Here is a 111457-nt window from a genome sequence, read left to right on the forward strand (position 1 = left end):
ACCCAGGTGGCCGCAGAGCGCCGACAGCGCCTCCGGATCCTTCAGCATCCGCACCGTTTCCGGCGAATTGCCGAGCAGCGGATTGCGGGCGGCGATGCGCGTCATCAGGTCGATGTCGTCTTCAAGGCCGCCGCCGAGCACCACCGGCAGGCCCTGCGGGGCCAGGTGCTTGAGCGCCTGGATGAGATCGTCGCCGTCAAACACATAGCCATTGCGCTTGTGGACCCGGACACAGCGCGCCGCATGAGCGCAGGTATCCAGATCGGCGAACAAGTCGAGAGCGAGGGCGGCGAACCCGGCCCGTGCGGCGCTGGCGGCCAGCGGCCGCGCGGAGAGGGCGATGAGTGCGAGATCCATGCTGATCGGCCTGCCTTGTTCCCTGGACCCACCCGCCTGACCCGGCGCAGACGCTCACCGATCGGGCGGCCCAAACTGGTTCATTACATTCATGGGCGTCGGCGGGGGCAACGACGACGCAGTGGACTGAAGACCCCCCGCGGGCCATGGCCCAGGGGCTTCACATGTCCGCATCCGCCCTGACGGTGCGGCAATGGGGCGGATGAATGACGCCCCAGGCCTGCCGTGCGGCCTACACGCCGCCCCTGGAGGCCTCCGCGTCCATGACACGGATTTCGGCACCGTGATTATTTCCCGGCACGCAATCGAATGTCAGGTTTGTGAACGATGCAAAGCGATGGCGCAAGACCTCAACGAGTTGCTGCGCCTGCGATGGATCGCCCACCAGCGCGAAACCCGTTGGCCCCCAAGAGCTTTGCCCCACACCCGCAAAGCCTTGGCCTTCCATGAAGGCGACCGCGTCCGCGACCATCGGGCTGGAGAATCGCCCACCCCCCTGGGCCGCCGCATAATGATCGCCAAGGGCGCGCTGCCACTCGCCGATGGCCGCGCCGAAGGTGGCGATGTCTCCCTCCGCCAGGGCCGGCAGGGCGCGCAGCAGCATCAGGTGAGAGAGATGCGCCGCCAGCGCCTCGGGAAAGGGCGGCAGCTCCGCCATGGCACGGGTCTCGGCTTCGCCGGAGAGGCCTTCGCGGCTGGTGTCGAACACCAGCACCACCCGCCAGTTGGCGGGAATGGGCAAACGGGAGAGCAACGGCGGCGGCAGGGCCGCGGCCGGGGACGCGACATCGGTCGGCTTGCCACCGTCGAGAATGATACCGCCCTGGGTGAAGGCCTCGACGCCGATGGCCGAGCGCAGTCCGCGGCCGATGACGGTGGCCACGGCGCGCGCATCGAGGGACTGTCCGCACAGGCGGGCCAGGGCCACGCCCACCGCCAACGCGAGCTGCGTGCCGGAGCCCAGCCCGCCGTGCGCCAGCAGCGCCGACTCGACCCGCACGGCGAACGCCCCCTCCAGGCCGAGCGCGGTGCGCATGCGATCGCGCACCCGTGCGGCGCGGGCGGCGTCCGGCCCCTCCGCGCTGTCGACGGGAGCGCGGGCGACGGTGACATCCGTCAGCGGCCGCTCCAGGGTCAGGCCGAGGCTTCCGAACCGCCGCCCCAGGGCGCCGCCGAGGTCGAGGAAGCCGAGATGAAGGCGGGCCGGGGCCCGCACACGCACCGCTGCCGGCAGCGCCATGCTACTGCCCGAGCGCGGCGCGCAGCCGGGCCGCGTGCTCGGCCAGAACGTCCGGCTTCTCCATCTCGCTGGCCGGCGGCTTCATGGGCACGCCGAGGTGCCGGGGGATCACATGCACATGCAGATGGAACACCACCTGGCCACCGGCTTCCTCGTTGAACTGCTGCACGGTGACGCCATCGGCAGCGAACGCGGCCTTGCCGGCGATGGCGATGGTCTTCGCCACCTTGGCCACATGGGCGAGGTCATCGGGGGCGATATCGAGGATGTTGCGGGCCGGCGCCTTGGGGATCACCAGCGTGTGGCCGGGACAGCGCGGCATGATGTCCAGGAACGCGAACGCCTTGTCGTCCTCATAGACCTTGTGCGCCGGCAGCTCGCCGCGAAGGATCTTGGCGAAGATGTTATTGGGATCGTAAGCCGGCGTATCGCTCATTCTGGCGTCCTCCTGATTGCGGAAAGGACATCGCAGGGGCGGGCGGAGGGGTCAAGGCCCCGCGGGCGCGGTGCGCCCTCCCGCTGCCGCGCCGCCACGTCGCAGGCGCGGCGTCCGGTGGGGACGGGGCGTCAGCCGAAGCGGCCGGTGATGTAATTCTGCGTCTGCTTCTGCCGGGGGCGGGTGAAGATGCGGTCGGTGGCATCGAACTCCACCATCTCGCCCAGATACATGAAGCCGGTGAAATCGGAGACCCGAGCCGCCTGCTGCAGGTTGTGGGTGACGATGGCCACCGTATAGCGCGCCTTGAGCTCCAGCATGGTCTCCTCGATCTTGGCGGTGCTGATGGGGTCGAGGGCCGAGCACGGCTCGTCGAGCAGGATCACCTCCGGCCGCACGGCGATGGTGCGGGCGATGCAGAGCCGTTGCTGCTGGCCGCCGGAGAGGCTAAGGCCGCTCTCCTTGAGGTGGTCCTTTACCTCGTCCCAGAGCGCCGCCTGACGCAGGGCGTGCTCCACCTCCACCGCCACCTCGGCTTCCGGTGGCGCGCGATTGAGGCGGATGCCCAGGGCCACATTGTCATAGATCGACATGGGAAACGGCGTCGGCTTCTGGAACACCATGCCGATGCGCGCCCGGAGGGCGGCCGGGTCGAGGGCGGGAGACAGGATGTTCTGCCCGTCCATCAGCACCTCGCCTTCCACCCTTTGGTCGGCATAGAGCTCATACATGCGGTTGAAGACCCGCAGCAGGGTGGACTTGCCGCAGCCGGAAGGCCCGATCAGCGCGGTGATCTGATTGGCAAAGAGCGGCATGGAGACATCGCGCAGGGCGAGCTGACTGCCATAATAGAAATTCACATGCCGGGCCTCGAGCTTCACCGGACGCGCGCCGAAGGGGGCGTGGCTCGAGGTTCCGACCTGGGGTACAGGCGGCGTGTGCATGGACATCACGGCGCTCCTCCGCGTGGTCGTCATCGACCATATCATGGAGGTTGTCCCGGATGTCCTTATGACACTTTTTCGGCGATCGACATTTTCCGGCGCGTCATCCCCGTGCTTTGCGGCGCGGGGACGCGCGGGGGTCAGTTCTGGCTCTGGCTCTGCGCCTGGGCGAGCCGCGGCGGCGCGCGCCCGTCGCAGGCCGTCACCTTTTCCAGGCAATCGGCGCCGGTGCTGCGCAGCGGTGCAACGGCCAGGGCATCGAGACCCACCGCCAGGCGCACGTAATTCTCGGTGGCGCACAGATTGCGCCCGCAATCGAAGGCGACCCAGCCGATCTTTGGCACATGCAGTTCCGCCCAGTGGCGCGCCGCGCCCACGTCGTCGACGGCCAGATAGCCGGAGATGTGGCGGGCGGGGAAGCCGAGATGGCGGGCCGCGGAGGTGAAGACGTGGGCGATGCCGCCGGAACACGCCTTCTTTGCCGCCAGGGCATCTGCGGCGGTGAGCGGGCCGCCCAGGGCCGAGCCCTCCCCCTCGCTGACCGCTTCATGCAGCGCCACCATCAGGGTGTGGGCCTGAATGAGCGGATCCTTCGAGCGGGCAATCGCGTCGGCGAAGGCGATGATGTCGTCGGTGGGATGGGTGAGATCGGTTTGCCGCAGGTAGAGGGCGGCCGGAAAGGGCTCCACCGTGCCGCGCACGATGCCGGTGGTGTCGGTGGTCTCCACCTCGCCCTCGGCCGTCACCGCCACCTTCTCGGCGGGGCCTTCCACGGTGAAGGCATGGCAGAGGTTTCCGAAAGCGTCCTCCTGCGGATACAGGCGGCAATCGGAATCGAGGTCGAGGGTCCAGCGCTGGACGAACTGGCCCTCGTGGGAGCGCGGCGTGAGGCGCACCGTGACCGAAAGGTTGCGGCTGCCGGGCTCGAAGTGCTGCGTGATCTCGTGACGAATGCGAACGCGCATGAGGAAACCTCAAGAAGGCGTGGGGGCGTGGCGGACACAAGCGCCCTCTCAGGTGAGATACTGCTCCGTGATCGCCGCGCCCAGCTTGTTGTTGTCCGAGATGAACTCCGAGATGAACTCGTGCAGTCCCGCCTGGAAGATATCCTCGATGGAGCGGTTGCTGAGCCGCGCCAGCATGGACCGGGCGAGCCTTTGCGAGGGACCCTGGCGGCCATAGGCCGAGGCGATGTCGTCGAGATTGCGCGCCAGGCTGTCGTAGCAGGCGGCCAGGGAGCGCGGCATTTGCCGGTTCAGGATCAGCAGATCCGCCACCAGCCACGGCTTCACGCTGTCGCGATAGACCCAGTGGAAGGCGGTGAGGGCGGAGACGGAACGCAGAATGGATGCCCACTGGAAATAGTCGAGGGGGCCGCCCACGTGCTCCTTCTCCGGCAGCAGCACGTGATACTTCACGTCCAGGATACGGGCGGTGTTGTCCGAGCGCTCCAGCTGCGCGCCGGAGCGGGCGAACCAATAGCCGTCGTTGCGCAGCATGGTGCGGAAGGTGGCGCCATCGAAGCGCAGCGACGTTTCCTTCACGAACGCCAGGAAGCGCGAGAGCTCGTCGCGGGTCAGCGACCGGTTGGGGAAATTGCGCAGCTCGATCCAGGCCGAGTTGATCACGTCCCACATCTCGGAGGTCAGCGCGGTGCGCACCGAACGGGCATTGGTGCGGGCCACCTCGAAGCAGTTGCGGATGGAGGCGGGGTTCTCCGGCGCGAACGCCAGGAACGACACCACGTCCTCCTCCTTGGCGTCGTCGAGGGGTCCGTAGCGCTCGGTGAACATGTCCGCGCAGCCGGCGGTCAGGACGGCCGAGCCCCATTCATTGGTCGAGCCGCCGTAGGTGACCGGAGTGTAGGCAAGACGCTGGGACACATCGAGAATGCGCGCGAGACAATCGGCGCGTTCCACATAGCGGCTGAGCCAGTAGAGATTGTCGGCGGTACGGGAAAGCATGGGGAACCCATCCGGAAGGAGAAGTGGCGAGGCCCTTCAAAGAAGTCTCGATGGCGGAGCGGCGCGAGACCGCTTCCCGGCGCAGGTCCGCGGACGGCGAGCGCGTCCGGCGGCCCCGCGCCATGGGGAAGCTCAGGCGTCGAGAACCCAGGTGTCCTTGGTGCCGCCTCCCTGGCTGGAATTGACGACGAGCGAGCCCTCCTTCATGGCCACGCGGGTCAGCCCGCCGGGCACGATCCGCACCTTGTCGGACCCGGAGAGGATGAAGGGGCGCAGATCCACGTGGCGCGGCGCGATGCCCTTTTCCACCAGGGTGGGGCAGGTGGAGAGGGCCAGCGTGGGCTGGGCGATGAAGTTGTCGGGATCGGCGATCAGCTTCTCGCGGAACTTCTCGATCTGCATCTTGTCGGCCGCGGGGCCCACCAGCATGCCGTAGCCGCCGGAGCCGTGGACTTCCTTCACCACCAGATCGGGCAGGTGTTCCAGCACATATTTCAGGTGGTCGGCCTCGCGGCAGCGCCAGGTGGGCACGTTGGGCAGCAGAGGCTCTTCGCCGAGATAGAAGCGGATGATCTCGGGCATGTAGGAATAAACGGCCTTGTCGTCCGCCACCCCGGTGCCCACCGCATTGGTGAGGGTCACGTTGCCGGCGCGGTAGGCGCTCATGAGCCCGGGCACGCCGAGCACGCTGTCGGGGCGGAAGGCCAGAGGATCGAGGAAGTCGTCGTCGAGGCGGCGATAGATCACGTCCACCCGCTTCGGCCCCTCGGTGGTGCGCATGTAGACGGTGCAATCCTTCACGAACAGGTCGCGCCCCTCAACCAGGTCCACGCCCAGCTTGTCGGCCAGGAACGAGTGCTCGTAATAGGCCGAGTTGTAGATGCCGGGGGTGAGGATGGCCACGTTGGGCTCATGCCCGCCGTTGGGCGAGAGCGAGCGCAGGGTGGCGAGCAGGTCGTCGGCGTAATTCTCCACCGGCGCGACCTTGTGCATGGAGAACAGTTCGGGGAACAGCCGCAGCATGATCTCCCGGTTCTCCAGCATGTAGGAGACGCCGGAGGGGGTGCGGGCGTTGTCTTCCAGCACGTAGAAGGTGTCGGGATCGGTGCGGACGATGTCGATGCCGGCGATGTGCACATAAAGATCGTGCGGCACCCGCTGGCCGTTCATCTCGGGCCGGAAAGCGGGGTTCTTGTAAACGAGATCCTCGGGCACCACGCCGGCGCGCAGCACCTCGCGCTTGGTGTACACGTCCCGGATGTAGTGGTTGAGCGCCTTGACCCGCTGCTCAAGCCCCTTCGAGAGCCGGCTCCACTCGTCCTTGGTGATGATGCGGGGCACGATATCGAACGGAATGAGCCGTTCCTGGGCGTTTTGCTCGCCATAGACGGCAAAGGTGATGCCGATCCGACGAAAGATGTATTCCGCCTCCTGGCGGCGGTGGGCCAGCACGTCTTGTGGGACGGAGCTGAGCCAATGCTGCAGAGTCTCGTAGGCCGGCCGCACTTGCCCATCAATGCTGGACATTTCGTCGAAGGCTTGCCGCATTGGAACTGTCACTCCACGTCCGCAGGTGTGTTTTCAGAACGCTACAAACATCGTGCCAAAGAAGTGATAAAGGGGGAAGGCTTCCTGACTGCGGCGCTCGCGTTTTGCTTGTGGGCGGGAAGTGGGCAGATCGGGGTCAATTGCTGCATAAAGCGGCACGAGGTGCGTTATGGGTGAGGCAGACGGCGCGCATTTGGTCACCGCTGCACTGGTCGTCATTGGCGACGAGGTGCTGTCGGGCCGGACCAAGGATAAGAACATCGGCCACATCGCCGAGCGGCTGACCGAAGTCGGCATCGATCTGCGTGAGGTGCGCATCGTTCCGGATGTGGAGGCGGACATTGTGGCGGCGGTGAACGCGCTGCGCCATCGCTTCACCTATGTCTTCACCACTGGCGGCATCGGCCCCACCCACGACGATATTACCGCTGACGCCATCGCCAAGGCCTTCGGCGTCTCCATCGACGTGGACCCCCGCGCCCGCGCCATGCTGTTGGAATATATCGCGGAGAAGGATCTCAACGAGGCCCGCCTGCGGATGGCCCGCATTCCCGATGGGGCCTCGCTGGTGGTGAATGCGGTGTCCAAGGCGCCCGGCTTTCGCATGGGCAATGTGATCGTCATGGCCGGGGTGCCGCGCATCATGCAATCCATGCTCGAGGCGGTGCTGCCGGAGTTGGAAAAGGGCCGCCCCATGTTGTCGGACACGGTGCTGGCCAACACCGGCGAAGGCGACATCGCCGCGCCTCTTGCGGCCATTGCGGCGGATTATCCGGAGGCCACCATCGGTTCCTATCCGTTTCGGGACGAGGACGGGCGTTTCAACACCCATCTGGTGGTGCGGGCGCGCGATCCCGGACTGCTGGCGGAAGTTGGTGCAGCCGTGCGCAAAATGGTGGCATCTTACGCAAGGTCCGCCTGAGGTCGGCTCCGCCGAAAGTCTTGGGCGGCAAATGGCCGCTCAGGCGCTCGCGGAACCGTGACCGCACTGCAATATGGTCAGGCTGGAATATCTGTAAGGTGGCACCGCTTCCGAATCCTCACTGGAGCTGAAGATGCGTGTCCCCTTGATTGCCGCTGCGCTGGTCGGTGTCCTCGCCGCCACCGCCGCTACCGCTCAGACCAATGTGATCCAGCAGCGCCGCGCGGCGATGAAGGCCATTGGCGAGCAGACTGATATCGGTGCGTCCATGCTGAAGGGGCAGGTGCCCTTCGACGCCGCGAAGGCCGAGCTCATCTTCGCCACCTACAAGGACAAGATGGTCGGCTTCGATAAGCTGTTCCCACCCGGCTCCGACAAGGGGGAAACCAAGGCCACCGCCGCCGTGTGGAGCGATCGGGCCGGTTTCGACGCGGCCATCGCCAAGTTTGACAAGGCCGTGGCCGACAACGCCGGCAAGGCGACCACCGCCGATGGCTTCAAGGCCGCCTTCACCGCCGTGGCGGAGAATTGCCGGGCGTGCCACCAGAGCTTCAAGTCCCGCTGATGCGCAAAGGGCGGAGCCATCCGGCTCCGCCCTTTTTCGTTGCGCTGTGGGAGGGCGTTTCGACGTCCGGCAGCCTCACAGCCACACGAGCGCGCCGACCACACCGCCGGCGATGACCAACATGCCCAGCGCCAGCCAGGCCGGAGCCATGTGCGGGGCGGCGATGCCCGCGGGCAACCGCTTCCAGCCCGTCACCATGGGGCGGACCAGGTCGTGTCGCAGCAGCAGGCCATAGGCCAGCACGGCGACCACATGCAGCGCCACCGCAATGGCGATGAGATCGAACGAGAGACCGTGCCAGCCGGTGATGCGGTCGCTCCAGTCGGCGCCGACCAGATGGGCCAGGGGCCCCTCGGTGAACAGGCCATCGGACGCGAACAAGCCGGACCCCGCCTGAAACAGCAGCAGCGCCAGCAGGGCCACCACCATGGCCGCGCCGGCAGCATTGTGGCCCACCTCATCGTCAGGGGCGCGCCGCATCAGGTGCCGTAGATGCTCCAGCGCCGCCTTGGGGCCGCGCACGAAGCGCGCGAAACGGGCGGTATCGCTGCCCACCAGGCCCCACAGAATGCGGAACAGAACAAGCGTCAGGATCGCGTAGCCCGCATAGAAATGCCAGTCGATCCAGCCATTGCGGGCGGTGACATAGGAGGTGGCCACCAGGGCCACGAGGCTCCAATGGAAGGCCCGGGTGGGCAGATCCCAAACCCTCACCCACCGCCTGGCGCCGGCCTCGGAAAGGGCATCTGGGTCCACGTGCTTTGTCATGGTGTGGCCTTTGGCTCTGCGCGACGCGCTCTGTTGCAGTGCGGTAGCTCTATAAGACATCCCCGTGCGGAAGAAGATGCGCTGGCGCAAACGTGATCGGCGCGCCAACTCTTGCTGCGCGGGCCACGTGAACGCGCTAAGCTCGATTTGTATTTGCGCGTGAAGGGCCGATGCCTCGGCCCGCGCGCGCCATGGGTCGCCGAAGGGGGCGTGTGTCGCCGTCGGCGGGCAGTGTTTCATTATTGAATTGCGTGAGATGGCCATGACTGACGAGACCGAGGGCGCCGCCGTCGCGGAGCCCACATTTGTGCAGATTCAGATTTCTCCCGAGGCGCTGGAACGCTGGAAGGATCTGGCGGGCGACGTTCCGCTGAAGGTGGCCCTGGCCAAATCCGAGTTCGATCATCTGCTGCTGGGGCTGCGCAGCCTCGTCATCGGCCAGAACCAGCTGGTGGCGGCGCTGACCGCGCATATCAATCAGGACACCAAGACCGCCGCGGAATCCCTGGTGGCCGCCGACCAATTGTGCGTGGGGGCCTTCAACCGCATCAATGCGTTCATCTCGGCCGTCATGGAGACCGCATCGCCGGATCCCGACGCCTTGCCGCCGTCGGGGGCCTCCCCCGCCGCGTGACCCGCCACGGTTGCGGTGATGAAATTTTGCGCTTGAGCATAATTTGTGCGGCGGGAACCCTGCGGGCGACTTGCCGCACGCCCCCGGCTCTCCTAGCTTTCGTCATATAGTTTCTTTGCCGAACGCTTGCGGCCCTTGCGGGCGCGGCGGGGAAGGATGGTCATGGCCCGTGACACTGGCGATACGCCGATCATGCCCCGTTTCGTGCCCGGCACGGCGGTGCGCATCCAGGCGCCCTGGCTGAAGACGGGCCGCGCCGTGGAGCGCTCCCGCCGTGGCCTGCGGCTGGTGGCGCAGAACCCGGGGCCCGGCAAGGACGAGACGGGGCCGGACAAGGCCTAGCCTCCGGGCGCGGCGGCGGCCTGCCCACGGTTTGGAGCCGTGGGCCACAATGGTGGAGGCGAAAGGCATGAGGCGATCCAGCGAAGGCTCAGGGGTGCGCCGCGGCGCGTCGGCACAAGGTGAGGCCGCGGGGCGGAATGCGCACGGCCGGGGCGCGCTGCCTTCCGCGGACGGAGCGGTGGCGGTGTTCGCCGGCGTGCAGTTCATCGCGCCCCGTAAGGCGCTCGACGAAGCGCCGGACGTGCCCGGCCTCTTCATCCTCGCCAAGGACATCGGCGGTCGTGCCTTTCCGCTCTACGTGGGGGAGGGTGAGAGCGTGGCGGTGGCGGCCGAGGCGGTGCGTGAGATCCTGCCTGCAGAGACCGCGGTGGCCGATCGCTTCTTTTTTATGGAGCGCCCGAATGGGCGCCTGCGCACTTCGGCGCTGAAGGAACTGGTGGGAGAGCTGAACCCGCCGCTCAACACGGTGGACCGCACAGGCCCGGCCGCCACGGCGCTGGCCGGCCTCGTCACCGATCGCGCCGGCTCCTGGCCGGATCGCGCCTCGACGGCCGATGAGATGCAGGTCAGCGAGGCGGACCTGGAGCGGCTGGTGAAGGAGTTTTATGGTGCCGCCGGCGCCGATCCGGTGCTCGGGCCGGTCTTCGCTGCCGCCATTCCCGATTGGGATGAGCATTATCGCGTGGTGCAGAATTTCTGGTCGCGCACGCTGCTGGGCACGCAGCGCTATTCCGGCATGCCGTTCGCCGCCCATGTGAGCCTGAATCTGAAGCCGGAGCACTTCACCCGTTGGGTGGCGTTGTTCAGCGCCACCGCGCACCGGGTGCTGCCGGCCGTGGCCGCTGCCCGCGCCATCGCCAAGGTGGAGCACATGAGCACCTGCTTCCAGGCCGGGCTTTTTCCGCCCGGCGGCATGGATGTGGGGCATCCGCACGCCCACTCGCACGCGCCGGGGCATCCTCACAGGCCTCATCCGGTGCCGGTACCCCGTCAGGACGTGTGAGCAGCCGATCGCGGGGCCGTCGTAGGGGTGGCCACCACCGGCCGCGACGCCGCGTGTGTTGTCGTCGCCGCGGATCAGGCGGGCTGGGCTTCGCCGGTGGCCGCCTCGTTGCTGCTGGTGGCGCGGCGCTCGGCGGCCGCTTCCTCTTCGGGACTCAGGGTGGCGTGCACCGCATCGAAGAAGCGGTCGGCGAGGGGGCTGCCACCGGTCCGCGCCCGCAGCAGCCACGCCATGGCCGACACCCGATCCCGTGGCACCCCGACGCCCAGGTGGTGAGCGGCACCCAGCAGCGCCTGCCCATCGGCGTCACCGGCCTCGGCGGCGCGGCGCCACCACTGGGCGGCGACACTCTCGTCGTGCTCGGTTTCCTGGCCGTCGACAATGGCCAGATGAATCATCAGGCCCAGCCGGGTCATGGCGCTTGCCACGCCCTGGTCGGCGGCCGCCTGGGCCCACCGCCGGGCTTCCTGCGGATCGGCCGGCGGCACCTCGCCTTCAAACAGCAGGCGGCTCAGCCGATCCTGGGCCGGGGCATCGCCATCGGTGGCGGCAAGGCGATAGAGCTCCAGCGCGCGCTCCAGGTCGCGTGGACCGCCCTCACCCTTGAGGCACAGGGTGGCAAGGTTGCGCCGGCCAACCGGATCACCGGCCTCGGCGGCCAGCTCCAGCCACTCGCGGGCGAGCTCCAGATTGGGGTCGACCCCCAGACCATCGATGAAGCAGGCGCCGATATTGTTCTGGGCGCGGCCGTTGCCTTCGCGGGCGAGTGGTTCCCAGATGGCCAGGGCCGCTTCGTAATCGCCACGCTGAGCCGCTTCGAGCGCCGTCTGCATCTGCGCCTCCGGGCTCTCCGGGGCCGAGGTCTCGGCCTCCGGCGCGGGGCTCGCGGGGGCGGCCTGTTCTGGCGTGGGCACGGTGTCGTCGTGGGTCAGGGTTTCGGCTGCGGCAGTCGACATAGAACGGTCCTCGGCGATCTCGGCATCCTCGGTGGCTTTGCCCGTCAGGCGATCGAGCCAGGTCATTGGATGTCTCCTGGGGCGGCCGGGGGAGCGAGCGAACCGCATCCGGTTCCGCGCAGGCCCGCCTGCGCCCGGCTGGGCGCGTTGCGGACGGGAACGGGCCGAGGTCCGTAAGGACGGTGTGATGCGCGCGTCATGGCTCCCTTGCGGCTTCTCCCGCGAATGGAATGGTCTGCGGCTCCGGTGGTTCCCCGCTTTTGGGTCGATTTGGTGGCAAACTCGGCAATCTGCGTAGAAACCGGTAGCGGCGTCGCTCCCCGCGACTCGCGCGCGAAGCGACGTGAACCGCATTGTCCGTGGGGTATGTGAACTAATCGTTCCCCTGAGGCGCAAAAATCAGGTTTCCGGCCCGCTGAATCAGGCGTTCTGCCAATGCAGCCAGTCCACGGACCCCAGATCATAGGCCTGCTGGCGGCGGGCCACGTCGGCATCCGCATCGGAGGCGTCGCCCTGGCGTTGCGTCACCCGCTCCACCCGCACCGCCAGCGGTGCCTCCAGCCAGATGCCCACGAACGGCAGGTGGAGCGCCTGCGCCACCGCGGCGATGGCGCCCCGTTCCTGGGCATGAGCATGGACGGCGTCGACGATGACGCTCTGCCCGGTCGCCAGGATGCGGCGCGCCTGTTCGCACAGCTCCGCGTAAACCTGCCTGGTGACGGCCGCCGCATAGGCCTCAGCGGGCAGGGGGGCGGTCAGCGGCCCGCCAAACATCCGCTTGCGCTCCACATCGCTGCGGATCACCACCGCCCCGGGCGCGCGACCGGTGTAGGGGGCCCACTCTAGTGCCCGCGTGGTCTTGCCGCTGCCCGAGAGCCCGCCGATGGCGATGAGTCGCGGCCCCGCACCCGTCAAGCCGGGCGGAAGCGCCCGCGGGGGAAGCGTGTCCGCCCCCTCACCGGCGATCAGGGCACGCGCAACGGTAAACAGATGGGTGATCCGGCGCCGCGCGGCCTCCTGGCCGGCACCGGAGAGGTGGGCGAGCCCCGCCGCCTCCACTTTGGCCCGGATGCACGCCCGCAGCGCCATGAAGAAGGGCAGGGCGGCGAGGCCGTCGAGCTGGAGATCGTCCCGGCGCGCCCACAGATAATGGTTCAGCACCCCATTGGCGGCGCTGACGAGGCCGCGCTGCCACAGGTCCATCAGCAGAAAGGCGAGGTCGTACAGCACGTCGCAGGTGGCGATGTCGGTGCTGAACTCGATGGCATCGAACAGGACCGGCCGGTCCTCCAGCAGGACGATATTGGCGAGATGCAGATCGCCATGGCAGCGCCGGATGAGGCCCACGGCGCCGCGGGCCTGCAGAAGGGGCGCGAGGCGCGCCAGCTCGGCTTCCATGGCCTCCGCGAGCGACGCCGCATCGGCCGGCGCGAACAGCTCCGGGTGATGGGTGAACTCGGCCCGGTTGTCGGCCAGATAGCCCGCGAGCGGGGACACCGCATCGCGGGTTCGATCCTCGGTGGCGCCGGCATGGGCACGGGCGACAGCCGCCGCCAGATCCGTCACGAGCTGGGGCGAGAGTTCGCCTTCGCTGGCCACTCGATCGAGGGTTTGGCGCGTGTCGAACCGGCGCATATGGACCGCGTACTCCACCACCTCGCCGCTGCCGTCCAGGCGCAGCTCGGGGCCGGCCCGGGTAATGGCCACGACACCGAGATAAAGGCCGGGCGCATTGGCGCCGCTGATGGCCACCTCCGCCAGGCAGGCCGCCTGGCGCTTGGCGAGGGTTGAGAAGTCCATGAACGGAAAGAAGACCGCCCGCTTCACCTTGTAGGCATGGTCGCCGGCGAGGAACACCACCGCCCCGTGGGTGTCGATGCGGGTGACGGGCGTGCCCGGCGGCAGATGGTGGGTGGCGGGATCGGCCAAAAGCGCGAACACCGCGCTTTGGTCGGCCACCACATGGTCGCCGCCCAAAGCGGCGGGGCGGGACGGATTGGGCTCCATGGCGCTCTCCCGCGCGATCAGGCGACATTCAGTGTGGCGCGGCCTCTATTCGGCGTGGCGCGGCCTTTCTTTAGCGTGGCGCGGCCTTGCCGTGCAGCACCGCCAAGGTCAACGCCTGGCTGAACAGCGAGAGGGCCGGGCCGGCGATCTGCCCCCGCATCAGCTGCACCATGCCGCTGGCGACGAGCAGCAGAAAGGCGGCATTGGTGATATCCAGCCGTCCGCCACTGGCCTCGGCCACCGCCGCATTGCTGCGAGCGAAAGCGTCATAGGCGGCGCCGATGGGGTGCCCGGCCGGGCGGCGGGGGGTGCGGGCGGGGGGTGCCGCCCCCACCGGCGCAGGCGCCAATTCGGCGCCAGCCGGCAGCCGCAAGCCGGCGGCATGCAGGCTGTCGGCCACCGCCTGCCAGGGGCCGGCGTGGGTGAGGATGAGCCCGTTGCTGCGTGGGCGCGCCTCGGCGCGGGCGAGGCCTGAGGCATTCACGCGGGTGGCACAGGCCGCCAGCGTGCTGCCATCGAGGGGCGAGAGTGCCACCAGCCGCGTGCGGCCCACCGTCTGGTGGGCGACACGCACCAAGATGAACTCGGACATCGGCGGTTCAGGCCTTCTCGTCCGGTGTCACCGCGGCGCTGGGTGCTTCGGTCACCGCCGGCGTGGCGGGCTTGGCCGCGCGCTTGCGGGGGGCCGCCTTGCGCGGCGCGGCCTTGCGGGCAGAGGCGGCGGTCGGCTTGGCAGCGCTCACGTCGGTGGCGACTTCCGTGGTGGCCTTCGCCGATGCGGTCTTGGCGGCGCTGCGCCGGCGCGGGGTGGCCACCGGGCGGGCGACGACGGCCTCCGCCTCGCCGGCCGGCACCGCCGGCAGATCGACCTTGCGGGCGCTGGAGCGGGAACGGCTGGGGCGCGCAGTGCGGGCGCGGCGGGGCGCGGCGGGTGCCACATCCACCACCTCGGTCACCACGTCATGCGCCGCCTCCGCGGCTTGACCCGGCGCCCGGCGGGTGGCGGCGGCGACGGCGACGGCGGTCGCCATCTTGCCGGCGGCAGCCTTGATCTCGCCAGCGGTCTCGCTCACCAGCTCCTTGACTTCGGTGCCAGTCTTCGCAGCGGCATCGCGGGCCGCCTCATAGCCGGCCTTGCCGGCATCGGCGGCATCCTTGGCGAGAGGGCGCGCGACGCGCAGCACCCGGGGGCCGAAGGCGATGGCCCCGGCGCCGACCGCCAAGCCGAGAAGAAAGCCGCTGCGGCCAAGGAAAAATGGGTGCATTCCACGTCATCCTCTTCACTCCGGCAGGTTGCCGGCGGGCCTGACGATCCTAAGCGGACCATCTCCCTGGGGAAAGATACCTCCGTGACCATCCGGAGGCATCGCGTTGATGAGGGGCGCGGCTCCGGCTCGGGTGGCCGGCGCCGCCTGCCACCTAAGGAGTGATGGCCACCTTGAGCACGCCATCGCGCTGATGGCCGAACAGGTCATAGGCTGCTTCGATGTCGTCCAGCTTGAAGCGGTGCGTCACCAGGGCGCGGGCGTCCACCCGCCCCGATGCCACCACGTCCATGAGGCGGCGCATCCGCTCCTTGCCGCCGGGGCACAGGGAATTGACGATGGTCGTGTCGCCCAGGCCCGCGTGATAGGCGTCCAGAGGGATCCGCAGATCCGAGGAATAGACGCCGAGCGACGACAGGGTGCCGCCGGGCCGCAGGATGCGCAGCGCCGCTTCAAACGTTTCCTGGCGACCGAGCGCCTCGATGGCCACGTCGACGCCGCGCCCGTCGGTGAGGCGCAGGATCTCCTCCACCGGGTCCACCTGGGAGAAGTCCACCACCTCGTCGGCGCCCATGGCGCGGGCCACCTCCAGGCGCGCCGGCACGCGGTCGACGGCGATGATGCGGCTCGCCCCCATGAGGCGCGCGCCAGCGGTGGCGCACAGGCCGATGGGGCCCTGGGCGAACACCGCCACGGTGTCGCCGATCTGGATCTTGCCGTGCTCGGCGCCGGAAAAGCCGGTGCTCATAATGTCCGGGCACATGAGCACCTGCTCGTCGGAGAGCAGCTCGGGCACCGGCGCGAGGTTGGTCATGGCATCGGGCACCAGCAGATATTCTGCCTGAGCGCCGTCGATGGTGTTGCCGAAGCGCCAGCCGCCCATGGGCTTGAAGCCGTGCTTCATGCGCGGACCATCCTGGGAGCCGCAGCCACACAGGCAGGCGTTGGAATAGCCCGAGGGGGTGATGGCGCCGGCAATCACCCGCTGGCCTTCCGTGAAGCCTTCCACCGCCGAGCCCAGCTTCTCGATGATGCCCACCGGCTCATGACCGATGGTGAGGCCCTTGGCCACCGGATACTCACCCTTGAGGATGTGGATGTCGGTGCCGCAGATGGTGGTGGTGGTGATGCGGATCAGCGCATCCAGCGGCCCCACATCGGGAATTGGCTTTTCGTCGAGGACGATGCGGTTGTTCTCGACGAAAATGGCCGCCTTCATCTTGGGGACTTGTGGCGACGGCCGCTTGGGTGTGGCGGTGGTCTGCTCGAGGATCTCGGACATGGCCTTGACGCTCCCTTATGGTCTTATGAGCCGCTTCTAGCCGCTAGCGTGGCCCGAGGCATTGACCGCCGTCAACGCAGCGCCGGCTCACGCCTCGGGTGGATAGAGGTGGACGCCGCCGCAATTGTCGGTGACTCGCAGCCGCTCGCCCTCCGGCTCCAGATGGTTCGGCAGCAGCGGCACCTTGCCGGCGCCACCGGGGATGTCGAGCACATAGGTGGGCAGGGCGAGGCCGGAGAGGCGCCCGCGCAACGCTCGCATCAGCGCCTGCCCCTCGGCGATCGGCAGCCGGAAATGACGGGTGCCGGGGGCAAGATCGGGATGATGCAGGTAATAGGGCTTCACCCGGCATTCCACCAAGGCGCGGAACAGCGCCGCCAGGGTGGCCACGTCGTCGTTCACGCCGCGCAGCAGCACTGTCTGCGACACCAGCGGAATGCCCGCATCGGCCATGCGGGCGATGGCGTCCCGCGCGGCCGGGGTCAGCTCGCGCGCATGGTTGGCGTGGATCGCCACATAAGGCGTGAGGCCCGGCGCGCGCAGGGCCGCCACCAGCTCCGCGGTGACGCGCTCCGGTGCCGCGATGGGAACCCGGGTGTGGAAGCGCGCGACCTTCACATGGGCAATGGCGGCCAGCCGCTCCACCACGTCCGCCATGCGGCGCGGCGCCAGCATGAAGGGGTCGCCGCCGGTCAGGATCACCTCCCAGATCTCCGGATGCGCCGCCAGATAGGCGAACGCCCCTTCGAGCGCCGCCGGGGAGAGCAGGTTCTGCGCGCCCGGGCCCACCATCTCCCGGCGAAAGCAGAAGCGGCAGTAGACGGCGCACACGCCGATCACCTTCAGCAGGGCGCGATCGGGATAGCGGTGGACGATGCCGGGAACCGGGGAATGGGCGTCATCGCCGATGGGGTCGGCGCGTTCCTCGGGCTGGATCTCCAACTCGCGGATGTCGGGCACGAACTGACGGGCGATGGGGTCGGCTGGATCGCTCCGGTCGATGGTGTCCGCCAGGGTCGCGGTGAGCGCCAGCGCATAGCGCGCGCCGACCGCATCCAGTTCCGTGCGCGCCGCCGTGGGGGCAAGGCCCGCCTGCACCAGCTCGTCGGCGCTGCGCAGGGTCGGGGCCGCGAGCGCGGGAAGGGCGTGGACGTTAGGCGGGGGCAAAGCGGTGCGGGACATGACGGGCTCTCGGCGGCCGCGCGGCGGTGCGCGACACCGCCGGCGCCACGCATAGGGGCTGGCGCCAGCAGGATGATCGGCGCATCTATAGAGGGATAGGGTGATTTGCACCAGATTGAGGCCGGCGGCGTCCGGAATGACGCCACCGGTGGCGAGGAGAAGCGCATGTTCGCGCGGGAAGACGATGTGCTGGCCGCAGCGGAGCGCTGGCGGCGGGAAGGGCGCGGGGTGGCACTGGCCACCGTGCTCGAAACCTGGGGCTCGGCGCCGCGGCCGGTGGGCAGCCATCTGGTGATCGACGAGACGGGGAATTTTCTCGGCTCGGTGTCCGGCGGGTGCGTGGAAGGCGCGGTGGTGAACGAGGCTATCGACGTCATCGCGTCCGGCCAGCCCCGCACGCTGGAGTTCGGCGTGGCGGACGAGGCGGCCTGGACGGTGGGCCTGTCCTGCGGCGGGCGGATCTGTGTGTATGTCGAGCCGGTGATGTGAACGGCCCGCCCTTCCGGTTGCCGCGGGTCTGTCGTTATGTTCGTTCGGGAAGAAGAATGTTGCCGGTGGAGCATCCCCGTGCGATCCCGCTTCCTTCAGAGCTGGTCGCCTGAGCGACCGCAAAGGGCCATGTGATGCGTCTCGATCTGCTTGCTTCCTTCAATGCCGAGCGTGCCGCGCGTCGCGCCTGTGTCGTGGTGACCGCCCTCGGCAGTGGCGATCAGCGGCTGGTGCGGGCGGCAGAGGTGGCGGACGATCCGCTGGCACCGGCCCTGCGCGCGGCGCTGGCGAGCGGGCGCAGCGGCGTGGTGGGGGAGGGGGCGGAGCGCGCCTTCCTCACGGTGGAGATTCCCGCCCCGCGGCTCCTGGTGATCGGCGCCGTGCATATCTCGCAGGCGCTGGCGCCGATGGCGGCCATCGCCGGGTTCGACACCACCATTCTCGATCCGCGCACCGCCTTCGCCACCGCCGAGCGGTTTCCCGAGGTGCCGGTGATCGCCGAGTGGCCGGATGTGGCGCTGCCGGCTTATGGGCTCGATCCCTTCACCGCCATGGTGGCCCTGACCCATGATCCCAAGATCGACGATCCGGCCCTGGTGGAGGCGCTGAAGGCCGGCTGCTTCTATATCGGCGCGCTGGGCTCGCGGCGGACCCACGCCAAGCGGCTGGACCGCCTGGCCGCGCAGGGGTTCGATGCGCAGACGCTGGCGCGGCTGCATGCGCCGATCGGCCTCGACATCGGCGCGGCGAGCCCGCCCGAGATCGCCGTGGCGGTGCTGGCGGAGGTCATCCAGGCCCTGCGCAAGCCGCGTCCGTCGCAGGCGGCGGAGGCGGCGGCGTGAGATTCGGACCGCTTCCACTCGCCGAGGCCGAAGGGGCCATCGCCGCGCATTCGGTGCGGCTCGACGGGCTGGTGATCAAGAAAGGCAGCCGTCTCAGCGCCCGCGAGCTTGTGGAGCTGGAGCGCGCGGGGTTTCGCACGGTGGTGGCGGCCCGCCTGGAGGCGGACGACCTGCCGGAGGATACGGCGGCGCGCATCCTGGCTGACGCCGTTGTGGGCGACCAGGTCCAGGTGGATGCGCCCTTCACCGGCCGCGCCAATCTCTACGCCGCCTGCGCCGGGGTGCTGCGGGCCGACCGCGCGGCGGTGGATGCCTTCAACAGCGTGGATGAAGCCATCACCCTGGCCACGTTGCCGGATCTGCGGGCGGTGGCCGCCGGCGAGCTGGTCGGCACGGTAAAGGTCATTCCCTATGCGGTGGCCCGGCCTTTGGTGAACGCGGCGGCGCAGGTGGCGCCGGGACTGATGTCCGTCGCGCCGTTTCAGCTCCGCCGGGTGGCGCTCATTTCCACCGTGCTGCCCGGCTTTGCGGAAAAGGTGATGGCGAAGACCGTGGCGGTGACGCGGGCGCGGCTGGCGCGGGCCGGGGCGGACGTCTGCACCACCCGACACTGCGCCCACGCGCCGGAGCCGCTGCGCGACGCCCTGCGCGACGTGGTGGCGGAGGGGGCGGAACTGGTCATCGTGTTCGGCGCCTCGGCCATTGCCGATCGGCGCGATGTGGTGCCGGCGGCGCTGGAGGCGGCCGGCGGGCGGGTGATCCGCCTGGGCATGCCGGTGGATCCGGGCAATCTGCTGCTGCTGGGGCAGATGGGGGAGGTGCCGGTTCTGGGCGCGCCCGGCTGCGCGCGCAGCCCCAAGGAGAATGGTTTCGACTGGATCCTGATGCGGCTGCTGGCCGGCATCGCGGTGAGCGCCGCCGACATCGGCCGCCTGGGCTGCGGCGGGCTTCTGAGCGAGATCGCCAGCCGGCCCGCGCCCCGCCTGGAGCCGGAGGACGACAGCATGGGCTTTGCGGCGGTGATCCTGGCGGCGGGCCGCAGCTCGCGCATGGGCGGCGACACCAACAAGCTTTTGGCGGAGGTGGCCGGCGAACCGGTCATCCGGCGCGTGGCCAAGGCGGCGCTGGCGTCGCGGGCGCGGCCGGTCATCGTCGTCACCGGCCATCAGGGGGCGGACGTGGCGGCGGCGCTCAAGGGCCTGCCGGTGCAGCTGGTGCACAATGAGGCCTTCGCCAGCGGCATGGCTTCCTCGCTGCGGGCCGGGGTGGCCGCGGTGCCCGAGGAGGCGGCCGGTGCGCTGGTGGTTCTGGGCGACATGCCCCTGATGGAGCCGCAGTTGCTGGACCGGCTGATGGCCGCCCATGCCCCCGCCGCCGGACGGCTGATCGTGGTGCCGGTTGCCGGGGGCGTGCGGGGCCATCCGGTGCTGTGGTCGCGACGCTATTTCCCGGCGCTCATGGCCTTGGAAGGCGATGTGGGGGCGCGCCATCTGCTGGCGGAAAACCAGGAGGCGGTGGCGGAGGTGGAGGCCACCGGCGCCGGAGCCTTTCTCGATGTGGATACCCCACGCCTGCTGGCGGAGGCCCGGGCCGCCCTCGCCGAATGAGGGGCCGGGCCCCGGCTAGAATGGCGCCGCCACCAGATGGGTGGCGGCTGCATCGAAGCGCTCGCAAAGCCATTGCGCGAGACGCAGCCGGTGGCAGCCCTCCACATGCCGCTCGTAACACATGAGGCACACACGCCGGCCCTGGGCGAGGCCGGCCAGCTCGGCCAATGCGGCTTGCGCCGGCGCGGTCGCCAGGTGCGCGTCATAGATGCGCATCAGGGTGGCGTGATCGCCCGTGCGGGCGGCCAGGCGGCCCTCCTTCGGCGTGCCGAGGGCGCGCAGATGCACATAGCCGATGCCTTGCGCGCTGACTGTCGTGGCGAGGGCGGTCTTGGAGAAGCCGGGCCGCCGCGAGGCCGCCACCGCCCGCACATCCACCAGCAGGTCGACCTGCGCCTCGGCCAACGCGCTTTGGAAGGCGCCGGGTGTGGTCTGCTCGTAACCGATGGTGAAGAGAGACGTTGCGGTCATGGGCATGGGGCGCTGGGCGTGGGTCGCTGGGCATGGGTCGCAGGGTGTGGAGCGGGAGGCCTGGGTCGCAAGGCACGAGCCTGAGAGGGTGGGTGCCGCAGGATGACAGACGGGCACTCTGCTGGCGCGTGAGCGCCAAGACAAGGGCGCAGGGCGTTGCCGCAATGCACTCGTGGTGCATGTTGCGTTGCGAATATTTCCCGGGAAGCAGGAACCGGTGCTCCCTCACCGGCGATATATGCTAGGGCTCAAGCCTGAAATACTGCGAGTGAGGGAGCATCATGCGCCTGTTCCGCTGCGATGTCTGTGGCCAGTTGCTCTATTTTGAGAATCGGCGGTGCGAGAAGTGTGGCCATGGCCTGGGCTTCGTTCCAGACCTCAACACTCTCGTTGAGCTGGAAGCCGATGGCGACGTGTGGCGTGCGGTGGGGGTGGATCAGCGGCGCTTCCGCTTCTGCGCCAATACCGCCTATGATGCTTGCAACTGGCTGGTGCCGGCCGAGCAGGAAGGTGCCTATTGCCAGGCCTGTCGCCACAATCGCACGGTGCCGGACCTGGGCGATCCGCAGCAGCTGCGGCGTTGGCAGAAGATCGAGGTGGCCAAGCACCGGCTCATCTATTCCCTGCTGCGCCTGGGCCTGCCGCTGCAGAGCAATGAGGATCGCGAGGGTGGCCTTTGCTTCGATTTCCTGGCCGACGCGCCCGATCCGCAGGCGCCACGGGTGATGACGGGGCATGATGAAGGCCTTGTCACCATCGCCCTGGCGGAGGCCGATGACGCGGAGCGCGAACAGCGCCGCAACGACCTGGGCGAACTTTATCGCACCCTGCTCGGCCACTTCCGTCACGAAGTGGGCCATTATTATTGGAACGTCCTGGTTCGCGATGGCGGACGGATCCCTGCCTTCCGCGAGATGTTCGGCGATGAGAGCCGGGATTATGGTGCGGCGCTCGAGGCCTATTATCAGGCGGGGCCGCCGGCGGACTGGCGGGCCAACCATGTTTCCGCCTACGCCACCGCCCATCCGTGGGAGGATTTCGCGGAGACCTTCAAGCACTATGTGCACATCGTCGATACGCTGGAGATGGCTGGCGCCTTCGGCATGAGCGTGCAGCCGCGGCTGGATCGCAAGGGTGATCTGAGCGCGCAGGTGAATTTCAATCCCTATCGTGCCTATGAGATCTCGCAACTGGTGGATGCGTGGCTGCCCATTGCCTTCGCGCTCAACAGCCTGAACCGCTGCCTGGGCATGGCCGATGCCTATCCGTTCGTGCTTGGACCCGGGGTGGTCGCCAAGCTGGGCTTCATTCACGATCTCGTGCATCGCGCCACGCCGGCGGATCCGGTGCGGGCGGCGGTGGCGGAGGTGCCCGTTGCCGCGACGCCCGTGGACGGTGCGCCTTCGCCGGTGGGCTGACCCCGGCACCCGGGCCCAGTCATGCGCCTTGCGCACGCCCCCGCGCGGGGGTCTGCGCACCGGGCGGCGCTGCACACTTGTATACACGTCTCGCGCGAGGCATGGTCCGCACCTGCACCACGTGAACCGAATGGATCCGGCTGCGCTCTCACGCCGTCCGGCTCTTCCCCTCCCAGTTTCCACTGTGGCCAGGCCCGTCTCCGCCCGTTGCGGAGGCGTGATGCTGCCGCCACCGCTCCTCGCGCCCCCCGCCGCCATGACCTGCCATCGCCCCTCCGTGTCTTCGCCAGTCCCCTGCGAACCCGCCCTGAGCCCTGGTGCGGGGGAGGCGGGGCTCGGGCATCTGGCGGTGCGCCGCATCATCTTCGGCGTCATGCTGGCGATGCTGCTCGGAGCCCTCGACCAGACCATTGTCGCCACCGCCTTGCCGAGCATCGGCGCCGCCTTCGGGGATTTCGCCAACCTGCCGTGGGTGGCCACCGCCTATCTGCTGACCGGCACCGTCGCGACGCCACTCTATGGCAAGCTGAGCGATATCTATGGCCGGCGGGTGATGCTGTTGGTGTCCGTGGCGGTGTTCACCGTCGCCTCTGTGGCCTGTGCGCTGGCGCCGAATCTGCTGGTTCTGGTGCTGGCGCGGGGCCTGCAGGGGTTGGGCGGCGGCGGCCTCATCTCCCTCTCGCAGACCATCATCGCGGATGTGGTGTCGCCCCGGGAGCGGGGACGCTACCAGGGCCAGATTGCCACCGTCTTCGCAGCCTCCAGCGTGGCGGGTCCGGTGCTGGGGGGCTTCTTCGCCGAGCATCTGCACTGGTCGCTGATCTTCTGGATCAACGTGCCGCTCGGCATCGCCGCCCTCGTCTCCACCGATCGCATCCTGCGCCAGCTGCCCCGCCACGAGCGTCGGCATCGCATGGATTACACTGGCGCGGGATTGATGATGCTCGGCAGCCTCTGCCTGCTCCTGGTCCTGTCGTGGGGCGGGGTCGTCTATCCATGGGCGTCGACGCCGATCCTGCTGCTGGGCGGCGCCGCCGCTGTGCTCGCGGTGCTGTTCGTCTGGCATGTGCGGCGCACGCCGGAGCCGTTTCTGCCCCTCGACCTTCTCACCAATCCGGTGATGAGCCGGGCGATCCCCGCCGCGACCGCGGCGGTGGGCACCATGGTGGGCCTGTCCATCTTCCTGCCGCTCTATTTCGAGCTGGGACGCGGCCTCTCCGCCAGCCAGTCCGGCCTGGGGCTCATTCCGCTGGTGGCGGGGGTGGTGTGCGGCGCGAACCTGGTGGGCCGGGTGATGCGGCACCTGGAGCATTACAAGACACCGGCGCTGATGGGCGCGCTGCTGGCGACTCTCGCCCTCGCTGCCCTGGCCTGGCTCCATACCGGCCTTCGGCTCGACGTGGTGATGGCGCTGCTGGCGGTGGTGGGCATCGGCATCGGCATGGTGTTGCCAGTGTGCACGGTTTCGATCCAGAACGCCGTCGAGCCGCATCGCATGGGCACCGCCACCGGGGCCATGACCTTCTTCCGTCAGCTGGGCGGCGCGGCCGCGGTGGCGGTGCTGGGCGCGCTGCTGCTCGCGGTGGCGAGCGTGCAGGGCGGGGGCAGTGTGGAAATGCTGGGCGGGCGCCTGCCCGCGGCGGCCATGGAAGCCGGCTTTCACCTGCTGTTCGCCACCCTCGCGGTGCTGATGCTGGTGAGCCTGGGCTTCTTTTGGGCCATGGCCGAACGCCCCTTGCGCACCTCGGTGCGCGTGGCCGCCGAGGAGGGCGGCATCGGGCCGGAGTGAGCCCCGGCCCGGCTGAGCCACGTCCGTCCCGCGGGGCGGGACGGGGTCCGCTCAGGCCTCGGGATCGACCGCGGCCTTTGCGGCGCCGGCCTTCTTCACGCTCGGCTTCCTGGCGGTAGCCTTGGTGGTAGCCTTCTTGGCCGCCGGCTTCTTGGTCGCCGTCGCACTGTCCTCCCCCGCCTTCGCGGAAGACTTGCCGGCCGTTTTGGAGGTCGACTTGCTGGCTGTCTTGGACGTCGTCTTGGCCGCGCTTTTGCGCGGGGCCTTGGCCGGGGCGCTGGCGGCCTTGGCGTCGATCAGCGCCACGGCGTCGGCCAGGGTGAGGCCTTCGGGATCGGTGGTCTTGGGCAGGGTGGCGTTGACCTTGCCGTGGTTCACATAAGGACCATAGCGCCCCGCGCGCACCGTTATCGCGCCGCCCAGGGTGGGGTGTTCCCCCAGCTCGCGACCCGCCGGGGCAGCGCCACGGCCACCGCGGCCCTTGCTCTGCTTCTCGGCAATCAGCGTTACGGCGCGGTTCAGGCCCACGTTCAGAACGTCGTCACCGCCTTCCAGATTGGCGTAGGTGCGGCCGTGCTGGACGTAGGGGCCGTAGCGGCCGATGCCGGCGAGGATCGGCTCGCCATCCTCCGGATGCTTGCCGATCTCGCGGGGCAAAGACAGTAATTTCAATGCGGTATCGAGATCCACGTCGGCGGCGGCAAGGCCCTTGGGGAGGGAGGAGCGCTTGGGCTTTTCCCCGTCCTTACCCTCGCCCAATTGCAGATAGGTGCCGAAGCGGCCGGTGCGCAGGCTCACTTCGTCGCCGCTTTCGGGGTCGATGCCGAGGATGCGCTTGCCGTCCCCCTCAGGGGCGCCGTCGCCGCTCAAAGGCTGGGTATGCCGGCATTCGGGATAGTTCGAGCAGCCGATGAAAGCGCCGAACTTGCCCATCTTCAGCGACAGCCGGCCGGCCCCGCAGGTGGGGCACAGGCGGGGGTCGGAACCGTCGGCCTTGGGGGGGAAGATGTGCGCGGTGAGCATCTCGTCCAGGGCGTCGAGCACCTGGGAGACGCGCAGGTCCTTGGTGGCTTCGATGGCGGCATAAAAATCCCGCCAGAAATCACGTAGCACCTGTTTCCAGTCGATCTCGGCGGCCGAGATCTCGTCAAGCTTCTCTTCCAGGCCGGCGGTGAAGTCATACTCCACATAACGCTTGAAGAAGCTCTCCAGAAAGGCGGTGACAAGGCGGCCCTTGTCTTCCGGGAAGAGCTTCTTCTTCTCGAGTTTGACGTATTCGCGGTCGCGCAGAACGGCGAGCACCGCCGCATAGGTGGAGGGTCGGCCGATGCCGAGCTCTTCCATCCGCTTCACCAGCGAGGCTTCCGAATAGCGCGGAGGAGGCTCGGTGAAGTGCTGCGAGGTGACGATCTCTCGCTTGTCGAGGCCTTCGTCGGCGCGCATGGCGGGCAGACGGCGTCCCTCCTCGTCGTCATCCTCGTCGTCCTTGCCCTCCCGATAAAGGGTGAGGAAGCCGTCGAACTTGACGACGGTGCCGGTCGCGGTGAGGTCGAGGATGCGCGAGGCGCCGGAGGAGGTCACCTTGGCCTCGATATCGGCGGTGGTGCGCTCCAGCTCCGCGGATTCCATCTGGCTCGCCACGGTGCGGGTCCAGATCAGCTCATAGAGCCGGGCCTGTTCCGGGTCGAGATGGCGGGCCACCTCCCGCGGGTGCCGGTGGGGATCGGTGGGGCGGATGGCCTCGTGGGCCTCCTGGGCGTTCTTGGCCTTCACCGTATATTTGCGGGGCACGCCCGGCAGGTAGCGGGGGCCGAACGTTTGGGAGATGGTGCCCCGGGTGGCGGCGATGGCCTCGGGGGCCATGTCGACGCCGTCGGTTCGCATATAGGTGATGAGACCCACCGTCTCGCCGCCCACGTCCACGCCTTCATAGAGGCGCTGGGCGATCTGCATGGTGCGGGCCGGGGCGAGGCCCAGCTTGCGGCTCGCTTCCTGCTGCAGGGTGGAGGTGGTGAAGGGTGGCTGGGGGTGCCGCTTGACCGGCTTGGCCTCCACCGAGCGCACGCGGAAGGCGGCATTCTCCAGGGCGGCGCGGAAGGCCTTGGCCTCCTCCCCATTGCCCACGGTGAGGCGGGTGATCTTCTTGCCGTCGGCGCCGGAGAGGCGGGCCTCGAATTCCTCGGCGCGGGGCGTGGCGAGGCGGGCGACGATGGACCAGTATTCGCGCGGAACGAAGGTCTCGATCTCCCGCTCGCGGTCGCAGACGAGGCGCAGCGCAACCGACTGCACGCGGCCGGCGGAACGGGCGCCGGGCAGCTTGCGCCACAGCACGGGGGAGAGGGTGAAGCCCACCAGATAGTCGAGGGCGCGGCGGGCGAGATAGGCGTCCACCAAAGCGACGTCGATTGCGCGGGGCGCCTTCATGGCGTCGAGCACCGCCTGCTTGGTGATGGCGTTGAAGACCACCCGCTCGACCTTCTGGCCCTTGAGCGCCTTCTTCTGCTTCAGCACCTCGAGCACGTGCCAGGAGATGGCCTCGCCTTCGCGATCCGGGTCGGTGGCGAGGATCAGGCCGTCGGCCCCCTTCACGGCGGTGGCGATCTCGTTCAGCCGCTTCTGCGCCTTGGGGTCCACCTCCCAGAGCATGCGGAAGTCGGCGTCGGGATCCACCGAGCCATCCTTGGAGGGCAGGTCGCGCACATGGCCGTAGGAGGCGATAACCTCGTAGCCCGGACCCAGATATTTGTTGATCGTCTTCGCTTTAGCCGGCGATTCGACGATGACGACCTGCATGACGATCCATGTCTCTCATTAGACCGCGGCCCCATTGCGCGGTCCTCACGGGAAGGGATGCGGCACCCAATGACGCCATCGCGCGGGGCGGCCGGTGCCGTGGATCCGCGCACGATCTTGCCCTGTCGTGCCACAGGCCTCCCCCGAAGCCGGGCCTTGTGACGGGCTGCACCGGTTTCGCGGTCGAAACGGCGCTAGCGGGTCACAAGGGTCCCATAAGGCGGGCTGCAACATGGGGAGCGGAACGCCGCCTGTCAAATGCCAAGGCGCGGCCGACGGGCCGATGAATGCTGCGGCGCGGGCAGCGCCTGGGGCCAGCGACCCCGGGCGATGCCCACGCAGGCGGAGACTGGGGCGAGATGGTCGCACCGCCCCTTGCGGAATACAACCTAGAGTATGTTCAAATAACTGCATCAACCGCTATGACGGGTCTTCTGACCGAACGGATTGTCGCTGAAGGGGCGGGTCCATGGATGACACATCTGTTCCTCCGGTTACCGGAGATCCTTCCGCCGTCGCGGCCTATGTGGCCTCGCTGACCGGCGAGCTGTCGCGCCTGTCGCGGGCGAGCGGCCTTCTGACCCTGGCTTATCTCCTGGAGATCGCGCGGCTGGAGGCGCGGAGCCTGTCGTTGGAGGGGGGCAAGGCGGGCCAGGCGGGGTCGGCCTCCCGGCAAGGCACGCGCGAGCCCTGAGGCGCCTCACCGCAGGGCCACCAGGCCGGCGCCGGGGCGGTCCAGACGACCCGCCAGGTCGAGCTCCAGCAGCACCACCTGCACCTCCGCCACGCTGCAGGCGGCAAGGCGCACCAGGTCGTCGATGAGCACCGGCGTGGGCCCCAGCAGCTCGATGATGCGGGCCCGCACATCGTCCGCCGGGGCGGCTGGTTCGGCGGGCGGGCGCGGCGCCTCCACATCCTCTTGCGGCGGGCGGCCGGCAATGGGGCCGAGCACCTCGAGAATATCCTCGGTGGTGGTGACGAGGGTGGCGCCCTGCTTCAGGAGCCGGTTGGTGCCGCCCGCCCGCAGGTCCAGCGGCGAGCCGGGCACCGCGAACACCTCGCGGCCCTGCTCGGCGGCGAGCCGGGCGGTGATGAGCGAGCCGGAGCGTTCCGCCGCTTCCACCACCACCACCCCCAGGGCCATGCCGGACACCAGCCGGTTGCGGCGGGGAAAGTCGCGGGCGCGGGGCTCCCAGGTCAGCGGCATTTCCGAGGCCACCACGCCGGTTTCCGCCACCGCCTCGATCAGCTTGAGATTCTCCGGCGGATAGGGGCGGGCGAGGCCTCCGGCGAATACGCCCACGGTTCCGGTGGCCAGGCTCGCCTCATGGGCGGCGGTGTCGATGCCTCGCGCCAGGCCGGAGGCCACCACCCAGCCTGCCGCCCCCAGCTCCCGCGCCAGCTTCTGGGCGAAAGTGCGGCCGGCGGCGGAGGCATTGCGGGCGCCGACGATGGCCACCATGGGCCGCTGCAGCAGCGCCGTGACCCCGCGCACCGCCAGCAGCGGCGGGGCATCGTCGAGGTGCCGCAGGGCCAGCGGGTAGTCGGCTTCGCCGAGGGCGACGAGCCGCGCCTTGCCGCGGGCCAGCGCCGCCACCTCCGCTTCCGCCTCGGCGCGGGTCGGGGTTTTCGGTGGCATGAGCCGGCCACCGCGGCGGGCCAGCCCCGGCAGCGCTTCCAGGGCGGCGGCCGCACCGCCGAACTGGTTGATGAGGGCGCGGAAGGTGCGTGGCCCCACATTCTCGGTGCGGATCAGGCGCAGCCAGTCCAGCCGCTGCTCGGGGCTCAGCAGTTCGCCTTTGCCGGGGCCGGGAATGGAGCGCGCCTTGCCGGCCATAGCTGCCGCCTCAGCCCTTCGCGCCGATCTTGCCTTCCGTTCCTGCCAGCAGGCGGCGGATGTTGGCATGGTGCTTCGCCCACAGCAGCATAGTGAGCACGGCCAGCAGCAGCGCCGTGGGCGCGTCGGCGGTGAGCGCTGCGACGATCACGGTGACCACCGAGGCCACCAGAGCGGCCAGCGACGAGTAGCGGGTGAGGAAGGCCACGGCGAGCCAGGCGAGGGCGAAGCCCAGCGCCGCCGGCCAGCTCAGGGCCAGGGTCACCCCCAGGAAGGTGGCGACCCCCTTGCCGCCCCGGAACTTCAGCCACACCGGAAAGACATGGCCGAGGAAGGCGCCGAGGCCGGCCGCCAGCGCACCGGCCGGGCCTGCCAGATGGGCGGCGATAAGCACCGCCAGGGTGCCCTTCAGCGCATCGCCCAAAAGGGTCAAGGCGGCGAGGTCCTTGCGCCCGGTGCGCAGCACGTTGGTGGCGCCGATGTTGCCGGAGCCGATGGAGCGGATGTCGGTGGTGCCGGCCGAGCGGGTGAGCAGCAGGCCGAATGGAATGGAGCCGAGCAGATAGCCGAACACCAGGGCCAGGGGATGCAGCAGCGACGGCGGAAGGGCAGCGAGCATGGCGGGCCTGGATCTGGCACCCGCTCGCCCACCACATCTGGCGGGCGCTCAGGCGGCGTCTTGAAGGTCCGCGGCGCTCCGGTCCGGGGAGCGCGGCGCCGCGGGGCAGAAGGTCAGGGATCGACCAGGGTCAAACGTATTCGTAGACCACGGCGCCGGCAACGATGGTGCGCAGCACCCGGCCGCTCAGCCGCGCTTCGTCGAACGGCGTGTTGCGGGAGCGGGACTTCAGCTGGCCCGGCTCCAGCACGAACGGCATGTCGGGATCGAACACCACCACATCGGCCGGGGCGCCCGGCTTCAGGGTTCCGGCGTTGAGGCCGAGAATTTCCGCCGGCCGGGTGGACAGGGCCGCCAGCAGGTTCACCAAGTCCACCGCATCGGAATGCACCAGCCGCAGGCTGGCGGGCAGCAGGGTTTCCAGGCCGATGGCGCCGGGCTCCGCCTCGGAGAAGGGCAGGCGCTTGCCTTCCACGTCCTGCGGCACATGATCCGACACCACCACATCCAGCAGACCGGAGGACAGAGCGGCGATCAGCGCCTGCCGGTCCTCCTCGGCCCGCAGCGGCGGCTGCAGGCGGAAATAGGTGCGGTAGCCGGACACATCCATCTCGTTGAACGACAGATGGTTCACCGAGACCGAGGCGGTCACCGGCAGGCCGGCTTCCTTGGCCCGCTGCAGCACCTCCAGCGATTCGGCGCAGGTGAGGGCGGCGGCGTGATAGGCGCCGCGCACCCCCGCCACCAGGCGCAGGTCGCGCTCCAGGACAATGGTTTCGGCGGCCTTGGGAATGCCCGGCAGGCCGAGCCGGGAGGCGAATTCGCCCTCGTTCATGGCACCCTTGGAGAGGGTCGCATCCTCCGTGTGGTGCACGATGAGGGCGTCGAAATCGCGGGCGTAGGAGAGCGCCCGGCGCAGCACCAGGGCGCTCATGATGGACGTGTGGGCATCGGTGAAGGCGACCGCGCCGGCCGCCTTCAACAGGCCCATCTCGGTCATCTCCTCGCCACGCAGGCCCTTGGTGATGGCGGCCATGGGGTGCACCCGCACCACCGCCGTGTCGCGGGCGCGGCGCAGGATGAAGTCCACCAGGGCCGGATCGTCCACCACCGGGTCGGTGTCGGGCTGGCACACGAGGGTGGTGACGCCGCCGGCGGCCGCCGCATGGCTGGCGGAGGCGAGGGTTTCCAGGTGCTCGAAGCCGGGCTCGCCAGCGAAGGCGCGCATGTCCACCAGCCCCGGCGCCACCACCGCGCCGGCGCAGTCCACCACCTCGGCGCCGTCGGGAATGCCGGCGGCGGCGAGGCCGAAGGCGGTGTCCTTGATCACGCCATCGGCGAGGAACACGTCGCCGTGGAAATCGGCGCCGCGGGAGGGATCCACCACGCGGGCATTGGCGAGCAGGAGAGGCCGCGGCTCACGCGCGGAAAAGCGGGCATCACGCATTGGGCAGCTTCCGGGCCAGGGTATCGAGCACCGCCATGCGCACGGCGACGCCCATTTCCACCTGCTCGCGGATCAGCGAGCGCGGGCTGTCGGCCACGGCCGAGTCGATCTCCACGCCCCGGTTCATGGGGCCGGGATGCATCACCAGCACATCCTTGTCGGCGTAGCGCAGCTTGGCCTCGTCGAGGCCGAAATAGTGGAAGTATTCCCGCACCGAAGGCACGAAGGAGCCGCTCATGCGCTCGCGCTGGAGGCGCAGCATCATGATGATGTCGGCGCCCTCCAGCCCGGCTTCCATGGAGCGGTAGACCTCGACGCCGAACTGGTCGATGCCGGCGGGCAGCAAAGTGGACGGGGCGACGAGGCGCACCCGCGCGCCCAGCGCCGACAGCAGCAGGATGTTGGAGCGCGCCACCCGCGAATGGAGCACGTCGCCGCAGATGGCCACGGTCAGCCCCTCGATCCGGCCCTTGTTGCGGCGGATCGTGAGGGCATCGAGCAGGGCCTGGGTGGGGTGCTCATGGGCGCCGTCACCGGCGTTCACCACGCAGCAGTCCACCTTGCGGGCCAGCAGCGCGGCGGCGCCGGAGGCGTGGTGGCGCACCACCAGGATATCCGGGTGCATGGCGTTCAGCGTCATGGCCGTGTCCACCAGCGTTTCCCCCTTCTTCACCGAAGAGGAGCCGACGGACATGTTCATGACGTCCGCCCCGAGCCGCTTGCCGGCGATCTCGAAGGAGGACTGGGTGCGGGTGGAGGCCTCGAAGAACAGGTTGATCTGCGTGCGCCCACGCAAGGTGGTGCGCTTCTTCTCAATCTGCCGGTTGAGTTCAACGAACTCCTCCGCAAGGTCGAGCAGAGATGAGATCTCGCCGGCCGTGAGGCCTTCGATGCCGAGCAGGTCTCGGCCGGAGAGGGTGAAGGCGGGGGCGGGTGCGGATGCAGGGGACATGGCAGGCCGCAGGCATAGCCGCAGCGCAGGCCTGGGGCAAGCCGCATCGGCTTTGTTCTCCCCCGCGGGTCCGATTCAGGAGGCGTTCACGATGTCCAAGAAAGGAACGCGCAAACGCCGGGGCTGCGCCACACTTTGGCTGCGAGGCGCGCTGAGGCTGCGATCGTGCCTGGGATGGCGACGGGGCGACGGGCATCGCTCCGCCTCGGTCCGGTCCGGGCAGCGCGTGTGAATGGAGTATGTTCGCCATGACTTCACCGATTGAAGCGCGGGGACCGGCCGGCTCCGGCCTGAAGGGCAGGGCGCTGGCCCTGACGCTGGCCGCGGCCACCGTCTTCGGCACGGCCGCACCGGCCGCCGCCGCCATGGGCAGCGGCCGCGCCGCGCTGAGCGCCGCCCATGGCGCGCCGGTCACCGAGGTGGGCTATTGGTATCGCGGCCGCTGGTATGGCGGCTGCTGGGGCTGCGCGCCGCCGCCCTCCAACAATGGGGCCGCCGTGGGCGCCGGCATCGCTTTGGGTATCCTGGGCGCGGCCGCCATCGCCGGTGCCGCCTCGGCCCCGCCGCCGCCGGTCTATTATGCGCAGCCACCGCGCATCTATGTGGAGCCGGAGCCGGAAGTCTATCTGGAAGCCCCGCCGCCGCGTCCGCGCAGCTGCTGGGTGAACACCGGGCCCGGCGGCGCCGGCTACTGGTCGCCCTGCTGATCTCTCGCGCGAGACGAAGTGGGTGGCGCAACGCCGCCCCTTTCGCCGCTCGCCGGGCCTCAGGCCGCCAGATGGCTGGCGATGGCCACCACCACCGGCAGCGTCACCGCCGCGGCGATGATCTGCATGGTGAGGATTTCCGCCATCAACGGCGCGTCGCCCCCCATCTGCCGCGCCAGCACATAGCCGCCGGGGGCGGCGGGCACGGCGGCGGCTACCGCCACCACCACCAGCTCGGCCCCGGTGACGCCGAACAGCACCGCCAGCGCGATGGCGATGACCGGCTTCACCAGTAGCTTCAGCCCCAGGGTGGCCATGACGATGGGCTTCAGCCGCGTCATCTGCCGCACCGCCAGCCCGCCGCCCACCACCAGCAGCCCCACCGCCAGTGAGGCGCGGCCGAGGATGTCGATGAACTCCAGCACCACCGCCGGCACCGGCACGTGGGCCACGTTCAGCACCGAGCCGATGACACAGGCGGCGATATAGGGATTGCGGATGATCTGCCCCGCCACATAGCGAAAGCCCGGGGCCCGCTGGCCCGAGTAGGTGGCGAGCACCAGCACGCAGATGATGTTGACGAGGGGAATCATCACCACCAGGGCCAAAGCGGCGATGGTGATGCCCTCGGCCCCGTAGAGCCCGCCGGCCACCGCCAGCACGATATAGGTGTTCCACCGCACCGCCCCCTGGAACAGGGAGGTGAAGGCGGGCCCCGAGGCTTCCAGCCGGCTGCGGATGCCGCCCTGGAACAGGATGATCAGCCCGGACAGGATCAGGATGGCGCCCACCAGCGCGCCGGCCACCGCCACAATGTTCACCCGCGCGAGGTCGGCCTTGACCGCCGACACCACCAAGAGAGCGGGGAACAGGATGAAATAGGTGAGCCGTTCCAGCGCCACCCAGTGCACCGGATCCGGCAGCAGGGTGCGCCGCAGCGCCACGCCGAGGGCGATGACCAGGAAGACCGGGACGAGGGCGGAGAAGATCAGAAGCATGAAACGGCGCAGCCTGGGGCGGGAAGACGTCCCTGCTTAAGGCCCTCTCGGGCCGCGCGAAACCGCCTTGTTGCTTGACAGCGTCCCAAAACGGGACAACTCGGCGAACGCGCCGCGAACAGGTGCGGACCGAATCACTCCGGGTCGCGCATTCCGTTTTCGTTCGCCACCCGCGCCCGATGGTGCAGGAAATCCACCGCCCCCTGCAGGATGTAGGCGGCGGCGTGCTGGTCCACCACCTGGGCGCGGCGGGCGCGGCTGACATCGGCAGAGATCAGCACCCGTTCCACGGCGGCGGTGGAGAGCCGCTCGTCCCACAAGGCGATGGGCAGGGGCGTGAGCTTGGCGAGGTTGCGGGCGAAGGCGCGGCTCGCCTGGGCGCGCGGGCCCTCGGAGCCATCCATGTTGAGTGGCAGGCCCAGCACGAAGGCCACCGCCTGCCGCTCGGCGGCAAGCGCCAGCAGGCGCTGGGCATCGGCGGTGAACTTGGTGCGCCACACGGTTTCCACCGTGGTGGCGAGCCGGCGCTGGGGATCGGAGGTGGCGACACCGATGGTCTTGGTGCCGAGATCGAGGCCGATGAGGCTGCCCCGTTCGGGCAACAGATCGGCGAGATCGGCCAGGGGCCCGATGGGTGCGGTGGGGGCGGGGGTATCGCTCATGCCCCTGGCTAGCACGCCGGCCCCATCGGGGCCATGGGGCGCGGAACGGGGGCGCGCAACGGGGGTGCACATCGCCGCCGCGCCCGCCCGTTGCGCGCCGGCCGGGCTTCCCGGATACTCCGGCCGGACTTGTCGTCCGCCGGTCGCAGGCCGGTGCCTTATTTCAACGGAGCGCGCATGTCGCGGCGCTGCCAAAGGGCCTGAATTCCATGAAGATCACCTGGTTTGGCCACGCCGCCTTCCGGCTCGATTTCGCCGGCAAGGGCGTGCTCATCGACCCGTTCTACACCGGCAATCCGAGCTTCAACGCCGGGGTGGAAAACGCCACCCGCAGCGCCACCCACATCCTGCTCACCCATGGCCATTCGGACCATATCGGCGACACCGTCTCCATCGTCGAGGATGCGGCGGACGCCGGCACCGAGATCCCGGTGGTGACCAATCCGGAAGTCTGCGCCTATCTCGCCTCCAAGGGCTGCGGCGGCACCAATGTGATGATGAACACCGGCGGCACCGTGGATCTCGGCGGCTTCACCGTCACCATGGTGCGGGCCGATCATTCCTCGGGAGGGCCGGGTGCGCCGTCGGAATATCTGGGCAACCCCACCGGCCTCATCATCAAGGCGCCGGGCGAGCCCACGGTGTGGCATATGGGCGATACGGACATCTATTCCGACATGGCGCTGATGTGCGAGATCCACGCCCCGAAGGTGGTGATCCTGCCCATCGGCGACCGTTTCACCATGGGCCCCGAAGTGGCCGCTCTGGCGGTGAAGCGCTTCCTGCCGGGCGTCGAGGTGGTGGTGCCCTGCCATTACGGCACCTTCCCCCTCCTGGTCCCCGACGCCTCCGCCTTCGTGGCAGCCCTGGAGGGCTTCCCGGTGAAGGTGGTGGTGCCGGCCAGCGGCGGCTCGTTCGAGCTCTGACGCTGGCCTGCACGCGGTGGCCCGTTTCCGGGACGCCTCGCTTCGGAGATCTTCCCCGAAATCGCCGGCTTCACTCCCTCTCCCGCTTGCGGGGGAGGCCTGGGGTGGGGCCAGGGCTCCGGTCTGGCGGGTCTCGGTGCGAGGCGATGCTCTGCGCCCCGCCTGCCCGGCGGTGACCGCGGGAGGCGTTGCGCCATTCCCCCTCCCAACCCTCCCCCGCAGGCGGGAGAGGGCTTTGCCGCTCGGCTAGGGAGGGGCGGGCCTTCCCCGGTGCACTGCGCTTGTCGTTGGCCCTGAGATTGCCGCTCGTGCTCCCTCTCCCGCTTGCGGGGGAGGGCTGGGGTGGGGGCAGGGCTCCGGTCTGGCGGGTCTCGGTGCGAGGCGATGCTCTGCGCCCCGCCTGCCCGGCGGTGACCGCGGGAGGCGTTGCGCCATTCCCCCTCCCAACCCTCCCCCGCAGGCGGGAGAGGGCTTTGCCGCTCGGCTAGGGAGGGGCGGGCCTTCCCCGGTGCACTGCGCTTGTCGTTGGCCCTGAGATTGCCGCTCGTGCTCCCTCTCCCGCTTGCGGGGGAGGGCTGGGGTGGGGGCAGGGCTCCGGTCTGGCGGGTCTCGGTGCGAGGCGATGCTCTGCGCCCCGCCTGCCCGGCGGTGACCGCGGGAGGGGTTGCGCCGTTCCCCCTCCCAACCCTCCCCCGCAGGCGGGAGAGGGCTTTGCTGCTCGGCTAGGGAGGGGCCGGGGCTCTGCCCGGCCGCGGGGCCGACGAAGGACAGGCGTTGCGCGACTCGCTCTCGCGCCTATAACTCGGCCATGCTCGCTTCCAGCTCCTCCGATCCGCTTCACGTGCTGCGCCAGGTCTTCGGCTACGAGGCCTTTCGCGGCAAGCAAAGGGAGATCGTGGAGCATGTGGTGGCCGGGGGCGATGCCCTGGTGCTGATGCCCACCGGCGGGGGCAAATCCCTGTGCTATCAGGTGCCGGCGCTGGTGCGGCCGGGCACCGGCATCGTCATTTCCCCGCTCATCGCGCTCATGCACGATCAGGTGCAGGCGCTGCGCCAGCTCGGCGTGCGGGCCGCGGCGCTCAACTCCTCTCTGCCGCCGGCGGAGGCGCGCCAGGTGGAGCGGGATCTCGCCAATGGCGATCTCGACCTGCTCTATGTGGCGCCGGAGCGACTGCTGACCGATTCGTTCCTTCACCTGCTGTCGGGTACCCATATTGCCTTGTTCGCTATCGACGAGGCCCATTGTGTGTCCCAGTGGGGGCACGACTTCCGCCCCGAATATCGCCAGCTCACGGTGCTGCACGAGCGCTTTCCCGGCGTGCCGCGGCTGGCGCTGACCGCCACCGCCGACGGGCCGACCCGGCGCGAGATTGTGGAGCGGCTGGCGCTGGACGAGGGGCAGGTGTTCCTCTCCTCCTTCGACCGGCCGAACATCCGCTACCGCATCACCCCGAAGAACAATCCGCGCGCCCAGATGCGCACCTTCCTCAAGGAGCATGAGGGCGAGGCGGGCATCGTCTATTGCATGAGCCGGGCGAAGGTGGAGGCCACCGCCGAGATGCTGGCCACCCAGGGCCTCACCGCGCTGCCCTATCATGCGGGCCTCGATGCCGACACCCGCGCCCGCCACCAGGACCGTTTCCTCAAGGAGGAAGCGGTGATCATGGTCGCCACCGTTGCCTTCGGCATGGGTATCGACAAGCCGGACGTGCGGTTCGTGCTGCATCTCGACCTGCCCAAGAGCATCGAGGCCTATTACCAGGAGACCGGCCGCGCCGGCCGCGACGGGCTGCCCTCGGAAACCCTGCTGCTCTACGGGGTGGAGGATGTGGCGAAGCTGATCCAGTTCGTCTCCTCCTCCGATGCGCCGGAGGCCCGCAAGTTCGTGGAGCGGCAGAAGCTGGATGCGCTGCTGGGCCTGTGCGAGACCGCCCGCTGCCGGCGCCAGGTGCTGCTTTCCTATTTCGACGAGGAGCTGGCCGAGCCCTGCGGCAATTGCGACACCTGCCTCGATCCCCCGCAGACCTTCGATGGCACCGAGGCGGCGCAGAAGCTGTTGTCCTGCGTCTATCGCACCGGCGAGCGGTTCGGCGCCGGCCATGTCATCGATGTGCTGCTGGGGGAGGCCAACGAGAAGGTGGTGAAGTTCGGCCACGACAAGCTCACCACCTTCGGCATCGGCAAGGATTTCTCCCGCGACCAGTGGCGCGCCATCGTCCGCCAATTGGTGGCGCTGGGCTTGTTGCAGGTGGATGTGGAAGGCCACGGTGGCCTCAGCCTCACCGCCGAATGCCGGCCGGTGCTGCGCGGTGCCGAGCGGGTGGAATTGAAGGTGGAGGTGCGCGCCAAGGCCCAGCGCCCGGCCGCCGGCACCCGCCCGGCGCGGGCCGCCCTCGCCGATCCGGACGACGAGGCCCTGTTCCAGAAGTTGAAGGGCCTGCGGCTGGAACTGGCCCGCGCCCAGGGCGTGCCGCCCTATGTGATCTTCCACGACACTACGCTGATGGAGCTCGCCCGCAGCCGCCCCCAGAGCCTGCGGGCCCTGGGGGCTATTTCCGGCGTCGGCGAAGCCAAGCTCACCCGCTACGGCGCCCAGTTCCTGGAAGTGGTGCGGGAGGGCTGATCAGCCGACGGCGGCCACGCCGAGGCGGGTGCCGATGGCATTGAGTCTTCGGTCGCGGGTCCACAGCCGGCCTCCGGCGGTCAGGCGGGTCGCCGCCAGCAGGTGTGCGTCGACATAGCCAATTCCCTCACCAAACAGCTTTTCGGCCTCGATGAGAGCGAGGACTTCCCCGTCCTCCGCCTGAACCGCTTGTGGCAGGCTGGCTATCGCATTGAGGATCATATGCCGCTGCCGCAGGCTGCCGAGCGCCAGCTCGCCCAGTACGAAGGGGTGGCAGAGCACCTCAGCGGCTTCAAGTCGCTGGACCAGCAAGGCATCGCCCACCCGCAGATGATCGATCCAGATCGAGGTATCCACCAGGATCATGCGCCGCCCGCGCGCCGGCGGGGGACGGGACGAAGGTCCGGCTCCGAACCACCGAGTCGAGCCAGTCGCAGGGCGCTTTCACGCGCGATGAGCGCTTTCAGCGCCTCCCGTATCACAGCGGACTTCTCCTTCACCCCGGTCAAGGCCTGCGCCTTGGCGAGGAGGTCGTCATCAATCGACAGGGTGGTGCGCATGATCATCTGGCCTAAGGCATCTCTTGATGCATCGAATGATGTCATAAGTCGTGCATCCGCTGTACGATAAAATCGGACTGATCGTTGCGCCAGCGTCGGCCCCCTTGCTATAGCGGCCCTCAGCTTTTGGGAGCGCAATATGTCCGTCGATCAGGCGACCGTCCGCCGGGTGGCCCATCTCGCGCGCATCGCGGTGCGTGAGGAGGAGCTCGGCCACCTCCAGAATGAATTGAACGCCATCCTCGATTTCGTGGAGCAACTGGCCGATCTCGACGTCTCCGGCGTCGAGCCGCTGACCGGCGTGGTGCCCATGGAGCTGCCCATGCGCGAGGACGTGGTCAGCGATGGCCACTGCCCGGACAAGGTGCTCGCCAACGCCCCCGATGCCGAGGGCGGATTCTTCACCGTGCCGAAGGTGGTGGAATGACCAAGCTCACCCAGCTTACCCTCACCCAGGCGCGCGAAGGCCTCGCCCAGGGCGAATTCACCGCCGTGGAGCTCACCGAGGCCTATCTGAAGGCCATGGAGCAGGCGCGCGGCCTCAATGCCTATGTGCTGGAGACGCCCGAGCTCGCGCTGAAGATGGCGAAGGAGAGCGATGAACGCCTCGCCACCGGCGATACCGGGCCGCTGGAAGGCATTCCGGTGGGCGTGAAGGACATGTTCTGCACCCAGGGGGTGCGCACCACCGCCTGCTCCAAGATCCTCGACGATTTCGTGCCTCAGTACGAATCCACCGTCACCAGCCATCTGTGGCGCGATGGTGCGGTGATGCTGGGCAAGCTCAACAATGACGAGTTCGCCATGGGCTCCTCCAACGAGACCTCCGCCTTCGGGCCGGTGGTGTCGCCCTGGCGGCGCGATGGCGACGAGGCGCCGCTGGTGCCCGGCGGTTCCTCGGGCGGCTCGGCGGCGGCGGTGGCGGCGTTTCTGTGCGCCGGCGCCACCGGCACCGACACCGGCGGCTCCATCCGCCAGCCGGCGGCTTTCACCGGCACGGTGGGCATCAAGCCCACCTATGGCCGCTGCTCGCGCTGGGGCATCGTCGCCTTCGCCTCCTCGCTGGATCAGGCCGGCCCGTTCGCCCGCACGGTGAACGACGCGGCCCTGCTGCTGCGCTCCATGGCGGGCTATGACCCCAAGGATTCCACCTGCGTGGATCGGCCGGTGCCGGACTATCAGCAGGCGGTGGGCGCCTCCATCAAGGGCAAGAAGATCGGCATTCCGCGCGAATATCGCATGGACGGCATGTCCGACGAGATCGACGCTCTGTGGCAGGAAGGCGCCAAGTGGCTGGAGGACGCCGGCGCCGAGATCGTCGACATCTCTTTGCCGCACACCAAATACGCGCTGCCGGCCTATTACATCGTCGCTCCGGCGGAAGCCTCGTCCAACCTCGCCCGCTATGATGGTGTGCGCTACGGCATGCGCGTGCCGGGCAAGGACGTGGTGGAGATGTATGAGAACACCCGCGCCGCCGGCTTCGGCCCGGAAGTGCGCCGGCGCATCATGATCGGCACCTATGTGCTCTCCGCCGGCTATTACGACGCCTATTATCTGCGCGCGCAGAAGGTGCGTACCCTCATCAAGCGCGACTTCGACCTCGCGTTTGCCGCCGGCGTGGATGCGGTGCTGACCCCGGCGACGCCGTCGCCGGCCTTCGGCATCGGCGAGAAGCTGAAGGCCGATCCGGTGGAGATGTATCTCAACGACGTCTTCACCGTGACGGTGAACATGGCCGGCCTGCCGGGCATCTCGGTGCCGGCCGGCCTCTCCGCCGACGGGCTGCCGCTGGGCCTCCAGCTGATCGGCCGGCCGTTCGGGGAAGAGACCCTGTTCGCCCTCGGCGAGGTGATCGAGGAGGCGGCCGGCCGCTTTCCGGTGGAGGACCTGTGGTGGCGGGGCTGAACGACGTTCCCGACGCCCTGAAGGCGGCGCGCGATCGCATCGACGATATCGATTCCCGCCTCATCTCTCTCATCCAGGAGCGCTTCGGCGTCGCCGCCGGGGTGGTGGAGATCAAGCGCAAGGCGGGCCTGCCCGCCTTGCTGCAGGATCGGGTCGACGAGGTGCTCGACCATGTGGAAGCTCTCGGCCGCGCTCGAGGCCTGCCGGAAGGGGTCGCCCGTGATCTGTGGCGGGTGTTGATTTCCGCCACCATCGATTTCGAGAACAGCCGGCTCTGACGGGCCGGCGCGGTGGCAGGCCACCGCGGGCCGGTATCGGGTGCTGCTTCGTCTGCGCCCGATGCACGGGCGGCCCGCGCATTGTGCACTGCAACATTTCTGCGGTGCCGCCTATTCTTCTCGCGTGGGGATCTGCGCGAGGAGAGACGACCGATGCAGACGGTGGTGACCATCCTGCTGATCGGCGCCGTCATGATGATGGCGATCGCGGCCCTGGACCGGCCGCAGAGCTGAGGGCGAAAGCCCGGGCAAAGAGTGGGGAGAAGGACCGCGGATGCTGTGCCTGGAATGTAGCCGCTGCGGGCGCCGCTCCCTCGTGGACGAGCGCCTCACCGCCAAGATCGAGGAGGTGGCGAAGGACGCCCTCGCCTTGCCGGCGCCCGGCCGCATGCCGGCCCCGCCCGAAGCCGGGCTGCGTTGCGATCTGTGCGGCAGCCACCGGATCTACATCCACAATTTCGCCTCCCGCTACGAGGCCCTGCATTTCGCCGTCGGCAAAGGGAGCTAAAGGGCCTGACGCAGCCGGGCGATGCCGGCCTCGATCTGCTCCTCGGTGAGCGAGGCGTAGCCCATCAGCAGCCAGCCGTCGTCATAGGTAGAGCCGCCATATTCGTGGCCGCCGCCGGCCTGCACCGTGTACAGCCCCACGTTGCGGGCGCGGGCGATGCCGGCCAATTGATGCGCCTTCGGCAAGCCGGGGGGGATCTGCCAGGCCACATGGGTGCCCCCCTCGGCGCCCCGCAGTTCCACCCGGCCGAAGCTCTGCCGGAGCGCAGACACCAGCGCGTCGCGGCGCTGCTGGTAGCGCAGCCGCACCCGCCGCAGATGGCGCACGAAGCCGCCGGTGTGCAGGAATTCCGCCAGCGCCGCCTGCTCCAGCCACACCTGCCCGTTGTCCAGCAGCGCCTTGGCGGCGGCGGCGGCGGGGGCAAGGTGATCGGGAAAGATGGCGTAGCCGGTGCGCAGGCCCGCGCCGAGCGTCTTGGAGAAGGTGCCGAGATAGATCACGTTCTCCGGGCTCGAGGCCTTCAGGGCCGGCAGCAGCATGCCGCCATAATGGAACTCGCAGTCGTAATCGTCCTCGATGATGTAGGCGCCGGTGCGCTCGGTCCAGCGCAGCAGCTCCGTGCGCCGTTCCAGCGAGAGGGTGCCGCCCATGGGATATTGATGGGAGGGCATGACATAGGCGATCTGCGCGTCGATGCCGGCGAGTTCCGCGGTCTTCAGCCCGTGGCCGTCGCCGTCGATGGGGTGGAGCCGCAGATTGAGGCTCTCGAACAGATAGGCGGCGCCCTGGCTGCACGGATTCTCGATGACGATGCCGTCGCCCTCCCGCGCCAGCACCCGCATGGCGAGGTTGAGGGCCAGCTGGGCGCCGGCGACGACGATCACCTGCTCCGGCCGCACATGGATGTCGCGCATGGCGGAGACATGGTCGGCGATGGCGGCGCGCAGGCTCATGAGCCCGCAGGGGTCGCCATATTCGGTCAGGTTGTGGCCGGCGGTGGCCAGCGCATGCAGGATCAGCCGGCGCCAGGCCTTCAGGGGAAAGGCGCGCGGATCGGTGCGCTGGGGCCAGAAATCGATGGGGATGCGCCCGGTGTTCAAGATGGCATGCTGGCGGCCGGTGAAGGCGGCGGGGGCCAGCTTCTGCGGAGCGCGGGGGCGGGCCGGGCCGGCGGCGCCGGCATCGCCCGTGCTCATGGCCTGCTCGGGCAGCACGGCGGCCACATAGGTGCCCACCATGGGCCGGGTGATGAGATAGCCTTCGTTGATCAGCCGCTCATAGGCGAAGGTCACCGAATTGCGGGAGATCTTGAGCTGCTGGGCGAGATGGCGGGAGGAGGGCACCGCCGCATCGGGCTTCAGCCGGCCGTCGAGGATCTGCTGCCGGATCTGATGAAAGAGCTGCTCCTGCAGGCTCTGGGCGGAGGTGCGGTCGAGCGAGATCAGCACGTGGGTCCAGCTCCGGTTGGGGGCTGCCGCGCTGCGGCGCACCCTGTGGCATGACTATGCGGTGTTGCGGCGCAAAGAGCCATGGTTGAAGAGGCCAGTTGCTGTTGGCCTCATGAGACCACCCCCGCGTTTCCTTGACTTGGGTCCAGCCGAACGGATGCTCGCGAGGGCCGGCAGCGGTTCCGTGCCCGGCCTTTCCATCCCCGATTTTCCGTCGAAGAGGGCGACCCCCATGCCGAAGACCGTGCTTCTCGAAACCGGCGCCACGCTGTTTCCTGCCCCCCTGTTGGAGGCATCGGCGCGGGTGCTGGCGGCGGCGAAGCAGAAGGGCATCCGGCTGGCGGCGGCGGAGACGGTGACCTCCGGCCTCGTCAGCGCCACGCTCACCTCGGTGTCCGGCGCCTCGGAAGTGTTCGAGCGCGGCTTCGTGCTCTATCACGCCTCCGCCAAGGCCACCGGCCTCGGTGTGCCGGAAGCGGTCTCGGCGGCCCATGGGGCGGTCAGCGCCGAGGTCACCCGGGGGTTGGTGCTCGGGGTGCTGGAGCACTCCCAGGCCGGCGCGGCGGTGGCCATCACCGGCTATGCCGGCCCCGGCGGGGGCAATGCGATCAATCCGGTGGGCACCATCTTCGTGGCGGCGGCCACCCGCGGCGGCGCGGTGCATGAGCAGCGCCACGTGTTTGCCGGCAATCGCGACCAGGTGCGCCTGGAGGCAGTGCGCGCGGCCCTGGCGGTGCTGGAGGCGGCGTTGGCCTGATGACCCCCATTCCCCTCGTTCTGCTCACCGGTTTCCTGGGCGCGGGCAAGACCACCGCGCTCAACGATCTGCTGCGCCGCCCGGAGTTCGCCGATACGGCGGTGATCATCAACGAGGCGGGCGATGTGGGCATCGACCACGCGCTGATCGAGACCGGGCGGGACGACGTGCTGCTGCTGGAAGGCGGCTGCATCTGCTGCCGCCTGCGCGGCAGCCTCAACGCCACCCTCAATGCCCTGGTGCGGCGCCGGTCCCTCGACGGGCTCCGGTTCCGCCGGGTGGTGGTGGAAACCTCGGGGCTGGCCGATCCCACGCCCATCCTTCACGCGCTCATCGCCGATCCGGTGTTCACGCGCCATTTCGTGCTCAATGGGGTGGCGGCGGTGGTGGATGCCACCACCTTCACCGCCACCTTGCCTCGGTTCGGCCAGGGCACCACCCAGGTGGCCCTCGCCGACCGCGTGCTGATCAGCAAGACGGATCTGGCCGCCGCGGCGGTGCTGGCGCAGGTGGAGGCGGAGGTGGCCGCCCTCAACCCCACCGCCGAGCGGGTGCATCTTTCGGCGGCGCGGCCGCGGGGCGATCAGATCTGGGTGGATCCGCTCGATGGGCCGCGCGGGCTGCGCACCCGGGCCTTCGTGGCGAGCGCCGCCGGCCATGAGGTGACCACCGCCGCTTTGGCCTTTCCCGGCCGCATGGCCCGCGAAGAGGTGGACCACTGGCTGGATCGGCTGGAGACCCTGTTCGGCCCGGCCCTGCTGCGCCTCAAGGGCATCTTGTGGCTGGAGGAGATGGAGCAGCCGGTGGCGCTCCATGGGGTGCAGGGGCTGGTCTATTCTCCCGGCCTGCTGCCCGCCACGGCGGAGCCGCCGGAAAACCGCATGGTGCTGATTGCCGACGGCATCGCACCGGCGGACCTGAACGATGCTTTGACCCTGCTGGCGGGCCAAGCCCGCTGAGGGCGCGACCCGTCATCTGGCCCTGGGGCCAGTGCACGAAAATCCGCCATTTGCGTCCTTCCACGCATCTGGCTCCATATCCCGGACAGCGCCCGGCGCTACCGGCACGGGCAGCCGGCTCCTAGCTTCCCCTGGAACCGACCCCCTGAGCGAGGCAGCCATGGCCAAGACGTTTCAGGGCACGATGGGGATCGTGCCCGCCCTTGATATTGAATCTCCCGAGCGCTTCGATCTGGTGGTGAAGGCGACGTCCGGGGTGGAGGGCGTGGCCGGCTACAAGCTGGGGCTCACCAGTGTGCTGCGCTACGGCCTCAAGGAGTCCATGCGGCGGCTGCGCGACCTCACCGATCTGCCGGTGCTCTATGATCACCAGAAGGCCGGCCCCGACATGCCCGACATGGCCAAGAAGTTCACGGCTCTGTGCGCCGAGGCCGAGGTGGATGGCCTCATTCTGTTCCCGGTGGCCGGGCCCACGGCGGTGGATGGCTTCGTCATCGAGGCCTTGAACGCCGGCATCGCCCCGGTGGTGGGCGGCGAGATTCCGGTGGCCGATTATGGCGTGTCCGGCGGCGGCTATCTCATCGACGACGCCCTAGACCGCATTCTGGAGCGGGCGGTGGCCGACAAGGCCGACCACTTCGTGCTGCCCGCCCGCGACGTCGCCAAGGTGACCCGCTGGTCGAACTGGATCGCCGCCCATGTGGAGGCGCCGGTGGTGTTCCTCACCGGCTTCGGGTCCCTCGGCGGCACCATGGAAGGGGCATTCGCCGCCGCCAAGGCCTGCCCGCGCCGGTTTGCCATCGTCGGCCGGCTCATCACCGAGGCCGCCGATCCGGCTGCCGCCGCTGCCAAGCTCTATGGCGAGATGCAGGCCCTCGACGGAGCGGGAGCCTGACCATGGCGGAAGGGATGGAGCCGGGCCTGGCGCTGGCGGAGCTCAAGGGCAGCCCGTTCGTGGACGGGGCCTTCACCGAAGGCTCGGGCGCCCGCGACACCCTGTTCGATCCCTGGACCGGGCGGGCCCTCTGCGAGGTGGGCCTTGCCGGCACCGCCGAGGTGGAAGCGGCGATCACCGCCGCCCGCCGCGCCTTCGATGCTTCCGACTGGCCCCACCGGCCGCCGGCGGAGCGGGGCGCGGTGCTCGCGGCCATCGTGGAGGGGCTGAAGGCGCGGGCGGAGACCTTCGGCACCATCGAGGCCCTCAATGCCGGCAAGCCCTTTGCCGGCGCGCTGAAGGAGGTGGAGGGCGCCATCCGCGTCTTCACCTATTACGCCGGCGCCATGGACAAGCTGTTCGGCGACACCATTCCGCTGGGCCGCGACCTGCTGGATTTCACGCTGCGCGAGCCACTCGGGGTGGTGGCGCAGATCGTGCCCTGGAACTTCCCCCTGCTGGGCGCCTCCTGGAAGCTGGCGCCGGCCCTGGCTGCGGGCTGCACCGTGCTGCTGAAGCCGGCCCCGCTGACGCCTTTGACCGCGCTGTTGCTGGCGGAGGTGTGCGCCGCCGCCGGCGTGCCGCCGGGGGTGGTCAACATTCTGCCCGGTGGCGCCGAGGTGGGGCAGAAGCTGGCGGAAGATCCGCGCATCGACGGCATCTCCTTCACCGGTTCCACGGTGGTAGGCGGCGCGGTGATGCGGGCGGCCGCCGGCAGCATCAAGAAGGTGGCCCTGGAACTGGGTGGCAAGAACGCCAATGTGGTGTTTGCCGATGCTGATCTCGAGAAGGCGGCGGCGAGCGCTGTGGCGTCGGGCTTCGGCAATGCCGGCCAGTCCTGCTCGGCCCGCTCCCGCCTGCTGGTGGAGCGCCGCGCGCTGCCCGCTTTCGAGGCCGCCTTCCGCGCCGCCGCTGCGCGCCTGCGGCCCGGCCCGGCCTTTGCCGCCGACACCACCCTTGGTCCGCTGATTTCCGCCGCCCACCGGGAGGCGGTGGCGCACAAGGTGGAGACCGCGGTGGAAGCGGGCGCCGCTTTGCTGTGCGGCGGCGCGGTGCCGACGGGGGATGGTTTCTTCTATCCGGCCACCATCCTCTCCGGGGTGGGGGCGGACAATCCGGCCTTCCGGCAGGAGATCTTCGGCCCGGTCTGCTCCATCACCCCCTTCGAGGGGGAAGCGGAGGCGCTCGCGCTGGCCAATGACAGCGACTATGGCCTCAACGGCTCGGTCTGGTCCCGCGACATCGGCCGGGCGCTGCGCACGGCGCGGGGCATGCGCACCGGCATGGTGGCGGTGAATGGCCTGCCCAGCGCCAGCCGCACCAGCGTGTTCGCTCCCTTCGGCGGCTACAAGCGCTCCGGCATCGGCCGCGAGCTGGGTCTCAACGGGCTCGATTTCTATTGTGAGATCAAGAACATGGTGGTGGACCTCGGCTGAGCGTTCAGCCGGGCGGGGCGGGCTTGGAGCCAGCTTGCTGGACCCATGCTCCGGGCGGGCGGTGGCACTCCATGCCTGCCGATTGACGTTGCTAGATTTTTGATCACGAAAGCGGGGAGCTTCCATGACCATCGCAATCACAGGCGGCACCATGATCGACGGCACCGGCGCCGATCCGGTGGCGCGGGCCGTCGTGGTCATCGAGAACGGCAGGATCACCGCCGCCGGCCCGGAAAGCCAGGTGCAGGTGCCGGCCGGGGCCGAGATTCTGGACGCCGCCGGCCGCACCGTGCTGCCGGGCTTCATCGATACCCATGTGCACGGCACCTATCGCGCCCGCGACATGCGCCAGCATCTGCTCAACACCCCCACCTACAATGTGCTGAAGTCCATCGAGGTGTTCCGCGAGACCATCGCCTGCGGCATCACCACCGCCCGCGACATGGGTGGCGCCGATGCCGGCTTCAGGGAGGCCATCGCCGAGGGCATCATCGACGGGCCGCGCCTGTTGATCTCGCTGGGCATGGTCTCGCAGACCGGCGGCCATGGGGATTATTGGGTGCCGGCGGGCCTGCGCATCCAGAAGCGCGCCTGGCTGCCCCACATGGTGGCGGATGGAGTGGACGAGATCCGCCGCCTGGTGCGCGAGCTGCTCATGCGCGGCGCCGATTTCATCAAGATCTGCGCCACCGGTGGCATCACCTCGGTGACCGACAGCTGGGATGAGCCCCAGTTCACCGTCGCCGAGCTGGAGACCGCCGTGTCCGAGGCGGCCGCCAAGGGCAAGCGGGTGGCGGTGCATGCCGAGGGCCTTGCCGGCATCCGCAACGCGGTGGCGGCGAACGTTCATTCCCTGGAACATGGCTGGTTCATGGACGAAGCCTGTGTGGATCGCATGGTGGCCCAGGGCACCTGGTGGGTGCCGACCCTGGCGCTGGTGCCGCTCTCGGTGGAGCACCGGCGCAAAAACAAGGCGTGGGCCGGCCAGCAGATGGGCCAGGAAGACGTCAAGGATGCGCAGATCTACGCCTTGATGCAGGATCAGATCCCGCTGTGGAAAGAGGCGGTGAAGCGCGGCGTGAAGGTGGCCATGGGCACCGACCAGTCGCACCGCCTGCTGGTGGGCGAGAACATGGTGGAACTGGGCTTCATGGTGGACTGGCTCGGCATGTCGCCCATGGAGGTCATCGTCGCCTCCACCACCAAGGCGGCGGAATGCATCGAGCGGCCGAACCTCGGCGCCCTGAAGCCCGGCTGCCTCGCCGACGTGCTGGTGGTGGACGGTGACCCCCTGGAGAACATCCGCATTCTGGAGGAGCGCGAGCGCCTCCATCTCATCATGAAGGACGGCAAGGCCTTCACCAACAAGCTGGCGGCGTGACGCGCTGATCCGAGGAGTCTCTCGATGAAGTTGAACCGCTTTATGATCCGCCCGCTGATCGAGATGGGCCTGCGCGAGGAGATCTCCTCCGGCGACACCACCGGCGGCTTCCTGGTGGGGGATGATCCGGTGCAGACCGCCAACATCTACGCCAAGGCCAGGGGCGTGGTGTGCGGCATGCTGTTCGCCGACGAGACCATCCGCCAGATCGAGCCCGGCGCGGAGATCGAATATCTGGTGCAGGATGGCGACGAGGTCACCCCCGGCACGGTGCTGATGCGGGTGAAGGCGCGGGCCTCCACCTTCTTCATCATCGAGCGCTCGGCCCTCGACTGGCTGCAGCAGATGTCCGGCATCGCCACCAAGACCCGGCGCTACCGCGACCTCGTCAAGCACACCAACGTGCGCATCACCGATACCCGCAAGGGCTGGCCGGGCCTGCGCATGGTGCAGAAATATGCGGTGCGGGTGGGCGGCGCCCACAACCACATCTTCAACCTCGCCAATTGCGTGCTGGTGAAGGACAATCACATCAAGATCGCCGGCTCCATCACCGAGGCGGTGCGCCAACTGCGGGCGACCGCCCAGCACACCTTCAAGTTTGAGGTGGAATGCGAGAGCCTCGCCATGGTGGAAGAGGCGCTGGCCTGCGGGGTCGAGATCATCATGTTCGACAACATGGATCTCGATGAGATGCGCGAGGGTCTCAAGCTCACCACCGGCCGGGCGATGACCGAGGCTTCCGGCGGCATCAATGAGCAGACCATCGTGCCCATCGCCGAGACCGGCGTGGATGTGATCTCCATCGGCGATCTCACCCACACGGTGAAGGCACTGGACATCAGCCTCGACGTGAAGGACATCAAGCCCAGCGCCCACCGCACCATCGGCCGCCTCAACGCCCTCGACGCCTGAGACCGTCGGCCCCCGCCGTCGACCGGCGCCAAACGGGTTCGCCCAGGCGCCGCGCGGGCTTGACCAACGGCCAGGGCAGGGCGGCCGGAGCGAGGCCGAGGGCCGGGAAGGAGCAGGATGCAGGACGCGGGTGAAGGAGGCGGGGCGCGGACCCCGCTGCGGCTGCGGGACGAGATCGACACCTGGGTGTTCGATCTCGACGACACGCTCTATCCGCGCACCGCAGGCCTCTATGAGCAGATGCACGGCCGCGTGGTGCTGTTCATCCAGGGCCTGGTGGGGTGCGATGCGGCCGAGGCGGCGGCGCTCCACGCCCAATATTACGAGCGCTACGGCACCTCGCTGATCGGCCTCAACAAGCACCATGGCGTGGCGCCGCAGGATTTCCTGGCCTTCGTCCACGACATCGACATCACCCCGGTGGGCAACGGCGCGGCCCTGGCGGCGGCGCTGGCGCGGTTGCCGGGCCGGCGGCTGGTGTTCACCAACGGCTCGGTACGGCACGCGCGTCGCATCCTCACCCATCTCGGCGTCGCCGATCTGTTCGAGGCGGTGTGCGACATCGAGGCCTGCAACTATGTGGGCAAGCCCGCCCGCGCCGCCTACGAGACCCTGCTCGCCGACCATGGAGTGGACCCGGCCCGGGCCATCATGTTCGACGACCGGCCGGTCAATCTGCAGGTGCCCCATGCGCTGGGCATGCAGACGGTGCTGGTCACCGGCGGGCGGCAACTGCCTGGCGCCGATGGCGCCCATGTGCACGACATCGCCGAGGATGTGCCCAGCTTCCTCGATCGCGCTTTTCCTGCGCGCTCCTGACGGACCGGAGGTCGTTCAGGCCTGCGGTGATGGCGCCGGCGGCGGGGCCACCTGAAGGATGGCGGCGAGTTTCTCCACCCGTTCGCGCTCGGCGAGGGTGAGACGGCCATCGGCGGCGGCCGCAGCGGCCACCGTGTTCACCAGCGCCTGCCGCTGGGCCGGGTCCTGAACCAGGGTGGCGATGGCCTCCACCGCCTGCTCCCGTTCCAGCAGCAGGATGTAATATTGCTCCCGCACCAGCGCCTTGAACTCCGCGAGGGACAGCTGCAGCAGGTTCTGGCGCGCCTCGTTCAGGGAGCGCGCGGCGCTCTCGTCGAGGACGCGCGCGGCGGAGATGACGAACAGGGCCGCCCGGACCAAAGCGGCGTTGAACCCGCCATCACACAGCCGGCCGCGCAGTTCCGCCATGCGGTGCTGCCGGAAGGCCTCCTTCTCCGGGCTGCAGGCGGGCAGCTCGCGCACCTTCTCATCGAGATTGAGCCCCACCAGGCCCTGCAGCAGGGGCGAGCCGTAAAGGGCGAAGAACAGCCGCTCCACCCCCTGGTCGCGCAGATCGCGGAAGCCGTCGAGGGCCGCGATGATCTGATCGGACACCAACTTCTGCGCGGTGAGGAAGGGATTGTCGGCCGGCACCGGACGGCGCGCGGCGGCCACAGCGGCGGCGGCCCTGGCCACCGGCTTCATCAGCGGGTTGGTGTCGGCGAACCCGCTGTAGCTGAGGCGCAGGGGATTGGCCTTGAACAGCAGCTCCGCCAGCTGCGGCGTCGCCAGGGCGCGCACCGCCGGCTGGAAGAAGGTGCGATAGATGGAATGGTTGATCTCCGAGACGCGGCGCGCGGTGGCGAAGGCACGGTCGTCGGCGGCGCTGTTGCGGCCATAGGCGCGGATGTCATCCAGCGAGCGCAGCTCGAAGCGGCTGTGCCAGGCCGGCCCCTCCGGCTTCGCCGCGTCGTCGCTCGCCGGCTCGATGATCAGTTCGTAGAGGCCGGGCGGCAGGCAGTCCATGAGGTCCATCAGCCGCACCATCTCTTCATCCTCCTTCGCCCCCACCTTGGCGGAGACAAAGATGGCGAGATGGCCCACTTTCTGGTTCATGCAATAGACGATGGTGCGCCCTTCCGCGCGGATGTCGTCCACATCGCGGTAAAGGTCGAGGATCCAGCCCAGCGTCTGCGGCGGCGGGGAAATGTTGTCGCCCTGGGAGGTGAACACGATGACCGGAGAAGCGACGTTTCGTACGTCGAAGACCTTGCCGGTCGTGGAGCGGATCTCGTTGCGGGTGAGCTTGTCGCCGATGAACATCTCGTCCACCAGAAACTGGATTTCCGCGCCATTGAGGGTGATGAAATCGCCCCACCATTTTTCGAAGCCGAGATAGCGCGGCCCTTCGGTGTCGATGGCGGAATACAGGTCGTACTGCTTGCCCCACAGCCAGTTGGCCGGGTTGAGATTGTCGAAGTTCAGGATCAGCCAGGTGCCGTCGAACTTGCCCCGGCCCAGGTCGCAGGTCAGCGCCGTCAGCCAGGATCCGCCCAGCAGGCCGCCGGCGTAGCGCATGGGGTTCTTGCCGTGCACCCCCTGCCAATAGGACATGGGCGAGCCGGCCACCATGCACGGGCCGAACAGGTCGGGGCGCAGCATGGCCACCATCAGGGTCTGATAGCCGGCCTGGCAATTGCCGATGGCGAAGGGGGGCGGCGCTTCCGGATGCAGGGCGCGCACCTGCTCGAAGAAGGAGACCTGGCCCTCCACCACGTCGAGGAAGGTCTGGCCCGGCTCGGGCTCGGCGGAAAAGCCGATGAAATAGACCGGATGGCCATTGGCCAGCGCCTCGCCGATCTCGCTGTGGGTCTTGAAACCGCCGATGCCCGGCCCCTGGCCGGCGCGCGGGTCCACCACCACCACCGGCCGCTTGCGCGGGTCCACTTCCAGGCCCGCGGGCGGCACGATGCGGGAGAGCGAATAATTGATGGGGCGGGGCAGGGCACGGCCGCTGGCAATTACATCGTGGTCGAAGGAGAGCACGGTGGCCATGGGCCGGGCCGCCATCTCCGCCTGCTCATTGCCGCGCTGGCGCAGCAGGTCGAGGAACAGCACCGCGCGCTGCCAGCTGTCCAACAGATAGTCCGCCAGGGGGCCGCCGCCATCGAGGCGGGCGGGCAAAGGGAGCGCAGGCATCGGGAGCGCAGGGAACGGTGTGACGGGCGCAGGCGCCGGCGATGGCGCGTGGGCTGGGGCAGCGCCGGCCGGGCTGCCCCAGCCCGCGAAGGTCAATGGCGGAACACCGAGCGCGGGAAAATGGAGGCCGGCGGGCAAGGGCAGGCCCCAGGCCCGCGGATCGAACAGGCGGTGGAGCGGCATGGATGACGACGTGTCGTTGGCGTTCTGGGCCATGGAACCCTCCTTCTCGACACGGGCGCGGTGGGTGCCCCCGGGCCTTGCGGCCCGGGCTCCACTCGTGTGTCGACCGGCGACCAGGCGCCTGGCCGCTGCCGCGCCGGTGGCGCTGCTTTAGGCATAACGCACGCTTCGGCAGTGCGGCAAGGCTGCCACACGCCGGCGACAGTCGTGCGGGCGGTGGTGCTCTCTGTCAGATCTGAAATGGTGCGATGAGATGTTAAGCGATTCTGGTGAGCAGCTCACCGGAGTTTGCCCAATGCCGCGCCAGTGGCTGAAGAACTATCAGAAATAAAACGATTTTTTTGATATTGGAATTGCCGGTTCTTTGGCGTTGAGTGGCCTATTTCCCATCGGTAGGCTGCTCACAGTGGTCATGAGGAGTGATCAACGTGGCGGATGAACGGGAGCGTGGTCGGGCATTGGACCCGGCGGTTCTGGAGGTGCCCGGCACCACTTTGAGGGGCAACCAGGCCTATGATCTGCTGCGCCGCGAGATCGTCTCGTGCCGCATCCTGCCCGGAACCCGCCTCACCGAGGCGGAGCTCATGGACCGTTTCGAGCTGGGCAAGGCGAGCTGCCGCATTGCCCTGCAGCGCCTCATTCAGGAAGGTTTCGTCACCTCCATGCCGCGCCACGGCTACCGTGTGGCACCCATCACCGTGAAGGATGTGGAGGAGGTGTTCGCGCTGCGCCTGGTGCTGGAGCCGCTGGCGGCGCGCGGCGCGGCGGGGCGGGTGAACCGGGCCCATCTGCAGCGCCTGGAACAGGCCTGCCGCGTGAAGCTCACGGTGGAGATGGGCAACCAGATCGACTTCTTCCTGGAGGCCAACCGCTCCTTCCACATGGCCATCGCCGAGGCGAGCGGCAACCAGCGGCTCTGCCGCACCCTCTCGGGTCTGCTTGACGAGATGACCCGCCTGGTGGCGCTCGGCTTCGGCGTGCAGCGGGTACGGCCGAACATCGACAACGACCATGTGCAGCTCATCGAATTCCTCGCCGCGGGCGACGCCGAGGCGGCGGCGGAGGTGGCCCGTCGCCACGTGGAGACCTTCCGGCAGATGACCATGGACAAGGTGATTGCCTCCCTTCGGGAGTCCGCGGCGGTGGTGCCGGTGGGGCCGTCCTCTGGCGTGGTGGGGGGGGAGCGGTGAGCGTCGTCAGGCTCGAAGGGGTCGGCAAGAGCTTCGTGCGTCGCGATGGCGAGCAGCTGGAAGTTCTGCGCAACATCAATCTGGAGGTGTCGGAGCGGTCCATCGTGGCGCTCGTCGGGGCCTCGGGTTGCGGCAAGAGCACCCTGCTCAACATCATCGCCGGTCTGGCGGAGCCCGATCAGGGCGCGGTCTATCTCAACGACATGCGCTCCAGCGCCTTCAAGGACTGGCGCTCCATGACCTACATGTTCCAGGAGGATCGCCTGTTCCCCTGGCGCACCACCGCGCAGAACGTGGCGTTCGGCCTGGAGGCGGCCGGTGTGGCGCGGGGCGAGCGGCGCGAGCGGGTCATGAAGGTGCTGGAGCTGGTGGGGCTCGACACGTTCGCCGACTCCTTCCCCCACGAATTGTCCGGCGGCATGCGCTCGCGCGCGGCGCTCGCCCGCAGCCTCGTCACCGAGCCCACCATCCTGCTGATGGATGAGCCGTTCTCCAAGCTCGATCCCTCGATCCGCGCCAGCATGCACGATGAGGTGCTGCGCATCGCCGCGCTCAAGCAGATGTCCGTGATCTTCGTCACCCACGATGTCGAGGAAGCGGTGGTGCTCGCCAACAAGATCGTGGTTCTGCATCCGCGCCCCGGCCGGGTGCGCGAGACGCGCGAGGTGGCCTTGCCCTATCCGCGCAATCCCCTGTCTCCCGAGGTCGCGGAAGAAGTGCGCCTGTTGCGCCTCAGCTTGTGACCGTCCCTCTCTTCGCACCCTCAGGCCGGACCATGAAGCGCTCACCTTTCCAGATGGCCCAGGACCGCCGATTGCGGCTGATCAGCCTGCGCCTGCTGCTGCTCGTGATTGTTCTCGTCATCTGGCAGATCGGCTCGCTCGGCGCGCCGCCGTTCATTCTGCCGAGCCCCGCCCGCACCGGCAGCGCCTGGGCGGATCTCGTGGTCACCTCCGGCTTCTGGGCCGATTTCGGCATCACCTTCTACCGCATCGTGGTCGGCTTCGCCCTGGCGGCGCTGGTGGGCGCGGCCATGGGGCTGGTGCTGGGCGCAAGCCGCACCCTGGGTGAGTTCTTCGAGCCGGTGCTGGTGGTGGTGAACACCGTGTCCTCCTCCATCTGGGCCATTTTCGCCCTGATCTGGTTCGGCCTGTCCAACTGGAGCACCATCTTCGTGGTGTTCATGACCGCCATGCCGCTGATCCTCACCAATGTGTGGCAGGGCACGCGCACGGTGAACCGGGAGTTCGTCGAGCTGGCGCAGACCTTCCGCATGTCGAAGCCGAAGGTGCTGTGGAAGATCTACCTGCCCACGATCCTGCCGCTGTTCTTCGCCGGCGCGCGCCTCGCGTTCGGGTTCGGCGCCCGGGTGAGCATCGTGGCGGAAACCCTGGGGGCCTCCAGCGGCATCGGCTACCGGCTCCGTCAGGCGGCAGACCTCGTCCAGACCGACCAGGTGTTCGCCTGGACACTGACCCTCGTCGCTCTGATGATCGCTCTTGAAGCCATCGTTCTCAAGCCTCTTGAAAGGCATCTGTTCTCCTGGAGGGAGCGTCCGTCCGCTTAAAGCCAAGAAGAGTATGACGCGTATACAGCCTTTCTAGATAGGGGATAAGGTATGAAACGTCTTGCTATTCTCGCCGCGGCGTTCGCCGTTGGTCTGTCTGTTGCGCCGGCGCACGCCGAAAAAGTGAAGATCGGCTATTGGAGCTCGGGCGTCAGCCTCGGTTTCGGTGCGTTTCTTGAAACCGGAAAGTTCATGGAGAAGCAGGGGCTGGACGTGGAATACGTCAAGTTCCCCGATGTGAACGCCCCCACCAAGGCCATGGCCGCCGGTGCCATTGATTTCGCCATCGGCGCCAGCGCCGGCAGCGCCTTCTCGGTGACGGCGGACGGCCTGCCCATGAGCATCGTCCTCGCCACCCAGGTGGCCGAGCTCGACTTCGTGGTGCTGGAAGACTCGCCCATCAAGGCGATGGGCGACCTGAAGGGCAAGAAGATCGGCATGTCGCCGGCCGGCAGCGCCACCGCTGCCATCACCACCGCGATCCTGGTGAAGAATTACGGCATGTCGCCGAGCGATTTCACCGCGGTGCCGGGCAACGATTCCCGTCTCGCCCAGTTCCTGGTGCAGAAGGACATCGACGCCGCCGCCCTGCGCAGCGTGACCCTGGCGCTGCTGCCGGACCTGAAGGTCCGCAAGCTGGCCAGCTTCCGCAGCGAGTGGGCCAAGATCACCGGCAAGGACGCGCCGCCGGTGCTGGGCGTGGGCCTCATCCGCAACGCCTGGCTGAAGGACAACCCGGAAGCGGCCGCGAAGATCATCGCCGGCATGCGCAACGCCTATGAGGCCGGCAAGACCGACAAGGAGGCCGTCGCCAAGGCCCTGATGAGCGCCGGCAACATCCCCGAGACCGACGCCAAGGCCTACGCCGCGCTGTGGGATGGCATCTACACCGTCTCCATGGACCCCGCGACCATCGCCTCCCTGAAGGCGGAGTTCGAGGTGTTCAAGAGCGTCGGCGTGGTGAAGGGCAACCTGCCCGACGCGGCGCTCAACCCCGCGCCCTACGAGGCCTCCAAGGCCATCAAGTAAGACGCCGGGACCCGATCGCCCGGCGGGCTGAATTCACCAGACACCCACCTAACAGAGAGAAGTGGAATGCCCGAGACTCTGCCCAACACCATGAAGGCGTTGCTGCTGCGGCAGCACGGTGACGTGAGCGACCTGGAAGTGGTGAACGACTATCCGGTGCCGAGCCCGAAGCCGGGCGAGGTGGTGATCCGCGTCGGTGCGTCGTCCTTCAACTACCACGACGTGTTCACGGTGAAGGGCATGCCCGGCATCAAGGTGCCGCTGCCGGTCATCATCGGCCTCGACATGGCCGGCGAGATCGTGGAGCTGGGCGAGGGCGTCACCGATTGGAAGGTGGGCGATCGGGTGCTGGTGAACCCCCTCAACCCCAAGGTGGGGCTGATGGGCGAGATGCTGGACGGCGGCATGGCGCAATATTGCGCCGTCACCGCCGCCCAGCTCATCAAGATGCCGCCGGACGTGAGCTTTGTGGATGCCGCTTCGCTGCCGGTGGCCTATGGCACCGCGCACCGCATGCTGGTGACCCACAACACGGTGAAGGCGGGCGACAAGGTGCTGATCCTCGGCGCCTCCGGCGGCGTCGGCACGGGCTGCGTGATGCTGGCCAAGCAGATGGGCTGCGAGGTGATCGCCTGCGCCGGCTCCGATGACAAGATGGCCCGCCTCAAGGAGCTGGGCGCCGACCACGTGGTGAACTATCGCACCACCGATTTCTCCAAGTGGGCCATCGGCCAGTATGGCAAGCCCCAGCGCCGCACCTATGAAGGTGGCGTCGACGTGGTGGTGAACTTCACCGGCGGCGACACCTGGCTGCCCTCGCTCAAGTGCGTGAAGCGCGGCGGCAAGATCCTCACCTGCGGCGCCACCGCCGGCCACGATCCCAAGGAAGACCTGCGCTACATCTGGAGCTTCGAGCTGCAGGTGATCGGCTCCAACTCCTTCTATCACGACAACCTCGCCGCCCTGATGGACATGATCCAGGAGGGGTCTCTGAAGCCGGTGGTGGACAAGGTGCTGCCGCTCGAGGAGGCCGCCGAGGGCCTGCGCATGATCCGTGACCGCGAGGTCATGGGCAAGATCGTCGTCACCCCCTGAGAGGCCGTCATGTCTGAAGCTCCTTTGACCAAGGAACAGGTCGAGGCCCTGCTGCTCAAGGGCCCGTTCCACCAGTGGCTCGGCCTCACCGTGGAAGAGGTGGGGGAGGGCACCATCCGCCTGCGCGCCAAGTGGCGGCCGGAATGGGTGGTGAATGCCGACAAGGGCTATGCCCACGGCGGCATCCTCGCCACCCTGGTGGATCTCACCGCCGATTGGGCGCTGGTGTCGAAGACCGGCCGCGGCGTCCCCACCGTCGACCTTCGGGTGGATTACCACCGCGCAGCCATGCAGCATGACCTCATCTGCGTGGGCAAGGTGGTGAAATTCGGCGGCCAGCTCTGCGTCTCCGAGGCGCAGATCCTGGACGAGGCCGGCAAGCTCCTGGCCAGCGGACGCGGGGTCTACATGATCCCGCCCAAGGGTTAAGGGAGACGCCCCGTGGCCGCGCTCGACCATGTGGTGATCAACACCCTCAAGTCCATGGACGCGGCCGCGGACCTGTTCGCGGCGCTGGGCTTCACGCTCACGCCGCGCGGGCACCACTCGCTGGGCTCCATCAATCATCTGATGATGACGCCGGGCGCCTACCTGGAGCTGGTGGGCGTGCCGGAGAGCGGCCTGCAGCGCCAGGAGGTGCTCGACAGCCCGTTCGGCCTCAACGGCCTGGTGTTCCGCACCCCCGATGCGGACGCCACCTTCGATGCCCTCACCGCCCGTGGGCTCACGGTGCTGCCGCCGGTCGCTTTCTCGCGACCGGTGGAGATCGCCGGGCGGGCCGAGGAGGCGCGGTTCCGCACCGTGCGCTTCCCGCCCGATGCCTTTCCCGGCGGGCGCGTCTATTTCTGCCAGCACCTCACGCCGGAACTGGTGTGGCGCGAGGAGTGGCTGAGCCATCCCAACGGCTTTATCGGCATCGACCGGTTCGTGGTGCAGAGCCCCGAGGCCGAGGCTCTCGCCATCCGTTTCGCGGCGGCGGTGGGCACCATCGCCCGCTCGGAGCCCTGCGGCTGGCGGGTGGCGCTGGATGACGCGGAGATCCAGGTGGTGGCGGGGCCGGATGCCCGCTTCCTCACCACCCATCTGCGCTTTGCCGATCTCGACGAGCTGGAGGCCCGCGCCCACGGATCGCGCGACGCCATCTGGCAGCGGCACGGCACGCGCGCGGGCACGCTGCTGCTGCCCGGCCTCCAATTGACCCTGACCTGCAGGAGCAGCCGATGACCGAGCCCCTCAACCTGGGCGATTTCGTCTCCCGGACGCAGGAGGCCGACCGCCCGCTCTTCATCGGGCTCGATTTCGACGGCACCGCCCGCATCATGACCCGCGCCGCTTTCGATGAGATGGCCGATGCGGTGGCCCGGGGCCTCATCAAGGGCGGCATCGGCCGCGGCGATCGCATCGCCATCCTGGCCGCCAACCGTCCCGAATATGTGGCGGTGCTCATGGGGGCCATGCGGGCCGGCGTGGTTCCTGTGCCGGTGAACTTCAAGTTTCCCGCCGCCACCATCGCCCATGTGATCGCCGACAGCGGTGCCAAGCTGGTGATCTACGATGCCGAGCGCCGCGCCGCGCTCGACGGTGCCGCCTTGCCTGATGTCGCCTTGGCGGCGTTCGACGGCGAGGGGCCCGGCACCCTGGCGGCCTGGCTCGACGCCGGCCCCTTCACGCCGGTGACGCCGGCGGCCGACGAGCCGGCGCTGAGCCTCTACACCTCCGGCTCCACTGGCCGCCCCAAGGGCGTGCTGCTGTCCCACGCCTCCCATCTTTGGGTCGCCAGGACCCGCATGGGGGAGACCGACCTGAGCCGCGAGCGCATGCTGATCGCCGCGCCGCTCTATCATATGAACGCCTTGGCGCTGGCGGTGCTGGCCTGCGCCTCCGGCACCACCGCGGTGCTGCTGCCGCAGTTCCGCGCGGTGCCCTATATCGAGGCCATCAGCCGGCTGGGCTGCACCTTCCTCACCGCCGTGCCGCCCATGATCGCCATGATGCTGCGGGAGAAGGCGGCGCTGGCCGAGGCGGACCTCTCAGGCGTGCGCATGGTGCGCATGGGCTCGGCGCCGGTCACCGATGCCCTGGCGGAGCAGATCGGCAAGCTGCTGCCCAACGCGCGCATCATCAACGCCTATGGCACCACGGAGGGCGGGCCCATCGTGTTCGCCGGCCATCCCGATGGGCTGTCCACCCCCATGGGTTCAGTGGGCTATCCCCATCCGCAGGTTCAGGTGCGCCTGGTGGGGCCGGACGCGCCCCATGCGGGGGTGCTGGAGATGAAGAGCCCGGCGGTGATGCTCGGCTATCACAACCGGCCCGACGTGCGCTCCCCCATCACCGCCGATGGTTATTACAACACCGGTGATGTCTTCCGGCGCGATGCCGATGGCTTCTTCTATTTCATCGGCCGGGCCGACGACATGTTCGTCTGCGGCGGCGAGAACATCTTCCCCGGCGAGGTGGAAGCGGTGCTGGACAGCCACCCGGCGGTGATGCAGTCCTGCGTGGTGCCGGTGCCCGACGACATCAAGGGCGAAAAGCCGGTGGCGTTCGTGGTGCGCCGCGCCGGGGTGGAGGTGGACGAGGCGGCGCTCAAGCAGTTCGTTCTGGCGAACGCTCCGGCCTACCAGCATCCGCGTCGCGTGTGGTTCGTGGAGCAGATGCCGCTGGCCTCCACCAACAAGATCGACCGGGCCGGCCTGAAGGCGCGGGCGGTGGCGGAGCTGGCTGCGCTCGGCAGCTGAGCACGGCGCTCCCCGCCGTCCTGTCTTGACGACACACGGCTGCCGCACCGATGGATCGGTGGCGCCCATCGGCGGCGCCCATCGGCGGCGCCCCTTGGGGGGGCGCGTTCGGTGCCCGGTTCAGCCGTCATCCGCGAGCCTTCCGGCTCGCTTGCGAGGATTTCTTATGGCCAATTCCTTCGACTGGACCGCCGGCTATCCCTCCCGCCGCCTGCCGGTATTCGGCAACAATGTGGTCTCCACCTCCCATCCGCGGGCGGCGCAGGCCGGCATGCAGATGCTGTGGAAGGGTGGCAATGCGGTGGATGCGGCCATTGCCGCGGCGGCGGTGATGACCCTGGTGGAGCCCTGCAGCAACGGGCTCGGTTCCGATGCCTTCTGCATCCTGTGGGATGGGCAGAAGCTGCACGGCCTCAATGCCTCGGGCTTCGCCCCGGCGGCCTGGACGCCGGACTATTTCCGCGCCAAGTATGGCGCCGACGCCAAGAGCCCGCCCATGCGCGGCTGGGATGCGGTGACCGTGCCGGGCGCGGTGGCGAGCTGGGTGGCGCTGTCCGAGCGCTTCGGCAAGCTGCCGTTCGCCGATCTTCTGGCCCCCGCCATCGCCATCGCGGAAGCCGGCTTTCTGGTCTCCACCAATGTGCAGCACAAATGGGCGGCGGCCGCGACCCTGCCGCAGCTCGTCTCCCAGCCCGGCTTCGCCGAGGTGTTCCTGCCCAAGGGGCGCGCGCCGCTGGTGGGCGAGCATGTGCGCATGCCCGGTGCCGCGCGGGCGTTGCGGCGCATCGCCGAAACCCGGGGCGCGGCCCTCTATGGCGGCGAGATCGCCGAGGCGCTGGAGATGAACGCCCGCGCTCACGGCGGCGCACTGACCGCCGCCGACATGGCCGCCTTCAAGCCCGAATGGGTGGAGCCGGTGGCGCAGGCCTATCGCGGCTACAGCGTGCATGAGATCCCGCCCAACGGGCAGGGCATCACGGCGCTGGTGGCGCTGGGCATCCTCTCCCATTTCGATCTTTCGGGCCTGTCCGCCGACAGCGTGGCGGCCCAGCACCTGCAGATCGAGGCCATCAAGCTCGCCTTCGCCGATGTCTATCGCTACGTGGCCGACCCCCGCGCCATGGAGATCACGGCGGCGCAGATGCTGGATGCGGACTATCTGGCGGCGCGGGCGCGGCTCATCGACCCGCGCCGGGCCCAGCCCTTTGCCCCGGGCAATCCGGTGAAGGGCGGCACCATCTACCTCACCGCCGCTGATACCTCGGGCATGATGGTGAGCTTCATCCAGAGCAATTACATGGGCTTCGGTTCCGGCGTGGTGCTGCCGGAATGGGGCGTCTCGCTGCAGAACCGGGGCTTCGGCTTCAGCCTCGATCCCGCGAAGCCCAACGTGGTGGCGCCGCACAAGCGGCCGTTCCACACCATCATTCCCGGCTTCCTGATGAAGGATGGCGCGCCGGTGATGAGCTTCGGCGTGATGGGCGGCAACATGCAGCCCCAGGGCCATGTGCAGACCTTGGTGCGCATGCTGGATTTCGCCCAGAACCCGCAGGCCGCCTGCGATGCGCCGCGCTGGCGCTTCGACCAGGGCCTCACCATCAATCTGGAGCCCGGGAACAGTCCCGAACTGCTGGAAGGTCTTGCGGCGCTCGGCCACGAGGTGCAGGTGCTGCACGACACCTACCAGGATTTCGGCGCCGGCCAGTTCATCTGGCGCATGGGGGATCCGGCGGTGGAAGGCTACGCCGCCGCTTCCGATCCCCGCCGCGATGGCCAGGCGGTGGTGGGCTGAGGCCGCGCGGGCGCGACGATGGGATGAGACGCAGCACCGGCCCTTGCCGCCCCGGCCGAGCCGGTGCCGCGCCCAGCAGGTCCGAAGGCCTCGCTGTTCCGTGTGCATCATGACCACGCGCCCGGCCCGTGCCCGCTGACCACGGCCGCGTGGCGCTGCCCCGCGAGCCCATGCGGCGCCCACAGGCTCGCGCGGACGTATCGCCGGCAATTGCTTCTTGAGGACAAGCCGCCGGCGCCTTCAGGCGGCGCGCAGGGATACCCCCCTCCAGCCGCGGGCGCCGTGTCAGCCGGCGCTCTCCACCTTGGATATCCGCACCTTGCCGATGCTGCGCTTGTCCAGGGAAATGATCTCGAACCGCAGTCCGTCCTTCTCCACGCTGTCGCCCGCCCGCGGCAGATGCCCGATCTGGGTCAGGATATAGCCGGCGAGCGTCGAATAGCGGTTGGCGTCGTCGACGAGGTCATATCCGGTGGTGCCGCTGAACTGGCGGATGTCGATGAAGCCGTCGGCGATCCAGGCGCCATCGTCCTGCCGCTCCAGGGCTGCCGCCTCCTCGCCGAGATCGGGAAACTCGCCGGCAATGGCCTCCAGCACGTCGGTGGGGGTCGCGATGCCCTCCAGCGCCCCGTGTTCATCGACCACCATGGCCATCTGCACCGGTGAGCGGCGCAACTGCTCCATCACCTTCAGCACATCGGTGGATTCATGAACGATGGCCGGCTGCCGCGCCATGCGGGCCCAGTCGATCGGCTGGCCGTCGATGATCGCATTGAGCAATTCCTTGGTGATGGCGACGCCCACGAAATCGTCGACGCTGTCCCGAGCCAGGATGACCCGGCTGTGGGTGAGGTTGCGGATGGCGGCGCGCAGCTCCTCGGGGTTTTCGTCGAGGTCCAGCCATTCCAGCTCATTGCCCGGCGTCATGATCGAGCTCACGGAGCGCTCGCCGAGATCGAGCACGCCGCGGATCATCTCCTTTTCCTCGGGCTTGAAGAGATCGCCCTGGGAGGCCTGCTCGGCGATGACGTCCACCGTCTCGCCGAGGGGCTGGTCGCCGACACGGCCCCCCAGAAGGCGCAGCACCGCTTCCGACGTGCGCTCGCGCAGGTCGCCGGTGGTGATGCGCTTTTCGCGGTTGTGGCGGCCGATCTGGTTCGCGGCCTCGATCAGCACCGAGAAGCCGATCGCCGCATAGAGGTAGCCCTTCGGGATGTGGAAGCCAAAGCCCTCGATCACCAGGCTGAAGCCAATCATCAGCAGGAAGCCGAGGCACAGGATGACCACCGTCGGGTGCTTGGAGACAAAGGCCATGAGCGGCTTGGAGGCGGCCATCATGACCGCCATGGCGATGCAGACCGCGGTGATCATGACCCAGAGGTTGTTCACCATGCCGACGGCGGTGATGACGCTGTCGAGCGAGAATACCGCATCGAGCACGACGATCTGCACGATCACTTGCCAGAAGACGGCGTGAACCACCTTGCCGTCCTTCGGCTTGTGCGCGCCTTCCAGCCGCTCGTGCAGCTCCATGGTGCCCTTGGCCAGCAGGAACACGCCGCCCAGGATGAGGATGACGTCGCGCCCGGAGAAATCGAACCCGGCCACGTCGAACAGGGGCTGGGTGAGCGTCACGATCCAGGAGATGGAGAACAGCAGCACCACGCGCATGGCGAGCGCGAGCGACAGGCCCATCAGCCGCGCCCTGTTGCGCTGATGCGGCGGCAGCTTGTCCGCCAGGATGGCGATGAAGACGAGGTTGTCGATGCCGAGGACGACTTCGAGAACCACCAGGGTGATGAGGCCGATCCAGATATTTGGATCTGCGAGGAACTCCATAGGGGGACCTTTTAGAGAGGGCGCAAACGCAAAAAGCCCCGGATGAAGCATCCGAGGCGGTCATTCGCCATATGAAAGAATAGGGGAGTATGAGGCCGGCCTCTACTTTCGGAGGTCAGCCTCGTTCGGTATCGACAATCGCCTGTACTGTCGCCTTCATCCGGCATCGTGGCGCTTTATCACTTCATGTTGAATAAAACCTGCTATCATCTCCATAGCATGGCGACGCCGGATTTGAAAGATCCACCCCCGCGTGCCGAATGACCGCAGGTCAAGTGGCCTTCCTGTCTCGTCCGACGCGGCCCGGCCGTCGTCGCAGACATCCTGCCGGCGACGGCGAGAGGAGGGCGCTTGTGGAACACCCCCGCTGCGCAGAACACCGCGCCGGGCTGGCGCCCTTCAGCGGGAGGGGAGCTTGGAGATGACAAACTCGGCGAACTGGCCCGGGTCGATATCGAAGTCGCCCCGCTCTTCGGCGGCGCTTCGGATGAGATTGTTCTCGTTGCCGAGCGCGTGCACCAGCTCGGCGGGAAAATAATCCAGCGCCAGCGGGTGCTCGCGAAACCGCTCGATATCGTAGATTCGAAGGTCCGCTTTGGTGTTCACGACCGAGGCGGAGGAAATGACGGCGCCCGGCGCGTTGGCGATCCATTTATATTTGGCGAGGCCAGCACCCCAATGCGTGACGAAATAATCGCAGAGCTTTGTTGCGACGATACTGGTGCCCATGGTGCACGGAACGAGATTTCGCACGGCCACGTTGGTCACCCCGTCGGCCTGCACCTGCTGGATCACGGAATTCACCAGCTCGATCTCTTCCTGCACGATGGAGGGCAGGTGATCGCCTTGTATCAACCGTTCATTGAAGCTTCGCACGAAACCATTGTTGGCCCCCGCCTGAAAATTGTGTCCATCGAACAGCACAAGGAAACGGCGATTGGGAATGGCCGACAGGCGTCGGATGAGTTCGGCATACCCCTCGCCCTGGCGCCGCCAACAGCGGTTTTCAAGCCGCAGGCCGATGAGCAGGACCGTGGCATCCGCCTTCTCCGCCTCAAGTTGCGCCGCGAACGCCCTTTCGTGATCGAACGCGAGCCGAAGAACCCGGTCGGCCAGGGACTGGGTGATCCGGTAGGCCTGGAACGGAAAGAAGGCCACGCCCTGGCAGGCCGCAGTGACGACGTCGGCCAAGCCGCAGGCGCCCCGGTGCACATTCCCCGTGCTTCCGGAAAGATGTCGTCTACGGGATAGATCGGTTCTTCGGAGCCGGGATAGGTGAAGATTGCGGGCGTTCGGCCGCTCCGCACGACGGTGTCGACGCAGGACAGTTCATTCCAGATGTAATGGCCGATATGGTTCTCGCGGAACATCAGTCCAGCCAGCGGCGCTTCAGCACGGCGATTGCGCAGGGCCGGGTAAAGATACTGGCGGATCAGCCGGATGCAGGCAATGTCGCTGTCGGAGAGGCGCGTCGATCCGCTATTATTGCGAAAATCCTGCTTCGCATAGAGTTTATTCTCACGCGTGTCGAAAATACCCTCGGTGACTTTGGTGTGGAGGGTCACCAGCGTGCAATAGGGGTCTGCAAGGTCGGCTAAAAAGCCAATATACCAGAAATTCGCATAGGGCAGGAAGTAATCAATTCGGAGCGTGCCGCCTGCCGGATATGGAGAACTCCGCCGAGGCAGACCGCCGACACCGCTTGCCAGCCGAGGCCCAGCGCAGGTAGTCCCGGGCCGACCTCGCGCTCCACCACGCGGTCCGGATACCGGATGCGCAGCACGGCGTCGTTGAAGCTGATGTCGCGGGTGTGGAAGATCTTCATGTGCTGATCCATTCGATGGAGACCGCCGCCGCGCGCGACAAGGAAGGCGCCCGACCCTTCATCGAAACCGGCAGCCACGTCGCACAAGTTCCCCTCAGCGGGAGGTAGGCGTGTCGACGCAGTGCGTCAAGCCGCCGTTTGGATGGGATATGTTGCCGCCGCGAACTCCACGGCCTGCTCGATGGCCGCCATCGGTTGCGACGGCGCTTCCAGCATCTCGATCGCCACCCAGCGGGAATAGCCGATATCCCGCAGCGCGTTGGCCGCCACGGCGTGATGGCCCACAGGCTGGACGAAGGTTGCCAGCTTGGGTTCGGCGATGTGAAAATGACACAGCCTGTCGGCGGTCGCTTTCACCGCCTCGCCGATGTCTCCACCGCCCAGCAGCACACAGCCCGTGTCGAGGTGCACGCGGAGCCCCGGGTGGTTGACGGCACGGACCATGCGCTCCACCTCCTGCCAGGTGCACAGGAAGTCGCCATTGTAGGCCGCCGGCACCGGCTCCAGCCCGATGGTGAGGCCCTGCGCGTCGGCGATCTCCGCGAGGTGTCGGAAGCGCGCCATGCCGAGATCGAACGCCGCCTCTTCGGCAAGGCCCGAACGGCTGCGCTGCTTGGGGGCGCCGAACACCAGGACCGACGCGCCAATGGCTGCACCGGCCGCGGCCACCCTCCGCAAATGCGCCGCCATGCGCTCGAACGACTCGACGTCCTGAAGGAGCGCGATGCCTTCGGCGCCGAAAAAGATGGCCTGAAGCGACGAAACCGAGATCCCCGCCCCGGCGAGAGATCTGCGGTATTCAGTGAGCATCGTGTCGTTGAGTTCACCCCAGGGGGCGATGCGCGTGGGCGCGACTTCGACGCCACGCAGCCCCTTCTCGGCGAGCCGTGCGATCTTGTCGGCTCCCGTCTGCTGCGGCAGCGCGAGATTGGAGAGTGAGAGCCTCATGCCTTCGGTCCGTTCAGAAATGTCTGGAGGTCCGCAAAAACCTCGTCCTGCGCCACGTGGTAGGGGCCCGTGCTGCCGAGGACATCAGAATGTCGCGTCCGCATGTCGTAGCGGATCGGATCGGCGGAAGGAGTGCCGAGCACGGTTCCGGGGAAGAAACGGTCGACGATCGCCTGGGTGTGTACCGGCTCGACGGCGATGTTGAGCCGCTTGAGGCCGGACTCGAGGATCCGCGTCAGATCACCGGGGAAACGGGCGAGGTCGTACCACTGAAAAAACGTGTTTGGATTGATCTGACTGACAAGATTGTCGTTCATGAGATCAAAAATAACATTCTTTTTCAAACCCTTACCAAATAGGGCCGGGAGGCGGACCACGACGTGATCGGCAAATTTCTCCGCGATCCACGCCTCGAGTTCCGCGCGGTGCTTCCCGTAGGGTTGGGTGCTGTCTGCGGCATCGGCCTCGGTCACGCCCAGGGGCTGCGCATAGACATCCACAGTCGAGATCAGCACAAAGCGCCTGGCGGTAATGGTCTCGAGCTCGCGCATCAGGCCCTCGATCCCAGCGCGGTCCTTTTCGGGCTCCTTGTTCGCAAGCCACTTCACGGCGGAGACGCCAGCGCACACGACGGTATCAAACTGCCGACCGCGAATATCCCCGATGTTGCGCGAGTTGTAGTGCGCACCAAAGGGCAGGGCCTCGCGCAGGTGGCTCCCCACGAAGCCCGTATGGCCGAGTCAAGGACGAGCGCAGACCCCAGCCGCCGCGTAAAATATTCCCGAGCCGTATTGATCAGAAGCACACGCTCCGGCGTCTGCATCGCTCCGCCCACATTATGCAGAAGCGGGTGGCCATTCGGCAGTTCCACGAAATCCATGCCCGACGACGTTATGATCAACTTGTATGTCATAAAGTCGATCAAGCTGTCGTTCTTTGGGACCGCATAAAGATTTTCTGGAATGGGCCGCGAGAGCGTGGGGTAGCGCTCAATGAAGCGCAGGAGCCGTCGCGAGACTGCTGCCGCGTTCCATGGTGGCGGGCATAGTGAAACCCCAGATGGAGGCGAAACTGATTGTTGCCGGAGGCCTCGTGGAGCGGCCGCTTGTTGCGCTCGAAGACGACGACCTCGACGCCGATGCTGGCGAGTGACGAAGCAATATGACAGCCATACCAACCCGCGCCGATCACTGCAATTTTGAAAGGCAAAATAAGATCTCCCACACCGGCAATCCCACCCCTATTATGCGCATTTCAGGCGCATTGAGTGTGGGCAACAGACAAGCGGGACCGTCGGCGCCAGATTTCGAAGGTGGGAGTGTATGCTGGAGATGGGTAGCCTCTGCATTTCTTTGGCATTGGATTGATACATGGCTCGCTGGGCGCGGTATACGGTAAACTGTTAGCGATCTATATATGTATAAAATACTGTCAAACAGATCTGACGCCACGTTCATATATTGGGCGCATCTATTTCGATATTGAAGGTGCTTTGGGGAAAGTGGCTGCCGAGGTCTGGAAAAGGTGCATCCAGCCGCCAGCGCGGCGTGAGCGGCCTGACGTTTGGGGGAGCGCAGGGGTCAGCTGCAATGCCGTCGGCTGCCGGTGACGCGCACAGGTCCTTCGGGTCGCCCGCTCCGGCCTATCGTGGCGGACGACCGGGATGGCACCGCGCCGCGGGTCCGCGCCTCTCGGCGGGCTACTCCGGTTCAGGCTAGCGCAGAAATGGGCGCGCTTCAATGGATCTGTAAGGCGGTCGGGGGAGGGGGCTCAGGCCGTGTTGAGTTCGAGGAGCTTTCTGCAATTTTCCATCAGGCGGTCGCCATAGTCGGGGGTGAGGGGGCTGATCTTCAGCAGAAGATTGAAATAGAGGCTGCCGAAGATCGCGTCGACCACGAGCTCGGGATCGATATGCCGGGGCACGAGACCGAGGGCCTGTGCCTTCTGGATCTCGTCGACCGTTCCCGCCCGGCGTGGCTTGATGTAATATTCGTTGAGCTCGGTCAGCACGTCCGGATCGCTCTGGGCTTCGGCCACGAGCTCTGCGATCACCTTTCCGAAAAACCCGTTGAACGCCACGATGAGCCTGTCGATCTTCTCGCGAATGGCGTCCTCAAGCGTGGTCGCCTGAGGGGCGTCGAGTTCGGGGACGATGCGCTCGTTGAACATGGCAACGACAAGGGCGGCTTTGGTTTTCCACCAGCGGTACAGGGTTGGCTTGCCCACGCCCGCGCGCTTGGCCACCTTCTCCATGGTCAGCTCGCGAACCGACATCTCCTGAAGGAGATCGTAGACGGCGCTCAAGATCGCATCGTGAGAATCCGCGCTCGACGAGCGTGGGCGGCCGAGGTGGGGGGAGAGGCGCTTCTGCGTGGTCATGAATTTATCGTTACGATGCGTTACGGAAAAAGGCAATTGACATTCCCGTTTCCGAAATTATTTTCCGTTACGTTTCGTTTTAAAAATGGTGGATGACATGGCACACGGGCAGAACAAGGTTGCGCTGGTCACCGGCGGCTCGCGAGGCATCGGCGCCGCCATTGCCAGGCGGCTGGCGGCAGACGGGTTCACCGTCGCGGTGAACTATGCGACCAACCCGGATGCCGCCCATGTGGTGGTGAAGGAGATCGAGGCGGCCGGGGGCCAGGCCTTCGCGGTGGCGGCGGATGTTGCTGACGCGGGCGCGGTGGCCGGCATGTTCGCCGATATCGCGGCGCGCGGCAGTGAAGTTGGCGTGCTGGTCAACAATGCCGGCGTCATGGAGCTGGCTCCCATCGCGAAGATGGACGCCGCAACCTTCGATCGCATGGTCGCGATCAATCTCAAGGGCACCTTCAATACCCTGCAGGAGGCAGCTCGGCGGATGGGTGAGGGCGGGCGGATCATCAACACGTCCACCAGCGTGACCCAGCTCAAGCTGCCGGCTTATGGCGCCTATGCCGCGACCAAGGCGGCCGTAGAGGTGCTGACCTCTATTCTTGCGCGCGAATTGCGGGGACGGAACATCACCGTCAATGCCGTGGCGCCCGGGCCCACCGCCACCGAGCTGTTCTTCAAGGGCAAGTCGGACGCGCTCATCGCCAACATCACGAAACTGGCGCCGCTGGAGCGGTTGGGCACGCCCGACGACATCGCCTCCGTCGTGTCCTTCCTGGCTGGCCCTGATGGGGCCTGGATCAATGGCCAGACGCTGTTCGCCAACGGCGGCGCGATCTGATTGGGGCCCCCGGCCATGCGGCAGGACCGAAAGAGCGTGTGGGTCACCGGCGCATCGCCGGGCATGGGTGTCGCCGTCGCGTCTCGCCCATGACGGGCTTCGCGTGGCAGGTGACTCCGGCTCCGGCTCCGGCACGGCATCAGCACCGCGACGTTCTACGCTTGGAAGGCGAAGTTCGGCGGCATGGACGTCTCCGAGGCGAAGCGGCTGAAGGCACTCGAGGACGAGAACGCCAAGCTGAAGCGCCTGCTGGCCGATGCCATTCTCGATGCCTCCGTCCTGAAGGACCTGCTGGCAAAAAAATGGTGACGCCCGCCGCTGTCCGGGAAGCCGTCGCCTACGTCTTGCGCGAGCACGATGTGAGCGAACGGCGGGCGTGTTCCATCATCGGTGCCGACCGATCGACCATCCGCTACCGTTCTCGGCGGAGCGGCCGCGCCGTTCTGCGTGGCCGTCTGCGGGAACTGGCGACGGAACGGCGGCGGTTCGGCTATCGGCGCCTCCACGTGTTGTTGCGTCTCGAGGGCCACGTCGTGAACCACAAGCGGACCCAGCGGCTCTACCGCGAGGAAGGTCTGTCGGTCCGCCGGCGGCGTTGTCGCAAGCGTGCCGTCGGAACTCGTGCGCCGATGGTCGTCGAGGCTCGGCCGAACGCTCGTTGGTCGCTCGACTTCGTGCACGACCAGATGGCGTCAGGTCAGCGGTTCCGCGTGCTCAACGTCATCGACGACGTGACCAAGCAGTGCCTCGCGGCCATCCCCGACACGTCCATATCGGGCAAGCGGGTTGCCCGCGAATTGACGGCACTCGTCGCCAGGCACGGCAAGCCGAAGCTCATCGTCAGCGACAACGGAACGGAGTTCACGTCGAACGCCATCCTGCTGTGGGCGAAGCAGGCCGGCGTCGAGTGGCAGTACATCGCTCCCGGACGGCCGATGCAGAACGGCTTCTGCGAGGCCTTCAATGGGCGAATGCGGGACGAACTCCTCAATGAGACGTTGTTCCGTGATCTCGATCATGCCCGGTCGGCGCTCGCCCGTTGGGTCGTCGACTACAGCGATCACCGCCCACATTCCGCACTCGGCTATCTGACCCCAAAGGCGTTCGCATCGACTTTCACCGCAACGGACGATCGGCTGCGCAATCCCGACCAGCGCCGCCGATCGACCATTGCTCACCCGGCGCATCAGCGCCAAACTCACCCGAGGACTCTGGCCTCAGCCGGATGAGAGACGGGGCTCACAGCACTAGGAGACGCCAACTTCCATATTTTTAAACTGGCGGCCAGTTTAAGCATATGCTAAAAAGCTCACCATGAGCGAGCAAAAGACAGGAAAGCTAAACCAGCTTGAGCGCCTCCTGCCAGAGGGCCTGCTCGTCGATTCCGCTTGGCTTTCCGCTCGTGGGTACTCCACGTCCTTGCGCACCAAATATGTCGCCTCCGGCTGGCTCGAGCAGCCGGCACGCCGCGTTTATCGGCGCCCCCGCGGACAGCTGAGCTGGCAGCAGGCCGTCATCTCCCTCCAGACGCTCCTCGGCTATCGCCTTGCCGTCGGTGGTCGAACGGCGCTCGAACTGCAGGGCTATGCCCACTATCTCTCGCAAGGCAGTTCCGAGGTCCACCTTCACGGGCCGACAAAACCGCCGAACTGGCTCGCCACGCTGCCGCTTGAGGAGCGGTTCGTCTACCGCAACAGCGTGCCGCTCTTCGGGAGCGACCTTGAGGAGGCTACCTTCCCTCCCCTCGTTCCGGATCACGCCGGCATGCGCGACGGCCGATCTTTCCAGGATGCCGGGTTGCGCTCGCTTGCCTGGGGACAATGGGATTGGCCGCTGACGGTTTCGGCACCTGAACGTGCCATCCTCGAGCTTCTTGACGAACTGCCCGATCATGAAAGCTTCCATCAGGTCGACGTGCTGATGGAGGGACTGAGCGATCTTGCTCCGCGGCGGCTGCAGAAGCTGCTTGTCCGCTGCCGAAGCGTGAAGGTGAAGCGCCTCTTCTTCTTCTTTGCCGATCGGCATCGCCACGCATGGCTTAAGCGCGTCGAACGTGCAGCGGTCGACCTGGGCTCGGGCAAGCGCATGCTGGTCAAGGAAGGGAAGTTCGATCCCGCTTATCAGATCACCGTGCCGAAAGAGCTGGGCGAGGCACGCTGATGGCTTTTGCTGATGCCTACCGCAACCAGGTCGCACTCCTGATCCGCACACTGCCTTCCGTCGCAGCGGAAGAGTATTTCGCGATGAAGGGCGGCACGGCCATCAATCTCTTCATCCGCGACCTGCCTCGGCTCTCGGTCGATATCGACCTCACCTATCTGCCCGTTCAGGATCGTGCGACCTCGCTGGCCGCCATCGATGTGGCGATGCTGCGCATCACCGAAGCCGTCCGTGGCGCCCGCGTCGCACCTTCGCGCTCGCGCGAGAATGTCGTCACCAAGCTCTTAGTCCGGAGCGACAGTGCGCAGATCAAGATCGAGGTCACACCAGTCCTGCGGGGCTGCGTGTTCGAGCCTGAGATGCGTCTGACGTTGCCCCCAAGTTCTATCCAGCGGTGAGTTTGTTCTGGCGGTTGGGTTTGGCCTTGTCGGCCGGGTGAGTGGCGGGATCTGGCGCGGAGCTTTTCGCCTGGCGCAGCGGCAGATCCCGTCGCGGGTGGAAGGTGGCGGCGAAAGCGGACGGGGTCTGCCAGCCGAGGGCGGAGTGGGGGCGTGATCCGTTGTAGTCTGAGCGCCACCTGCCGAGGGTCGCTCTGGCCTGGCTCAGTGCCGAGAACAGCGTCTCGTTGAGAAGCTCGTCGCGCAGCCGGCCGTTGAAACTCTCGATGAAGGCGTTCTGCATGGGCTTGCCCGGCGCGATGTAGTGCCATTCCACCCCTGCTGCGTCCGCCCAGGCCAGGATGGCGTTGGAGGTGAACTCGCTGCCGTTGTCGCTGACGATCATGTTCGGCCGGCCGTGCTCGGCCACAAGGCGATCCAGCTCCCGTGCGGCACGCCCGCCGGACAGCGATGTCTCCGCAACCAGGGTCAGGCATTCGCGGGTGCAGTCATCCACGACGGTGAGAATGCGGAAGCGGCGGCCATCGGTGAGCGGGTCCGACACGAAATCGAGCGACCAGCGCGCGTTGGGCCGCATCGGGATCGTCATGGGTGCCCGCGTCCCGATGGCCCGCTTGCGGCCACCCCGCCGTCCCACCTTCAGGCGTTCCCCTCGATAAAGCCGGAACAGGCGCTTGTGGTTGACCCTGAAGCCCTCCCGCCGCAGCAGCACATGCAGGCGCCGATAGCCGAAGCGCCGTCGCTCATGGGCGAGGGCCTTCATGCGCTCGCGCAGGGCTCCATCGTCGACCCGCTTTGCTTCGTATCTCATGGTCATGCGGCAGAAGCCGGTGGCTTTACACGCCCGCCGTTCGCTCATCCCGTGGTGCCCCATGAGATGGCCGATGGCTTTCCGCTTGGCCGCGGGCGTCACCACTTCTTTCCCAAGAGGTCCTTCAGGGCGACATTGTCGAGCATCGCGTCGGCGAGCATGCGCTTGAGCTTGGCATTCTCGTCCTCCAACGCCCGCAGCCGCTTGGCCTCAGACACCTCCATGCCGCCGAAGCGGCTCTTCCACTTATAGATGCTGGCGTCGCTGACCCCATGCTTGCGGCATAGCTCCGCAACCGGGATCCCGGTCTCGTGCTCCTTCAGGATCCCGATGATCTGCTCTTCCGAAAAACGACTGCGCTTCATGTCCTGGTCCTCATGGCGGGCCAGAACGAACTTCAAACTGGATGAACCACGAGGCGCAACGTCAGGGTCAATGCCCCAAGCCGGGGTCAATATTCGGCGCCGATAGGGGGGCAGGTTTCCACGCCGATTGACAGGCACTACGCTGGCCGGGTTTCTGAAATTGTTGTTGTCTGCACACTGGTTAGGGGGGCTAGGAACGGCACCCTGCTTTTTGACTTGTAGTGCCGCGCTGTCGCGCAACACCTTGTCATTACTGAATTTCGACCGGCACCAAAGCCTGAAGTTGGCCGTTTTCCGTGATCCTGGGCTGGAGGCCCCGCTTTGAGCGACGACGAGGAATTTCACTTCCGGCCGAGGCCAGGCCGCGTCGATGCGCCCAGGCTGGGCAAGGTCAAGAGCTTCTTGACCCAGGCGAAGAAGATCGCCCGCCAGCAGAGCAACAGCCCGGCGCGGTCCTCGCCGCGATCCGGCGCGAAGCCGAACGCCACAGGCGGCAAGGCGGCGCGGGCGAGTGCAGGGCCGGGCTTGAAGCGCGGGCGCGGCGCGGCCTTCGTCCGGTCGCGCACTCTGTCGGGCGGCTGGCGTCACCGCGCGCCGGGAATGCGCCGCGTTGTCGTCAAGACCCGCTACGTCCAGAACGCCGGCAGGAACGGGAAATCCGCCGCCCACCTTCGGTATATCCAGCGCGACGGCACCTCGCGCGACGGCGAGCGCGGCCAGCTTTATTCCGCGACCGAGGACCGCGCCGATGGCGACGCCTTCGTGGAGCGCGGCGCGGACGACCGCCACCAATTCCGGTTCATCGTCTCGCCGGAGGACGGCGCGGACCTGACTGACCTGACCGCACACACCCGCGACCTGATGAGTCAGGTCGAAGCCGATCTTGGCACCCGGCTCGATTGGGTCGCCGTCAATCACCACAACACCGGCCATCCCCATGTGCATGTCATCGTCCGGGGCAAGGACGATTTGGGCGCGGATTTGGTCATCAACGGCGACTATCTCGCCAACGGCATCCGCGAGCGGGCGAGTGAGTTGACGACGCTGGAGCTTCGCCCCGTCACCGAGATCGAGCAGAGCCGCAAGCTGTCGGCCGAGATCGACCAAGACCGTTTCACCCGTATTGACCGCGCCATGACCGAGGAAACCGATGACCGCATCCTCGACCTGCGCAACGAGTCGGCCGATCCGAAGCGTCAGTTTGACCGGACGCTCCGCCTGCGCCGTCTCGCCCGACTGGAGAAGATGGGCCTCGCCACCGAGCACGCGCCGGGCGTCTGGGAGATCAGCGAGCGTATGGAGCCGACCTTGCGCGAGATGGGCGAGCGCGGCGACATCATCCACAATATGCACAAGGCGCTGAAGGCGGACGGGCTGGAGCGAGATCCGATGACGTTCCAGATTCATGATGCTGCGCCCGAAGTCCCGATTGTCGGCCGTGTTGTCGATAAATATCTGTCCGACGAGTTGGGCGAGAACCTGACCGTAGTGGTGGACGGGATTGACGGTCGGACGCACCATGTCGCCGGCATCGACGCGGCCCGCATGACGGACGCGCGTATCGGCAGCGTGATCGAAGTCGGCCCGCCCGATACAGCGCAGCGGCCGTCCGACCGCGCCATTGCAGCTATCGCCGAAGGCGGCATCTATCGGCCGAGCCGCCATCTCGAGCAGGCGAAGTTCGAGGGGCGCGTGCCGGGCGGCGACTATGAGGGCTTTGTCGATGCTCATGTTCGCCGGCTGGAGGCGTTGCGCCGCGCCGGCATCGCCGAGCGGATCGACGCCGATCAATGGCGCATCCCGCAGGATTTCGAGAACCGCGCTGCCGCCTATGACGCTGGCCGCAACCGGCAGGCCAGCGTGCGCGTCCTTTCGACCTTCGATCTTGAAAAGCAGATCGGCGCGGACGGCTCGACCTGGCTGGACTGGCGGCTCCTGTCGAGCGAGCCGTCAGACCTGTCGCCATCCGGTTTTGGTCAACGGGTGGCCGATGCGATGGACCGCCGCCGCGAGCATCATATCGACCAGGGTGACGCCACCCGAAAGCCGGACGGTCGCATCCTCTATCGGCGCAATCTTCTCGGCACGTTGCGCGAGCGCGAGGTTGCCAGTGCCGGGGCCGAGATGGCGGCGAGCAAGAACCTTCCTTTCCGCGCCGCCGCTGATGGCGAGAGGGTCAGCGGCAAGTTCACCGGCACGGTGCAGCTATCGAGCGGCAAGTTTGCCATGGTCGAGCAGAGCCACGAGTTCACCCTTGTTCCATGGCGGCCAGTCATCGACCGTCAGCTTGGCAAGGAGATCAGCGGTATCGTTCAGGGCGGGTCGGTTTCGTGGCAGTTGGGGCGGCAGCGGGGGTTGGGAATCTAGGGTCGAGACTCATAACCAATAGCCGACGATCGCGGCGATGCAAACGGCGGCGAGGAAGTTGACGGCAAGGCGGTCGTATCGGGTTGCGACACGCCGGAAGTCCTTCAGCCAGCAGAACATGCGCTCAATGGCGTTGCGATCACGGTAAAGCACTGGAGAGAAGCATGGTTTCCAGCGCCGGTTGGCCTTGGGCGGGATGTTGGGCATGGCGCCGGCCTCTTCCACCTGACGGCGGACCGCGTTGCTGTCATAGCCTTTGTCTCCATGCAGGATGCGGGCTTTCGGCATCTGCTGGAGCAAGGTCGCCGCGGCCGTGCAGTCGGCCACCTGGCCGCCGGTGAGCAGGAAGGCGATGGGCCGACACTTGCGGTCGGTCAGCGCGTGGATCTTGGTCGTGCGCCCGCCGCGGGAGCGGCCGATGGCTTGGCTTCGCTCCCCCCTTTCCCGCCCGAGGCAGAGCGGTGGGCCTTGACGGCGGAACTGTCGATCAGCACCTGCGCGGGCGGCCCGCCCGCTCCGGCGAGCGCCTGGAAGAGCCCGCTCCACACACCCTTGGCGGCCCAGCGGACATAGCGATTGTAGAGCGTCTTGCGCGGGCCATAGTCGGCCGGTGCATCAACCCAGCGTCCGCCGGATTTCAGGACATGGATGATCCCACTGATCACCCGGCGGTCATCCACACGCGGCTTGCCGCGCGTGTCCGTCGGCAGATGGGGTTCGATCCGCGCAAACTGCGCATCCGTCAGCCAGAACAGGTCCCGATTCATCGTCTCTTCCTCTCGGAAGCCGTGAATCACAATCCAACCCCAACGCCAACCACTTTATGGGTCTGGACCCTAGGTATCGTGCATCTCAAGACAGCGATTTTCCGAAATTTCCTATGCTCCCCTTTCTATCTCAGCAGTCATTTGTGCAACAAACTCTCGCAACATAGCAACTCTATGCGGCCTGAAGCTTATTCCTGTATCAGTTGCTTCAGAAATTCGGTCTATTCTAAAGCGCCTGAAGGCATTTCGTTTGCAGCATCTGGCCGGTAGGATGAGTGCTCGATCAAGATAGACTATGCCGAGCGGCCACACTTCTCGTTCCGTCCGCCGCCCTTCGCGATCCTCGTAGGTAATCTTTAAAACCTTTTCCTCCCAGCACGCCTGCCGAAAGAACGCCATCGGCACCGTAGGTTCGGTGATCGGTGTTGCTCGATAGAAGCGATTTACAGCATGGATCGCGTGAAGTTGAAGTCGCTCTGGCAATGTCGCCGTGATCTTGGAAAACGCTGTATCGGCAGCTAGCGCCAGTTCCCGGTCGCCAGCGTCCTTCACTTGCGCAAGACCGAGAACAATCGCTTCGATTTCGAGGCGCGTAAAGGTTTGAGGCGGCAAGGCCATATCTTCCACAAGCCGATAGCCGAAGCCAGTTTCTCCATCAATTGTAGCGCCGGCTGAACGCAGGCTTTCGATATCGCGATAGATAGTGCGAGTGGAAACACCCGTCTCCTCGGCTAGCCGCTCAGCCGTAACAGGATGGGGCAGCGTTCGAAGGGCTTGTGCCAAGCGTAAAAGCCGGTCGCTACGGGCCATGACGATTCCTACTGACTAATTTTGTCATTAAGGGTAATGCATATTGGGTAGTGGCGCTATCGCCCTCTTTACTGTCACGCCAATGCAATACGCCAACGCAAAGGAAGCCTTGAGCATGTTTTCGCCGAATAGTCTTATTCTCCTATGTCGATGATGTCGACGCCAGCACAGCCTTCTATAAAGATATTTTGAGTTCCGATCCCGCGCAAACCTTTAAATATTTTTCAGTGTTTGCTCTTGCAGACAATTTTGCGGTCGGGCTGCAATCTAAGCATACTATCGATCCAAAGCCGCCAGCGGCTTTCGGTGGTTTTGAGTTGTCCTTCAGCAATGCCACCAATGAGCAAGTAGACGATACGTATCGCGAATGGAAATCGAAGGGGATCAATATAGTCCTCGAACCCACGATGCTGGACTTCGGATATACTTTTGTCGCCTCCGATCCAGACGGGCACAGGCTTCGCGTTTGCGCCACCGACACCACCAATGTTTCTTGACCGCGTTCGATGCGGAGGCGTTGGCATTCTGCACCAATGATTGATCGCGAGTCTGGACTGCCAACCCGGCTAGGGGCGCGCATTCCTCTTGTGTCGCTGATCCAAACGCTCGCCGTCGCCGAGCACCTGAATTTTAATCGTGCCGCTCAGGCACTCGGCACCAGCCAGTCGAGTGTCAGCGCCCGTATAAGAGCGCTGGAAGTCGAGCTTGGCATTATGCTCTTTGAGCGTAACACGCGCGGCGTTCGACTCACCGAAGCCGGACGCCTTTTCGTCGAGCGAATAGCGGCGGGGATCGACGAACTGGACCATGCCGTGAAAACCGCTGGCATGACCGCAGCGCGAGAATGCGGTCGACTACGCATCGGAGTCCATGGACTGATCGCCGGTAGCTTTCTCGACAATCTGGTGGCTGGCTACCGTAGGCAGCATCCCCGCATCACCGTCGAGATGATCGAAGCGACCGCGCGCGATGCGGTCATGCAGAGTCGAGCGGGCAGGATCGACGTGGCGTTCATCGCCGGTGCGTTTGAACTACCCGACTGCCATTCACGGCCGATCTGGAGCGAACCGCTTGTGCTCGCGCTGCCGGTCGATCACCGTCTTGCAGGCCGACCCGGCGTCACTTGGGATGATCTTGCCTACGAACAATTCCTTGTTCGCCATGGTGGCACCGGGCCACAAGTCCATGACCACATTGTGCTGCGCCTCGCCGGTCGCTGGTCCCAGCCCGCGATCCAGCGTTTCGAGGCAGAGCGCGGTACGTTGCTTTCCATGGTCGCGCAGGGCTTCGGGGTCACGCTTCTCGGTGCGGCGAGCGGGTTGTTCCCGACAGCCGGAGTCGTGTTGCTGCCGATTACCGACGAGCCAGAGCCGGTTGCCTTCTCGGCGATATGGTCGCCGCATAACCGTAGCGCCTCACTCCGCAACCTGTTCGCGCTGGCGGGTGATATGAGTCGGTCAACCCAAGCCGTGTAATTATCGGAACGTCGGCGACCCGCCCTATTTGCCGCCGATAGTATCCGGCAACCCTCACGACTGTCCTTGCCTGTTGCCAGTCGCAAAAACGCCCATTCTCTGATCGGCTCCAACAATTTTGCCGATTGGAGCCTTTATGCGTGGAGGTCGAATACTTTGGGGTCAGATTGCCGTCGTCTTCGCCATCGTGGTGGTGACGACCTGGGCGGCGACGCAATGGACAGCATGGCGGTTGGGGTTTCAGCCGCAGCTTGGTAGTCCGTGGTTCGAGATTGCGGGCTGGCCGATCTACCATCCGCCCATCTTCTTTTGGTGGTGGTTTTCCTACGACGCCTATGCGCCCGAAATCTTCACCGAGGGCGCGATCATTGCCGCGTCGGGCGGCATCATCGCCATCATCGCCGCGATCCTCATGTCGATCCTCCGGGCGCGGGAGAGCCGCGACGTGGCGACCTACGGTTCGGCGCGATGGGCCGAGGACAAGGAAATTCGCGCCGCCGGCCTGCTCGACCCCGATGGCGTCCTGCTCGGCCGATACGACCGCGACTACCTCCGGCATGACGGCCCGGAGCACGTCCTATGCTTCGCGCCGACCCGTAGCGGCAAAGGCGTCGGCCTTGTCGTGCCGACGCTGTTGACTTGGCCGGGATCGGCCATCGTCCACGACATCAAGGGCGAGAACTGGACGCTGACGGCGGGCTTTCGCGCCAGGCACGGCCGCGTGCTGCTGTTCGATCCGACCAATGCGCGATCGTCGGCCTACAATCCGCTGCTCGAAGTCCATCAGGGCGAATGGGAAGTCCGCGACGTGCAGAACATCGCGGATATTCTGGTCGATCCCGAAGGGTCGCTCGACAAGCGCAACCACTGGGAAAAGACCAGCCACAGCCTGCTTGTCAGGGCGATCCTGCACGTCCTCTACGCCGAGACGGACAAGACGCTGGCGGGCGTCGCCAACTTCCTGTCCGATCCGCGCCGCCCGGTCGAAGCCACCCTGCGCGCGATGATGGACACGCCGCATCTCGGCGAAGCCGGCGTCCATCCCGTCATCGCATCGTCGGCGCGCGAGCTGCTGAACAAATCCGACAACGAACGCTCCGGCGTGCTCTCGACCGCCATGTCGTTTCTCGGCCTCTACCGCGATCCGGTCGTCGCCCGCGTTACGGCGCGCTGCGACTGGCGCATCGCCGATCTCGTCGGCGGTCGAAAGCCCGTCAGCCTCTATCTCGTCGTGCCGCCGTCCGACATCAACCGCACCAAGCCGCTCATCCGCCTCATCCTCAACCAGATCGGCCGCCGGCTGACCGAGGAGCTGACCGCGACGACAAAGCGCCACCGGCTGCTCCTAATGCTCGATGAGTTTCCGGCGCTGGGCCGGCTCGACTTCTTTGAATCGGCGCTCGCTTTCATGGCGGGCTATGGGCTCAAGGGCTTCCTGATCGCCCAATCGCTCAACCAGATCGAGCGCGCCTATGGGCCGAACAATGCGATCCTCGACAACTGCCATGTGCGCGTGAGCTTCGCGACCAACGACGAGCGCACCGCCAAGCGCGTGTCCGATGCGCTCGGCACGGCGACCGAGCTGCGCGATTCCACCAACTATGCCGGACACCGGCTTTCGCCTTGGCTCGGCCACCTGATGGTCTCGCGGCAGGAGACGACGCGACCGCTGATGACGCCCGGCGAGATCATGCAGCTCCCGCCTTCCGAGGAAATCGTCATGGTCGCAGGCACGCCGCCGATCCGTGCCACCAAGGCCCGCTATTTCGAGGACGCACGCTTGCAGGAGCGTATCATCACACGGCCCGAGCTGATGGCGGCTTCCGCCAACGCCGCCACGTCCGACGACTGGTCGGACCGCGTCGTCGCAGCCGCAGGCCAGACGGGCGCGATCGACGCGGGCGACGACGGCGGCGACCCCGCCAATGCCGGCGTTCGCCGTGAGCCGGAATTGCCCGAGCACGAAGATATCATCCCGCCGCCATCGCCCGCGCAGGAGTTCGAGCTTCTGGACAACGAACCCGATGTCGACGCCGCCAAGGCCAACGCCATGCGCAGCCGTATGCGGATGGTCGCGCGGCAAGCCTCGCTCGACCCCGGCGACGGCATCGAACTGTAAGGATCACGCCATGCCGACCCGCACCCGCAGGAATGTCTATTTCGATCCCGCCTTGCTCAAACAGGTCGACGCGCTGGCGATGCGCCGCAAGGTCTCGGCCTCGGCCATCGTCGAGGCCGCCACCGCGTCCTTCCTGTCCGGCGACACGACCGAGAAGCTGGAGGCGGCTATGTCGCGCCGCCTCGACAAGCTCGGCCGCCAGATCGACACGCTCGACGAGGATCTCGCCGTGCTCGGTGAAACCCTTTCGCTCTTCATCCTGATCTGGCTGTCTTCCACGCCGCCCTTGCCGGAGAACGCACAGGCCGCCGCACGCGCCAAGGGCGCCGAGCGGTTCGAGGGCTTCATGCAGAATCTCGGCCGCCGTCTGGCAATCGGCGACAGGTTCCTGAAAGAGCTTTCGCGCGACGTCGAGTCGATCCCCGATGGGCCGGCAGCAGACCGGCAAGAGGCGAACGGCGCGCCGCAAGAATAACCGACCCGTCCTATTCGCCGCCGATAGCCGCCGACCGCCGCACGGCTCTCGATACTTGTTGAACAGGCCAGATTTCGGGCTCTTTTAATAATCCCCGATCGGGGAACTGTCTGTTGCGTCCCCTTCAAAACTTGGGGACGGCATGACTTCTTCTCACCAGAAACAGGAGGCGATCCAGCGCGGTGCGCGAATGCTCCGCACCGCGCTCGGCCCGGCCATCGCCCGCTTTCTGGAAGACCCCGCCGTCGTCGAGGTGATGCTGAACCCTGACGGGCGCATCTGGATCGACCGGCTCTCCGAAGGACTGTCCGACACCGGCGAAATCCTGTCGTCCGCCGATGGCGAGCGCATCGTGCGCCTGGTCGCCCACCATGTCGGCGCGGAGGTTCACGCCCGATCCCCGCGCATCTCGGCCGAGTTGCCCGAAACCGGCGAGCGGTTTGAGGGCTTGCTTCCCCCCGTCGTCGCATCGCCAGCCTTCGCCATCCGCAAGCCCGCCATCGCCGTCTTCACCCTCGCGGACTACGTGGCCGCCGGGATCATGACCGCCGATCAGGCCGCGACGCTGTGCGAAGCCGTCGCGGCGCGCGCCAACATCCTCGTCGCGGGCGGCACTTCCACCGGCAAGACCACCTTGACAAACGCGCTACTCGCGGAGGTGGCGAAGACGCAGGATCGCGTCGTCATCATCGAGGACACGCGCGAGCTGCAATGCGCAGCGCCCAACCTCGTCTCCATTCGGACCAAGGATGGCGTCGCGACGCTCTCTGATCTCGTGCGCTCATCGCTGCGTCTGCGCCCTGACCGCATCCCTGTCGGCGAGGTGCGCGGCGCCGAAGCGCTCGACCTCCTGAAAGCCTGGGGCACCGGCCATCCTGGCGGCATCGGCACCATCCATGCCGGAACCGGCATCGGCGCGCTGCGCCGGCTCGAACAGCTCATCCAGGAAGCCGTCGTAACCGTCCCGCGCGCACTGATCGCCGAGACCATCGACCTCGTTGCCGTCCTTTCCGGCCGTGGCTCCGCGCGCCGGCTCACCGAACTCGCCCGTGTCGAAGGGCTCGGCCCGGACGGTGACTACCGCATCACGCACCCCAGCCCTTTGGCCACCCCCACCAGCACAGGAGAACCCTCATGATCCGTATCCACATGCGCATCCGCCGCACCGTCGCGACCGTCGCTGCCGTCGCCTATGTCAATCTCGTCCTCGCGCCCGCGGCGCACGCTTCCGGCTCCTCAATGCCGTGGGAAGCGCCGCTCCAGAAAATCCTCCAGTCGATCGAAGGCCCGGTCGCCAAGATCGTCGCGGTCATCATCATCATCGCGACCGGCCTGGCGCTCGCCTTCGGCGACACCTCGGGCGGCTTTCGCAAGCTGATCCAGATCGTATTCGGCCTGTCGATCGCCTTCGCGGCGTCGAGCTTCTTCCTGTCGTTCTTCTCGTTCGGCGGCGGGGCGCTCGTCTGATGGCGGCCGCGTTCGAGCAACTGGACGTGCCGGGATTCACCGTCCCGGTTCACCGCGCGCTGACCGAGCACATTCTGCTCGGCGGCGCGCCGCGCTCTATCGCGATCCTCAACGGGACGCTGGCCGGGGCCGTGGGCCTCGGCCTGCGCCTCTGGCTCGTTGGGCTGCTCATCTGGGCCGTCGGCCATTTCGCGGCGGTCTGGGCGGCCAAGCGCGATCCGCTCTTCGTCGAGGTCGGGCGCCGCCATCTGCGCATCCCCGGCCATCTCGCGGTCTGAAGGAGGCGCACCCCATGATGAACCTCGCCGAATATGGTCGCTCGGCTTCGCGCCTTGCCGACTATCTGCCCTGGGTCGCGCTCGCGACCGAAGGAGTCGTGCTCAACAAGGACGGCGGCTTCCAGCGTACGGCGCGCTTTCGCGGTCCCGATCTCGACAGCGCCGTCGCCGCCGAGCTGGTCGCCGTCGCCGGCCGCATCAACAACGCCTTCCGCCGTCTCGGCTCTGGCTGGTCGATCTTCGTCGAGGCGCAGCGCCACGAGGCCGCGACCTATCCTGACAGCGTGCTTCCCGATCCGGCGTCCGGCCTGCTCGACGCCGAGCGCAAGGCCGATTTCGAGGAAGCCGGCGCGCATTTCGTGTCGGGCTATTATCTGACCTTCCTCTATCTGCCGCCGGCCGAGGAAGCCGCCCGTGCCGAAACCTGGCTCTATGAGGGCCGCGAGCGCACCGGCGTCGATCCCCACTCGATTGTTCGGGGCCATATCAACCAACTGAATTCATTGCAGAAAATATTTTTGCGCTCAAATACTACCGGCCCAGGACCCGTCAGAAACTTACACTGCTGATATCGTTAAGGAATTTTCGTCGACCTCGGCAAGCCATCTATCGACTACTATCGGCTCTTTGCGCGCTGTCCAGCTCTGACGCCCGGACTCGGATCACGGCAAAAAGTACCGTCAGCGTCGGCACAATCCGGTGCCTACGCGAACGGGCAAGGTCTTGGCCTCCATCAGAAATCCTCCAACCATCGGAGGATTAACATGACCAAGAAACCAAGCCGCGTGCGCGTTCTGATGATGCCGTATCAGGATGACGACGATAGAGACCCGGTGGGCTATTCCGGCCCCGCCACCGTGCTGACTGGGCTGCCACGAACTATCCGACGGCATGAACTCCGACTGATCGTACCGCTCGCCGACAGCACGATCTACGAAATGGAGAAACGCGGCGACTTCCCTCGCCGTTTCAATCTGACGCCGCGATGCGTGGTGTGGGACCTGGAGGAGGTCGAGGCGTGGCTGGAGCAGCGCCGCCAGACCTATCTTGAAGGCCGAGCTAAGATCGCGCCTGCACCCGATGTCCATCAGCGCAAAACCCGGCCTGTAAGACCGACAGACGGCTCAGGGAGCTGATACAGGGACCACCGCATCTCAGGATGCGGTGGTCCTATCCGCCTCCGCTGATGGCGAACCGCGGCGTCATTGTATGTCAGAAAAAGATACCATATTCTCTGACATATGGATCAGCCGAGCTCCTCAACTCCCAACCGGATCTTGGCGCGTGCCTCGGCCAGCGGACGAGGAAGCGTTTTCACGCCCAGCGACTTCTTGGACCTCGCCGAACGCCCCGCTGTCGACCAGGCTCTCTCTCGCCTTGCAAGCAAGGGCAGGCTGCGCCGTCTGGCGCGAGGCCTCTACGATCTGCCCAAACTACATCCGAGGCTCGGATCACTTTCCCCCGACCCGGATCACGTCGCACGCGCATTGGCACGGGAGACAGGATCGAAAGTGCAGATCGCCGGCGCCCGCGCAGCCCATCTGCTCGGGCTGACGCCCCAGGTCCCGGCTCAGAGCGACTATCTGACCGACGGACCGTCTCGGCGGATCGTTCTGGGAAAGCGTGTGATTGATCTGCGCCATACCTCGCCCAAACATCTGATCCTGCCAGGAAGCGCAGCAGGCACCATCGTGCAGGCCCTTCGCCATCTAGGTCCGGCGCGAGCTGACGATGTCGTTCAGATCGCCGCTCGATCATTGTCTGCGATCGACAAGAAGAGGCTTAGCGCGTCGGTCCGTCAGGCGCCGGCCTGGATGCGGCCGATGTTGCTGACGATCGCGGCAGTTGAGATCGATCCTCGGTAGAATCGGCTGCCTGAGCCGACGCCGTGCTATCCTTCTTGGCTGTCGACATCGCCCTCCGGCGCGAAGGCGTCCATTTCCGAAACCTCAGCGGCAATCGTCGCAAGCTGCAGCTGGGCATCCATCTTCTCCAGCCGCTGCCGAGACCATCCGATGAACGCATGAATGGCGGATGCTTCCTCGGAGATTTGGTCAGCGGGCAGCGTCGTCAGAAACGTCCGTAGCCGATCTCGCTCCTCCGCCTGCGCGAGCTTGCGATCGAGATATTCCACCCGCTGCTGTTCGAGCTTGGCGAGCCGTGCCTCTTCGGCGCGCCGCTGCCGAGCGATCTCTTCGAGCCGCGCCCGTTTCTGTGCTTCTGCCCGCTCTACCTTCCTGCGGGCCGCAAATGCAGCAAACGAGACCAATATCTCATCGATCCGGCTGTCGATCTTGCGCGCGCGGGTATCGGCGAACCGCCGCTGGGCGTTTTCATACCGAGACCAGCCTGCGATCTCGATCGCCATCTCCCCGGTTGGCGTGAAATCGTAATAGGGAATGGATGGGCGCTTATCCCAATTGTCCCAATCATTGCGATGGCGAGCATCCCAGCGCTCTCGCCGAAAGGTCTCCTCTTCTGTGGCAACATGGAGTGACCGGCGGATAGTCTGATAGATGGCAAAGCCAACCGGTTCTTCGTCGACGACCATCTCGAGGCCCTCGCGTCCGGCTTCGAACCGATGGCCACGGGCCAGAGCATTGTAGACCAGCGCATTCAGGAAGGCGCCGACACGATCGAGCGTATCGGGGTGAACGCGGATCCGAAAGACCTCCCCGCCAAGACCGGTGATCGCGCCATTGCGATCCGGCTGGGCTTTCCTTGCTGCAACAAGTGTCTTGGCGACGAGCGGATGCAGCTTCTCCGGTAAGGCGACAGCTTCCACCCGCTGTCTGGCGGCTGCGATCGCCGCCTCGATCGGCGGGGGCGCCGGCGGCTTCGCGCGTGCATCGATCACGATGGGATCGCTCACGCCTTTTGGTGCAACGCCCAGCGGTTTACGCTTGATCGGGCGCCCGGCATGCAGCCGTCCCCAATAGGTGGCGTCCGGTAAGGGGATGGCGTGCTTCACGCATTGCTTGCGCAACGCCACGTCGGAGATACCGAGCTCGGGCGCCACCTTGGATACGGCGCGTTCCCAGACCATGTCATAAAGCTGCTGCCGGGTGAGAACATGCCGCATCGGCAAACCTCCTGCTGGAATTCTTAAGCCCAGCACGCTATATGACCATCTACATGGTCAGGAGCGTGACATGGACGCAATCAATCTTGCGGACGCCAAAGCCCATCTGAGCGAGTTGGTCGACCGGGTCGAAGCGGGCGATTCGATCGACATCACCCGTCGCGGCAAGCCGGTTGCACGGCTCACAGCGGTGGCAAGGCCCCGCAAGCCGATCGATGCCGCGCTGCTCCAGTCGCTGACGGCAGCGATGCCGCCGCAGTCCCAAAGCGCCGCCGATCTCGTGCGGTCGATGCGGGATGGCGATCGCTACTGATGCTCTATCTCGACACGTCGCTGATCGTTGCGGCGCTCTCCAACGAAGCGATGACGCCGCGCGTTCAGGCCTGGCTGGCGGGACAGGATGCGGCGCAGCTTCTGATCAGCGACTGGACCGTCACCGAGATGTCGTCCGCGATGGCGATCAAGCTACGGACCGGGCAGATCAGCCTCGAACAGCGCGCGGCGGCGCTTGCCATGTTCAACAAGCTGGTCGCCGAGAGCTTCACGGTGCTGCCCGTGACGGGCGGGCAGTTTCGGGCGGCGGCGAGGTTTGCCGATCAGCATACCTTGGGGCTTCGTGCCGGCGATGCGCTGCATCTTGCCGTCGCATCGGAGCATGGCGCCACAGTGCATACGCTCGACCAGCGGCTTGCCGAGGCCGGGCCAGCACTCGGTGTGCCGGCGCAGTTGCTGGCATGATCCAGGCCTCTTCCAGCTTGGCGGGCTTGCTCGGGAGCTGCCATGGCCGGTGACTGGTCCGACGAACAGAACGACGCGATCGTCGCGGATTATTTCGCGATGCTTGGCGACGATATCGCCGGGCGCCCCTACAGCAAGGCCGAACATAACCGCCTGCTGCAGGCCGTGATCGATCGGCCCCGCGGCTCGATCGAATACAAGCATCAGAACATCAGTGCGGTTCTCAAGGGTCGCCGCCGGTCGCGCGCTAAGCGCAAGCCTGTGCTGAACGACACCATGCTCCACCTGCACGCGAGGGCCTGTCAGGTGGTTTTCGAGATCATCACGCTGATGGAGAACGGTCTTGCGGACGGCGCGATGGCCCGTTGGCGGACGCTTCATGAGATCACCGTCGTCGCGACGATTCTAGCGGAGCACGGCGAGGAACTGGCGGTCCGATACAGGTCGCACGCGGCCATTGAGTCGAAACGGGCTATGGACCGGTTCGTCTTATCGCACGAGCAGCTCGGCTACGCGCCTCCGACAAAACGGGACATCGCCGAGACCGAGCGAGAATATCAGGCGTGCCTCGACCGCTTTGGCGACAACTTCGGATCGGAGTATGGCTGGGCGGCACAGCACCTTGGGCTCAAAAAACCACGGCTGGTCGATCTCGAAGTCGCCGCGGGTAAGGGCGCCATGCAGTCCTACTACCGAATGGCCAGCTACAACGTCCACGCAGGAGCCCGAGGCATCGACTTCCGGCTCGGCCTTCTTGAGGGCAGTGGCACCCCTACGGCGCTGGCCGGCGCTAGCAACGCGGGCTTCGTAGATCCGGCGCGGAACACCGCCTACGACTTGGTGTTCGTCACGACCCTTCTATCGTCGGGCACCACACGGTTCGACCGGATGCTCGAGTGGCAAATCCTGGCGCAGCTAAGGGACGAGCTCCTGCGCCAGCTAGATAAGGCACAGCGTGCGCTCGATCGCGCGCACCGCGCGCAACTCAGGAGGGAGCGCGCGACGCGGTAGACCCAGAACCAGACGTTCACGCCTCTTACGTAAATCCCGAGATCGGCCGCTCATTCACCTTCTGATTGCGGTTCCGAGCGGCTGAACGCCCGGCCACCCTAGGCCGTATGCGGACCTAAGCAGTCTGTGCGAAGGCGGTCCGGCAGCCAACGGCCAGTTGCACATTCGTCTAAGTGGGCGGTTGAAGGGAACTTGGTGGCGCGTCGTCGGGTACCGGCGCCTTGTTGAGGTAAGCTCCGCAGGACTCGCGAAACGGACAGGTCGGCAGGTCCGGCTTCTCGAACCAGATCCACGCCCCGCAGCGCCCGCTGTTGAAGGTCAGCGCGCCAATGGGACTTACGTATCTGTGCAGCATGCGCCCTTCGACCATGCCGCAGAGCTGGAACACCTCGCGATCGCTCAGCGTCTCGTTCAGGTAATGGAAGACGAGACCAACGAGGCCGTTGACGTCTGAAACGGTCGCGGCGAGCCATCCGAAGATATCGTCGATTGTGAGCGGCTTCTCTCCTTCCTTGAGACCATAATGATCGTACCTCACCTGGCCCGTCTCAGCGTCGCTGTGTACCCGACCGGTCGACAGATGGGTGAGTTCATCCCTCAAGTAGAGCAGGCGGAAGTACCAGCGAGCGGAGGCGATCGCCTCCTTGATTGGCTCGGGAAATGCGCCCTGAATCGAATGCGGCGATTGGAACACACGTCGCGTCGACTCTTTGAAGCCCGAGGTTGATGGCCCGTAGACGGCGCGCATCACCTTCACCATGCAGTCGAGGGTCGAATACATCTCCAGAATGGCCGCTTCTATGACCGTGGCGATCTCGTCTGCGTTGGCCGCGGCCGTGAAGCCCTGCGCCTCGAGCTCGTCGCGGTCGATCTGCAGGTTCGGCTTCAGCTTCTCCGCAAGGCTGATCAGGCGGAGCGCCTTCTGGAAGTGCGCCCGCACGCCTGACAAGGCGCGCTGATCCCGGATGTTGAAGCAGTAAGTGTGGCGGTAGAAGTTCAGGAACCGATCGACCTCGCCCCAGCGTTCCGGAACGAACATCAGAACGCGATCGGCGACCTTGGGCATCCCTCATCCTTAGTATGTCCGACCGACCAAGACGCAGCGCACGGTCGGTCGCCGAAAGCTCTACCTGATCGGTGATGCCAGCAACATCTCGACCCGGTGAGCCTCGGCGACGCCGACCTGAACCAGCCTCGCGAGAACGTCGTCCAGCTGCGCTCGGAGGGGGTGGTCGGCTGAACGAAGCGACGGATCCGCCCCAGTCGCGGTCTCAAGCCACTTCGCCAGGCGTGCGCCGAGCCCACCATCGACCCAGAGCAGCACGTTATCCGGCTGCCGCCGGAGCCAATTCAGCGCGCTGTTCAAGAAGAAGGCCGCGTGCTCGGGCTTTCGCGAGACCTCGAGCAGACTCATCGTCAACAAACCCGTGAACGGAACCGGTCCTTCCTCGATCAACCGGGTGAGCTGCGGAAAGAAGGGCTCAACCCGGTCGACGCCTTTGGACAGCAGGTAGCACTTCGCGGCGCTGAACGCGTTGTAATGAGTGAAGAACATCACTCCGATCGCCGGGCCGATCCGCATCTCGACCGAGAGTTCAGCCTTGTCGCGTTCGCGTCGCCAGCCTGCGCTGTCCATCAGCCGATCGGCGATGAGCCCCCGCAGTTGCAAAGCCGCCTCCAAGCTGAGGCCGAGGTCGTTGAAGTAGAGCTCGTCGAGCGCGGGTACGAGGCTCTCGGCGATGTCGAAGAAGGACTCGTCGGGTACGGCGATCGCCTTCGCCACGTTCGCCGCAGCCTGCTCGAGGTCTCGCCCCGTCAACGAGCGGGCGAGTAGTCGAAAGAAGATGTTGTTCCACTCGTCGAGACGGCGGTCGATTTCGGCGCGCGGCTCGGAGCCTGCGCCGTTCGCGCGGGCTGTCCAGTCCGCGAACGCGTCGACGAAAGCGGCGATCCACTCGGCCGGCTGCCGGTCCGAGTCCCGTGTCAACTGCCGCACCCAAAGAGCCGCAGTTTGCGCGTAGACTTCGTCAAGCGGTCGCTCGGCGACACGCGGCCGGTCGACCTTGCGGCTTCCGCCGATGCGAAGGCCCTCCCTGACGTGAAGCACAGGCGCCGGAAACTGCGGCCAGTCGGGCAGCCCAGCGTCACCGTTGAGCCAGGCGCGCTCAGCCTCGATCGCGCGCCCTACCCGCTCCCGGTACCGCGCTTGGCCGGCGGCTTTCTTTTCCTCCCCGTCATCCCAGCGCGCGTCGGGATGAATCTGAGCGGACAGGGCGCACCGCAAGGCGGCCGGGATGAGGCGCGGGTCGATCTCTCTCAAGACATCGAGGCCGGCACCAAAACCTTGCGCAGCCTCCGCCGACTCGCGCCCGGCCAACTCGAGCAGAAGGTCGCGATCGGCGACCGAGCGACGCCGCCGCCACACGTGTATGAGGCCGAGCGTCGCAATCGCGATGGGGTTGAAGCGGATGCCATCCCGCATGCCCCTCGCCATGTCGCGGTCGGTGCCGTCGAAGGCGCTCGCGAACACGTCGCGGACCCATTGCTCGTACTCGTCATATAACGCGTCGACGCCGTCGCGGGCGACGATCATCGCCGCAGACACGACCGCGTTCGTCCGGGATCCGATTGTGTCCTCAGGCTCCTCCGTATCCTCAAGACGCTTGGCGTAGAGCAGGGCTTGCTCAGCAAGCTCCGGGCCCGATCGCTCAGCATTCTCCAACGCGTTTTGGATCGCCGCATCGATGCCGAAGTCGGCAGTCTGCGGCGCGCGCTTGGCCTGAAGGTCGGCGACGTGCTGCGTCTCTTCCGGCGGGGAGACATAGGCCACGCCGCCGTTCTGCGGCTGCCAGTTGGCCCTGTCCGTCAGATTGAGCGCATATCGGGCCATGAGTCTTGGCTCGGCGAAGGTGTCGTCGGGCTGGGGCGATCCTAGCCGCTCTGACGCTGCGTCGAGCAACCGGCGGAGCCCATCGAGATCGGCACCTTCGATATGGGTGAAGTGGCCGAGCAGGTACTCCAGCGGGATTTGGCGCGACAACCGCTCCTCAAGGCTGGCCAAGCTCACCGGGCCGCGTGGCTCCTTCGGTCCGACCGAGCCCCAGCCAAGCAGGTCCGTGTCGGGCATTGAGTCGTGAACCTGACGCGTGCGGTCGAGTACCAGAAGCTCGGGCGATCCGAGGAAAGGCACGATTGCGCCTAACGTCTTCGGCCAGTGCGAAATCAGAACGTCGACGGCGACCATAACGAAGGCAGCGGGCGAGCCGTCCGGGCCCAAGATGTCGGCGATCACCTCATCCGGCGCGTCGCCCCGCTCGATGCGGGCGTGCGACCAGGCCTCCAACGCCATCAGGGCAGACTCGACCGCGTAGCAGCCCTGCGCGTTGCGCGACCAATAGTAGGTATACTGCCAAGGGAAGAACCGCGGTCCGCTCGGAAGCGCGAGCGTCAGGCCGTCGTCGCCCGGTTCGCCATCGCTCATCCCCGCGACGGCGTGATCGACCAGGCGCCGAACCAGCGAAAGTCCATGCTCCGGAGCGGCGTTGAGCAGATCCAAGAACGGGCCCTGTGCGGGCGAGCTCGGCAGGAAGTCGGTGTCGAGATGCGTGAAGATGTCGCGCCGGCGGGGGCGATGGTAGTGCCGCTCGTCGTCGTCGGGCTTTGCGATCAGCCCCACAAGGGTCAACTCGGCCAGTTCGCCCGGGGCTGCCTGCGCGAACGCACCCCGAAACTTCATGATGTCCTTGATGGTCTGATTAGGATTGCGCCGCTTCAAAACGCTCTGAAGATACGCACGGACGCGGCCTGGCACCCGCGCCGCCATGAACGCGAATGCGTGTCGCACGTCTTCCGCGAGCTTGAACAGACCATGGTGGCCGAATACCGCCGCGAACCGCGGCTGGTCTTTAGCGAGCGGGTGATGATCCCGGGCGGCCTCGATCTCGTCTAGCCAGTCCGCGAGCGCGGTCGCCATCGTCGGGGTAAGCGGATCGGAGACGAACATCGATAAGGACAGGCTCTGAAAAAGCTCGACGACGTCGGGCAGCGCCTGCAGCGGGAGGTCGGCTCGTCGGAGCAATAGCCAGCGGACCAACCTGGCCCAGGAGCCATTTGCAGGGCCGTAGATTTCGGCCGGGATCGATGGAACGTCGGTGCCGGCCTCGGCCAGCATTTCGACGAGCGGCCTCGACTCGACCGCGATCGCCGTGCGGATCAGTTCTCGCAGCAGCGCCCCACCGCCGCCGAACAGCGGCGCGGACGCGCGCTCAAGGAGATGGAACGCAAGTTCGGAACGGAGGATCGCGAGGAGCGCGAAGCGGCGCCAAGAAGCGTGCGCGCCGGCGCGGCTGACCCGATCGAGGAAATGCAGCCATGGCGTGCCATCATGCGCGCGTTCCAATGCTAGCCGGGCGCCGAGCTCCACGCCGCGAGCTAGCGACGTCGACGCCGGTCGGGTCAGCGGCAGGCGGTCCAACCTGCTGAGGTCGTCGTAGAGGCGCACCGCCATGCCCCATTCGCGCAAGACGTCGTGCCTGAACCCAACCCGATCAAGGCCGAGTTCGCGCAGGCTCTCGCTCGCGATCAGGGCATCGATCGCGGCCGGTGCGGCGCGGGTCTCGACGTGCTCGGCGCCCCCGAGCACCGCGTCCGAAAGGTCACTCAGCAGCCTGGCTCGATCGCGCCGGCCCTCGGGTGCGCCGTCGGCGGTCGACCACCATCGCTCAAGCAGGTCGACTTCCGACCGGAGCTCATCAGCCGATCCTTGCACGTCGAGCAGCCGGGACAGGCGGAAGAGGTTGCGGGCGATCGCGCGTGCCGGATGGTCGTCGGCGAGGAGCGCGCGCAACGCGGGAGCCGCCGCCTTAAGCTCCTCGATTTCCTCCGCCCCGAGCTCCTCCACGACGACCGGGGGCGCACGGCCGAGCTTTTTCAGCACGTCAGCGGGAAGCCAGTTCGGCTCTTCCTTGTCGAAACCAGTGCGGGCCGTCGCGATCACCTGGAACCCCGGCACCTCGGCCGCGGACCGCACGAGGTCGACGACCGTCGCGCGCTTGCCGGCGTCGCCGAAGAAGTCGAGGCTGTCGACGAAGAGGACCGCTCCGCCGTCGCTCGCCAGGTCGGAGAGAAACGCTTGTGGGCTGCCATCGACACCGAGGGTCGACTTGAGCGCCAACCATCCTCCGGCCACCGTCCGCTCCGGCGTGAGCACCACGGCACGTCCTTCGGCCAGAACCTGCTGCACCAAGAGGCCGAGCAGTCCCGACTTGCCCACGCCAGGCCCGCCGAGAATCTCGATGTAGCGACCTCCGTCGCGCGCGGCTCGCACGGCGTCGAGTCGCGCCGAGCGCGCCAGCGTGGCCCCGGCGATGGATCGCCGCAGGTCAGCGGCGGCAAGTAGGGCCGCCTCTGACAGCGTCTCGCGCGGCAACCTGTTGCGGCGAGTGCCGAGCAGACGAAAGTTGTCCGCCTCGGCCAGTTGATTGATGAGTCGGTCTCGATCGAGATCGCCGCCCGATGCGGCGACGCGGATTGCCGTTTCGGTCAACACCTTCCAGAGAGCGCTTGCGCGGCCGACGTCATCCAGGGCGAGCACGTGTCGGGCACGCTCGAGAGCGAGTTCGACCGACTGCGAGCCCGGAGCATCGTAATCGAACGTGAGGATCTGGAAGCGGCGCAGGACCTGCCAGACGGTTTCGTCATCATTGGCGCAATTGGCCGCGGCGAGATGTGCGCGAACGGTGGCGACGAACGACCGCATATCGTCGTTGCCGACCTTCTTGCGGTTGATCCGCTCGGCGAACGTCGAGGCCGAACCGACCTCGCGAGCCCAGCGGAGCACGTCCTGATATGGCCCGGTGATCTTGAACGACGTGCGCTCGGTCGCGACGGCGAACTGGTGCCGATCATGCGTTGGGTCGAGCTTGGAATACGCTGCGGCAAGCTGCGTCACGACGTCCTTGAACACCGTGTCGCCGGGCGCGAACGTGATGGTCCGCTTCACCTGGACTTCGAGTACCGCAGGCGCGCCCGTGTTGGTGACGCCGCGCACGATCACGTCGTCGAGCGGGTGCCCTTCCCCCGCGCGCTGAAGCTCGACCCGTTCGACCAATACGCCAGGCCGGCCGCGCGGATCGGCCTCGGCGAGCATGGTCAGCAGATAATGCGCCCCGACCTGTCCCTCGAAGATGGCGCCTGCCGGGCCGCTCGCAGACGGGCTCGCCGCGATCGGTTCGCGCTTCGGCTCGTTAGTCGCCATCATCTGCCTGCGGCAGGTCGTAACGGGTGAACACCGCTTCGTCGGCGTCGAGGCTGATCTCGATGACTTCGTTGACCAGCTCTTCGCCGGGCTGGAGCGTGTCGAGCAGAGCGTCGAAAAGCGCACGCTGGCGGGCCGGCTGGACCTGCGGCACGATGATGACCAAGCCGGCGTGGATCTCCCGTTGGGCGTAAAAGCGCCGGAAGTCGGCCGCGTTGTTGGTCACGAACGTGTAGTCGCCGTCGACGATGCGCGGCATCATATCCCAGTCGGCCTCACCGCTAAGCCCTAGCCAGTTCACGTGCTGGCACTCATGCCCGCGTTGCTCGGCGACGCCGATAAGTGAGGTGTGCAGGCATTCGTCGATCAGGAATTTCACGACTTTGGGCGCCGGGTCACCATCGTGGGCCCCGGATCGGGCTTGAGCGGCGCCCGCGACTGGGAGCGGACCCTCGTGCCGCGGTCAGCAAGGGTTTTCGGGCGCCCCCGGCGCGGGTGCGCTGCGGTCCAGAGACGCGCGAGCTCGAGGTGGCGTGCCTCGAGCTTGGGGTAACCATCGAGGATTTCCGCCTCGCTGACGCCTTCACCAAGCATAGACGAGATCAAGCGGACGGGGATGCGCGTTCCCTTGAACACGGGCTCGCCGCCCATCACTTTGCTGCTCCGCGTCACCGCCGCCTCCGCCGCCTCCAGGTCGCGTGCGCGCTTCGCGATCTGCTTGCGGGCTTCCTCGACGTCGACGATCACGAACGCGTCGGCCTTGACGCGTCTGGCGGTCGGGTGCTGCTCAATTTCAGCGAAGAGCCGCTGGCGCCTCTCCTGAGAGAGGAGCGCGCCGACTTCGTGCCAGAGCTTCAGGCGGAGCACGTCCTGGGCGGAGAGCGACCGCCGGGCGCGCTTGGTCCCGGCCGGTGACGGTGCATCGACGATTCGCTTGTCGATTGCGTTGTGGACCGCCTTGACGGCGACGCCACTGATCGCCGCCGCCTCTGCCGGACTGTACTGCCGCGCTAAGCTTGCCATATTATTCTCCTGATGAAGAATGATATATGGCCCTCCCGGTTCCGTCAAAGGGCCACCCGAGCGCTCCAACTCACGCGCTAAGTCGGGCAGCTGGCGGAAAGGCAGAGGCTCAAGAAGCAATTGTGAGGCAGGTTTCCTGCTACGGTCCAGCGAGCAGTTCGGCCAGCTGCTCGGGCCTGGCATTTTGGCGCTTGAAGGTCAGGGAACCTTGGACAGCCTCATTCTTCAGACGGTACAAACCCCAATATTCCAGCATCCCGCCCCATGCGTTCCCGTGACGCAGCCCTCCGTGGGCGCTCTTTTCGCCCGCGAACGTCCACACGATTTCCAGGCCTTCGGCATCGAGGAACGCGCACATCGCATCACGATCAACGACCGCCGCGCTAAAGCCCGGCTCGTCGGCTGACGGGTCTTTGAAAAGGACGTTCCCGTCCGTCATGGCGTAGGCGAGAGAGCGACCCTCCGCCAAGCGAAGTTTGAGGCCGTGCACCAGGGCTGGCGCCGGAACCGTAAGGTTGAAGCTATCTTCGACCGAATAATCATGGCCGGAACGCTCGACATACCAATCGGCGACGGTGGCCTGAACTTCAACGGCGCCACGTCGCCCCAGGCTCCATTGACCATCTACGGTCGCGAAGGCTGGGTGCCAGGGGTATTCTCCAAGGTAACCGCCGTGCGGCATTTCGATCTCGGGCGGATGATCTCGATCCTGCTCCGACCGTGCGAGGAGACGTTCCAAGCGGTCGACATCGTCCCGCGCGACCAGCATCGATTTTACCTTATGCCAAGTCATGCGGTGGATCACCCGCTCGCCCTCGACGACGACCCATTGATTTCGCCCCACACTCGTGTCGAGCACCAGCCAGCGACGCCCCTCTGAATCGGCGACGTCGATCTGGCGTGCGGGGTCAGGCAGATCGCGCGTTTCGTCCTCCATCCAGGCAACGCGCGCCAGCGGCGGGTCCTCGCGCCAACGGGACGCGTGGGGTGACCACCAAGTCGGACCTTGCCGGTCGGAGTCACGTTGCTTTGTGCGCGTAACGAGTATGGTCGGATCCATCTCGCGTGTGCCGACCTGCCACGGTCCGCGGTAAAGTTCAGGATCGCCCTGAAAGCGGCCGCCCACGAGAGCGATGTCGGAGAGCCGTCCGGTCAGTTCGTGGAACGCGATCCACTGGTACTTCTTGCCGATCCGCTCGATCCGGTGCTCCATGCGTCCGTGGCTCGGCACTCTTCTATCAAATTCGGAGAAGCGGTCGGGTGTCCAACCGAGCTCATGGGCGCGCCAAGCAACCCAATGGCGAGCGGGCTCGCCGGCGTAGGTTGGATGCCATGCCGGCGCGTCGTCGTCCCACATGCGCCCGCGCAAATATCCAGCCGCGCGGATCCGAAACTCATGAAGCTCGGTCGCGGATAGCAGACTCTCAAGGTCGCCAATGGCGGCCTCGCGCTCGGCCTCCACCGCACGGCGTGCCTCGAACTGCTGGTCGCCCCGCTTGCGGTCCCATAGGTCGAAGTCATGGGGCATGCTGCTCAGCCGGCCCGCAACCTCGATCACCCGGTCGAGCGCCGCCTGGCACTCGGGCGAAGGCGTGATCGCGCGTTTGTGCCATTCCTCGTAGATCTCCTCCATCGAGCGGCCGTGCTCTTCGCGGGAAAGTCGAAGAAAGTGATTGCCGAGGGGATCGATCTCGTACCTGGCGAAATCCCCATCTTTGACCGCCGAGCTGCATATCTCGTCGCGGAACAGGCTCCCACCATAGTCTTCCACGTAGCTCTTCAGCGCCTCCTCCCCGATCTCCTCGAGTGGCACTGCGCGTGGATAGGGCGGTCGCACGGTACCAAGCGGTACGTCGGAAGGCAGGGCTCCTCGGCTGGCGGCGAGTTCCACGATGCCGCGCGCGTGGTCGCGCACCAACGCGTGAGTGGGCAGTGGATCGCGCGAGAACACGGCCGCAAAAGCCGCCCGGGCAAGCTCGGGCAAGCCGTCGATCCCGGAGCGCCGAGTCGCGGCGCCATATGCTGCGGCGAGAACGCGGTCGACGACGTAAGCGTCGTCGACATCGGCGAATTGAGAGATGAGTGCGGCCGCAGGACCGCGCCGGTCGATCAGGAGCGTCGCGAGCGCCTTCGTCGCCATGTCGCGGATCCAGCGATGGCTGACGCTGGTGAGCCACGCAAGAGTCACGGCCGCAAGGCGCGCTCGCTCGGGATCGATCGCCTCAAGCCCGTTGGCGAGGGTCCACTCGATCAGCGTCTGAATGGCGCCATCGTCCTCCTCGGCGAGGCTCGCGATCCGGATCGACCACTGTACGTCACGCTCTGGCATCGCCAGCGGCCGGAGCCAGCGATCAAGATGGTCCGCGTTGAAGCGGTTGTCCGGCTCAGTGGCGACAGCGAGCAAGGTCTCCAGCACCGCGTCGCCGCCGATCGCGTCGGCCCACTCCTCGACCAGCTTCAAAGTCCGCTCGGTGAAGACATCCTGACGACGGCAGCGGAGACTGAGCTGAAAGCCGTTAACGAGGTCCCATCGCGCGGCCTCGTCCTGAACGGCGTCGATCAGCTCAGTGCCGTACCGCTCGGGCAGCTGGACGGCGAGAGCTTCGGCGATACCTGCGTGGCGGACGGCGCGGGACCCGATCACGTAGGGCGCCAGCGGACCTCCGACGGCGAAGGCGGGCTTGGGGTCCCCCGCCTCCACGTGGATGTCGAGCAGGCGTTGGGCGATGCGATGGTCGCTAAGTCGCTCGAACGTGAAGCGGACCATCTCCACCGTCGCGCCCTTCTCTTGCACTGGCTCGACCGCCAGCACGCCCTCATGCTCGAGCTGGAAGAAGAGGCTCTGGTCGGCGCGCCCGCCGGAGGGGTGAGCGGCCTCAAGGATTGCGTTGGCCGTGTCGATGGGAAGGTATCCGACGCCCGCTTCGACCATCGCTTCCGTCAGTGCCTCGAGCCCGGACTCGACAAGCTTCAACCGCGGAGCCAAGCCCATCCGGCGGTTCAGCGTTTCGATTACCGCGCCGAAGTAGAAGTTGAAGAGGCTCGATAGGCCCTCGATGCCCCGCGGCAGCTCGCGTTCGCTGCGGCGCTCCAACAGATCGCAGCAGGTGCGCAGGAAGAGCGGGTTCTCGAACTCCGGCGCGAAATGCGGGGCGGCCATACGCACGATGCCGCGCTGATCGAGGTAGCGCCGCGCAGCTTCAGCCGCTTTTCCAGCGAAGCCAGGGTGCACGATCCTGGGGAGCGCGGCATCGTCGAGCTCGCCCAGAACGTACGGCACGAACGTCGTACGGCAGGAGACCAACACGGCCACGTGGCGGAAGCGATCGGCGGTGGCGAGGAAAGCTGCCAGCCGCTCGGACCAGACCACAACCCCATTTCGCTCGTTGAGGGCGTCGACCATGATCAGCGCGCGTACACCGGCAGCCTCGCCGGCGGCGTCGAGCGCCCCCAGGATCGCATCCGGCGTTGTGCCGGTAAGCCCTAGCTGGTCGGCGACTTGGCGCCAGGGTTCGGCATCGCCGAAGGCCCCGCCGAGGGTGAGCACGGCTGGATAACCGCGTTCTAGATGATCTTTCGCGACGTCGGCGAGCAGATGCGATTTGCCAACGCCCGCCTCGCCGGTCAGCAGCAATCGGCGCGTGTTGGCGAGTTCAAGCCCGGGCGCCTTAATCTCCTCCATCGCGCGGTTGAGCGCCTCATAGAGGTGCCCGGCGAAGTAGATGCCCTTGCGCACCGCTTCTTGATCGCCGCCCGACTTGCCGCGGAGGTCCCACATGATCGCCGAGCAGCGGCTAAGCGCTGCAGTCGCGGCCGAGAACGCCTCGCGCCACCTGGATATCGGAAGTGGATCAGTAGGGCCGAGCGGAGCCGTCCGGATGGACGAGGAGACCGCAGCGACGCAATCACGAAGCGAGTCGACCGTGTCGGCATGCGACGGGCTGAGTACGGCACCTATATCGTGGAGCGAGCGGTGGTGCGCCTCGTCCAAGTCGTCCGCCAGGTCAAGGAGCAAACGTGTGAAGTTGGGGTCGCGCGCGAAGGCCGCTAAGCTCCGGCGGATGGGGAGCTCGACGTTCAGTTCGGGGGAGTAGCGTCGACCGAGCGCCGCCCGGGTGATCTCGAACCGACCCCTCATCCATTCGACGCTGAAGTGTGGGATGTCGAACCAGTAGACGCGGCGGCCGGTATGAAGGGGGTCGTTCCGTGACAGCCTCTCCGTCAGCTGAAAGCCTCCCCACAATTCGATGTTGACGACGCGGGGATGTATCGAAGCCTGCCGGGCCTGCACCCAATCGTCCCATCTGTCTCGCTCGGACTTCTGTCTACCTACGCGCCCATCGGACAGGTCAAACGGGAGACAGACTATGAAGCGCGCGAGCGCTGGATGTTTGTCGACCGCATTGTCGAAGGACTCTTTGAGTTGCCCGGCCTCGCTGGACCCAAGCTCGAAGAAGTACTTGGCCTGCCACCCCGTCTCCGAACCGCCGGGTTCGATCCGGTAGCACTCCAGGCCGGCGTCGGCACCGGCACCCTTGCGGGTGAAGGGCGTCCCGACGTCCGTGTCGAGAGCGGCGAGCTGACAGACAAGCTCCTCGAAACCGCCGTGCTGGCTCCCGTGATGCGGGCGGATGCCGCGGAAATCGATTGTTGGTGATGGCATAGAGCGGCGCTCCAACTCGGCATCGTGATCACAACTGCGGCGCGATGACCGCTCGTACCTCAGCTCGGTTACGACGAAGTCGAAGTCGCGCCTCCAATTTGGACCCTAGCGTGGGGGCGGAGGGACAGCTACGTCGATCTACTCGGCCGCGACCGAGTGACAGGCGTCTTGAAAACGCCTTGGATTACTGCCCCTCCCCATTGTGGCGAGATACGCTCGTGTGGCCGGATCCGGGCGAGAAGCGAGAGCGGCAGCTAGGCTGGACCGATAGCGACATCCCGCAACTTGGCTCTAGAGCTACCAGTCCGTCTTTCAGCGCCGGTACAGGTTCAGGGCACCTGTCCCGCGACCTGAACGAAGGTCCGCTGTCGCCAGCGAGCGCCCGAGAGCAGACAGGCCGCAATCCACCAAAAGCGTCACTTTGCCATCGTAACGAACGGCGGCCTATGCAATCGGGTATGCTGCCAAGACGACAATTGGAGCGCGAAGCAGACCCGCCGTTGTGCACGCTATTCTACGCCAGAGCACTCTCACCCATCGAAGCGGCTTTACATTATCCGGAGAGTGCGCGCAGATCGGTCCTGCGGGACAGATGGAGTAAGCCAATTCTATGGGAGTTAAATACGGATGAGAACGGCGATCATGCGACGGCGAAAACCACTGCCGAAGCTACGCTATTGCCGCCGTTAGTATCCGTCACTCCCACTCGATTGTTCGGGGCCATATCAACCATCTGAATTTACTCAAGGAAATATTTTCCCGTTTAAGTACTACCGGCCCAGGGCTCGTCAGAATTCTACCATCTTGATTTCGTTGATAAATTTCCATCGACCTCCGCAAGCCATCTATCGGCTACTATCGACGCTCCGCATGCCTTTCCAGGTCTGACGTTCAAAGCGTGAGCGCGCTCAAAAAGTACCGTCAGGCCTCGATCCAACGATAGCTACGCGACCGGAGAAAACCGAACCTGCATCAACCCTTCTCCAACCCAGGAGGATGGACACGATCAAGAAGCGAAGCCGCGTACGCATCCTGATGATGAAGGCGAAGCTGCGCGAGGACCGCCGTCCGGCGACACAACGCAACGAGACTTGGGTGGGCGATGGACTTCGTCCATGACCAGCTCGCCACGGGCCGCAAGATTCGAGTGCTGACGATCGTCGACACCTTCACCCGGTTCTCCCCCGCGGTCGATCCGTGGTTCAGCTACCGACGCGAAGACGAGATCCTGACCCTCGGGCGGATCTGAAGGGACGTTGGCTATCCGCAGTCGATCCGGGTCGACCAAGGCTCGGAAATCGTCAGCTGGGACCTCGACCTATGGGGCCTACCAGAAGGGTGTCGTGCTCGACTTCTCGAGACCTAATAAGCCAACCGACAACGGCTTCATCGAGCTGCTTAACGGCAAGTTCCGCGCCGAGTGTCTGAACGCCCACTGATTCATGCGGCTTCACGATGCGAGGACCAAGATGGAGGTTTGGCGTGGAGACTATAACGCGGTTCGCCCGCACAATTCGATCGGTCACAAACCGCCGATCGAGCTGATGAGACGCTCAGAAGCCAACGCGTCGGCCTGAGCAATCACCCCCCGAAACCCTCCGGCCGTCCGTCCGAAACTCGGGGGTGTACGTCACTGTTCCTGCGGACGAGACTCTCAACTCGCGGGGAGATTTCGGCGGATCCATTCGGATGTCTCGATGACATCCGAATGGGCCAGTTCATGACCTGCCGAGATATCCAAGAAATCCACGCGAGCGCCCCTTGCCATAAAGGCATCCGCCAACGCCCGGAAATTGCGGAGATGGGAATCGTCGCGCCCGCCGAGCACCAGCACGCCGGTGGCCAAGAGGTCGACGGTCGGCGGGTCTTCCAGCGGCTGAATACCACGCATCAGGACCGCGTGGCGCACGAGACCAGGATGAAGCTGGACGATCGCCGCCAGCATGTTGGCGCCGTTGGAATAGCCGAGGAAGACGAGTCTATCGGCGTCGAGCCCGTAGCCCGCGACGGCGCCTTCGACGAAGGCCGAGAACGCCTCGGATTCGCTGCGGATATCCGCCTGGTCCAGCCTTCCGGCATCGAGACGACGGAACCAGCGATGGGTGCCGACCTCGGTCGCCCGGCCCCGCACGCCAAGCAGCACCGAACGCGGCGCGATCCGCCGGGCGATCGGCATCAGGTCGGCCTCGTTTCCGCCGCTGCCGTGCAGCAATACGAGCGTCGTGCCGTCGGGATCCTCCGGCCGGTTGAAGCGGTGGATAAAGGGGAGGTCGCGCGTCGGAAACCTCTCTTCGCCGGGCAAGGCGAATTGCGGCAGCATCGCCTTCAGATCCTCGGCGCGAGCCGAATCATGCGGCGGGACAAACAGGGTCTGGCCGAGTTCGTCCGGGGGTTCGTCGACGGTCATGCCCGGTGCGTCGGTCGCATATTCCATGAGTATTCCCGCCGGGTCGCGGACATAGAGCGACAGGAAATACTTCCGGTCGTACACCTCGGTCGGCCCGTGCTCCTTCAGCGAAAGCCCCATGGACCGGATGGCGTCGGCGTCCGGCGCGCGGAAAGCCACGTGATCGGGCACCCCGGCTCCCGCCGTGGACGGCACGAAGCCCGACACGTCCCTGATGTCGACGACATCGGTATCGGAAGCCAGGCGCTCGGTCAGGCCGTCGCGCGCGCTTTTCCTGTAGCCGAAGCGTGCCACGAAGCGTGCGGTTTCCGGTGCCCTGTCGGTCAGGAGCGTGATGCCGCGCAGCCGGGTGGGCGCGCCGGGAAGCGAAGCCGGGGTCGCCATATCGACGCCGACCAGCTTCACGATCAGCCCGTCCGGGTCCTTCAGCCGGAGGACCGACTCGCCGAACTCGCGGAAGGGGCCCTCGAGCGGAACATGGGCGGCGAGCGCCCTGGTGAGCCAGTCGCCGAAGGAGTCCGGAGGAACCGCGAGCGCCACTTCCGCGACCTGCCCGATTCCCGTGCTGCCGCGGCCGGCGGCTTCCCAGACGAGGAAGGTCAGCAGCGAGCCCGGGCTGCCCAGTCGATCGCCATAGATGAGGTGCAACTGCTCGCCATCCGCGAAACCTGCGGTCCGCTTCACGAGCCTGAGACCGAGAAAGGCGACATAGAAATCGACGTTCGCCTGCACTGCGGCCGTGATGCCGGTGACGTGGTGGATGCCGCTCGTCATTGTTCTCGCGTCCTTCGGCGGTCAGCCGCCCGCTTCGCGAGCGAGTACCTTCTGCACGCCCGGATCGGTAGCCAGCCCGTCATGCAGGGCCTGCACGTTGCGGTATTCTTCGAGGCCGCCGGGCAGGAGCCTGATCGCCCATCGGATCATCGGGAAGGCATAGGCGTCAATGACCGAGCGCCCGCCATCGAGCATGTGCGTCCGCCCTTCGAGATGGCGGTCCAGGATGCCGAACCGCTTCGCGACCAGCCTGTGCCCTGCCTCGACGACCGCCTTCCGCGCCGCTTCGCCCGGGTCGCTCGTGTAGCGATGCGGCATGAAGACCGGCCAGAAGGCGGCGTGAACGTCGGAAGTCAGGAACGCCGACCAGCGATGGGCCTCGGCCCTCGCGCGCATGCCCTCGCCGCCGGCCAGGCCGGCTTCGGGATGCTTCTGGGCGAGGTAGTCGAGGATCGCGCCGGCCTGCGTCAGCAGCCATCCGTCATCCTCGCGAAGGGTCGGCACGGCGCCGGCCGGATTGACGGCCAGAAGCTCCTTCGAGCCATACCGGACCCTGACGGCTTCATAGGGCGCGCCGATCCATTCGAGAGCGATGTGGGGCGCCAGCGAGCAGGCGCCTTCGGCAAAATAGAGGGTCGGCATGGCGGCTCCCCGGAGTGCTGCGCGGAACGTTCGGGCGTCTCAGATGACCGGGGTTCCGATCCTCGCCCGTCCGGTACGCCCTTCCTCGGGATCGAACATCGAGACGCCGCCCTGGGCCGGAACTGCCGGGGCCTCGTTCTGCAGCACGTCCCAATGCTCGGCGAGCTTGCCGTCCTCGATCCGGAAGAGATCGATCACGACCTGCGGCGTGTCCGCCCAGCCGCGGATGCGGCCATGGATGGCGACGAGATCGCGCTCGGCCACCATGATGCCGGGCTCGTAGAATACATCCTTTGCGAGCCCGGCAACGAGAGCCCGCACGGCGTCGCGGCCCTGGGGGATGTCGGGATTGTGCTGGATGTAGTTGCTCGCATAGAGCCGGTCCACCGCCGAGGCGTCGTGACGCTGGAACAGTGAGGTCATCGCCTCGAGCACCAGCGCCCTGTTGCCGTGAGGGCGATCGTCGAGGGCGTGATCGGCCGGGCGCGTGATCGCGATGGTCCCGGTCATCCGCAGGAATCGGCCGCCGGGCAGCGTCGCATGCGAATGGACCAGTCGGCGATCGTAGTCCTGAACGTTCGTGACGGTTGCGCCGCTCTCCTCCTGCCAGCTTACGGCGAAGAGGCTGTTGCCGAGCGGCACGACGTGGATGTCGACCGTCTCCGTCCGGGCGAACGGCCCCTCCTTGATCTCGAACCTCAGCTGGGTTGTCGAAAGCAGGGTCAGGCTGACGCCGAAGTCGGGATAGGAGACATCCATTTCCAGCCCGACGGGAAAACGAACGATCAACATCGAGAAGGTCCTTTGCGTCAAGGTGCGGCCGGCGCGCTCCGCGGCGGCCTTCCGTGCGTGCCGGCTAGGCCTCAGGAAAACGGGTAGCGCAGGCTGCCGGCCGCGAAGCCGGGAGGGGACAGCACGACCTGCCGCGAGCCATCGGCGAATTGGCCGACGCCGTGACCCTCGATGTCCTGAAACTGCACCTGCAGCACGCGAGGCTCCCGCCATTCGCCTCTGGCGCCGAACCGGACGGGACCCATCACGGTCTGGAAGGTCGCCTCGCGCGCACAGGCTGACAGGCGCTCATCACCGAGGCCTCCGACCGCCTCCACCGCCTGGGCGACGACCTGCATCTGCGCATAGGCAAGCGGGACCATGTAGTGCCCCAGCGCGTCGACATCCGCCTCGGATGCCCGGGTCCGATAGGTTTGGAGCAGGGCGGATACCCCGGCGAACATCATGCTCGGTGCCGGTACCCAGTACTCGTAATTGACGAAGCCGTTGAGCAATGGACCGAGCGTCGTCTTCACCGTGGTGTTCTGCGGGCCGATCATCGCCCCGCCCACCATCTTGGGACGGAACGCGTGGGCGCGGATGGCGCGCACGAGCCCGATGGAATCGTCCAGATAGGAGCACAGCCAGAGCAGGTCGCAACCACTCTCTGCGACCGCGTCGAGCACGGGCTCGAAGTTCTCGGTCGCCAGGGGATAGGTACGTTCGAAGACCACGTCGAAACCGTATGCCCTGGAATTGGCCTTGGCGCCGAGCACGGGATTGCGGGAAAACTCGGCGTCGGCCGAGAGCAGGGCCACCGTCCGCGGACGCGGCGTCTGCCCGGCGGCAAGCGCGAAGAACCCCTCGGTCAGCGCCGCATTCGGATCGGGGCCGGTCGGGATCATCGCGAAGTAGTTGGGATAGTCGAGGGTGTTGTTGACCCCGAGCCCCATCAGCCCGACGAAGAATCGGCCGCGCTCCATGATCAGGGGCATCGCGGGCAGGATGGTGTTGGTGCCGTAGCCGCCGATGACGAGGTCGACGCCGTCGACTTCGATCAGCCGCCGATACAGCTCGGGGACGCGCGACGCATCGGCTCCGTCGTCATGGCAGAGGAGTTCCACGGGGCGGCCAAGCAGGCCGCCCCGTGCGTTGACGTCGTCCCGCCAGATCTCGTGCGCCAGCCGCGCCGACCTGCTGTTGCCCACGAGCGGACCCGACAGCGACAGGCAATAGCCGATGCGAATGGGACTGGATCCAGCCATGACCTGCCTCAGCCCTGCGCAGGGGGCGTGGTCGCGAGAAGTTGAAGTTCCCAGGCGAAGGCCACGCCGCTGCCGCCGCCATTCTCCAGCAGGACGTTGGACACACTCGAAGCCGTCTTCTCGCGCGCCCAGTCGCGCTGCCATTCGGACGCCACCGCCATCCAGGTGATCGGCACCGCGCCCGCGGCGACCATGCGGCGCACGGCCATGTCGTGGGATTCCTTCGACACGCCGCCGGAGGCGTCAGTGACGATGAAGACGTCGTAGCCCTCGGCCAGCGCCTGGATGGTCGGCATCGCCAGGCAGACTTCGGTCCACAGCGCAGCGAGGATCAACTGCTTGCGTCCGCTCTTCTTCACGATCTCCGTGACGGCGGGGTCTTCCCACGTGTTGATGAAGGTCCGGTCGATCGGCTTCTGGTCCGGAAAGACGTCCTGCAGACCCTTGATGAGATAGCCGCCGCGCGCTTCGAGCACCGTGGTCAGGATCGTGGGTACCTCGAAGACCTTCGCCGCTTTGGCGAGACCGATGACGTTGTTTATGATCAGCGTCGGCTCATGGCTGTTCATATTCGCGAACTGAAACGGCTGGTGGTCGATCAGCACGAGAAAGCTGTCTTTGGGGCGCAGAAGGGCGTCGAGGCCGTTCTTGGCGGTCATGATAATTCCTTTCGATGATATGACGCGTCAGGCGTCAGGCGGATCGATGAAGACGTGGAGGCTCGCGATGCGTCCGGCCTCGAAACGGGCGACGTCCATTCCCGTTACCGCGATGGGGCCTTCCGGCGGCCCCGAACGCCAGCGCAGGCGGGCAAGCCCGTGGTGGCCCACGCCTGGGCCGAGCGCCGAGAAGACGAAAGCCGGCGGCAGGCTAGCCCGCAGCTCCGCGACCGCATGCGCGATCTGGTCATGGCCGGTCGCGATGCTGGCGGGCTCGTAGAGAACCGCATCCGGCGCATAGAGCTCGCGGATCGCGGCGGCGCGCAAGGTGGCGTCCCGCTCGCCGAAGACGCGCTCGAGATTGGCCTGCAGGATGCCGTCGTAATCAGCCGCGTGCGAAGTCATGGACCACCATGAAAAGCTGGTACCGTGGACGACACATGTCGTCCCGAGTGGCGATTTGTTATCGTGGTGGTGTCCGGATGGCCCTGTCCGATCCTGCGATCGGCAGTTCGATATTGCTGCGAAGAGCGGCCTCAGCTTTTCCGCTCGCGCCGCCAGGCTGCCGGCGCGCCGCCGGTGAGTTTCCGGAACGTCCGTCCGAAATGCACCGCGTCGGCGAAGCCCGTCGCCTCCGCGACCTCTTCGAGCGATGCGTCGGTATCCAGCAACTGGGCCTGCGCTCGCCGGATGCGCGCATCCAGCTGCCACTGATAAGGCGCCATGCCCGTGGAGGCCTTGAACGCCCGGCTGAAATGCGAGGGCGACAGACCGGCCAGCTCTGCGAGATGGGTGAGTTCCACCCGCTCTGGCAGACGAGCGTCAAGGTAATCGAAGACCCGGCGCAAGCGCCAGGGCGCCAGCCCGCTACCGTCCTCCATCCGCGATGGCGGCGGCAGCGAGAAGAGCCTTGCCGCGATCGCTGTGGTGAGCCCGTCGCAATAGAGCTGAGTCGAAGGATCGGTATCGCCGACGGCGTCGGACAGGAGCCGCACGAGAGTCCAGAGCCGCTCGTCGGCAAATCGCAGCCGCGGTGCGCTGATCAGGTCTTCCGAAAAGACCGAGCCCATTGTCTCGTTGAGCTTCCCGAGATCGAAGCTGAGCGTGGCGTCCCGGACGAATCGCACGTCGGCGGTATAGCCCCACATCTCCAGCCCGGCCGGCGCGAAATGCATGTGGCGCGGCATATGGTCGATGGGATTCGGTCTGTTCGGGCGCAGTCTCGGCTCGCAATAGCCGCCGACCTCCTCTAGCACGACGCTCAGCCGTGTCTCCTCGGTTTGCCTGAGCTTGTGGGAGACCTGTCCGACGCAGTGGAAGCCGGTCACGTCGATGTGCACGCCGTTGTACCCGCCCTGAAGGGCCTCGACGCTCACCACGTTCTCGGGCAGGCCTGTGTTCTGCTGCATGGTGATCACCGTCCTGTGCTGGGCGAGCCGGGATTGGCCGGTCCGCTTGCGTTGCCGCGGTAGAAGGCAGTCTCGTCCCCGAACGCGCCCGATTGATGGAGGGCCGCTGCGCTCGCGAACATGCCGGCGCGATCGGCCGCGTTTCCGCGCGCGTACCGGCCTCGATCGGACGCGACGACATGCGCTCGGCGGCCGGAGCGGACCGCGCTTTCCTGCGGCGGTCTAGCTCCGCGGCCTGCCATGGGTCGGCGGTGTCGTCAGCGGCTCCGCCACGGGCTGCAGGATCAACTTGTCGCTGCCCGACATCGCGTCGCCCTGCACCTGCTCGGCCAGCCGTTCCGTATCGCGCCGGCGGATGTCCCCGGCGGTCTCCTCGATGTCGACGTCGGCGAAGCCCAGCGTCCGCAGGCCCTCCGCCCCCATCAGATAGGCGGACTCGACCGTCTCGCGGACCTGATAGTCGACCCCGGCGCGGATCAGGTCCACGGCATGTCCGCGGTCATGGCTCCGCACCAGCAGCCGGGCCTGCGGAAATTCGTGCCGTGCCAGTTCCACGATCTGCATCGCGGCCTTGGGATCGTCGACGCAGATCATGATCGCGTCGGCCATCTCGGCGCCGGAATGGCGGAGAACGTCGAGCCGGGCACCGTCGCCGAAATAGACCTTGAAGCCGTATCGTGCCGCGTCGCGGATCCGGTCGGGATCCCTGTCGATGACGGCGAGGTCGACGCCCCTGGCGAGCAGCGCCTGCGAGGCGATCTGGCCGAAGCGGCCGAAGCCGACGAGAAGCATCCGCCCCTTCAGATCGCGGGCGACGTCGACGCCGTCCATCGATTCCCGAGCACGAAGCAGCCTGTCCGTGGCGATCATGAGCAGCGGGGTCAGGGCCATGGACATGATCACGACGGTGGAGAACAGCGCGCTCTCCCGCGCGTCGATCACGCCGCCCGCCATGGCCGCCGCGTAGAGCACGAAGGCGAACTCGCCGCCCTGCAGGAACATGGAGGTGCGGTGCAGCGCCTGGTGGCTCGTGCCGCCGAACAGCCGGGCGACGCCATAGACCACCGCCCCCTTCGCCACCGTGAACGCGGCCAGCATCAACAGCAGCAGCCGCCACTCGGCCGCCACGACGGCGAGGTCGAGCGACATGCCGACGGCCAGGAAGAACAGCCCCATCAGCAGGCCGCGAAACGGCTCGATGTCGCCTTCGATCTGGTGGCGGTAGCTGGAACTCGACAGCATCACCCCGGCGAGAAAAGCGCCCATCGCCATGGAGAGACCGGCGACCTCCATCAGCAGCGCCGCGGCAAGGACGACCAGCAGCGCGCCCGCCGTCAGGACCTCGCGCGTCCGTGCCCGCGCCAGCAGGGCGAAGAACGGGTTCAAGGCCCACCGCGATACCACCAACAGCACGGACAGTGCGCCCGCCGCCGTCAGGATGCCCGTCCATCCCGCCTCGCCGTCCGAGAGGGGCGACAGGAAGGCGACCACCGCCAGCAGCGGCACGATCATCAGGTCCTCGAACAGGAGAATCGCGACCGACTTCTGTCCCTCCGCGCTCGACAGCTCGCCGCGGTCCTGCAGCACCGACATGATGACGGCGGTCGAGGACAGGACGAAGCCCGACCCGGCGATGAAGGCGACCGTGGCCGGAAAGCCGAACACCACGGCGCCCGCCAGCGTCAGGGTCGCGATCGCGCCGGCGACCTGGGCGAGACCGAGCCCGAAGATCTGCCCGCGCATGGCCCAGAGCTTGGGCGGGCGCAGCTCCAGTCCGATCACGAACAGGAACATCACGACCCCGAGCTCCGAGAAATGCAGGATGGACTGCGCGTCGGTGAACAGCCCGAGCATCGACGGCCCCACCAGCAGGCCGGCCGCGAAATAGCCGAGGACCGAGCCGAGCCCGAGCCGCCGGAACAGCGGCACGGCGACCACGGCCGCCCCCATCAGCACCGCCGCGGGAGCGATGGTCTGCCCGAGGCTCAGATCCGCCATCAGGACACCTCTCGCGCGGCCTGAGCCGTATTGGTGCGGGTGGCCGCCCGGACGCACGACGCGACGTCGCCGCCGAGGAGCTCGATCGAGCGCTTCATCGCCGCTGTCTCGAGCGCGGCGGTGCTCATCTGGAAGGTGATGCGCGAGACGCCGCCGAGCGCTTCGCAGGCGCGGAGCATCTTGGCCGCGACGGTGTCCGGATCGCCGACGAGGAATGCGCCTTCCGGACCGGCCATGGCGTCGAACTGCGCCCGAGACGGGGTCGACCAGCCGCGCTCGCGGCCGATGCTCCCGGTCAGATGCGCCCAGCCGGGAAAGAACGCGTCCCTCGCCGCCGTGTCGCTCTCGCCGACGAAGCCCATCGCATGAACGCCGACCTTGAGCGTTTCCGGGTCGTGACCGGCGGCGGCGCCGGCCTTGCGATAGAGATCGACGAGCGGGCGGAAGCGCTCGAACGTCCCGCCGATGATCGCCACCATCAGCGGCAGGCCGAGTGCTCCGGCGCGCGCGAAGGACTTCGGCGTCCCGCCGACGCCTACCCAGAGCGGCAGCTGCGGCTGATGCGGGCGCGGGTAGACGCCCTGTCCCTTCAGCTCGGCGCGGAAGCGACCCTTCCAGATCGGGTGGGCCGTCTCGTTGAGCTCGCGGAGCAGATCGAGCTTCTCCGCGAAGAGCTCGTCGTAGTGCCGGGGATCCATTCCGAACAGGGGATAGGCCTCGCCGAACGAGCCCCGGCCGACGACGATCTCGGCGCGACCCCTCGCGATCAGGTCGAGGGTCGCGAATTCCTGGAAGATCCGGACCGGATCGGCGGCGCTCAGCACCGTGACGGCGCTCGTCAGTCGGATCCGGCTGGTGCGGGCCGCGGCCGCGGCCAGGATGACGGCGGGCGCCGAATCGAGGAATTCGGCGCGATGATGCTCGCCGATGCCGAAGACATCGAGCCCGACCCGATCGGCAACCTCCACCTCCTCGAGCAGGTCGGCCATGCGATCGGTTGCCGAAGGCGGCTTGCCCGTCGCCGGGTGGGGGAGGATCGCGGCGAAGCTGTCGATTCCGATTTCCATGACTGATCCTTGCAAGCTCGCCCGGCGATGCGCCGGCGGGACACGGGTTGGAGGACGACGCGCGGGCGGATGGCGCTCCGTCCGGGACAGGGCGGGCAGGTCTCGGGTCTCGCTCGCGATTCCGGACCCGCCTGCCCGGCGAGCCGGCTAGATCTCGAGCGCCCGCAGCAGGCGTTCCAGATCGCGCTCGCCCTCCCTGGTCTGCGCTCCGGCCTTCAGCCCGCCGCGGATCAGCTTTTCGGCCGCGGGGCGCTGGAAGAGTCCGGCCTACGCTTCATGCTCGCGACCATAGCCGTCGCGAAGGTCTGAGGGGGGCATGGCCTTCTTGGCGGCCGCGATGACACCTTCGGGCAGGGCGGCGATGTTGCGCGCCAGCCGATCGACGAAGCCGTCGAGCTCCGCCGCCGGCAGCGCGCGATTGATCCAGCCATAGCGTTCGGCCGTCAGAGCGTCGATCAGTTCGGCACCGAGGATCACTTCCAGTGCGCGGCCGCGCGTCATCCGGCCCGACAGATATTGGGTGGCGCCGCCTCCGGGCGTGATGCCCATCAAGGCCTCGCACTGGGCAAGCCCGGCCCGTCCTTCCGCGGCGAAGGCCATGCCGGCCGCGGCGACGAACTCCGCGCCGCCGCCGCGAGCGAGACCGGCGAGCTTGACGATCGTCACCTGCGGCTGCTGGCGCAGAAGCTCCCCGAAAGCCTGGAACGGATTGAGGTCGCCGGGTGTGTCGCGCGCCAGATCGTCGAAGGCGTGCGGCTCGTCGATCAGCGTCATGTTGACATGGGCGATGAAGAACTCCGGATCCGCGCTCTCGAACACGATGACGCGGATGTCGGGGTCGTCGCGCAGCTGCAGGAGAACGCGGCGGATCTCGCTCATCAGGGGAACGTCGAGGACGTTGACCGGCGGATTGCCGATCGTGATCGTCGCGACGCCGCCGGCCCGTGACAGGTGGAGCGTGCGGAAGTCGGTATCGGTCATGGTGGGTCTTTCTCTTCCGAAGGGTTCCGGAACCTCCGTCCGTCGCTTCCATGGCGGCGTGACGCCGGGCCTTGGGCCGGTTGGCCTATTCCCGGGCTTCCTGCCAGTGGGGATAGG

At 66.9% G+C, this 111457-nt stretch carries 103 protein-coding genes and 4 pseudogenes (2 of these 107 only partly in view); 54 read left to right on the top strand and 53 right to left on the bottom strand.

Features of this window, described 5'->3' with window-relative positions; translation table 11 throughout:
• The 7 genes from ACU4E7_RS16815 to ACU4E7_RS16845 form a co-directional block, all read right to left on the bottom strand.
• Positions 1-357, bottom strand: partial view of an ATP-grasp domain-containing protein gene (locus ACU4E7_RS16815; protein WP_447019544.1) — the 5' end (the start) only. Its footprint begins 780 nt before the window's first position; only the first 357 of its 1137 coding nucleotides appear in the window; it begins with the start codon at positions 355-357; its stop codon lies beyond the left edge, outside the window.
• Between the two features lie 232 nt (positions 358-589).
• Complete coding sequence (locus ACU4E7_RS16820; protein ID WP_447019545.1) at positions 590-1597, bottom strand: beta-ribofuranosylaminobenzene 5'-phosphate synthase family protein; 1008 nt, start codon at positions 1595-1597, stop codon at positions 590-592.
• Position 1598: 1 nt separating this feature from the next.
• Complete coding sequence (locus ACU4E7_RS16825) at positions 1599-2033, bottom strand: HIT family protein (RefSeq protein ID WP_238122796.1); 435 nt, start codon at positions 2031-2033, stop codon at positions 1599-1601.
• 131 nt (positions 2034-2164) lie between these two features.
• Positions 2165-2977 (bottom strand): phosphate ABC transporter ATP-binding protein PstB, encoded by an 813-nt coding sequence (gene pstB / locus ACU4E7_RS16830; RefSeq protein WP_447021655.1) that lies wholly within the window; start codon positions 2975-2977, stop codon positions 2165-2167.
• 140 nt (positions 2978-3117) lie between these two features.
• Positions 3118-3942 (bottom strand): transglutaminase N-terminal domain-containing protein, encoded by an 825-nt coding sequence (locus ACU4E7_RS16835; protein WP_447019546.1) that lies wholly within the window; start codon positions 3940-3942, stop codon positions 3118-3120.
• Positions 3943-3990: 48 nt separating this feature from the next.
• Positions 3991-4941, bottom strand: coding sequence for an alpha-E domain-containing protein (locus tag ACU4E7_RS16840; protein ID WP_238122794.1), 951 nt, complete (start codon positions 4939-4941; stop codon positions 3991-3993).
• Positions 4942-5073: 132 nt separating this feature from the next.
• Positions 5074-6489, bottom strand: a complete 1416-nt coding sequence (locus ACU4E7_RS16845; RefSeq protein WP_238122793.1) for a circularly permuted type 2 ATP-grasp protein — start codon at positions 6487-6489, stop codon at positions 5074-5076.
• A gap of 169 nt (positions 6490-6658) precedes the next feature.
• Here ACU4E7_RS16845 and ACU4E7_RS16850 point away from each other — a divergent pair, with 169 nt between their 5' ends.
• Positions 6659-7411, top strand: coding sequence for a competence/damage-inducible protein A (locus ACU4E7_RS16850; protein ID WP_447019547.1), 753 nt, complete (start codon positions 6659-6661; stop codon positions 7409-7411).
• Positions 7412-7544: 133 nt separating this feature from the next.
• A complete protein-coding gene (locus ACU4E7_RS16855; protein WP_447019548.1) occupies positions 7545-7976 on the top strand; it encodes a c-type cytochrome in 432 nt (143 codons plus the stop codon).
• 75 nt (positions 7977-8051) lie between these two features.
• On the opposite strand, the gene ACU4E7_RS16860 is transcribed toward ACU4E7_RS16855, so the two are convergent.
• Complete coding sequence (locus ACU4E7_RS16860; protein ID WP_447019549.1) at positions 8052-8690, bottom strand: cytochrome b/b6 domain-containing protein; 639 nt, start codon at positions 8688-8690, stop codon at positions 8052-8054.
• Positions 8691-9006: 316 nt separating this feature from the next.
• On the opposite strand from ACU4E7_RS16860, the gene ACU4E7_RS16865 reads away from it, so the two are divergent.
• The 3 genes from ACU4E7_RS16865 (at position 9007) to ACU4E7_RS16875 (ending at position 10723) form a co-directional block, all read left to right on the top strand.
• A complete protein-coding gene (locus ACU4E7_RS16865; RefSeq protein WP_447019550.1) occupies positions 9007-9378 on the top strand; it encodes a hypothetical protein in 372 nt (123 codons plus the stop codon).
• A 162-nt stretch (positions 9379-9540) separates the two neighbouring features.
• On the top strand, positions 9541-9720 hold the full coding sequence (locus ACU4E7_RS16870) for a hypothetical protein (RefSeq protein ID WP_238122788.1): 180 nt from the start codon (positions 9541-9543) through the stop codon (positions 9718-9720).
• Positions 9721-9898: 178 nt separating this feature from the next.
• Positions 9899-10723, top strand: coding sequence for a group III truncated hemoglobin (locus tag ACU4E7_RS16875; protein WP_447019551.1), 825 nt, complete (start codon positions 9899-9901; stop codon positions 10721-10723).
• Between the two features lie 74 nt (positions 10724-10797).
• On the opposite strand, the gene ACU4E7_RS16880 is transcribed toward ACU4E7_RS16875, so the two are convergent.
• The 6 genes from ACU4E7_RS16880 to ACU4E7_RS16905 all read right to left on the bottom strand — a co-directional run bounded on the left by ACU4E7_RS16880 (position 10798) and on the right by ACU4E7_RS16905 (position 17415).
• Positions 10798-11556, bottom strand: a complete 759-nt coding sequence (locus ACU4E7_RS16880; RefSeq protein WP_447021656.1) for a tetratricopeptide repeat protein — start codon at positions 11554-11556, stop codon at positions 10798-10800.
• A gap of 543 nt (positions 11557-12099) precedes the next feature.
• Positions 12100-13686: a bifunctional aminoglycoside phosphotransferase/ATP-binding protein gene (locus tag ACU4E7_RS16885; RefSeq protein WP_447019552.1), complete on the bottom strand. Its 1587-nt coding sequence runs from the start codon at positions 13684-13686 to the stop codon at positions 12100-12102.
• A 70-nt stretch (positions 13687-13756) separates the two neighbouring features.
• Positions 13757-14278, bottom strand: a complete 522-nt coding sequence (locus ACU4E7_RS16890; protein WP_238122785.1) for a hypothetical protein — start codon at positions 14276-14278, stop codon at positions 13757-13759.
• 7 nt (positions 14279-14285) lie between these two features.
• On the bottom strand, positions 14286-14951 hold the full coding sequence (locus ACU4E7_RS16895) for a hypothetical protein (RefSeq protein ID WP_447019553.1): 666 nt from the start codon (positions 14949-14951) through the stop codon (positions 14286-14288).
• Positions 14952-15105: 154 nt separating this feature from the next.
• Positions 15106-16233 carry an NAD(P)-dependent alcohol dehydrogenase gene (locus ACU4E7_RS16900; protein WP_238122783.1) on the bottom strand — a complete coding sequence of 376 codons (1128 nt, stop codon included), beginning with the start codon at positions 16231-16233 and terminating at the stop codon, positions 15106-15108.
• Between the two features lie 87 nt (positions 16234-16320).
• Entirely contained in the window at positions 16321-17415 is a 1095-nt protein-coding gene (locus ACU4E7_RS16905; RefSeq protein ID WP_447019554.1) for a lysine-2,3-aminomutase-like protein, read from the bottom strand.
• A 165-nt stretch (positions 17416-17580) separates the two neighbouring features.
• Here ACU4E7_RS16905 and ACU4E7_RS16910 point away from each other — a divergent pair, with 165 nt between their 5' ends.
• The 3 genes from ACU4E7_RS16910 (at position 17581) to ACU4E7_RS16920 (ending at position 20353) form a co-directional block, all read left to right on the top strand.
• Positions 17581-17904 (top strand): XdhC family protein, encoded by a 324-nt coding sequence (locus tag ACU4E7_RS16910; RefSeq protein ID WP_447019555.1) that lies wholly within the window; start codon positions 17581-17583, stop codon positions 17902-17904.
• Between the two features lie 134 nt (positions 17905-18038).
• A complete protein-coding gene (locus ACU4E7_RS16915) occupies positions 18039-18746 on the top strand; it encodes an XdhC family protein (protein ID WP_447019556.1) in 708 nt (235 codons plus the stop codon).
• Positions 18743-20353, top strand: coding sequence for an NTP transferase domain-containing protein (locus ACU4E7_RS16920; RefSeq protein WP_447019557.1), 1611 nt, complete (start codon positions 18743-18745; stop codon positions 20351-20353). The genes ACU4E7_RS16915 and ACU4E7_RS16920 overlap by 4 nt, the downstream gene beginning before the upstream one ends.
• 15 nt (positions 20354-20368) lie before the next feature.
• Here ACU4E7_RS16920 and ACU4E7_RS16925 read toward each other — a convergent pair whose 3' ends face one another.
• Positions 20369-20824 carry a DUF488 domain-containing protein gene (locus tag ACU4E7_RS16925; RefSeq protein WP_447019558.1) on the bottom strand — a complete coding sequence of 152 codons (456 nt, stop codon included), beginning with the start codon at positions 20822-20824 and terminating at the stop codon, positions 20369-20371.
• Positions 20825-21105: 281 nt separating this feature from the next.
• Here ACU4E7_RS16925 and ACU4E7_RS16930 point away from each other — a divergent pair, with 281 nt between their 5' ends.
• Complete coding sequence (locus tag ACU4E7_RS16930; RefSeq protein ID WP_238122777.1) at positions 21106-22242, top strand: zinc-binding metallopeptidase family protein; 1137 nt, start codon at positions 21106-21108, stop codon at positions 22240-22242.
• Positions 22243-22462: 220 nt separating this feature from the next.
• Positions 22463-24031 (top strand): MDR family MFS transporter, encoded by a 1569-nt coding sequence (locus ACU4E7_RS16935; RefSeq protein WP_447019559.1) that lies wholly within the window; start codon positions 22463-22465, stop codon positions 24029-24031.
• Positions 24032-24082: 51 nt separating this feature from the next.
• Here the strand turns inward: ACU4E7_RS16935 and topA are convergent, their stop codons facing one another.
• Complete coding sequence (gene topA, locus ACU4E7_RS16940) at positions 24083-26824, bottom strand: type I DNA topoisomerase (protein WP_238122775.1); 2742 nt, start codon at positions 26822-26824, stop codon at positions 24083-24085.
• 469 nt (positions 26825-27293) lie between these two features.
• Here topA and ACU4E7_RS16945 point away from each other — a divergent pair, with 469 nt between their 5' ends.
• A complete protein-coding gene (locus ACU4E7_RS16945) occupies positions 27294-27518 on the top strand; it encodes a hypothetical protein (RefSeq protein WP_447019560.1) in 225 nt (74 codons plus the stop codon).
• Between the two features lie 6 nt (positions 27519-27524).
• Here ACU4E7_RS16945 and dprA read toward each other — a convergent pair whose 3' ends face one another.
• From dprA to ACU4E7_RS16965, 4 genes are all read right to left on the bottom strand, one after another.
• Positions 27525-28661, bottom strand: coding sequence for a DNA-processing protein DprA (gene dprA, locus ACU4E7_RS16950; protein WP_447019561.1), 1137 nt, complete (start codon positions 28659-28661; stop codon positions 27525-27527).
• A gap of 10 nt (positions 28662-28671) precedes the next feature.
• A complete protein-coding gene (gene plsY, locus ACU4E7_RS16955) occupies positions 28672-29280 on the bottom strand; it encodes a glycerol-3-phosphate 1-O-acyltransferase PlsY (protein WP_447019562.1) in 609 nt (202 codons plus the stop codon).
• Between the two features lie 130 nt (positions 29281-29410).
• Entirely contained in the window at positions 29411-30727 is a 1317-nt protein-coding gene (locus ACU4E7_RS16960; RefSeq protein ID WP_447019563.1) for a dihydroorotase, read from the bottom strand.
• Positions 30720-31679: an aspartate carbamoyltransferase catalytic subunit gene (locus ACU4E7_RS16965; RefSeq protein WP_447019564.1), complete on the bottom strand. Its 960-nt coding sequence runs from the start codon at positions 31677-31679 to the stop codon at positions 30720-30722. Before ACU4E7_RS16965 ends, ACU4E7_RS16960 begins: the two co-directional genes overlap by 8 nt.
• Before the next feature lie 248 nt (positions 31680-31927).
• Between ACU4E7_RS16965 and ACU4E7_RS16970 the strand changes: the two genes are divergently transcribed.
• Positions 31928-32386 carry a hypothetical protein gene (locus ACU4E7_RS16970; RefSeq protein WP_238122769.1) on the top strand — a complete coding sequence of 153 codons (459 nt, stop codon included), beginning with the start codon at positions 31928-31930 and terminating at the stop codon, positions 32384-32386.
• Positions 32387-32445: 59 nt separating this feature from the next.
• On the opposite strand, the gene ACU4E7_RS16975 is transcribed toward ACU4E7_RS16970, so the two are convergent.
• The gene (locus ACU4E7_RS16975) at positions 32446-33384 is read right to left on the bottom strand and encodes an AEC family transporter (RefSeq protein ID WP_447019565.1); all 939 of its coding nucleotides are present in this window, start codon (positions 33382-33384) and stop codon (positions 32446-32448) included.
• 134 nt (positions 33385-33518) lie between these two features.
• Positions 33519-34046 (bottom strand): Holliday junction resolvase RuvX, encoded by a 528-nt coding sequence (ruvX, locus tag ACU4E7_RS16980; protein WP_238122767.1) that lies wholly within the window; start codon positions 34044-34046, stop codon positions 33519-33521.
• 209 nt (positions 34047-34255) lie between these two features.
• On the opposite strand from ruvX, the gene ACU4E7_RS16985 reads away from it, so the two are divergent.
• Together ACU4E7_RS16985 and recQ are read left to right on the top strand one after the other, a co-directional pair.
• Positions 34256-34972 (top strand): metal-dependent hydrolase, encoded by a 717-nt coding sequence (locus ACU4E7_RS16985; protein ID WP_238122766.1) that lies wholly within the window; start codon positions 34256-34258, stop codon positions 34970-34972.
• Positions 34973-35780: 808 nt separating this feature from the next.
• Positions 35781-37595: a DNA helicase RecQ gene (gene recQ / locus ACU4E7_RS16990; RefSeq protein WP_447019566.1), complete on the top strand. Its 1815-nt coding sequence runs from the start codon at positions 35781-35783 to the stop codon at positions 37593-37595.
• On the opposite strand, the gene ACU4E7_RS16995 is transcribed toward recQ, so the two are convergent.
• Both ACU4E7_RS16995 and ACU4E7_RS17000 read right to left on the bottom strand, forming a co-directional pair.
• Positions 37596-37961, bottom strand: coding sequence for a type II toxin-antitoxin system VapC family toxin (locus ACU4E7_RS16995; RefSeq protein WP_238122764.1), 366 nt, complete (start codon positions 37959-37961; stop codon positions 37596-37598). It lies immediately after the preceding gene.
• Positions 37958-38155 (bottom strand): type II toxin-antitoxin system VapB family antitoxin, encoded by a 198-nt coding sequence (locus tag ACU4E7_RS17000; RefSeq protein WP_447021657.1) that lies wholly within the window; start codon positions 38153-38155, stop codon positions 37958-37960. Before ACU4E7_RS17000 ends, ACU4E7_RS16995 begins: the two co-directional genes overlap by 4 nt.
• 139 nt (positions 38156-38294) lie before the next feature.
• Here ACU4E7_RS17000 and gatC point away from each other — a divergent pair, with 139 nt between their 5' ends.
• The 4 genes from gatC to ACU4E7_RS17020 all read left to right on the top strand — a co-directional run bounded on the left by gatC (position 38295) and on the right by ACU4E7_RS17020 (position 40849).
• Positions 38295-38582 carry an Asp-tRNA(Asn)/Glu-tRNA(Gln) amidotransferase subunit GatC gene (gene gatC / locus ACU4E7_RS17005; RefSeq protein ID WP_238122763.1) on the top strand — a complete coding sequence of 96 codons (288 nt, stop codon included), beginning with the start codon at positions 38295-38297 and terminating at the stop codon, positions 38580-38582.
• Positions 38579-40063 carry an Asp-tRNA(Asn)/Glu-tRNA(Gln) amidotransferase subunit GatA gene (gene gatA, locus ACU4E7_RS17010; RefSeq protein ID WP_238122762.1) on the top strand — a complete coding sequence of 495 codons (1485 nt, stop codon included), beginning with the start codon at positions 38579-38581 and terminating at the stop codon, positions 40061-40063. Before gatC ends, gatA begins: the two co-directional genes overlap by 4 nt.
• Positions 40051-40341, top strand: coding sequence for a chorismate mutase (locus tag ACU4E7_RS17015; protein ID WP_447019567.1), 291 nt, complete (start codon positions 40051-40053; stop codon positions 40339-40341). The genes gatA and ACU4E7_RS17015 overlap by 13 nt, the downstream gene beginning before the upstream one ends.
• Before the next feature lie 274 nt (positions 40342-40615).
• Positions 40616-40849 (top strand): hypothetical protein, encoded by a 234-nt coding sequence (locus tag ACU4E7_RS17020; RefSeq protein ID WP_238122760.1) that lies wholly within the window; start codon positions 40616-40618, stop codon positions 40847-40849.
• Here the strand turns inward: ACU4E7_RS17020 and pdxR are convergent.
• The gene (gene pdxR, locus ACU4E7_RS17025; protein ID WP_447019568.1) at positions 40846-42297 is read right to left on the bottom strand and encodes a MocR-like pyridoxine biosynthesis transcription factor PdxR; all 1452 of its coding nucleotides are present in this window, start codon (positions 42295-42297) and stop codon (positions 40846-40848) included. The genes ACU4E7_RS17020 and pdxR overlap by 4 nt on opposite strands.
• 232 nt (positions 42298-42529) lie before the next feature.
• On the opposite strand from pdxR, the gene ACU4E7_RS17030 reads away from it, so the two are divergent.
• The 7 genes from ACU4E7_RS17030 (at position 42530) to ACU4E7_RS17060 (ending at position 49498) form a co-directional block, all read left to right on the top strand.
• Positions 42530-43054, top strand: coding sequence for a CinA family protein (locus ACU4E7_RS17030; protein WP_238122758.1), 525 nt, complete (start codon positions 42530-42532; stop codon positions 43052-43054).
• The gene (locus ACU4E7_RS17035) at positions 43054-44013 is read left to right on the top strand and encodes a CobW family GTP-binding protein (RefSeq protein ID WP_447019569.1); all 960 of its coding nucleotides are present in this window, start codon (positions 43054-43056) and stop codon (positions 44011-44013) included. Before ACU4E7_RS17030 ends, ACU4E7_RS17035 begins: the two co-directional genes overlap by 1 nt.
• Before the next feature lie 160 nt (positions 44014-44173).
• Positions 44174-44908: an orotidine 5'-phosphate decarboxylase / HUMPS family protein gene (locus ACU4E7_RS17040; RefSeq protein ID WP_447019570.1), complete on the top strand. Its 735-nt coding sequence runs from the start codon at positions 44174-44176 to the stop codon at positions 44906-44908.
• 2 nt (positions 44909-44910) lie between these two features.
• The gene (locus ACU4E7_RS17045; RefSeq protein ID WP_447019571.1) at positions 44911-46383 is read left to right on the top strand and encodes an aldehyde dehydrogenase family protein; all 1473 of its coding nucleotides are present in this window, start codon (positions 44911-44913) and stop codon (positions 46381-46383) included.
• 124 nt (positions 46384-46507) lie between these two features.
• Positions 46508-47764 carry an amidohydrolase family protein gene (locus tag ACU4E7_RS17050; protein ID WP_238122754.1) on the top strand — a complete coding sequence of 419 codons (1257 nt, stop codon included), beginning with the start codon at positions 46508-46510 and terminating at the stop codon, positions 47762-47764.
• Positions 47765-47788: 24 nt separating this feature from the next.
• Positions 47789-48679 carry a carboxylating nicotinate-nucleotide diphosphorylase gene (gene nadC / locus ACU4E7_RS17055; RefSeq protein WP_447019572.1) on the top strand — a complete coding sequence of 297 codons (891 nt, stop codon included), beginning with the start codon at positions 47789-47791 and terminating at the stop codon, positions 48677-48679.
• 117 nt (positions 48680-48796) lie between these two features.
• The gene (locus ACU4E7_RS17060) at positions 48797-49498 is read left to right on the top strand and encodes a pyrimidine 5'-nucleotidase (protein WP_447019573.1); all 702 of its coding nucleotides are present in this window, start codon (positions 48797-48799) and stop codon (positions 49496-49498) included.
• Positions 49499-49513: 15 nt separating this feature from the next.
• On the opposite strand, the gene ACU4E7_RS17065 is transcribed toward ACU4E7_RS17060, so the two are convergent.
• Positions 49514-51892, bottom strand: coding sequence for a DUF3141 domain-containing protein (locus tag ACU4E7_RS17065; protein ID WP_447019574.1), 2379 nt, complete (start codon positions 51890-51892; stop codon positions 49514-49516).
• A 395-nt stretch (positions 51893-52287) separates the two neighbouring features.
• Here ACU4E7_RS17065 and ACU4E7_RS17070 point away from each other — a divergent pair, with 395 nt between their 5' ends.
• From ACU4E7_RS17070 to ACU4E7_RS17110, 9 genes are all read left to right on the top strand, one after another.
• The gene (locus tag ACU4E7_RS17070; RefSeq protein ID WP_447019575.1) at positions 52288-53049 is read left to right on the top strand and encodes a GntR family transcriptional regulator; all 762 of its coding nucleotides are present in this window, start codon (positions 52288-52290) and stop codon (positions 53047-53049) included.
• On the top strand, positions 53046-53792 hold the full coding sequence (locus tag ACU4E7_RS17075; RefSeq protein ID WP_447019576.1) for an ABC transporter ATP-binding protein: 747 nt from the start codon (positions 53046-53048) through the stop codon (positions 53790-53792). The genes ACU4E7_RS17070 and ACU4E7_RS17075 overlap by 4 nt, the downstream gene beginning before the upstream one ends.
• Before the next feature lie 32 nt (positions 53793-53824).
• Positions 53825-54616, top strand: coding sequence for an ABC transporter permease (locus ACU4E7_RS17080; protein ID WP_238122748.1), 792 nt, complete (start codon positions 53825-53827; stop codon positions 54614-54616).
• Between the two features lie 51 nt (positions 54617-54667).
• Complete coding sequence (locus ACU4E7_RS17085) at positions 54668-55645, top strand: ABC transporter substrate-binding protein (protein ID WP_238122747.1); 978 nt, start codon at positions 54668-54670, stop codon at positions 55643-55645.
• 90 nt (positions 55646-55735) lie between these two features.
• Positions 55736-56740, top strand: coding sequence for a zinc-binding dehydrogenase (locus tag ACU4E7_RS17090; protein ID WP_447021658.1), 1005 nt, complete (start codon positions 55736-55738; stop codon positions 56738-56740).
• 9 nt (positions 56741-56749) lie between these two features.
• A complete protein-coding gene (locus tag ACU4E7_RS17095; protein ID WP_238122746.1) occupies positions 56750-57169 on the top strand; it encodes a PaaI family thioesterase in 420 nt (139 codons plus the stop codon).
• A gap of 12 nt (positions 57170-57181) precedes the next feature.
• Positions 57182-57964: a VOC family protein gene (locus ACU4E7_RS17100; protein WP_447019577.1), complete on the top strand. Its 783-nt coding sequence runs from the start codon at positions 57182-57184 to the stop codon at positions 57962-57964.
• Entirely contained in the window at positions 57961-59481 is a 1521-nt protein-coding gene (locus ACU4E7_RS17105) for a class I adenylate-forming enzyme family protein (RefSeq protein WP_447019578.1), read from the top strand. Before ACU4E7_RS17100 ends, ACU4E7_RS17105 begins: the two co-directional genes overlap by 4 nt.
• A gap of 166 nt (positions 59482-59647) precedes the next feature.
• Entirely contained in the window at positions 59648-61273 is a 1626-nt protein-coding gene (locus ACU4E7_RS17110) for a gamma-glutamyltransferase family protein (RefSeq protein ID WP_447019579.1), read from the top strand.
• 285 nt (positions 61274-61558) lie between these two features.
• Here ACU4E7_RS17110 and ACU4E7_RS17115 read toward each other — a convergent pair whose 3' ends face one another.
• Positions 61559-63112 (bottom strand): TerC family protein, encoded by a 1554-nt coding sequence (locus ACU4E7_RS17115; protein ID WP_447019580.1) that lies wholly within the window; start codon positions 63110-63112, stop codon positions 61559-61561.
• Positions 63113-63511: 399 nt separating this feature from the next.
• On the bottom strand, positions 63512-64303 hold the full coding sequence (locus ACU4E7_RS17120; RefSeq protein WP_447019581.1) for a hypothetical protein: 792 nt from the start codon (positions 64301-64303) through the stop codon (positions 63512-63514).
• A 152-nt stretch (positions 64304-64455) separates the two neighbouring features.
• On the opposite strand from ACU4E7_RS17120, the gene ACU4E7_RS17125 reads away from it, so the two are divergent.
• Positions 64456-64710, top strand: coding sequence for a hypothetical protein (locus tag ACU4E7_RS17125; protein WP_447019582.1), 255 nt, complete (start codon positions 64456-64458; stop codon positions 64708-64710).
• On the opposite strand, the gene ACU4E7_RS17130 is transcribed toward ACU4E7_RS17125, so the two are convergent.
• The 5 genes from ACU4E7_RS17130 to ACU4E7_RS17150 form a co-directional block, all read right to left on the bottom strand.
• Positions 64707-65015 carry a hypothetical protein gene (locus ACU4E7_RS17130; protein WP_447019583.1) on the bottom strand — a complete coding sequence of 103 codons (309 nt, stop codon included), beginning with the start codon at positions 65013-65015 and terminating at the stop codon, positions 64707-64709. The two genes, ACU4E7_RS17125 and ACU4E7_RS17130, sit on opposite strands and share 4 nt — an antisense overlap.
• A gap of 48 nt (positions 65016-65063) precedes the next feature.
• Positions 65064-65885 carry a sugar phosphate isomerase/epimerase family protein gene (locus tag ACU4E7_RS17135; protein WP_447019584.1) on the bottom strand — a complete coding sequence of 274 codons (822 nt, stop codon included), beginning with the start codon at positions 65883-65885 and terminating at the stop codon, positions 65064-65066.
• Complete coding sequence (locus tag ACU4E7_RS17140; RefSeq protein WP_447019585.1) at positions 65882-66607, bottom strand: NAD-dependent epimerase/dehydratase family protein; 726 nt, start codon at positions 66605-66607, stop codon at positions 65882-65884. The genes ACU4E7_RS17135 and ACU4E7_RS17140 overlap by 4 nt, the downstream gene beginning before the upstream one ends.
• Before the next feature lie 199 nt (positions 66608-66806).
• On the bottom strand, positions 66807-67109 hold the full coding sequence (locus ACU4E7_RS17145; protein WP_447019586.1) for an FAD-dependent oxidoreductase: 303 nt from the start codon (positions 67107-67109) through the stop codon (positions 66807-66809).
• A gap of 546 nt (positions 67110-67655) precedes the next feature.
• A complete protein-coding gene (locus tag ACU4E7_RS17150; RefSeq protein ID WP_447019587.1) occupies positions 67656-68264 on the bottom strand; it encodes a TetR/AcrR family transcriptional regulator in 609 nt (202 codons plus the stop codon).
• A gap of 97 nt (positions 68265-68361) precedes the next feature.
• Here ACU4E7_RS17150 and ACU4E7_RS17155 point away from each other — a divergent pair, with 97 nt between their 5' ends.
• The 4 genes and pseudogenes from ACU4E7_RS17155 to ACU4E7_RS17170 all read left to right on the top strand — a co-directional run.
• Positions 68362-69102, top strand: coding sequence for an SDR family oxidoreductase (locus ACU4E7_RS17155; RefSeq protein ID WP_447019588.1), 741 nt, complete (start codon positions 68362-68364; stop codon positions 69100-69102).
• A 129-nt stretch (positions 69103-69231) separates the two neighbouring features.
• A pseudogene (locus ACU4E7_RS17160) lies at positions 69232-70331 on the top strand (IS3 family transposase); the annotation flags it as partial.
• An 85-nt stretch (positions 70332-70416) separates the two neighbouring features.
• Positions 70417-71262 (top strand): type IV toxin-antitoxin system AbiEi family antitoxin domain-containing protein, encoded by an 846-nt coding sequence (locus ACU4E7_RS17165; protein ID WP_447019589.1) that lies wholly within the window; start codon positions 70417-70419, stop codon positions 71260-71262.
• A pseudogene (locus tag ACU4E7_RS17170) lies at positions 71262-71639 on the top strand (nucleotidyl transferase AbiEii/AbiGii toxin family protein); the annotation flags it as partial. The gene ACU4E7_RS17165 and the pseudogene ACU4E7_RS17170, both read left to right, overlap by 1 nt.
• A 7-nt stretch (positions 71640-71646) precedes the next feature.
• Here the strand turns inward: ACU4E7_RS17170 and ACU4E7_RS17175 are convergent.
• Positions 71647-72836 (bottom strand): IS3 family transposase gene (locus ACU4E7_RS17175; protein ID WP_447019590.1). Its coding sequence is split into 2 segments (ribosomal slippage): positions 71647-72590 and positions 72590-72836, totalling 1191 coding nucleotides; the frame shifts between segments, so codons are not numbered across the junction.
• A 1134-nt stretch (positions 72837-73970) separates the two neighbouring features.
• Here ACU4E7_RS17175 and ACU4E7_RS17180 point away from each other — a divergent pair.
• Positions 73971-75203: a DUF3363 domain-containing protein gene (locus ACU4E7_RS17180; RefSeq protein ID WP_447021659.1), complete on the top strand. Its 1233-nt coding sequence runs from the start codon at positions 73971-73973 to the stop codon at positions 75201-75203.
• Between the two features lie 9 nt (positions 75204-75212).
• Here ACU4E7_RS17180 and ACU4E7_RS17185 read toward each other — a convergent pair.
• Both ACU4E7_RS17185 and ACU4E7_RS17190 read right to left on the bottom strand, forming a co-directional pair.
• Positions 75213-75970, bottom strand: a protein-coding gene (locus ACU4E7_RS17185) for an IS5 family transposase (protein WP_447019591.1) whose coding sequence is annotated in 2 segments (ribosomal slippage) — positions 75213-75637 and positions 75637-75970 — 759 coding nt in all. Because the reading frame shifts where the segments join, the coding sequence is not laid out codon by codon here.
• 111 nt (positions 75971-76081) lie between these two features.
• Complete coding sequence (locus tag ACU4E7_RS17190; RefSeq protein ID WP_447019592.1) at positions 76082-76780, bottom strand: helix-turn-helix transcriptional regulator; 699 nt, start codon at positions 76778-76780, stop codon at positions 76082-76084.
• Positions 76781-76968: 188 nt separating this feature from the next.
• On the opposite strand from ACU4E7_RS17190, the gene ACU4E7_RS17195 reads away from it, so the two are divergent.
• From ACU4E7_RS17195 to ACU4E7_RS17240, 10 genes and pseudogenes are all read left to right on the top strand, one after another.
• The gene (locus ACU4E7_RS17195) at positions 76969-77277 is read left to right on the top strand and encodes a VOC family protein (protein WP_447019593.1); all 309 of its coding nucleotides are present in this window, start codon (positions 76969-76971) and stop codon (positions 77275-77277) included.
• Positions 77278-77367: 90 nt separating this feature from the next.
• The gene (locus ACU4E7_RS17200; protein ID WP_447019594.1) at positions 77368-78255 is read left to right on the top strand and encodes a LysR family transcriptional regulator; all 888 of its coding nucleotides are present in this window, start codon (positions 77368-77370) and stop codon (positions 78253-78255) included.
• Between the two features lie 136 nt (positions 78256-78391).
• On the top strand, positions 78392-80374 hold the full coding sequence (locus ACU4E7_RS17205) for a conjugal transfer protein TraG (RefSeq protein WP_447019595.1): 1983 nt from the start codon (positions 78392-78394) through the stop codon (positions 80372-80374).
• A gap of 10 nt (positions 80375-80384) precedes the next feature.
• A complete protein-coding gene (locus ACU4E7_RS17210) occupies positions 80385-80849 on the top strand; it encodes a ribbon-helix-helix domain-containing protein (RefSeq protein WP_447019596.1) in 465 nt (154 codons plus the stop codon).
• 142 nt (positions 80850-80991) lie between these two features.
• Positions 80992-81987: a P-type conjugative transfer ATPase TrbB gene (gene trbB / locus ACU4E7_RS17215; RefSeq protein ID WP_447019597.1), complete on the top strand. Its 996-nt coding sequence runs from the start codon at positions 80992-80994 to the stop codon at positions 81985-81987.
• On the top strand, positions 81984-82316 hold the full coding sequence (locus ACU4E7_RS17220) for a TrbC/VirB2 family protein (protein WP_447019598.1): 333 nt from the start codon (positions 81984-81986) through the stop codon (positions 82314-82316). Before trbB ends, ACU4E7_RS17220 begins: the two co-directional genes overlap by 4 nt.
• Positions 82316-82594 carry a VirB3 family type IV secretion system protein gene (locus ACU4E7_RS17225; RefSeq protein ID WP_447019599.1) on the top strand — a complete coding sequence of 93 codons (279 nt, stop codon included), beginning with the start codon at positions 82316-82318 and terminating at the stop codon, positions 82592-82594. Before ACU4E7_RS17220 ends, ACU4E7_RS17225 begins: the two co-directional genes overlap by 1 nt.
• A gap of 14 nt (positions 82595-82608) precedes the next feature.
• Positions 82609-83073 (top strand): annotated as a pseudogene (locus tag ACU4E7_RS17230) (conjugal transfer protein TrbE); the annotation flags it as partial.
• A 285-nt stretch (positions 83074-83358) separates the two neighbouring features.
• A complete protein-coding gene (locus tag ACU4E7_RS17235) occupies positions 83359-83730 on the top strand; it encodes a helix-turn-helix transcriptional regulator (protein WP_447019600.1) in 372 nt (123 codons plus the stop codon).
• A 105-nt stretch (positions 83731-83835) separates the two neighbouring features.
• Positions 83836-84459 (top strand): DUF6088 family protein, encoded by a 624-nt coding sequence (locus tag ACU4E7_RS17240; protein WP_447019601.1) that lies wholly within the window; start codon positions 83836-83838, stop codon positions 84457-84459.
• A gap of 26 nt (positions 84460-84485) precedes the next feature.
• On the opposite strand, the gene ACU4E7_RS17245 is transcribed toward ACU4E7_RS17240, so the two are convergent.
• Positions 84486-85676 carry a hypothetical protein gene (locus tag ACU4E7_RS17245; RefSeq protein ID WP_447019602.1) on the bottom strand — a complete coding sequence of 397 codons (1191 nt, stop codon included), beginning with the start codon at positions 85674-85676 and terminating at the stop codon, positions 84486-84488.
• 70 nt (positions 85677-85746) lie between these two features.
• Here ACU4E7_RS17245 and ACU4E7_RS17250 point away from each other — a divergent pair, with 70 nt between their 5' ends.
• Genes ACU4E7_RS17250 through ACU4E7_RS17260 form a run of 3 tightly spaced genes read left to right on the top strand, consistent with a single transcriptional unit; the run spans position 85747 to position 87425 of the window.
• Complete coding sequence (locus ACU4E7_RS17250) at positions 85747-85989, top strand: type II toxin-antitoxin system Phd/YefM family antitoxin (protein ID WP_037068778.1); 243 nt, start codon at positions 85747-85749, stop codon at positions 85987-85989.
• On the top strand, positions 85989-86414 hold the full coding sequence (locus ACU4E7_RS17255; RefSeq protein WP_447019603.1) for a type II toxin-antitoxin system VapC family toxin: 426 nt from the start codon (positions 85989-85991) through the stop codon (positions 86412-86414). Before ACU4E7_RS17250 ends, ACU4E7_RS17255 begins: the two co-directional genes overlap by 1 nt.
• Positions 86415-86456: 42 nt before the next feature.
• Positions 86457-87425 (top strand): DUF5677 domain-containing protein, encoded by a 969-nt coding sequence (locus ACU4E7_RS17260; protein WP_447019604.1) that lies wholly within the window; start codon positions 86457-86459, stop codon positions 87423-87425.
• Between the two features lie 169 nt (positions 87426-87594).
• On the opposite strand, the gene ACU4E7_RS17265 is transcribed toward ACU4E7_RS17260, so the two are convergent.
• The 5 genes from ACU4E7_RS17265 to ACU4E7_RS17285 all read right to left on the bottom strand — a co-directional run bounded on the left by ACU4E7_RS17265 (position 87595) and on the right by ACU4E7_RS17285 (position 99367).
• Positions 87595-88491 carry a hypothetical protein gene (locus ACU4E7_RS17265; protein ID WP_447019605.1) on the bottom strand — a complete coding sequence of 299 codons (897 nt, stop codon included), beginning with the start codon at positions 88489-88491 and terminating at the stop codon, positions 87595-87597.
• A gap of 60 nt (positions 88492-88551) precedes the next feature.
• Positions 88552-93684, bottom strand: a complete 5133-nt coding sequence (locus tag ACU4E7_RS17270) for a hypothetical protein (protein WP_447019606.1) — start codon at positions 93682-93684, stop codon at positions 88552-88554.
• Positions 93671-94060 (bottom strand): DUF5615 family PIN-like protein, encoded by a 390-nt coding sequence (locus tag ACU4E7_RS17275; RefSeq protein ID WP_447019607.1) that lies wholly within the window; start codon positions 94058-94060, stop codon positions 93671-93673. The genes ACU4E7_RS17270 and ACU4E7_RS17275 overlap by 14 nt, the downstream gene beginning before the upstream one ends.
• Positions 94057-94704: a DUF433 domain-containing protein gene (locus tag ACU4E7_RS17280; RefSeq protein WP_447019608.1), complete on the bottom strand. Its 648-nt coding sequence runs from the start codon at positions 94702-94704 to the stop codon at positions 94057-94059. The genes ACU4E7_RS17275 and ACU4E7_RS17280 overlap by 4 nt, the downstream gene beginning before the upstream one ends.
• Positions 94705-94843: 139 nt before the next feature.
• Positions 94844-99367: a hypothetical protein gene (locus ACU4E7_RS17285; RefSeq protein WP_447019609.1), complete on the bottom strand. Its 4524-nt coding sequence runs from the start codon at positions 99365-99367 to the stop codon at positions 94844-94846.
• Between the two features lie 1038 nt (positions 99368-100405).
• Between ACU4E7_RS17285 and ACU4E7_RS17290 the strand changes: the two are divergent.
• Positions 100406-100944, top strand: a pseudogene (locus ACU4E7_RS17290) (integrase core domain-containing protein); the annotation flags it as partial.
• A 77-nt stretch (positions 100945-101021) separates the two neighbouring features.
• Here ACU4E7_RS17290 and ACU4E7_RS17295 read toward each other — a convergent pair.
• The 11 genes from ACU4E7_RS17295 to ACU4E7_RS17345 all read right to left on the bottom strand — a co-directional run.
• Positions 101022-102548 (bottom strand): VOC family protein, encoded by a 1527-nt coding sequence (locus tag ACU4E7_RS17295; RefSeq protein ID WP_447019610.1) that lies wholly within the window; start codon positions 102546-102548, stop codon positions 101022-101024.
• A 21-nt stretch (positions 102549-102569) separates the two neighbouring features.
• Positions 102570-103190, bottom strand: coding sequence for a glutathione S-transferase family protein (locus ACU4E7_RS17300; RefSeq protein ID WP_447019611.1), 621 nt, complete (start codon positions 103188-103190; stop codon positions 102570-102572).
• A gap of 39 nt (positions 103191-103229) precedes the next feature.
• Positions 103230-103982, bottom strand: coding sequence for a nuclear transport factor 2 family protein (locus tag ACU4E7_RS17305; protein WP_447019612.1), 753 nt, complete (start codon positions 103980-103982; stop codon positions 103230-103232).
• A 71-nt stretch (positions 103983-104053) separates the two neighbouring features.
• Positions 104054-105226: an amino acid ABC transporter substrate-binding protein gene (locus ACU4E7_RS17310; RefSeq protein ID WP_447019613.1), complete on the bottom strand. Its 1173-nt coding sequence runs from the start codon at positions 105224-105226 to the stop codon at positions 104054-104056.
• A gap of 8 nt (positions 105227-105234) precedes the next feature.
• Positions 105235-105885 (bottom strand): hydrolase, encoded by a 651-nt coding sequence (locus tag ACU4E7_RS17315; protein ID WP_447019614.1) that lies wholly within the window; start codon positions 105883-105885, stop codon positions 105235-105237.
• A gap of 27 nt (positions 105886-105912) precedes the next feature.
• Positions 105913-106290 (bottom strand): nuclear transport factor 2 family protein, encoded by a 378-nt coding sequence (locus ACU4E7_RS17320; RefSeq protein WP_447019615.1) that lies wholly within the window; start codon positions 106288-106290, stop codon positions 105913-105915.
• Positions 106291-106421: 131 nt separating this feature from the next.
• Positions 106422-107294 carry a helix-turn-helix domain-containing protein gene (locus ACU4E7_RS17325; protein ID WP_447019616.1) on the bottom strand — a complete coding sequence of 291 codons (873 nt, stop codon included), beginning with the start codon at positions 107292-107294 and terminating at the stop codon, positions 106422-106424.
• Between the two features lie 222 nt (positions 107295-107516).
• Positions 107517-109292, bottom strand: coding sequence for a monovalent cation:proton antiporter-2 (CPA2) family protein (locus tag ACU4E7_RS17330; RefSeq protein ID WP_447019617.1), 1776 nt, complete (start codon positions 109290-109292; stop codon positions 107517-107519).
• Complete coding sequence (locus ACU4E7_RS17335; protein WP_447019618.1) at positions 109292-110359, bottom strand: Atu2307/SP_0267 family LLM class monooxygenase; 1068 nt, start codon at positions 110357-110359, stop codon at positions 109292-109294. The genes ACU4E7_RS17330 and ACU4E7_RS17335 overlap by 1 nt, the downstream gene beginning before the upstream one ends.
• 267 nt (positions 110360-110626) lie before the next feature.
• Positions 110627-111340, bottom strand: coding sequence for an enoyl-CoA hydratase/isomerase family protein (locus ACU4E7_RS17340; RefSeq protein ID WP_447019619.1), 714 nt, complete (start codon positions 111338-111340; stop codon positions 110627-110629).
• A gap of 85 nt (positions 111341-111425) precedes the next feature.
• A protein-coding gene (locus ACU4E7_RS17345) for an ethanolamine utilization protein (RefSeq protein ID WP_447019620.1) crosses the window boundary here: on the bottom strand, positions 111426-111457 show its 3' end. The gene runs 319 nt beyond the window's last position; the window shows 32 of its 351 coding nt (coding positions 320-351); the start codon falls outside the window, past its right edge; it ends in the stop codon at positions 111426-111428.

The sequence above is a fragment of the Xanthobacter sp. ZOL 2024 genome, assembly GCF_052932325.1.

What these genes read in the sequence shown, in the direction of transcription:
- ACU4E7_RS16820 (WP_447019545.1), bottom strand. Translation starts at nt 1,597, where the DNA reads ATGGCGCTGCCGGCAGCGGTGCGTGTGCGGGCCCCGGCCCGCCTTCAT.
- ACU4E7_RS16825 (WP_238122796.1), bottom strand. Translation starts at nt 2,033, where the DNA reads ATGAGCGATACGCCGGCTTACGATCCCAATAACATCTTCGCCAAGATC.
- pstB (WP_447021655.1), bottom strand. Translation starts at nt 2,977, where the DNA reads ATGCACACGCCGCCTGTACCCCAGGTCGGAACCTCGAGCCACGCCCCC.
- ACU4E7_RS16835 (WP_447019546.1), bottom strand. Translation starts at nt 3,942, where the DNA reads ATGCGCGTTCGCATTCGTCACGAGATCACGCAGCACTTCGAGCCCGGC.
- ACU4E7_RS16840 (WP_238122794.1), bottom strand. Translation starts at nt 4,941, where the DNA reads ATGCTTTCCCGTACCGCCGACAATCTCTACTGGCTCAGCCGCTATGTG.
- ACU4E7_RS16845 (WP_238122793.1), bottom strand. Translation starts at nt 6,489, where the DNA reads ATGCGGCAAGCCTTCGACGAAATGTCCAGCATTGATGGGCAAGTGCGG.
- ACU4E7_RS16850 (WP_447019547.1), top strand. Translation starts at nt 6,659, where the DNA reads ATGGGTGAGGCAGACGGCGCGCATTTGGTCACCGCTGCACTGGTCGTC.
- ACU4E7_RS16855 (WP_447019548.1), top strand. Translation starts at nt 7,545, where the DNA reads ATGCGTGTCCCCTTGATTGCCGCTGCGCTGGTCGGTGTCCTCGCCGCC.
- ACU4E7_RS16865 (WP_447019550.1), top strand. Translation starts at nt 9,007, where the DNA reads ATGACTGACGAGACCGAGGGCGCCGCCGTCGCGGAGCCCACATTTGTG.
- ACU4E7_RS16870 (WP_238122788.1), top strand. Translation starts at nt 9,541, where the DNA reads ATGGCCCGTGACACTGGCGATACGCCGATCATGCCCCGTTTCGTGCCC.
- ACU4E7_RS16880 (WP_447021656.1), bottom strand. Translation starts at nt 11,556, where the DNA reads ATGCAGACGGCGCTCGAAGCGGCTCAGCGTGGCGATTACGAAGCGGCC.
- ACU4E7_RS16885 (WP_447019552.1), bottom strand. Translation starts at nt 13,686, where the DNA reads ATGGAGCCCAATCCGTCCCGCCCCGCCGCTTTGGGCGGCGACCATGTG.
- ACU4E7_RS16890 (WP_238122785.1), bottom strand. Translation starts at nt 14,278, where the DNA reads ATGTCCGAGTTCATCTTGGTGCGTGTCGCCCACCAGACGGTGGGCCGC.
- ACU4E7_RS16895 (WP_447019553.1), bottom strand. Translation starts at nt 14,951, where the DNA reads ATGCACCCATTTTTCCTTGGCCGCAGCGGCTTTCTTCTCGGCTTGGCG.
- ACU4E7_RS16900 (WP_238122783.1), bottom strand. Translation starts at nt 16,233, where the DNA reads ATGTCCGAGATCCTCGAGCAGACCACCGCCACACCCAAGCGGCCGTCG.
- ACU4E7_RS16905 (WP_447019554.1), bottom strand. Translation starts at nt 17,415, where the DNA reads ATGTCCCGCACCGCTTTGCCCCCGCCTAACGTCCACGCCCTTCCCGCG.
- ACU4E7_RS16910 (WP_447019555.1), top strand. Translation starts at nt 17,581, where the DNA reads ATGTTCGCGCGGGAAGACGATGTGCTGGCCGCAGCGGAGCGCTGGCGG.
- ACU4E7_RS16915 (WP_447019556.1), top strand. Translation starts at nt 18,039, where the DNA reads ATGCGTCTCGATCTGCTTGCTTCCTTCAATGCCGAGCGTGCCGCGCGT.
- ACU4E7_RS16925 (WP_447019558.1), bottom strand. Translation starts at nt 20,824, where the DNA reads ATGACCGCAACGTCTCTCTTCACCATCGGTTACGAGCAGACCACACCC.
- ACU4E7_RS16930 (WP_238122777.1), top strand. Translation starts at nt 21,106, where the DNA reads ATGCGCCTGTTCCGCTGCGATGTCTGTGGCCAGTTGCTCTATTTTGAG.
- ACU4E7_RS16935 (WP_447019559.1), top strand. Translation starts at nt 22,463, where the DNA reads ATGCTGCCGCCACCGCTCCTCGCGCCCCCCGCCGCCATGACCTGCCAT.
- topA (WP_238122775.1), bottom strand. Translation starts at nt 26,824, where the DNA reads ATGCAGGTCGTCATCGTCGAATCGCCGGCTAAAGCGAAGACGATCAAC.
- ACU4E7_RS16945 (WP_447019560.1), top strand. Translation starts at nt 27,294, where the DNA reads ATGGATGACACATCTGTTCCTCCGGTTACCGGAGATCCTTCCGCCGTC.
- dprA (WP_447019561.1), bottom strand. Translation starts at nt 28,661, where the DNA reads ATGGCCGGCAAGGCGCGCTCCATTCCCGGCCCCGGCAAAGGCGAACTG.
- plsY (WP_447019562.1), bottom strand. Translation starts at nt 29,280, where the DNA reads ATGCTCGCTGCCCTTCCGCCGTCGCTGCTGCATCCCCTGGCCCTGGTG.
- ACU4E7_RS16960 (WP_447019563.1), bottom strand. Translation starts at nt 30,727, where the DNA reads ATGCGTGATGCCCGCTTTTCCGCGCGTGAGCCGCGGCCTCTCCTGCTC.
- ACU4E7_RS16965 (WP_447019564.1), bottom strand. Translation starts at nt 31,679, where the DNA reads ATGTCCCCTGCATCCGCACCCGCCCCCGCCTTCACCCTCTCCGGCCGA.
- ACU4E7_RS16970 (WP_238122769.1), top strand. Translation starts at nt 31,928, where the DNA reads ATGACTTCACCGATTGAAGCGCGGGGACCGGCCGGCTCCGGCCTGAAG.
- ACU4E7_RS16975 (WP_447019565.1), bottom strand. Translation starts at nt 33,384, where the DNA reads ATGCTTCTGATCTTCTCCGCCCTCGTCCCGGTCTTCCTGGTCATCGCC.
- ruvX (WP_238122767.1), bottom strand. Translation starts at nt 34,046, where the DNA reads ATGAGCGATACCCCCGCCCCCACCGCACCCATCGGGCCCCTGGCCGAT.
- ACU4E7_RS16985 (WP_238122766.1), top strand. Translation starts at nt 34,256, where the DNA reads ATGAAGATCACCTGGTTTGGCCACGCCGCCTTCCGGCTCGATTTCGCC.
- recQ (WP_447019566.1), top strand. Translation starts at nt 35,781, where the DNA reads ATGCTCGCTTCCAGCTCCTCCGATCCGCTTCACGTGCTGCGCCAGGTC.
- ACU4E7_RS16995 (WP_238122764.1), bottom strand. Translation starts at nt 37,961, where the DNA reads ATGATCCTGGTGGATACCTCGATCTGGATCGATCATCTGCGGGTGGGC.
- ACU4E7_RS17000 (WP_447021657.1), bottom strand. Translation starts at nt 38,155, where the DNA reads ATGCGCACCACCCTGTCGATTGATGACGACCTCCTCGCCAAGGCGCAG.
- gatC (WP_238122763.1), top strand. Translation starts at nt 38,295, where the DNA reads ATGTCCGTCGATCAGGCGACCGTCCGCCGGGTGGCCCATCTCGCGCGC.
- gatA (WP_238122762.1), top strand. Translation starts at nt 38,579, where the DNA reads ATGACCAAGCTCACCCAGCTTACCCTCACCCAGGCGCGCGAAGGCCTC.
- ACU4E7_RS17020 (WP_238122760.1), top strand. Translation starts at nt 40,616, where the DNA reads ATGCTGTGCCTGGAATGTAGCCGCTGCGGGCGCCGCTCCCTCGTGGAC.
- ACU4E7_RS17030 (WP_238122758.1), top strand. Translation starts at nt 42,530, where the DNA reads ATGCCGAAGACCGTGCTTCTCGAAACCGGCGCCACGCTGTTTCCTGCC.
- ACU4E7_RS17035 (WP_447019569.1), top strand. Translation starts at nt 43,054, where the DNA reads ATGACCCCCATTCCCCTCGTTCTGCTCACCGGTTTCCTGGGCGCGGGC.
- ACU4E7_RS17040 (WP_447019570.1), top strand. Translation starts at nt 44,174, where the DNA reads ATGGCCAAGACGTTTCAGGGCACGATGGGGATCGTGCCCGCCCTTGAT.
- ACU4E7_RS17045 (WP_447019571.1), top strand. Translation starts at nt 44,911, where the DNA reads ATGGCGGAAGGGATGGAGCCGGGCCTGGCGCTGGCGGAGCTCAAGGGC.
- ACU4E7_RS17050 (WP_238122754.1), top strand. Translation starts at nt 46,508, where the DNA reads ATGACCATCGCAATCACAGGCGGCACCATGATCGACGGCACCGGCGCC.
- nadC (WP_447019572.1), top strand. Translation starts at nt 47,789, where the DNA reads ATGAAGTTGAACCGCTTTATGATCCGCCCGCTGATCGAGATGGGCCTG.
- ACU4E7_RS17060 (WP_447019573.1), top strand. Translation starts at nt 48,797, where the DNA reads ATGCAGGACGCGGGTGAAGGAGGCGGGGCGCGGACCCCGCTGCGGCTG.
- ACU4E7_RS17065 (WP_447019574.1), bottom strand. Translation starts at nt 51,892, where the DNA reads ATGGCCCAGAACGCCAACGACACGTCGTCATCCATGCCGCTCCACCGC.
- ACU4E7_RS17080 (WP_238122748.1), top strand. Translation starts at nt 53,825, where the DNA reads ATGAAGCGCTCACCTTTCCAGATGGCCCAGGACCGCCGATTGCGGCTG.
- ACU4E7_RS17085 (WP_238122747.1), top strand. Translation starts at nt 54,668, where the DNA reads ATGAAACGTCTTGCTATTCTCGCCGCGGCGTTCGCCGTTGGTCTGTCT.
- ACU4E7_RS17090 (WP_447021658.1), top strand. Translation starts at nt 55,736, where the DNA reads ATGAAGGCGTTGCTGCTGCGGCAGCACGGTGACGTGAGCGACCTGGAA.
- ACU4E7_RS17095 (WP_238122746.1), top strand. Translation starts at nt 56,750, where the DNA reads ATGTCTGAAGCTCCTTTGACCAAGGAACAGGTCGAGGCCCTGCTGCTC.
- ACU4E7_RS17105 (WP_447019578.1), top strand. Translation starts at nt 57,961, where the DNA reads ATGACCGAGCCCCTCAACCTGGGCGATTTCGTCTCCCGGACGCAGGAG.
- ACU4E7_RS17110 (WP_447019579.1), top strand. Translation starts at nt 59,648, where the DNA reads ATGGCCAATTCCTTCGACTGGACCGCCGGCTATCCCTCCCGCCGCCTG.
- ACU4E7_RS17115 (WP_447019580.1), bottom strand. Translation starts at nt 63,112, where the DNA reads ATGGAGTTCCTCGCAGATCCAAATATCTGGATCGGCCTCATCACCCTG.
- ACU4E7_RS17125 (WP_447019582.1), top strand. Translation starts at nt 64,456, where the DNA reads ATGGCCGATATGGTTCTCGCGGAACATCAGTCCAGCCAGCGGCGCTTC.
- ACU4E7_RS17135 (WP_447019584.1), bottom strand. Translation starts at nt 65,885, where the DNA reads ATGAGGCTCTCACTCTCCAATCTCGCGCTGCCGCAGCAGACGGGAGCC.
- ACU4E7_RS17150 (WP_447019587.1), bottom strand. Translation starts at nt 68,264, where the DNA reads ATGACCACGCAGAAGCGCCTCTCCCCCCACCTCGGCCGCCCACGCTCG.
- ACU4E7_RS17155 (WP_447019588.1), top strand. Translation starts at nt 68,362, where the DNA reads ATGGCACACGGGCAGAACAAGGTTGCGCTGGTCACCGGCGGCTCGCGA.
- ACU4E7_RS17165 (WP_447019589.1), top strand. Translation starts at nt 70,417, where the DNA reads ATGAGCGAGCAAAAGACAGGAAAGCTAAACCAGCTTGAGCGCCTCCTG.
- ACU4E7_RS17180 (WP_447021659.1), top strand. Translation starts at nt 73,971, where the DNA reads ATGACCGAGGAAACCGATGACCGCATCCTCGACCTGCGCAACGAGTCG.
- ACU4E7_RS17190 (WP_447019592.1), bottom strand. Translation starts at nt 76,780, where the DNA reads ATGGCCCGTAGCGACCGGCTTTTACGCTTGGCACAAGCCCTTCGAACG.
- ACU4E7_RS17205 (WP_447019595.1), top strand. Translation starts at nt 78,392, where the DNA reads ATGCGTGGAGGTCGAATACTTTGGGGTCAGATTGCCGTCGTCTTCGCC.
- ACU4E7_RS17210 (WP_447019596.1), top strand. Translation starts at nt 80,385, where the DNA reads ATGCCGACCCGCACCCGCAGGAATGTCTATTTCGATCCCGCCTTGCTC.
- trbB (WP_447019597.1), top strand. Translation starts at nt 80,992, where the DNA reads ATGACTTCTTCTCACCAGAAACAGGAGGCGATCCAGCGCGGTGCGCGA.
- ACU4E7_RS17220 (WP_447019598.1), top strand. Translation starts at nt 81,984, where the DNA reads ATGATCCGTATCCACATGCGCATCCGCCGCACCGTCGCGACCGTCGCT.
- ACU4E7_RS17225 (WP_447019599.1), top strand. Translation starts at nt 82,316, where the DNA reads ATGGCGGCCGCGTTCGAGCAACTGGACGTGCCGGGATTCACCGTCCCG.
- ACU4E7_RS17235 (WP_447019600.1), top strand. Translation starts at nt 83,359, where the DNA reads ATGACCAAGAAACCAAGCCGCGTGCGCGTTCTGATGATGCCGTATCAG.
- ACU4E7_RS17240 (WP_447019601.1), top strand. Translation starts at nt 83,836, where the DNA reads ATGGATCAGCCGAGCTCCTCAACTCCCAACCGGATCTTGGCGCGTGCC.
- ACU4E7_RS17245 (WP_447019602.1), bottom strand. Translation starts at nt 85,676, where the DNA reads ATGCGGCATGTTCTCACCCGGCAGCAGCTTTATGACATGGTCTGGGAA.
- ACU4E7_RS17250 (WP_037068778.1), top strand. Translation starts at nt 85,747, where the DNA reads ATGGACGCAATCAATCTTGCGGACGCCAAAGCCCATCTGAGCGAGTTG.
- ACU4E7_RS17255 (WP_447019603.1), top strand. Translation starts at nt 85,989, where the DNA reads ATGCTCTATCTCGACACGTCGCTGATCGTTGCGGCGCTCTCCAACGAA.
- ACU4E7_RS17260 (WP_447019604.1), top strand. Translation starts at nt 86,457, where the DNA reads ATGGCCGGTGACTGGTCCGACGAACAGAACGACGCGATCGTCGCGGAT.
- ACU4E7_RS17265 (WP_447019605.1), bottom strand. Translation starts at nt 88,491, where the DNA reads ATGCCCAAGGTCGCCGATCGCGTTCTGATGTTCGTTCCGGAACGCTGG.
- ACU4E7_RS17270 (WP_447019606.1), bottom strand. Translation starts at nt 93,684, where the DNA reads ATGATGGCGACTAACGAGCCGAAGCGCGAACCGATCGCGGCGAGCCCG.
- ACU4E7_RS17280 (WP_447019608.1), bottom strand. Translation starts at nt 94,704, where the DNA reads ATGGCAAGCTTAGCGCGGCAGTACAGTCCGGCAGAGGCGGCGGCGATC.
- ACU4E7_RS17285 (WP_447019609.1), bottom strand. Translation starts at nt 99,367, where the DNA reads ATGCCATCACCAACAATCGATTTCCGCGGCATCCGCCCGCATCACGGG.
- ACU4E7_RS17295 (WP_447019610.1), bottom strand. Translation starts at nt 102,548, where the DNA reads ATGACGAGCGGCATCCACCACGTCACCGGCATCACGGCCGCAGTGCAG.
- ACU4E7_RS17300 (WP_447019611.1), bottom strand. Translation starts at nt 103,190, where the DNA reads ATGCCGACCCTCTATTTTGCCGAAGGCGCCTGCTCGCTGGCGCCCCAC.
- ACU4E7_RS17305 (WP_447019612.1), bottom strand. Translation starts at nt 103,982, where the DNA reads ATGTTGATCGTTCGTTTTCCCGTCGGGCTGGAAATGGATGTCTCCTAT.
- ACU4E7_RS17310 (WP_447019613.1), bottom strand. Translation starts at nt 105,226, where the DNA reads ATGGCTGGATCCAGTCCCATTCGCATCGGCTATTGCCTGTCGCTGTCG.
- ACU4E7_RS17315 (WP_447019614.1), bottom strand. Translation starts at nt 105,885, where the DNA reads ATGACCGCCAAGAACGGCCTCGACGCCCTTCTGCGCCCCAAAGACAGC.
- ACU4E7_RS17320 (WP_447019615.1), bottom strand. Translation starts at nt 106,290, where the DNA reads ATGACTTCGCACGCGGCTGATTACGACGGCATCCTGCAGGCCAATCTC.
- ACU4E7_RS17325 (WP_447019616.1), bottom strand. Translation starts at nt 107,294, where the DNA reads ATGCAGCAGAACACAGGCCTGCCCGAGAACGTGGTGAGCGTCGAGGCC.
- ACU4E7_RS17330 (WP_447019617.1), bottom strand. Translation starts at nt 109,292, where the DNA reads ATGGCGGATCTGAGCCTCGGGCAGACCATCGCTCCCGCGGCGGTGCTG.
- ACU4E7_RS17335 (WP_447019618.1), bottom strand. Translation starts at nt 110,359, where the DNA reads ATGGAAATCGGAATCGACAGCTTCGCCGCGATCCTCCCCCACCCGGCG.
- ACU4E7_RS17340 (WP_447019619.1), bottom strand. Translation starts at nt 111,340, where the DNA reads ATGACCGATACCGACTTCCGCACGCTCCACCTGTCACGGGCCGGCGGC.